This is a genomic window from Lysinibacillus irui, assembly GCF_028877475.1.
Taxonomy (GTDB): domain Bacteria; phylum Bacillota; class Bacilli; order Bacillales_A; family Planococcaceae; genus Lysinibacillus; species Lysinibacillus irui.
In genome coordinates, this window is the sequence record NZ_CP113527.1 from 3,228,625 (window position 1) to 3,343,967 (window position 115,343).

Here is a 115,343-nt window from a genome sequence, read left to right on the forward strand (position 1 = left end):
CCATTTCCATTGGTGGGAAAATAGAATCCTGATAATGATCCCAGTGACCAGAAGTTTGATAAAGCTCTTTCGAACCTAATACTGGTGTATAAACATGCTTATACCCAAGTGATAATTCTTTATCCACGATATAGCGCTCAATAACACGACGAATTGTTGCACCATTTGGTAACCAAAGTGGTAAACCTTGCCCTACCTTTTGAGAAGTTGTGAACAGGTCTAATTCTTTCCCGATTTTACGGTGATCACGTTCTTTTGCTTCCTCTAACATTTGTAGGTGATGTTTTAATTCTTCTTTTTTGAAGAACGCTGTACCATAAATACGTTGAAGCATTTTATTATCAGAGTTTCCTCTCCAATAAGCACCCGCTAAAGATAAAAGCTTGAATTCACGAAGCTTACCTGTTGATGGTACGTGAATACCACGGCAAAGGTCGAAAAATTCTCCTTGATAATAAATAGACACTTGCTCATCAGCAGGAATAGCTTCTAGTAATTCTAATTTATATTCATCGCCAATTTCTTCATAGATTGCTTGAGCTTCCGCACGACTTACATTTTTGCGTTCTACTTCTAGGTTTTCAGCAATAATTTTTTTCATTTCTTTTTCAATTGCAGGTAGATCTTCAGCAGTAATTGGTGTTGGTGAGTCAATATCATAGTAGAAACCACCTTCAATAACTGGACCAATACCAAGCTTTACATCTGGGAATAGACGTTTGATAGCTTGCGCTGTTAAGTGAGCTGTTGAATGTCTTAAAATCTCAAGAGCTTCCTCATCATCCTGTGTAATGATTGCAATTGTTGCATCCTCTTCAATTGGTGTTTTTAAATCCACTAACACACCGTTAATTTTACCCGCATAAGCCTTTTTACGTAAGCCTGGGCTAATTGATAATGCTACGTCATCAGTTGATGTGCCTTTTGCAAATTCCTTTACAGCGCCATCTGGAAAAGTTAATTTAATCATTTCTGACATATTCTTTGCACTCCTTTAGTTGTGTTAAATTCATAATGATTGATGAGTGAATCCGGCAATCGTTCGAGTATTTCAGCTTAGCTAGAAATTAGGGCACCCTATTTGAGCAGGTCTCAAGTCTTTTGGAGCGGATTTCTCCTCCCTTGGAGCGGTGTGAACTACTTTTGGAGCGGTTCTCCCCCTTCTTGGAGCGGTTGCGACTCCTTTGCAAGCTGTGTGACCACTTTTTTGAGCGGTTCTCTCCTCTCTTGGAGTGGTTACAACTCCTTTGCGAGCGGAGTCTTCAACTTTTCGAACAGCTTCCTTCTCATTCTAGGGTATTCTTCATATGTGCTAGAAAACAAAAAAGCTCCGTCCCTACGAAAGGGACGAAGCGTATGCTCGTGGTTCCACCCTTCTTCCTTCCGACTTATCTAAAGTCAGACGAAGCTCAAGGCTAGCTAACGGGCTAGGGACCGGCGAAAGATTATCCCTTTCGCTGCTCAGTAGGTAGTAAATAATGTGCCGACACTAGGAAGTTTACAGCCGATGACTTCCCTCTCTATAAGCTGATACACAAAATTCATGTCCTCATCAATGCATGTTGATATTAAGTATATGAGTCAGTATACGCTCGATTGTCGAAAAATGCAACTACCAATGTTACATACGACGATTTTTACCTCGCATTTCAATCGGTATAGTCAAGGCTTTAATACGCTCCATAATTCGTCCTGCTTTTACAACTTCAATATCACCCTTTTGTGACTGTGCTAAATGGTGCTCCAATTCATCATAATTAAAATTAGACGTGATAAACGTTGGTAATTGCTCTGCCATACGATAGTGGAAAATGGTTCCTAAAATTTCATCTCGCGTCCACGCCGTCATAGTTTCTGCACCTAAATCATCCAACATTAGGACAGGAGCTTTTTTAATATAATCTATTTTCTCGTTTAATGTATTATCGCCTATAGCATTTTTCATTTCTCGTAAAAACTCTGGGACAAACACAACAACAGAGCGAATTTTAATCGATGCTAGCTCATTAGCTAAAGCACCAAGCACAAAAGATTTCCCAACACCAAATTTACCAAATAAGTAAAACCCTTTGGAGGGTAGTTGACCTGACTCTTTTGTCATTTTTACAAATTGAGCCGCTTTTTGTGCAATCGCGACGCGAGATTCATCATCAATACTTAGATCTTGAATGGTCGCTTGGAGCACATCTTTTGGCATGTGCATGCTTGCAATCATATTCGCAACATCTCGGCGTTCTTCTTCTCGTACCTTTTGCTCACAACGAACATAGTCCATTTCAATAGAATTCCTGACGATTCTTAATGTCGGGAGGAAGCCTTTTAAATAGTTGGTACAGTGTTCGGTATTATCGCAACCACAGCATTCTGTAGATTGACTAATAAATTCATGAAGCTTTGGTAAATTTCGTTCAATATTCTCGTAGTTTAATTCATCTGCATGTTGAGCTAGAAATTCCTGTACTTGTGGATGTTCTAAAATTTCACGTCGCATAGCTTCATAGCGTTCTTGAAACGACGGTACATTTATTGCTCGTTTTAATGGTCCATTTATAGGTTCGATTGTTGCTCACCTTCTTCGCTATTCACTTTTTCCTAGCATTTCCAATATTTTCTGACGTTCTTTTTCAAAGTCTATCGTGCTAGAAGCATCTTCCTCTTGTTTTTCATTACGTTTATAAAACCATTCAGGGACTTTTTCTTCACGTTGATTTCTTGAACGTCCTTTAACCTGTTGACTTGTTTTATTTGCAGTTTGTGGCTTGTTTTTCCAAGCAGTATATTTATCATGCTCTTGGCGTGCAAGCTCCATTGCTTCCTTTGCCGTTTGGACATTTTTACGTACCCAGTGATCAGCAATCGTTTCCACATATTTTTTAGGTAGTTTCATATCTGTCGTTAGCATAACGTATTCTAATAATGCATTGACTACCCCAATTGGCATGCCGTGCTGAACGATTAAATTTTCTGCAAGTTGAACAGACGTTTGTAATGGTTCTTTACCATTATTAATATCACGTAATACTTGAACAGGAGCTGTTGTCTCTAAATAATGTTGGAGCTCCTGATCCTTCGTTTTTTGCCCCACTTCTGCTACTGGTAGAGGTTCGTTTACTCTTGCTAGTTTTGGCGGCTCCTTTGAAACTGTTAATTTATAAAAATCGGCAGCAGCCTTGCGTAAACGTTCTTGGGAAATTCCTAAATCATCGTCCAAAGCAAGAATGACCACTTTTTGCATATCAAGGGCTGTTAAATGATATAAAAATGCCAGTTTCGCTATCGCTTCACGTACTTCTAATGTCAACAAATTGGAAGGTACCAATTGCTCTGACAAACCTGCTTGCAACAAATCAAAATCAAATTGCTCCAAATAAAAAGGATATACTTTTTGCTGTTTATCCTTTTGACTCGTATCCACTTGTAAATCGGATGGGATATTAGAATGAACAGGCTTAAAGACATCAATAAAGGCGCGAGACACATCCTTAAATTCTTTGTCCTTTACAGGTGACATAAAGCGCTGACGTAAGTTTCGATAGGCCTGCTCGCCGATTTTACTAAACAGAAACATCGACAACAACGGATCTTTCATAAAACTATCTGCATCAAGTGGGCGCTGTAGCTCATATAAAAAACTACGCTCCCCCGCATTTTCTTTTTTCCATGTGCGTAGCAAACCGATTGCCTCCAGTGCAATACGGGCCTCAAACACTTTACCAATGGGCAAACCGAGCACATTCATTAAATAATAATGGGTCATTTGCTGTTTTGGCATTTGTTCAGCTTCAGCCCATAACGTTAAATAAAGGCTAATTGGCTCCGAGCCGGTTAATGGTTGATAAAACAATGTAACTAATTGACGCTCCTGTGTAGAAAATGCATGAGGTAGACGAATGTCGAAAGGATCGCCAGGCTGCAATTCCTTATATAAATGAATCAACGTCATTCATCCTCTCTGTTTTCTATGATTTTTTCTCCGTTTGACGTTGAATAATATCTTTAATTTCCTCAATAAAAACATTAATATCCTTAAACTGACGGTAAACCGAGGCAAATCGCACATAGGCTACCTCATCAATTTTAGCTAAGCGATCCATTACCATTTCACCGACGTCTTCTGAGCGTACTTCTGAATTGCCTATACGACGAAGATCTTTTTCAATAGATAGGACAAGTTCCTCCAGTACATCAAGCGCTACTGGGCGTTTCTCACAAGCACGAATAAGTCCACGAAGTACCTTCTCACGGCTAAACTCCTCTCGTGAACCTTCCTTTTTAACTACGACTAATGGTGTCTCTTCAATTTTTTCAAACGTTGTAAAACGGAAGCCACACGACTCACATTCACGACGTCTACGAATTTCTTTATTATCATCTACTGGCCTCGAATCCACAACACGCGTTCCGTTAAATTGGCAAGATGGACATCTCATATAATTACTCTCCTGATTTACAACAATTTAATATTTCTATTATAACAAATTTCCTACATGTAAGAAAAGTGCATTCATGTTTGTGAGCACATGATAAACCTAAAGCACCTAAAGTACAAGAAAATTATTCAAATTTAAGAGGTCTAGAAGGATTGCCATTGTAGCACAAATAACATAACACTTAACCATTTTCGGTATTCCTCTACATAAAAAAAGCACATTGAAATCACTTAGATTTCAATGTGCTCACGATGAAATTTTTATGCGTTTACTGTTTCTAAAGCATTCGCTACTTTTTTCACAAGATCTACTACACGTGCAGAGTAGCCCCATTCATTGTCATACCATGCAAGTACTTTTACTTTACGGCTACCTAATACCATTGTAGAAAGTCCATCAACCGTTGATGAGTAAGTAGTTGTGTTGTAATCAGAAGATACTAATGGTTCAACAGAGAAGTTTAAAATGCCCTTCATCGGACCTTCTGTTGCAGCTTTTACGAATGCAGCATTGACAGCATCAACTGTTACATCCGTATTTAAATCTACTACAAGATCTACTAAAGAAACGTTTGGTGTAGGAACACGCAATGCCATACCATGAATCTTACCTTCTAATTCAGGTAAAACTAATTTTAATGCTTTTGCAGCACCTGTAGATGTTGGAATAATGGATTGTGCGCATCCACGTGCACGACGTAAGTCTTTATGTGGATTGTCTAGGTTCTTTTGGTCATTTGTATAAGCATGAACTGTTGTCATTAAGCCATTCTCAATTCCAAATGTGTCATTCAATACTTTCGCTACTGGAGCTAAGCAGTTCGTTGTACAAGATGCATTTGAAATAACATCATGTTTAGCAATATCAAGTTTGTCATCATTTACACCTAAAACAATTGTTACGTCCTCGTTTTTACCAGGTGCTGTTAAGATAACCTTTTTAGCGCCCGCTTCTAAGTGCATTGCTGCTTTGTCACGTTCATTAAATTTACCTGTAGCTTCAATAACGATATCTACACCCATTTTTGCCCAAGGTAATTTTAATGGATCACGTTCGCTAATAATTTGAACACGTTTACCGTTTACAACTAAAGCATCGCCTGCTGGTTCTACCGTACCTTCAAATGTTCCGTGATTTGTGTCATACTTAATCAAATGTGCTAACGTTTCAGCTGGGTAGCTCGCGTTAATTGCAACGATATTTAAATCCTGTTGTACGATCGCTTGGCGGAAAACCATACGTCCGATACGTCCGAAACCATTAATAGCAATTGATACTGTCATTTATAATATCCTCCTGTGAGTACATACTCAGATTAATTAATTATATACTTTATGGTGATTAGTATAACACAATTTTAAAAAAGATGAACATTATATATTCACAATATAAAAGTTCTTATTTTCTGAAAAATTAATCCTTACTATGTCGTTTCCCCATTAAAAAATGCGCAGCAAACATATTTTGCTACGCATCTTAATGAAACCATTAAATAACATTCCAATAACTGAGGATTTTCCTTAATTGTTCCTCTGTATTTTCTATATTCTCATTATTATAAATAACCGCATCTGCGCCTTTTTCTTTGACAGACATTGGTAGCTGTGAATGCATACGTGCTAAAGCATCTTCTTTTGATAAATTATTACGTTCCATTAAGCGTCGAAGCTGAACTTCTTCACTGACCGATACGACAATGATACGCTCCACAAAATGCTGAAGCTTACTCTCAAATAACAATGGTATATCCATCACAACATGCTGATACCCTGCCTCTAAATAAGCATCACGTTGACGTAGCATTTCTTTTCGGATGGCTGGATGCATAATATCATTTAAAATTTTGCGTTTGGCAGGCTCATGGAAAATAATATCCCCCAGCCTTGTTCGATTTAAATTGCCATCCTCAAGCAAAATAGCTTGTCCGAAGCTTTCAGCAATTAAAGCTAATGTCTCTGTTCCTGGTTCTACGACATCTCGTGCTACAATATCTGCATCAACAATCGGTAACCCTAGTTCGGTCATCATTTTTGCTACTGTACTTTTGCCGCTTGCAATACTTCCTGTTAGTCCGATAATCATCGTTAAATCCCCTTTAATGTTGACAATTTGGGCAATAAACAGAGGTACGTCCACCAATTGTCATTTGACTCGTTACTGTTTCACATACTGGACATATCTTTTTCCCATACATTTTCAGCCGATTCTGCATACTCCCGGCTTCCCCATTAATGTTTCGATAATCAGAAATAGTTGAACCACCCGCTTCAATACTTTGGCGTAGGACAGCAACAATTTCCTCAAATAAAGCTCTTTTACGTTTGTCACTAATGCGATTCATTTTCCGTGCAGGATGAACTTTCTGGGCAAACAATGCTTCCGTAGCATAAATATTGCCACAGCCCGAGATGACTTGCCCATCCATAATAACCTCTTTCACAGCTTTATTTTCATATTTTGGTAATTTAGATTGTGCTATAAAAAATTCACAAGCATGCTCATCGAATGGCTCTGGTGCCATCTTTGTTAGCGGCACATGATCTTCAATCTTTGCCAAAAATCGAAGTTCACCAAAGCGACGAATATCCGAATAAATTAAGTATCCCCCATCTGCCATTTTAAATGTTGCATGGATATGCTTTTGGAATTTTTCCTCATTGATTTCTTCTGGTTCATTCACAACAAACCATGCACCTGTCATGCCTAAATGACTGACAAGCACATATGGCACATCATCCTTCATCAAATGAAAGAATATATATTTCGCTCGTCGTTCAATTTTAGTTATTGTCATGTGCGACAAAGACAATTCAAATGCATCCGGCTCTGCTTGTTTAACGATGCATTGCTTACCCTCACTAAAAGAGAAACGTACCCTTTCAGATAGCTGTACTTGTTGAATTGTCCGTCCTTCAATTTTTGGCTTCAATGCCTGGACGACACCTTCCACCTCTGGTAATTCAGGCATTTGAATCCCTCCTTATTTTGCTTCGTACCATGTAGAGCCATGGTTGAAGTCTACTTTGAGCGGTACGGAAAGCCCAATGGCATTTTCCATTACCTCTGGTACAATTTTTTCTAGCAAAGCAATCTCCTCTTTTGGAGCTTCAAAAATTAATTCATCATGCACTTGTAGAAGTAGTTTTGCCTGCATCTTTTCTTTTTTCAAGCGAGCATCCATATCAATCATTGCTTTTTTAATAATATCAGCGGCACTACCTTGGATCGGTGTATTCATTGCCGTTCTCTCCGCAAAGCTTCTTAAATTAAAATTCGAGCTTGTAATGTCTGGTAAATAGCGACGTCTATTTAAAATGGTTGTGACATACCCATTAAATTTTGCATCTTGTACAATATCATCCATATATTGTTTAACCCCTGGGAAACTTGCGAAATACTTTTCAATAAATATCGCGGCTTCCTTACGCGTTATATCCAAGTTTTGTGATAGTCCATAATCACTGATGCCATAAACAATCCCAAAGTTAACAGCCTTCGCAGCACGCCTCATATTACTATCCACTTCATCCTCTGCTACATGGAATACATCCATAGCAGTTCGCGTATGAACATCCATGCCTTCGCGGAAAGCCTCTACAAGGTTTTTATCTTCTGACATATGTGCCAGCACGCGCAATTCAATTTGCGAATAATCGGCAGAAAATAAAATCCAATCCTCTTTTGAAGGGACAAATGCTTGACGGATTTTGCGTCCTTCTTCCAAACGGATAGGTATATTTTGTAAATTAGGATCTGTAGAACTTAGACGTCCTGTCGCAGTTAAAGCTTGCTGGAAGCGTGTATGCACCTTGCTATCCGATTCATGAATTTCCTTTAGTAAACCTTCGATATATGTGGATTGTAATTTACCAAGCTGTCGATACAATAGGATATGTTCGATGATCGCATGCTCCGACTGTAATTTTTCCAATACATCAGCCGCTGTAGAATAGCCTGTTTTGGTCTTTTTAATCACAGGTAGACCAAGCTTCTCAAATAAAATAACCCCTAATTGTTTAGGTGAATTAATATTAAACTTTTCTCCAGCCTCTGCATATATTTCCTGCTCAATCACTATTAGTTTGTCATTCAGCTCGTGCCCCATTTTTTCTAACGTAGCACGGTTAACTGTAATCCCTTCACTTTCCATCTCGCCCAAAATTCTTGCCAATGGTAATTCTAAGTTTTTATAAAGATCAAATTGTTCATTCTCTTTTAATAACGTTTCTAGCTTCGGCTGTAATGACCACACAGCAAAAGCTTTACGACAAACATGCTGAGCAAGTTGATCAATGTTTGGAATCGCACGCTTAGCTCCTTTGCCATAAACCGTCTCATTTGCTTGGACATCATAGTAGCCTAACTCCCTTGCTAGTGTGGCAACATCATCTCCACTTAGCCCAGGATTATTAATATATGAGGCTAAAAGCAAATCAAAGTCAACGCCTGCTAATTGAATACCTGCTCGCTTTAATGCCGCTTGAGCTGCCTTAGAATCAGACATATATTTTATTTTTGTTGCATCTTCTAACCAGCGACGAAGTTCATCTGATTTTGCTGCAATATCAAACGGGATATATTGTGTCTTAGTACCATCTGATAAAGCGATTCCTAATTGCTGACATGTATGATAATGCTCATTCTCAAGCTCAACATGTACAGCCATCACATCTTTTAAGTCTTCTGGTTTTACTTCTTGCACTAACTCATATTCAAATGGTGCTTGTTCTTCTTCTTGGACTGTAAAATCACTTTTTTCAATGAGTGATTTAAAGCCAAGCTCACGCCAAACACTCATTAATTCTTCTTCGTTTGGCCCGTTATAAACAAGATCAGCAAGTGAAATGGTAATTGGAGCATCTGTATAAATCGTTGCCAGCTTCTTACTCATGATGGCCTGCTCTTCATTAGCTACCAACTTTTCCTTCATTTTGGAGGTCTTCAACGTATCCATTGCCTCATAAAGTGCCTCAACGGAGCCATGCTCTTTTAATAATTTTACTGCTGTTTTTTCACCGACACCTGGTACTCCAGGAATATTATCTGAAGAATCTCCCATTAAGCCTTTCATATCAATAATTTGTAGTGGCGTTAAACCGTACTTTTCTTCAATAAAGGCTGGTGTATTTTTCTCAATTTCCGTAATGCCCTTTTTTGTAATATAGACCGTTACTTGCTCTGTCGCTAACTGAGTTAAATCACGGTCTCCCGATACAATAATCACATCCATATCCTGTGATGATGCCTCTTTAGCGAGAGTTCCTATAATATCATCCGCTTCATATAATTCTTGTTCATATTGCTTAATTCCATAGGCATCAATTAGCTTGCGTAAATAAGGGAATTGCTCTGATAATTCTGGTGGGGTTTTTTGTCGCCCACCTTTATATTCCGTAAACGTTTCATGGCGGAATGTTGTTTTTCCAGCATCAAAAGCGACTAATATTTTTGTTGGCTGTTCTTCCTCTAATATTCGTTGTAGCATTGTTGTAAAGCCGTACACAGCATTGGTATGAATGCCACTATCATTCGTTAACAATGGCAACGCAAAAAACGCGCGATACGCTAAACTATTACCGTCCAATAATAGTAATTTTTCTTTAGTCATGTTTTTATCCTCCTGCGTTGTCTTCTACTTAATTGTAAAACGAAAACGTATGTTTGAAAATGCTTCTCCTTTCTACTTTATCGGGAAAACAACCATTTTGCCAACAATAACAGCATATTTCAAATAAAAAAGCCGATGACAACGGAGGGCCTTATCCTAATGATCGCTTTTGATGCACTATCCAATTTTGCAGCTTTTTGCGATTAGTCAAGTTGCAAACATAAAAAAACTTCCATTCAAAGAATAAACTCCTTTAAATGAAAGTGATTAATTTATGCTTTTATTTTGACTGGACGATAAAAAATTTCCTCATAAATAACCGTTAAGATAAACGCATTCATAAACGCAAATACTAAAAACAAAGGCATTCCACCTAATTGTGGCTGTGTTAACTCTTGTCCAAATACCATAACAGTACTAATTTGAGTTAAAAAGAATATAAAGCCAATCCCCACTTGCCAAATTGGACGCTGAACTTTACGTTTCTCATACCAAAACAGTTTTTTAAAGAGATTTCTTACATCCTCTGCAATGACGATACTAACTAAAAAGATACTTACAAAAAATACGGGTATATGATAAACAGTTCTTGTCATCCATGAAAATTCTGATAGGCGGAAGAACAATGTCAATAACGATGCTATACTACAAGCAATTCCTAAATTTTGGAGCCATGTGCTAATTCTTAATTTCAAAGCTATTACCCCCAACTATTCTTTTTAAACATTATCATTCTATCAAATTATAGTTGGGAGGGGAATAAAAAATTATACATTTCTATTATTTTCATAAAATAACATTTCAAATTAAGTGATAATTATAATTTTCATAAAAAAGTCGTCTCGATAACAAACGAGACGACTTGATGTTATTTTATATAACCAGATAATATTTTTGCATATGGTGATGAGGCAGGTAAAATGATAACTGTATCCTCTCCTACTGTTTTCTTATAGGATTCCAGTGTGCGATATAAAGAATAGAAATCAGGATCTTGGGAGAATGATTTATTGTAAATTTTTGCGGCTTCTGCCTCACCCTCTGCTTGAATTAAAGCAGCTTCTTTACTTGCTTTAGCAAGCATTTCTTGTACTTGTTGATCCGTTTGGGCCTCAATACGACGTTTCTGTGCATCTCCCTCTGACAAGTACTTTTGGGCAATTGATTCACGATCTGAAATCATATTCGTAAAAACAGATTGCTCATTTTCAGTAGGTAAATCAATGCGACGAATACGTACATCTACTACTTCAATACCATAGTTATCGTTGGAAAGAAGTTCATTAACACGTTGAGTTACTTGATCGTTTATGCTACCTCTCGAAGAATCTTCATCGTTTATAATTTCAGTGTAGTTAATTCGGCCAAGTTCAGAGCGAATTACAGAATATATAAACTCTTCCATACGAGATTCAACTTTTTCAATTGTACCTGCATTTGAAATTAATAACTTAGGATCCGTAATACGCCATACCGCATAATTGTCGATAATAATCCGCTTCTTATCCTTTGTATTAATCTCTTCCTCTGAAATTTCATATGTCATTTGGTTTTTTGGTAGCTTTGTGACACTTTGGATAAAAGGTATTTTCATATTTAAACCTGGTTCACGTTCAAACTTTACAACCTCTCCAAATTGTCGAACAACAGCATATTCTGATTCTTTCACAATATAAATATTAGATAGTAGAATAATTACAAGAGCAAACACTGCAGTTAAAGTTATAGCTAGAGAGATATATTTCTTTGGATTCTTAGGGCCCTTTTTTGACATTTTCACTACATTGTCCCCAGAATCACCATCTGATGGAGCAGCTTTTTTACTTTTACCTGATAAAAAATTGAGGAATTTGTCAAGGTCCTTATTTTTTTGGTCCATTAATTACCGCTCCCCTCTTTTTTCTCTGTTTGTCCCTGCTGAGGCTGTAATGGCTGAAGTGGTAAATACTTCATTGTACTACCATCATCATTCATAATATAAATTTGTGCTTTCGGTAGAACATTTTCAAGCGTCTCTATAATTAATCGCTCTCGTGTAATTTGCTGATTGCCCTTATATTGCTCATACATTTTATTAAAGACTGCTACATCCCCTTGTGCTTGCTCGATACGAGCTGTTTTAGTTCCTTTTGCTTTCGACATAATAGCATCTCGTTCACCTTCAGCTTCACTAATGCGTTGGTTTTCATATTTTTCAGCTTCATTTATTTTTGTGTTTTTCATTTCCCGTGCATCTGTTACAGCAGTAAATGCTGCACGGACATCTTTATTTGGTAATTCTACATCTTGCAATTTTACACCTAAAACACTTATCCCAATATCGTATTTTTCAATAAGTGAAACTAATAATTGACGAGTATTTGCTTCGATGTCAGCTTTACCTTCTGTTAACGCTGCATCGATAGAAGAACTTCCGATAATCGAACGAATGGCACTCGATGTCGCGCTATGTAATATTCTTTCTGGATCTTGTGAATTAAATAAAAACTTATTAGGCTCTGTAATTTTCCATTGAACAACAAGGTCTGTTAATACAATATTTTCATCCCCTGTAATCATTTTCGTTTCGGCATCGTATGCCTCTAATTCACCTGATTTATTTTGCTTATAACCGAACTGTAAACTAAATGTTTCTTTCGACAAAATTTCAACAGATTGGACTGGCCATGGCAATTTAAAATGGAGACCTGGATTAGTTATTGTATCATCAGCACGACCAAATGTAATGACAACGGCTTGTTCTGATTCATCCACAGTGTACCATGATGTAAAAACTGAAATAAGAGCTATAACTCCAACTATTCCAAGTCCAACCATCATTAGTGTCCTTTTCACACTCATGTCTGTTCCTCCCTTTTATTTATTACTACTGTTTACGGAAGACATTTAAAAAAAGTTTCAAAATATTTTCATATAATTTACGGAGGGGTCTCCCTTACCAGAGCTCTCAATTTAAAATAAAAAATCCTGTCACCTTTTAAGGCAACAGGATGTTAATCACTAGATGTTCAAAAACTGGGAAAATGGTTGTAGATAAGACAATGCTAATTAATGCGGCAACGATCATTGCTAGACTGGCAAATGTTCCTTCTAGCTCTCCAAATTCAAATGCTTTAGATGTTCCAGTGCCATGGGCTCCCATTCCAAGCAGTAAGCCTTTAGAAGAGGGGCGATGAAAACGACATATTTTAATGAGGATAGGTGCTAATAAGCTCCCTAAAATACCCGTTGTCATAACGAAAACAGCTGTTAGAGTTGGAGAACCACCAATCATATTTGAAATGTCCATTGCAATCGGTGTCGTAACAGAACGAGGCACTAAACTATGCACTAATTCATCATTTAACCCTACCATTATAGCCATGATAAAGGAGGATACAATAGCAACCGCAGAACCAACGGCAATACTAATAAAAATTTCAAATGCATGTTTTTTCAATAAATTAACATTTTTATATATCGGGATTGCAAACGCTACGGTTGCAGGTCCTAATAAATTGGTTAAAACAGTGGCTCCTGTATTATAGGATTTATAAGGTATACCTGTCAGTAATAAAATACAAATAATCACTAAAGGTGTAATCAATATAGGTGATAGCCATTCCTTTTTATTTTTTTTATAGATCATTTTACTAATATAAAAAATAGCAATAGTCCCTAGTAAGCTGACAATAGTAATGAATAGATTCATATTGTATTACCCTTCTTTCGTTGCTCTAGCCATTGTGCCGTATAGCCTGTTACAAACATCACAACAATTGCACTTACAACAATAACTAGCACAACCTTCATTCCTTGCATACCGAATAAGGCTTGATAATCAATAACTCCGATAGCAGATGGAATAAAGAATAATAATAGTTCACTTAGTAATACCGCTGCGCCTAACTCAATCCATTCAAGCTTGATTATATGAAACTGTAAAAGTAAAAATAATAGAACAAGTCCTATTATGCTTCCTGGAATCGGCAAATGAAGTAGGCGTGCAATAGTATTTCCTATAAATAATAGGATATAAAGATAGCCGATCTGCACGATACTTTTGACGATTTTCATGATCATCCTTCTCTCATTTTTTTCTCTGCCTTCACAGTCAGAAAAACACGATTCAAATGAAAAGAAGACTGATTCACTGACTGTAAAAGCTATTGTTTAACAACATAATCGGCGTAAGATTCATGTTAAACTTTTATGCTACTATACTTTACACCTATTTACCTTCCCTGTAAAACAGAAAAAGAACCTAGCGTCTAAATTTAGACAGTAGATTCTTCCTGTGGGGAATAAAAGCAGTTATTAAAAATCTTTAACAGATTTTTTATGGTTATCGTCTTAACAATCATATAGGGGGTTTCTACTAACAAGTATAGTACCCAAATATGAATGGAACATGTTATTCATGTTAAGGAATTGTTAATTTTTCGGAATCATGACAATCATTTTCGTTCCTATTCCGACTTCACTTTCCACTTGAATACGACCATGATGGGCCTCTACAAGATGCTTTACAATTGCTAGCCCTAAGCCTGTACCACCTGAATTTCGACTTCTTGCACGGTCCACACGATAAAACCGCTCAAAAACGCGGGCGATTTCATGCTTTTCAATGCCAATTCCTTGGTCCTCTATTTCTATAATGCCATATGTTTCATTTTCCTTTAAACGGATGGAAACGGTTGTGTTTTCAGGAGAATATGTAATAGCATTAGTAATTAAATTCGTCACAATTTGAATAATACGATTGGCATCTCCCATCACTTGGACATCCCTTTCAATGTCCACTTGGAAACTCATATTTTTCTCATCTAAGCGTGGTGCTGTCAACTCTGCTCCACGGATTAAAACATCCTGCAAGCCCATTGGCATAATATTGACAGTAAAGCCATGTTGCTCAATCTTCGAAAGCTCTAATAAATCTTGAATAAGCATTTGAAGTCGATTACTTTCTTTATAAATGATCTCTAGGAAGGAAATCAGCATTTTTTCATCTTTATAGGCTCCATCCAGTAATGTTTCAGAAAAGCCCTTAATTGAAGTAATAGGTGTACGTAATTCATGCGAGACATTAGCAACAAAGTCTTTACGAATTTGCTCTAATCGAACAAGTTCCGTAATATCATGCATTACAATTACAACACCAAGCCATCTTCCATGGTCGCCAATGACAGGAGCCCCGTATACTTCTTTATTGTAAAGCTCCTGTTGTATTTCCATTTTAATTTGTTGTCGATAAGGCATTTCAGTTAAAAATACATGATCAATAAATTGCTCCAATGATTTCGGTAAGCCAATTGTACGAAAAACTTTGCCCTGTACTTCATCAAGCTGCATACCAAAGCGCTCTAGAAATACCCGATTGACTATAGAAATATTCCCCTCTCGCCCGATCATCATGAGAGAGCTTCCCATATTTTCAATTAAGGTTTTCAATCTTTCTTCTTCCACTTCTCGTATTGTCGTAATATCCTGCAGATTACGTGCCAAAATGTTTATAGAATGGCTAAGTGGTATCATACGTTCATGTTCATTTTCTTGAGCACGTGCACGATAATTCCCTTTTGCAAGCTCAAGTGCCGTCTCTGTGACGTTATCAATCGGTGCAGTGAAATTACGAATCATATAGCGACTTATAATGGCAATTAAAATCAAAGTGATCGTAAAAAGAATAGCCAGTACTATATAGAGTCTGGTACGCACATACGTTAGCACAGATTCCTCTTGACCTTTGCTCTGTACGGCATACAATGCTTCTTGATCTTCCTTGGATAATTTAATCTTGCGCTCATCTATTACTTGATCCATGGACGCTTGTATTTGTGCGTTTGTTTGTTCATGGTATTGCTTGATATAAACAGGAAAAAGCTGACCTATAACAATCATTAGGACAGCTAGTATCGTTCCAAGTAAAAGCATGAATGTCAAGAATAAGCGTTTGCTCATTGATTTCATGTCGTTTTCGGCTCCTCAAATTTATAGCCTAGACCCCTGATTGTTTTAATGAACATCGGCTTACGGCTATTTTCCTCGATTTTATCGCGAAGGTGGCTAATGTGTACATCCACTATTCGAGTATCGCCAGCAAAATCGTATTTCCATACAGCACTTAACAGCTGATCACGCGTTAGTACACGATTTTTATTTTCAAGTAAGTATATGAGTAGCTCAAATTCTTTCGGCGTAAATTCCAGTGCCTCGTCTTGCAAAAAGACTTCAAAACGCTCCGGAAACACACGTAATTGGCCAAACTCATACATTTTCTCTTGTGGCTCATCCTTATCATCAGCCACAACGTTTTGTGTGAAACGTCTTAATACAGCCTTGACACGCGCCAATACTTCACGGGGACTAAAAGGCTTGGTCATATAATCATCTGCTCCTAGCTCAAGACCAAGAACTTTATCAAATTCGTCATCTTTAGCAGTTAACATAATAATAGGCGTATTCATACGTTGCTGTCTGATTTGCTTACATACCTCCATACCATCTAGCTTTGGAAGCATCAAATCTAAAAGAATTAAATTTGGCTGTAAGTCGATCGCTTTTTCAAGTCCTTCTTGACCATCAGCAGCCGTTTCGACAGCGTAACCTGCCTGTTCTAAATTATATTTCAATAATGTTGCAATCGAAAATTCATCTTCAATAACTAAAATCGTTTTTGTCATGTATAATGCCTCCGTTAGTGATTTGAAACCCCCATTTCAAATCTCAAGACGTCTATAATGCAAGTGGTGGAGTCACTAGCAACATACCTTCAATCACAAGCTGCTTTTGCTCATTATATGAGTGTACAGACACAGTAATTGTATTGTCGTATTTATTGACTGCCGTTACCTCTAATAGCGTATCAAACAATTCATAATGATAGAGAGGTCCTAAATATTTTAAATGTTGCTCAATAATTCGTGCACCCGGTCCAGGAATATACTTTGACACAGCTGATGTAATAATTCCATTTAACATAATTGTCGGCACAATTGGCTTCTGAAAAGGTGTCATTGCCGCGTAGTCATGTTGAATATAAAGTGGGTTACTATCGTTTGTAAGCCCTAAATACAGCAATAAATCCCTATCTTCAATTTTTTCAGTTATATGGATTTTCTCGCCAACTGTTATTTCATCTATTGAAAGACCAAGTTTACCATTTTTTTGAAGCAAAGATACGCCAACCCCTTTTCTATCATATTACATTCATAGTATCAATTTTATGCCAAAAGTACAATGAAAAGCAGAAGAACAATAGCCTAAACAATATTTGAATATAAAAAAACGAGCAGGAATCATTCCTACTCGTTTTCTATTTTTCGAGAGTATTGAACACACTCGCAAGAAATCTGGACACCTTATGACGAGTCATTATCAAATTACACTAAAATTTTCATCACTTGACGGACGGCATCTGCCGATTGGTCTAAAGACGCCTTTTCTTTGTCTGTTAACTGAAGCTCAAAGATTTTTTCAATGCCATTGGCCCCTAATAATGTGGGAACACCTAAATATAAATCATGATAGCCATACTCGCCTTCTAAATAAGCAATGGAAGGAAGAATACGTTTCTGATCTTTTATAATTGCTTCTGCCATTTCGATCAGAGCCGCAGCTGGTGCATAATACGCTGAGCCGTTCCCAAGCAGGTTGACAATTTCAGCTCCACCGTTGCGCGTACGGTCAACAATCTCTTCTAAACGTTCTGCAGAGATTAACGTTTCTAATGGAATCCCACCTGCAAATGAATAACGAGTTAACGGTACCATTGTGTCACCATGCCCACCTAATACAAAGCCTGTAATGTCCTTTACGGAGATATTAAGTTCTTCCGCCACAAATGCACAGAAACGAGCCGTATCAAGAACACCCGATTGACCGATAACACGGTTTTTAGGGAAGCCTGTTTCTTTATATACTGTATACGTCATGGCATCAACTGGATTTGTCAGTACAAGAATTGTGGCATTTGGTGAATGCGTTGCAATCTCTTTTGAAACAGTTTTCATGACACCTTGATTGATTTGGACTAAATCATCACGACTCATGCCTGGTTTACGTGCAACACCAGCAGTAATGATGACTACATCAGAATTAGCCGTATCTGCATAATTAGATGTACCTTGTACAAAAGAATCAAAACCTTGTATTGGCGCTGCTTCCCACATATCTAAGGCCTTCCCCTTAGTTGGGTTTTCAGCTTGTGGAATATCCACTAAAACAACATCACCAAGTTCTTTCTGAGCTGCTAAAAATGCTGCAGTAGCGCCTGTAAAGCCGCCACCAATTACTGAGATTTTTTTACGTTTCAGAGACATTTGAATACGCTCCTTTAAAATTAGGTTATATATTTTAAAAGAGGGAGGAGATATACATCTCACTCCCTCGATTAAACAAGTTTATCGTAAATATTAAATTTAATTTACTTTCACCCTAATTATATCGGCAGAATAAAACATCCGCTTTAGCGATAATTCCTATTGTAGAATAGAAAATTATAGGTTTTTGATTAACTCATTCGCGAATTCTGAACATTTCACTTCTGTTGCTCCGTCCATTAAACGTGCGAAGTCATAAGTTACAACTTTAGAAGAAATTGTTTGCTCAACAGATTTAGTGATCATGTCAGCAGCTTCTTGCCATCCTAAGTGTTCAAGCATTAATACACCTGAAAGTAATACTGAAGATGGGTTTACTTTATCTAAGCCAGCATATTTTGGTGCTGTACCGTGAGTAGCTTCGAAGATCGCATGTCCAGTTACATAGTTAATGTTCGCACCTGGAGCGATACCAATACCACCAACTTGTGCAGCTAGTGCATCAGAAATATAGTCACCATTTAAGTTCATTGTAGCAACTACATCGAACTCAGTTGGACGAGTTAAGATTTGTTGTAAGAAGATATCAGCGATAGAATCTTTAACTAGGATTTTACCTGCTGCAAGTGCATCAGCTTGAGCTTTGTTTGCTGCTTCTTCACCTTGTTCAGCTTTGATTGCATCGTATTGGTTCCAAGTGAAAGTTTGATCAGCAAATTCTTTTTCTGCTAATTCATAACCCCATTTTTTGAATCCACCTTCAGTGAATTTCATGATGTTACCTTTATGAACTAAAGTAACAGATGGGCGTTTGTGTTTAATTGCATATTCGATAGCAGAACGTACTAAACGCTCAGTACCTTCTTTAGATACAGGTTTTACACCGATACCAGAAGTTTCTGGGAAGCGGATTTTGTTTACACCAAATTCAGTTTGTAGGAAGTTGATGATTTTTTGAGCTTGTTCTGAACCAGATTCGAATTCAATACCAGCATAGATGTCTTCTGTGTTTTCACGGAAGATAACCATATCAACGTCTTCTGGGCGTTTAACTGGAGAAGGCACTCCATCAAAGTGACGTACTGGACGTAAGCATACATATAGGTCAAGTTGTTGACGTAATGCTACGTTAAGAGAGCGGATACCACCACCGATTGGCGTAGTAAGAGGACCTTTGATTGCAATTAAGTATTCGTTAATTTTGTCTAAAGTTTCTTGTGGTAACCATTCACCAGTTTGGTTAAATGCTTTTTCACCAGCTAAAACTTCTAACCATTCGATTTTCTTTTCACCGTTATAAGCTTTTTCTACTGCTGCGTCGATTACGCGTGATGCTGCTGCCCAGATATCTGGACCAATTCCATCACCTTCGATGAAAGGAATTACTGGATTATTTGGTACATTAAGTACGCCATTTTCAACTACAATTTTGTTTGACATTCTGTTGCCTCCTAAATTCATAATCATAGGACTGTGTTAGTGATAACACAGTCCCAAACATTCTAGCATATTTTCCAAATTAGCGCTCGCTGATTGGAACATATTTTTGCATGCCTGGTCCAACATACTCAGCACGTGGACGGATTAGGCGGTTATTTGCATATTGCTCAAGGATGTGTGCCACCCAACCTGAAGTACGTGATACTGCGAAAATTGGTGTGAACAGGTCATGATCAATACCTAAAGAATCATACACTGACGCAGAGAAGAAATCTACGTTAGCAGGTAATTTCTTTTGTTCCACGATCATGTCATGGATTTTAACTGACATTTCATAAAGCTCTGGTTTACCAGTTAGTTCAGTTAATTTTTGAGACATTACACGTAAATGTGGTGCACGAGGGTCGCCTTTGCGATAAACGCGGTGACCGAAGCCCATGATTTTTTCTTTGTTGTCTAATTTATTTTGAATATAAGATTCAACATTTTCAAGTGAGCCGATTTCAGATAACATCTTCATAACTTGCTCATTTGCTCCACCATGAAGTGGTCCTTTTAATGCGCCGATTGCCGCAGTTACACCAGAATAAACATCTGATAATGTAGCTACACATACACGTGCTGTAAATGTAGATGCATTTAACTCATGGTCAGCATGTAATACTAATGCTTTATCAAATGCTTCAATTTCAACTGCTGCTGGCTCTTCACCTTTAAGCATGTATAAGAAGTTTGCAGCATATCCTAGTTCAGGTTTCGGTGCAACTGGCTCTAAGCCTTTACGAACACGTGCAAATGCAGTTACTACTGTAGCAATTTTAGCTTGAAGACGAATTGCTTTGCGGTAGTTTGCTTCTGGATCCATAACATCCGCTTCTTCATCGAATACACCAAGTAGAGATACTGCAGTACGTAGTGCAGCCATTGGATGTACAGTTGAAAGTGGGTATGTTTTGAATTGATCGATAATCGCTTGCGGAATTGACATGTTGTCTGCCAATTGTTGTTTTAATTCAGCTAGCTCGTCCTCTTTTGGTAAACGAGTATGCCATAACAAGTAAATTACCTCTTCGAATGACGCATTTTCTGCTAAATCATCAATGTTGTAACCAACATATGTAAGTGTGTCATCGATAATTGAACTGATTTTAGATTCCGCTGCTACGATACCTTCTAAACCTTTAGTTGCTGACATAAATTATCGCTCCCTCATATTTATATTTTGTTGCAAATGCGTTTTTTATCTTGCATTTGCGGATTTTGCTCATATGAACCATTAAGTAAATCGCTTACATTGCTATTATAATCATTTTTGACAGCTTTGTGAATGAAAATCCTCCAAATAAAGAAAAAGACGTCCGAACGACTATATATTTGTCCTAAAGAGGTTGTTTTGTATATTTTGACATTAATTTATCATTTAGTTTGGGGTGAATATGTAAAAATGAGGAATTTAAAGTATTTTTCATACGAAAGAACTACAAGTATTTTGCTTTTTATTTTTTATTTAGTGATACTTTGGTTTGTGTTACCTGTTTCTCTTGCTATTTTTTTATCATTTTCGACGTATCCTATTATAAAATTTCTGCATAAATATTGTAAGGTTGCCTATTGGATGGCAGCAATTATTGTGGAAGTATTAATATTAACTTGTATTTTTCTACTTGTCGTCATATCCATCAACAGTATTATTGTAATATTTCCTGAAATTAGAGAAACATTACTTAATTTCCCGCTTTTTAGTGAATATGAATCCATGTTTGTACAAGTTTTAAAGGAAAAATCACTGTCGATTTTTGATTCGATCATCGTCTACACAGCAGATCTTTTCCAATTATTGATGAAGCACGTCATTGAGGTATTTATCTTTTTAGTTGCTTATTATTTCGCTTTACTAGAAACACGTAAATCACGGTACTGGTTTTTCCGATATGTGCCCAAAAAATATCGTCAAGAATGGCAATCTCACTTCGCAAAAATGATGCAACTTTTTCATTACTTCTTATTTGTGGAGTTTCAATTATTCACAATTACTTTATTTATTCTTTGTGCTGGATTTATGATCCTTCAGTTTGAACAAGCCATCATTAAAGCTTTCATTGTAGCATTTGCAGATGTACTACCATTTTTCGGAATTGGTGTTTTCCTTGTACCAATGAGTATTTATTTTTATTTCAACGGCAATACATTTTTATGTGTAGCCATTTTACTATTATATTTATTTGTACAATTAACAAGGCAGCTAGCCGATTCAATGCTTTGGTCCAATACACTTCAACTACGTACGTTCCATACATTTTTCATCAGTGCTGCCTCTATTCTATTGTTTGGCTTTTATGGAATATTGCTTAGTCCTATCTTTTTATTCTTAGCCGTAAAGCTAAAGGAAAACTCTATCTTTGAACGATAATAAATTGACCTTTTTTCATTTTTTTACGCATCCAGTAATAGACAATTGGTTGGAACATTTTTCGTGAAAAAGGCATGAGAAGTAGTAAGCCAACAAGATCTGTTAAAAACCCTGGTAGCGCTAAGAACAAACCACCACCAAATGTTAATAGTGTGTCAACCAAAGCAGCTCCTGGTGCCTCTCCTCTGGCCATTGTATTTTTTACATTTTGAATAGAATTCATACCTTTATTTTTCATTACATATATTCCAATAACGCTTGTTGCAACAATCAGCATCAATGTACTAAATACACCAATATTTTGTCCAATGACTATTAATAACGCCAATTCGGCTAATGCGTAGACAACGACACCAAGAAAAATTTTTCGCATATTTTTCCCCTCTCTACTTGAAAAAGCTATACCTTTTATACGTTATTATAGCCCAATTAGTTTCATAAAAAAATGAATGCCCTCACTCAAATAGAAAACCTGCCGTAGTTAGTAAGAGAAAAATAGAAGTTTACGGTATAGAGTAAAAATAGAGAGTGTACAACCCTTAGAAAAAGCTCTAGTACAACAAATCGCACTAGAGCTTTTTGTTAACTGTTAAAGAACACTTGCATGTCCTTTGTAAATAACACCTGTTTCAGCGTCCATTGTAATTTCTTGGCCATGACGAATTAATGTTGTAGCTTCTTTAACGCCAACTATTACTGGAATACCAAGGCTTAGTCCAACCACTGCTGCGTGACTAGTTAGACCACCTTCTTCAGTAATCAAACCAATGCAATTCTCTAATGCAGGCATCATATCACGATCTGAACCAACTGTTACGAGAATGCATCCTTCCGTATCGTAGGCAAGTGCCTCAGCGGCATTTTTAGCAACAACCGTTTTACCTACGACAGATGCTTTTCCGATCCCTTGACCTCGAGCGAGTAAATCTCCAATAATGTGTACCTTCATTAAGTTAGTTGTACCCGCTTCACCTACTGGCACACCTGCTGTAATGACAACAGCGTCACCATGTGTAACGAAACCATGCTTCAAGCTTTCATCAACAGCTAGTTCTAAGATTTCATCTGTTGTTGACACTCGTTGACAAACAATTGGGTATACGCCCCATACTAATGTTAATGTATTGGCTGTATTTGTAGAGCCTGTTACGGCAACAATTTGCACACCTGGTCGATATTTTGCGATCATTCTTGCTGTATTACCACTTTCAGTTGGTGCTAATACGGCTTTCACACCTAAATTGATAGATGTATAAGCTACCGCTTGTGAAATAGCCTCTGTCATATTAGCCTCTTTTTCACGACTACGTGTTGATACAATGGAGCGATAATCTAATGAATTTTCTGTACGCTGAGCGATTTTATTCATCGTTTGTACAGATTCTACTGGATAAAGACCCGCAGCAGTTTCACCAGATAACATGATAGCATCTGTTCCATCAATAATTGCGTTCGCTACGTCACTTGCTTCTGCACGTGTTGGACGTGGGTTACGCTGCATTGAATCTAACATTTGTGTTGCGGTAATAACAGGTTTCCCTACTTGGTTACATTTCAAGATTAATTTCTTTTGTACAAGTGGTACTTCTTCCGCTGGAATTTCTACACCAAGATCTCCACGCGCAACCATTAATCCATCAGACACTAGGATAATTTCGTCGATATTATCGACACCCTCTTGGTTTTCAATTTTAGGGATAATTTGAATATGACTACCACCGTTTTGTTCAAGCAATTCACGAATCTCTAGAACATCCTTTGCACGACGAACAAATGAAGCTGCAATAAAATCAACGCCTTGCTCTATACCAAACAAAATATCTTGCGCGTCTTTTTCTGTTATACCTGGTAGCTGTACAGAAACACCTGGAACGTTAACACCTTTTTTATTTTTTAGAACCCCAGCATTTTCAACAATCGTATGAATTAATCCTTTTTCCATATCTGTTGCTAATACACGTAATTGAATAAGACCATCATCAAGTAAAATAATTGAATTTTGTTCAACATCTTCAATTAAGCGCTCATACGTGACAGAAAAGCTTGTCTCAGTACCTTCTACTTCAGTCATTGAAATATCAATCACTTGACCTGCTGTTAAATGAAGCTCTCCATTTTTCATATTATGTGTACGAATTTCAGGACCTTTAGTATCAAGTAAAATCCCTACTGGTTTATTTAACTTTTGTGCTACTTCACGAATTAACTGAATACGTCCCGCATGTTCCTCATGTGATCCGTGTGAAAAATTCAAGCGGGCTACATTCATACCTGCTTCGATTAATTTTTCTAAAGTTTCTGGTGACTCACTTGCAGGTCCAATTGTACATACGATTTTTGTTTTTCTCATTTTTGCCCACTCCGTTTTATAACAAATTATATTGATAGTTCTTTCATTAGTGTATAAAGGCTTACATCTGCCTCATGATTCTTTTCGAAAGCCTCTGGCATATCATAGTCAATAACTTGATGATTGCGAATGCCTACTGCTCGGCCAGCCTTACCTTCCATTAGTAACTCAACTGCATGTGCTCCAAATTGACTTGCCAAGACGCGATCTCGAGCTGTAGGTGAACCACCACGCTGAATGTGACCTAATACTGAAACGCGTGTTTCCTTTCCAGTTTTTTCTTTCAACAGCTTTGCTAGCTCACTTCCAGACATAACACCTTCTGCAACAATAATAATACTGTGCTTTTTACCACGTGCTGCTCCACGATCTAAGCGTGCTACAATATCATCTAAATTATAATCTTCTTCAGGAATTAACACTGTTTCAGCGCCAGCAGCAAGACCTGCCCATAAGGCAATATCACCTGCATCACGGCCCATGACTTCTACAATGAAGGAATTTTCATGAGATGTAGCTGTATCACGGATTTTATCAATGGATTCAACAACCGTATTGAGAGCCGTATCAAAGCCAATTGTATATTCCGTTCCTGGAATATCATTATCGATTGTCCCTGGCACACCCACAACAGGGAAGCCCTTTTTCACTAAATCCATAGCACCTCGATAAGACCCATCACCACCAATGACAACAAGTCCTTCAATACCAGCAGCTCGTAAATTTTCAATGCCCCGTTGCTGGACAGCATCTTCTTTAAATTCTGGGCATCTTGCAGAATTTAAATGTGTACCACCTCGCTGGATAATACCACCAACTGCACCTAAATCAAGGTCTTCCATATTCCCTTTTACTAAGCCTTCATAACCATGCTTAATTCCGACAACATCAACTCCATGAAATGCTGCCTTACGAACAACCGCGCGAATAGCTGCGTTCATTCCAGGCGCATCTCCACCACTTGTTAATACAGCAATTTTTTTCATTGTCGAACCTCCTGCAGTTACTATTATTATTCACATTAACATGAAAAAACAAACTATGTAAGGGTTCTGGGGATACAAAAACATAACTTTTACATAAAAAATGAAAAGAATGCGCTTTCACACACTCTTTCCATTCCAAAACATCCTAAATCTAACATTTTTTCAAGAAGTCTGGCGTTTATTTTGCGCTGCTATCTTCTTTCATCTTTATAGCTTTTTAATATGTTGAGATACAAATTCTGTCTCTTTACGAGCAAATTTATGCCCTTCGTTTTTTTATACACAATCAGATAAAACATTCATTTGTTCATCATAAACAAGATTACGCTTCTGTATATTGTCCAATTTTTTTAAATTTTTCATAGCGATCTTCAATTAATTGTTCTCCATTTAGAGAATTTAATGCATGAAGAGTCTCACTAATGCATTCTTTAATAGCGAGAGCCTGTTTTGCAACATTGCGATGTGCTCCACCAATAATTTCAGGAATAATACCATCAATTACACCAAGCTCTTTTAAATCAGGCGCTGTAATACGCATTGCTTCAGCTGCCTGCTTAGCAAGACTACCATCACGCCATAAAATAGATGCTGCACCTTCAGGAGAAATAACCGAATATGTTGAATTCTCTAGCATAAAGACACGATTTGCTACACCTAATGCTAGAGCACCACCACTTCCACCTTCACCAATAACGATACTAATAACCGGTACTGTTAAGCCTGCCATTTCAACAAGGTTTCTAGCAATCGCTTCACTTTGTCCTCTTTCTTCTGCAGCTTTACCAGGGTAAGCACCCTTTGTATCAATAAAACAAATAATTGGCCGTTTAAATTTTTCGGCTTGCTTCATTAAACGTAAAGCTTTTCGGTAGCCCTCTGGATGAGGCATACCAAAATTACGACGGATATTTTCCTTAGTAGATTTACCACGCTGATGTCCTATAATAGTTACAGGCTGCCCTTCAAAAGTGGCAATTCCACCAAGAATCGCAGCATCATCACCAAACGTACGGTCACCATGTAATTCAATAAAGTTTTCGCACATTGCTTCAATGTATTGTAACGTTGTAGGTCGCTCTGGATGTCTTGCAACTTGCACACGATCCCAAGGCTTCATATTGGCATAAATTGATTGCTCAAGCTGCGATAAGCGCGTTTCCAGCTTTTCAATTTCACCTGACATATCTACATCTGCTTCTGCAGCAATTGTTTTTAGTTCATCAATTTTCTCTCGTAATTGTACGACTGGTTCTTCAAATGCTAAATTTTTAGACATGTTGCACGCCGCCTTTCGTATGCATTTTTACAAGTAAGGAAACTTGTTTGCGTAAATCTTTGCGATGGAAGATTGCATCAAGCTGACCATGCTCTAATAAAAATTCTGCAGTTTGGAAATCGCTTGGCAGTTTTTCTCTTACAGTTTCTTCAATAACCCGACGTCCTGCAAAACCAATTAATGCTTGTGGCTCTGCAATATTTATATCACCAACGGAAGCAAAGCTTGCAGAAACTCCACCTGTTGTTGGATGCGTTAAAATAGAAATGAATAATAAACCTTGATCACTATGGCGTTTTAAGGCTACGCTCGTTTTCGCCATTTGCATTAATGATAGTACACCCTCTTGCATACGTGCCCCGCCACTAGCAGTAAAGATAATAAACGGCACACCTAGTTCTGTTGCTTTTTCCACAGCGCGTGTAATTTTTTCACCTACAACTGATCCCATTGAACCCATACGGAAATGTGAATCCATTATCGCTACGACAATTTCTTCTCCATCTAACGTACCGACTCCTGTTAGGACAGCCTCATTCAAGCCAGTTTTCTCTTGATCAGCAGAAATTTTTTCTACATACGCTGGGAAATTAAGGGGATTACTTGTTTGTAAATGATCATCCATAGATTCGAATGAACCTTCGTCTAAGAAATAGTCCACACGTTCTTGAGCAGTCATTTTGAAATGGTGACTACATTTTGTACATACTTTATGATTTTTTTCTAATTCCTTTGTTAGTTGAATGTGACGACATTCAGGACATTTCGTCATTAATCCTTCTGGAAATGAATTTTCTTGTCCGTCCTCTTTCTTTTTTCGATTACCACTAAATAAGCTGCGTATTGCCATGTTTGACTCCCCCTTTGTTGTTGTCTAAATGCTTTGTACAGTATTCATCCACTGCTCATAAGCTTTTAATGCTTCTTTTTCATAACCAAGCTGCATCGATTTCAACATTGTTTGAATGATTAATTTTTCATCTTCTGTTGAGTTTCGATCTAATCGGTCGCCATCATATGCTGCTAATTGAAACCAGATTTTTAATGAAAGACGATTACCTGACGTAATTAATAATTCTCTTAAAATATCTCGACAATTAACAGTTCCTTCAATTTCTAGTTTCACAAAAAAACTATCCCACACAGGTAGTGTGCGAAGAATCTCTGTACAACTTATTACGCGAATTGCTTCCATTTCATGAATTTGTCGCGTTAATTCGACATCCTTTTTGGATTTTTCATCTTCTAGTATAAACATCGACAGTATCTCTACTAACTGATGCTTATGTGTAGACGCAAGAAATGTTCCACCACCATGTCTCGTTTCTATTAGCCCCAGCAATTCTAAGCTTCGCAAAGCCTCTCTCACAGAGGATCGCCCGACACCTAGACGCTCTGATAGAACGCGCTCGGATGGTAACTTTTCACCTGCTTGTATTTTTTCCATTTTAATGAGTTGACGTAGTTGTTGGACGATTTCTAAAAACACTTTTTTTTGTTCGGTTTTTTGATCCATACGACTAACTCCCCTTATCAAAAAGTGGTCTGACCACTTTTAACGTTGCTTCTAGCTTACAAAATAACTGTTCAAAAGTAAAGAAAAAACTGCATAAAATTGAATGCAGTTTCTAATTTTTTGTTTTATTTCATACCTTTTTTGTCGTTTGCGCATGTTTTACTTTGATTTGCGGCTTACCAAAGCGTCTCTCGATTACACCTTCAACCCATAACATTTCGTCTTCCACTAACAATTCCTGAACAACTTGAAAAACTTGCGGGAATAAGGTAATCGAAACAGTACCATATTCGTCCTGTAGATGAACAAAAGCCATTTGCTCACCTTTTTTTGTGCGGATTTTTTTCACTTCTTCAATTATACCAATGATTTTTACTAAAGTTCCATCACGCATCTGCTTCAGCTCTCGGCAAGTACAGGTAATATCATTCCAAAAATGCCTTTCTTGTGCTACAGGATGTGTTGAAATGTAAAAGCCTAAGCTTTCCTTCTCATGCATTAATTTTTCCTTTTGAGGCATTTCATCTGCCTGCATATATTTTGGTTTACCAAAGTTAAACGCCATTGCCGTTGCCATGTCGATATCTTCAGTCGGCCGTAACAGTTCAGCATGTTTTAAGGCGGCATCTATGGTATTGACTAGAATAGCACGGTCTTTGTCGAGGTAATCTAGCGCACCAGCAAAAATGAGTGATTCCATGACTTTCGGTTTAAAATGCTGTGCACTTAAGGCAACAGCTAAATCAAAAAGATTATTCAACGCCTCTGGATTTGATTGACGTAAAGCAGTCACTTTTTCTATCAAAGTATGCGGTACTCCCTTAATTCCTGATAAGCTATAGCGAATACCTTCATTTTCTACAGTAAAATATTTCGTACTGTTTTTTAATGAGGGTGGATAAAAAAGGATACCTTTATCTTTTGCCTCAAGGACAAAATGTTGAATCTTCTCTATATTTCCTGTTGCATTTGATAATAACGCTGCATAAAAGCTTAAAGGAAAATGAGCTTTTAAATAGGCCATTTGATAAGAAATTATACTATAGGCCACAGCATGACTTTTAGGGAACCCATAATCCGCAAAGCGAACAATGAGTTCGTATACTTCTTCTGCTACATGTTGATCAAATCCTTGCTTTAATGCACCATTAACAAATGAAGCACGTTGCTCCTCTAAAACTTGACGATTTTTTTTACTTACTGCACGGCGTAGCAAATCTGCTTGTCCCATTGTAAAGCCCGCCAGAACAGATGCAATTTTTATAATTTGTTCTTGATAAACAATAACGCCAAATGTCTCTTGTAAGATAGGCTCTAATACAGGGTGGGGCATAACAACCATTTCTTTCCCAGCTTTTCGTCTAGCATAGACTGGGATAAAATCCATCGGACCTGGACGATAAAGTGCGTTTACCGCGACAATATCTGAAAAGCTCGAAGGTTGAATATCCCGTAAAGCTTGTTTCATTCCATCTGATTCTAATTGAAAGATACCTGATGTATCTCCACGTTGTAAAAGTTGAAACGTTGTTTCATCATGCATAGGGATGCGTTCAAATTCTATCCAGGGTCCTCCCGCTTTATAGATTGACCAACGTATTTGCTCTAAAATCGTAAGATTGCGCAAGCCTAAAAAGTCCATTTTAATGAGACCACACGCTTCAATATCCCCCATCGGCCATTGTGTACTATATATACCATCATGTCCTTCTTCAATAGGTACAGTGTTTACTAACGGAGATGGAGCGATGACAATACCCGCTGCATGTGTGGAGGAATTTCTCGGCAGTCCTTCTAATTTAAGTGCTACATCCAACCACTGCTGATGCTTTTCATTCTCCGCTAACCAGACTTGAAAGTCTTGTGATTCTGCCACAGCCCTTTGTAAAGTAATACCTGGCTTATTAGGAATCATTTTCGAGATTTTTTCTAACGTCTCGGCCTCAAAGCTAAAAACCCTCGCCACATCTCTAGCTACTGCTTTTGCAGACAATGTCCCAAATGTAATAATTTGCGCAACATTCGCTTTGCCATATTTTTGTGCAACATACTGAATAACCTGGTGCCTTTTACTATCGACAAAATCGATATCAATATCAGGTAAAGAGATTCTTTCAGGATTTAAAAATCGTTCAAATAATAAACCATAGGCTAGTGGATCTACTTGTGTTATGAATAGGCTATAGGCCACAAGCGAACCCGCGGAGGAACCACGACCAGGTCCAGTCAAAATACGATTTTCTTTCGCATAACGCATAAAGTCTGCAACAACTAAAAAATAGTCAGCAAAGCCCATTGAACAAATAACTTCCAGTTCATGTTGTAACCTTTCCTGATAGACAGTCGGAATCGCCATTTGATTCAAGCGTTTTTCCAATCCTGAAAATGCTTCACTAACCAAGAAACTTTCAGCTGTTTCACCTACAGGCAAAGGATATTTAGGCATTTGCACAGGCATTTCAGGGATACTAGCTGTGCAACTAGCAAGCATGTTTACGCTAGACTCCAACCACTCTGGTCGATCAGCAAACCAATTTTGCCATTCATATGCCGTAGGAGCAAAATAGCCTTGTAAGTCAGCCGTTAACAATGTACCACCCAGTTTTTCTCCCGTATCAATCGCTCTAGCCACCTCATAAGCAAAGTGATCTTCTGGACGTAAAAAATAACAACTTTGAGTGGCAACAAGTGGAATTGTCTGTTCCTCGCACCAAACAACTATATCTCCTTCATTAGGTGCTTTTACCCCTCCAGGTCGTGCAATTCCCATATAAAAATGATGGTTAAATAGCTGGACAAAAGCAGTAATTATTTCCTGCCAGTCCGTTAAGTCCACAAAATCACTTGTAGAAAGCATGGCGATACATCCTGCTGCATATCCCTCAAGCCACTTCCATGGCAATACTTCATCATGTCTAATTGAAATAGCACTACTAATCTTTAAAAGATGCTGATAGCCTTCTTGAGTCTGTGCATACAGTACAACGGGTATACGATGATCCTGCCACTGTACGTTAACCGAAAGCCCTATGACCGCATGGATATTTGCTTGCTGCAACGCTTTACAAAAAGGCAAAAGCCCGTACAACTTCGTATTTACGATTGCACAGGCCTGTGTTTTTTGCTCTTGTAAAAAAGGAATCAATTGTTCAAGCCGAATTGTGCTTTTCAATAAATCCGCGCTCGTATGCATCTTTGTATATACATGTGTCAAATGAATCCCTTCCTTTTCTCTCTTAATGATATGCTTTACAAATTTCTTGTAATCTTGAAATAACGGCGTCTGCCTCCTCCCATGAATAAGCAGTAGCTCCAGAGGCTAGCGGATGCCCACCCCCGTTAAATTCCTTCGCTAATGTATTAATAATTGGACCCTTTGAACGTAGTCGTACTCGAATTTGATCTTCTTCTTCAATGAACACTACCCATGAGCATATTCCTTTTACACTGCCCAGACAGCCTACTAGTAAAGAAGCCTCTGATGGAACTGTCTCATACTGTGCTAGCAAATCCTTTGACAGCTTCACATAGGCAGCTCCATGCTCATCCATTACAAAATTTTGATAAATATAGCCTTGTAAATTAAGTAGCTTCTGATCCATTTCATACATGCCATCAAAAATTTCATTTCGATTAAAATCATATGTAATCAAATCTGCAGCAACTTTAAATGTTTTAGAGGTTGTACTTGGGAATTGAAATCTGCCTGTATCCCCTACAATACCTGCAAATAGTAATCGTGCTGCGGCATCTGATAATTTCCAGTCTGCAACTACCTTACCTTCTTCATACAATTCATAAATCATTTCACTGCAAGAGCTTGCTGTTGTGTCAACCCATAAAAGATCACCATAAGCATCATCATTTGGATGATGATCAATTTTAATTACCATTTTCCCTTTGGTATAGCGCTGGTCGTCGACACGCTCTGTATTGGCAGTGTCTGTCACGATGACTAAGGCATTTTCATAAACATCATCTGCTATTTGATCAGGCTGTGCCATAAATGATAAAGAAGCATCATGGTCTCCTACAGCATAAACCTTTTTCTCAGGATAATTTGCTAAAATAATCTCTTTTAATCCTTGTTGTGAGCCGTAAGCATCCGGATCTGGACGTACATGACGATGAATTATGATTGTTTCATTGGCCTTAATTGTGTCGATGATTTGTCTTTTCACCATAAATTCCTCCAAAATGATAGTAAGAACCGTTAGCATTTTTCCAAAATAATCGTTACAATAATGTCTAGTTATGCTAGGAGGTTTACTATGCTCAATTTAATATTTGTGTTCACGATAATCATATCATTTGTCTTCTATTTTTATTTTAAAACAAAACAGTTTCGTTCTCCATTACCGATTGCCAAGAATTGGTACAAGAGTAAAGCGAATATAGGCTTTGGTTCCTTCCTAGTGTTTTTTGGATTAAATCAAGCCTATCTATTCCCTACCTTGTATACATTTATTATTGTAGCAATTCTAGTCGTGCTCGGCATCTTTGTCATTTTAGAAAATACAAAAAAAGCACGCCATTATGGGCAATTTGTTGAAGAGGAATTTCGTATAAATCAATAATTATGTAACAAAGGGATGACCAAGCAATTGCTCTAGGCCATCCCTTTTTAATCGTTAACGTTCTAATAATTGGAACATCATCATTGCCTTACCGACAAGCATTTGTTGATTATACACTTCAAAATCCATTTTCACAAACTTACGACTCATATCTAATATTCGAGGCTTAACTGTAAGTGTACTTTCCATCTGTACGGGTTTAATGAAGTAAATCGTCATATTCTCGGCCACCGCATCTCCACGTTTGCGACGTTTTAATGCAAATGAACCTACCTCAGCTAATAACGTTGTAAAAGCACCATATGAGATTGCTCCGTATTGATTGGTCATTTGTGGCGTGACTTTAAATTCGACAATAAGTTCCTCATCACCTAATACCTTCATTTCATTTTTCACTAAATCATCAATTGTTTCACCATGCTGCGGCTGTCTTTGTGCTAGTTGTAGTGCCTTTAGTACATCCTGACGACTAATGACACCTTGCAGAATATTATCATCATCCACAATAGGTAAGAGGTCAATCCCCTCCCAAATCATCCTATGCCCTGCAGAAGCAACACTCATTTTCATGGAGCCAGCAATCGGATTTTTCGTCATAACTTTTTCAATAAGCTCGTTTTCTTCACGTCCAATGACGTCTTTTACAGTAATCATCCCGACAAGTTTATTTTGATGAGTGACAACTGGAAATGCACCGTGTGTTGTACGTTCATTCAGCTTCTGGAAATGATGAATTGTTTCATCATTCTTTAACGCAGCCGTGTCAGTCATTGGTACATAAATGTCTTCGATAAACAAAATGTCTTTTTTGATTAATTGGTCATAGATTGCTCTGTTAATCATCGTTGCAACTGTAAAGGTATCGTAACTTGTTGAAATAATTGGTAAATCTAATGAGTCTGCAAGCATCTTATTATCTTCTGTAGTATCAAAACCGCCAGTGATTAAAACCGCTGCACCTGCTCGTAGTGCATTTTCATGTGCTTTAATACGGTTCCCTACAATCAATAAGCTACCTGCATCTGTATAGCGCATCATGTCCTCTAGTTGCATTGCACCAATGACAAATTTCGTTAGCGTTTTATGTAGACCTGATTTTCCACCTAAAACTTGGCCATCGATAATATTGACAATTTCTGCAAAAGTCAAACGCTCAATATTTTCTTTCTTTTTTTTCTCAATACGAATTGTTCCAACACGTTCTATCGAACTTACTAAGCGGCGATTTTCCGCTTCTTTTATGGCGCGGTAAGCAGTCCCTTCGCTCACTTGCATTTCCTTCGCAATTTGACGTACTGAAATTTTATCGCCCACGGGTAGTGATTCGATGTATTGTAAAATTTTCTCATGTTTTGTAGACAAAATATCACCTATTTCCTAAGCTTCAATTCTGCTCTTAGTGTACCATATTTTTTATAAAAATATTTAATATAAAGTGAGAAAAAGTTTAATACTGCCCATCATTTCAACTACCGTCGTGGTGTCAATTTATTAGTACAGCAACCGTAAGGATTAGAAACAGTTTACTTTTTCACCCGCTTTTAAAATCTGAACCTCAGAATTTTGCACTAAATCTGCAAAAATTTGTGGATCTTGCTCGATTGGTGGGAATGTATTGTAATGAATCGGTACAACTATTTTCGGCTTCAAGAATGAAACTGCACAAGCTGCATCCTCTGGTCCCATTGTAAAATTATCTCCAATTGGTAAGAAGGCAATATCGATTGGATGTCGTTCACCGATTAACTTCATATCTCCAAATAGGGCCGTATCGCCTGCATGATAGATTGTTAATCCTTCAATAAATAATAAAATCCCCGCTGGCATGCCCATATAAATAATTTCATTATTATCTGTTACATAAGATGATCCATGAAAGGCTTGAGTAAACTTCACTTTACCAAAGTCAAATTCTTTAGCACCCCCGATATGCATTGGGTGTACTTTAACACCTTGCCAAGATAGCCAATTCGCTAATTCATTTGGAGCAATGACTAACGCATCTTTTTTCTTCGCTAGTTCCACCGTGTCTCCAACATGATCATTATGTCCATGTGTCAGTAAAATAATATCTGGTGTCTCCTCAGCAACGTTTAAATCTGTTTGTCCATTGCCATTAATGAAAGGGTCAATTAAAATTGTTTTCCCATTTGTTTGAATTTTGACAACTGAATGTCCATGATAACTGATTTCCATTTTTAAAATCCTCCCCGAATTATAAATTACAGTCCATCATTTTAATTCGCTACTCATGCGTATTTTCCCTTTTTTTGATATGCTTGTACAGAGAATAATCGTAGACTTCTCTAATAGACTTATACCCTGTTAGAGCACCATTATTCAGTACTAAGAAAGGCATCGACATTTTTTGTCGAAACCTTTTAACGTATCATTTCCCATGTAATAAAAGGAGGACATATTTATGTCAAAGGTTGAAGAAATCCAAAGTTATTTGCAGCAAAATCACATTGATGCAGCATTCGTAACAACACCTGACAATGTTTTTTACGTATCAGGCTTTAAAAGTAATCCACATGAAAGATTACTAGGGGTTATGATTTTTAAAAATGCTGAGCCTTTTCTAATTTGTCCACAAATGGAGATTCCAGATGCGAAGGCTGCAGGTTGGAATTACGAGGTTATTGGTCATCAAGATACAGAAAATTCGATGGACGTTCTTGCCCAAGCTATCACATCACGTCAAGTTAACCCAACTACGTTTGCCATTGAAAAAGCGCAACTAATCGTGGAACGTTTAGAAGCTTTACAACAATCATTCCCTCAAGCTAATTTTGTGCGCCTTGATGAAAAGATTAATGCCATGCGTGTAATCAAGGATGAAAGTGAATTAGAAAAATTACGTAAGGCTGCAGAATTAGCTGATTATGCAATTGAAGTTGGTTGCAAGGAAATCGCTGAAGGCAAAACAGAAATGGAAATTCTAACTGCGATTGAAAGTGCTATTCAAGATAAAGGGTGCAAAATGTCCTTTGAAACAATGGTATTAAGCGGTCCAAAAACTGCATCTCCACACGGGAAACCAGGAGCACGTAAAATTGAAAAAGGTGATATGGTACTATTTGACCTTGGGGTAATTTACGATGGCTATTGCTCAGATATTACGCGCACAGTTGCCTTCGGTGAACCTACTGAAGCACAAAAAGAAATTTATAATACTGTTTTAGCTGCCAACCAAAATGCAGTGGCAGCCGTCAAGCCTGGTATTCGTGCTATGGACTTAGATAAAATTGCTCGTGATACAATTACTGAAGCAGGTTATGGTGAATATTTCACACATCGCCTTGGGCATGGTCTCGGCATTTCTGTACACGAATTCCCATCCGTTACAGGCGCTAATGAAATGACAATGGAAGAGGGCATGGTCTTTACAATTGAGCCTGGCATTTATAAATCAGATGTAACAGGCGTACGTATCGAGGATGACGTTGTCGTAACAAAAGATGGCGTGGAGGTACTAACAAAGTTTCCGAAAGATTTAATCATTCTATAAGGAATACAAAAAAGGAAGCAACCTGTGTGCTTCCTTTTTCAATGATTTATTGAATTAATTCATCTACATTTACAAATGGCAGTCCTTGTGAATCTGCTACTGCTTTATACACAAGTTGTCCATCTAATGTATTGACACCTTTTTTAAGTGCCTCATTATCGAGACAAGCCTGCTTATAGCCTTTATTGGCAATTTGAAGTGCGTATGGAATAGTATTATTCGTTAAGGCAATAGTTGATGTACGAGGTACTGCACCTGGCATATTGGCTACTGCATAGTGTACTACACCATGTTTTACATATGTTGGATCATCATGCGTTGTCACACGATCAGATGTTGCAAAAATACCACCTTGATCAATCGCGATATCTACCACTACTGAACCAGCTTGCATTGACTGAATCATTTCTTCAGATACAAGCTTAGGTGCTTTTGCTCCTGGAATTAAAACTGCACCAATGACTAAATCTGAATTTTTCACTGATTCTGCAATATTATAAGGATTTGAGATTAGTGTTTGAACCTCGCGACCAAACAAATCTTCTAATTGGCGTAGGCGTTCTGGGCTTAAATCAATAACTGTCACATCTGCCCCCATACCAACAGCGATTTTTGCAGCATTTGTTCCTGCGATACCCCCACCAATTACTGTCACTTTTCCGCGTTGTACACCTGATACGCCTCCAAGTAAAATACCTTTACCAGCATGGTTTCTTTCCAAGAACTGCGCACCGATTTGCGTAGCCATTTTACCAGCTACTTCACTCATTGGTGTTAACAAAGGTAATGAGCCATTTGCTAATTGCACAGTTTCATAGGCAATCCCTACAACCTTTTTATTTAAAAGTGCCTGAGTTAATTCAACCTCTGGCGCTAAGTGTAAATACGTGAATAAAATTTGACCTTCATAAAAATAATCATACTCTGAAGCAACAGGTTCTTTCACCTTCATGATCATTTCTTGTGACCATGCTTCTTTAGCTGTTTGAACGATATGAGCACCAGCTGCAATGTAATCAGCATCCGTAAAGCTTGATCCTAAACCTGCTCCTGTTTCAATGTACACCTCATGACCTGCATGTGTTAAAGTAACAACTCCCGCAGGTGTCATTGCTACACGATTTTCATTGTTTTTAATTTCCTTTGGAATACCAATCTTCATTGTTTCCTATCCCCTTCCATAACTTAAGAAATAAGCATCATATATGTAACTATGAATTGATGCACCCCTTGCAATTCCATATTACCAAACAAATGCAAAAAAAGCTTTAACTAAAGCAAATACAAATAAAATTTATAACATTTCCAAAATACAAAATATTTAAACGATGAATTGGTTGAAAAACATTATATTTAGATAGCAAATTAATGAAACGAAAGGAACGTTAAAGAAGGCTATAGCTAATGCAAATTTAACTAGCAAAAAGACGTTTACACGCTGTAAATAGTGGGAATTAAGTAAGTAAATTTATTTGACATTTCTTCATGAAATGCCTTCACTTTTTCATAATTTTATTCCGGAAAGTATTTCCTTTAGAAAATCATTTGGTATAATCAACATATACAAATCAGGGAGGTTTTTCAAATGGCTAATCATTATAAAAGCATTGTTGTTGCAGTAGACGGTTCAAAAGAAGCTGAATACGCATTTCGTAAATCAATTGATGTTGCAAAACGAAACGAAGGTGCTGTATTAAATCTAGTAAATGTAATCGACACTCGTTCATTCGCTGCTATTGAGGCATATGATCGTTCTATTGCGGAACGTGCTCAAGCATTTTCTGAAGAACTATTAAATGGTTACAAAAAGCAAGCTGAAGATGAAGGCTTAACAAATGTGAATCTTATCATTGAGTATGGCTCACCAAAAAATATCATTACAAAAGAACTTTCTAAAATTGTAGATGCAGATTTAATTATTTGTGGTGCAACTGGTTTAAATGCCGTTGAACGTTTCTTAATTGGCTCTGTATCTGAAGCCATTGTACGTTCAGCTAAATGTGACGTACTTGTTATCCGTACACCAGAAAACTAATTCGCAATACATAAAAAGGTATCCTTCTAAAGGATACCTTTTTACTTCTATTGGAATCGTCAGGCTTACTTGCCCTCTTTCCACATTTTCACTTTTTCAAAGAATAATGCCAGAGCCTGTTTATTCTGCATATTTGGTACTTTTGCTAGTAGGACTTCTTTTGGCGCTTTTAATTCTTTCGCTTGCTTTTGTAAAATCACAATGCTTTTTTCTAATGTTTTATTGGCAAACATAGAGTCAGGTAATTGAATGATCGCCTGAATCCAAGCATGCTTTTGAATATATTTGTGTAGTTGCTTAGATTGTTCCGAATCGAAAAGATGAGAGGGCGCAAGGAAAAATAAATAGCCACCATCTTTTGTATAATTCATCGATTGTTCAATAAATAAATGGTGTGCATAACTCATTCCCTCAGACGGACATAGTTCATAGTTGAGTGCCACTTCTTCATTTGGATAATAGCCTACAGGTAAATCACAAACAACTGCATCAACTGGGTTTACCAATAAATCCTCTAAGGCATCTTGACGGTATAAAGAAATAGGCTGCTCTGTTAAGTCAGCAGTGGCCGCAGCAAGGCGAATAAGTAGTTCGTCCACTTCAACACCAGTCGCTTCCACTTTGCCATCTAATAGATTCATGACCGTCAGTAGTAAATTACCTGTACCTACTGCTGGATCCATGATTGAAATCTTTTCATTTTCAAGACGCTCTACAAAAATTTGTTCCACAAAATAGCCAACGAGTAAACCTAATGTATCTGGTGTCATTTGATGATTTGGCTGCGAACCTTTACGCATTCCTTTTAAAATGGCGATTTGAATAGCTTTACGAATATCCTCTTTTGTCGCACCCTGTTGTGAAAAATCAACTTCACCATCGAGCCATGCTTCTAGACCATCTAGTAACCCCTCTAACAGTGTTATATTGTGTTCTTTTTCGATTTTTTCGGCATGCTCATTAAGCAAACCAAATAATTTCTCGATATTTTCCATAGATAACTTCCTTTCACACAGAAAAGAGCCGTGACAAAACACGTCACAGCCCATTTGTCTAGTATTATCTTAGCCTAAAAGCAGCTCATTATGCTAGTGCTTTAACAGCTGCAACGGCCGCTTCATAGTTTGGATGATCTGTAGCTTCAGGTACATACTCAACATATGTCACTTTATTATTTGCATCCACAACGAAAACTGCACGTGTCAGAAGACGTAATTCTTGAATGTACACGCCATATGCTTCACCAAATGAAAGGTCGCGGTGATCAGAAACAGTTTGAACTGCATCAATACCTGCTGCCCCACACCAACGCTTCTGAGCAAATGGAAGATCTACGGATACTGTATAAATGACTACATTATCGCCTAAATTAGCTGCTTCTTCATTGAAACGGCGTGTTTGCGCATCACATACACCAGTATCTAATGATGGTACAACACTAAATAAACGAATTTTTCCTTCTGAATCTTTTAATGTTACAGGTGATAGGTCATTCGCTAATACTGTAAAATCAGGAGCTTGATCGCCCACCTTTACTTCATTTCCTACTAGTGTTACAGGACCATTTTTAAATGTTACTTGTGCCATATAAACGCCTCCTAATCATCATATGTACATAATATTACTAAATGAAGGGAATTAATTGCAACTAAGTTAGCTTACTTTATTAGAATGTGCTATTTAATAGGAAAGACTGCCTCACTATTATTTCGAGACAGCCTCTTGCTTACTATTCATTTTTTTCTTCTAGCTTGGCTAGTTCAGGTTTTTCCTCTTGCACTTGATTTTCTATCATCTCTTCTTGATTCAAAGAAGCTATAGGTACGACATCCTTTTCAATAAAGACTTTTTCGTGTACCACGGTTGTATCTGCAAAATAATCATGTAAACCCTGGTTTTCTGGTAGAATGACGACCAAAATATAAAGTGGCATAAAAACATTATTAATAATGCGGCCAATCCAATCACGGAATAACACATCTGACCATGTTAGCTTATCATGTTTTAATGAAATAACACGTAATCCAAAAACCATTTTCCCTAATGTTTGCCCAAAGAACTTTGTCATTAGCACAAAATAGCTATAATAGAGAATTGCCGTGATGAGAGAAATCGGCGCATACCAAACGGTGTCTGATAAGGACCAATCCATTAGATAAAAGATAGGATTGAAGAGTATTCCACCTACAGCAGATATTATGAAACCATCTAATAAAAATGCCCAAAATCGAATCCAAAAGCCAGCGGTTTTTAACGCATAGTTTGTAGGCTTTGCCGATTTTTCTGAGGTGTTGATAAGAAAGCCATTTTCCATAGAGGGTGAGCCCTGCATAACAATTTCATTGTTTGTCATTGTACTTCCCCCTTAGTATTCCCCATATAAATACATCATTTTAGGCGCACTGTAGTCCGTCATAATTTTCATTAGCATCTTTTCTTCCGCAGAGGGACCAAATATGGAGCCTATTTTCATACCAACATACGATTGCCAGCCTCCCATATCATATGCATACTCAAATAATGCAGCATCTTCAAGGCCATAATCTGCTCTTAACGCTGCGATAGCTGCTTCTTCATCCCCAATTTCATCAATTAAGCCTGCCTCAAGCGCTTTTGTACCACCAAGAATACGACCATCTGCCACTTTCTTCACGTCTGCTTCAGACATATTACGACCTTGCTCTACTATGTCCACAAATTCTTCATATGTTTCATTAATCATATCTTGCATCATGGCACGTTCCTCTGCTGTCACTTCACGCATTGGACTTAGCATATCCTTATGTTCACCTGATTTAAACGTTTCAAATTTCACACCAACTTTTTCAGCTAATGCTTGGTAGTTAATAGATTGCATAATAACACCAATCGATCCTGTAATTGTATCACGATGCGCAAATATTTTATCTGCAGGTGCTGAAATATAATATCCACCTGATGCAGCCATAGAATCCATAGATACATAAATTGGAATTTGACGTTCTTCTTTAATCTTTAAGAGCTTTTTATAAATATCTGCTGATTCTTTGACGCCACCACCTGGTGAATTGACACTTAAAACAATGCCTTGTACTGAATCATCATACAAAATATTATCCAATTGCTCTAGGAAAAATTGATGATCATAGGCAACTGGTTGCCATAATGTACTTGAGCCGATATCTTGAATTGTTCCATCTACCTTTAAATAAGCGATCCGCTTATCAAAATTATCTCCTTCAATTACATTTTCATATACATCTAAATTATTTCCTGCCATTAAACTATCAAAATTACCTAGGAAATCTGCTTTAAATAGAGCAAAAATGGTGTTAATCCCCAATGAAAATAATAAAAGAACACCTGCGACTACTAAAGCAACCCACCTTTTAACATTCATGTCTTTCCGCCTCCTTAACACGTAATACGAATGACTAGCTTTTTTGTTTCATTTTTTTGCAATCATATGCAAAAAGATTTATACTATTTATTTCCTCATAATACCTTACCTAAAAAAACAAAAAAAATCAAAGTCCATTGCCATTCTTGAACTTTGATTTTCGACATTATTTCCTAGGAAATGATAATTAGTGTAGTTGTTTTGCTTCTTGCTGTCTTAATTCAACACGTCGAATTTTCCCCGAGGATGTTTTCGGTAGCTCTTCCACAAATTCAATAGCACGCGGATATTTATAAGGTGCTGTCAATAGTTTCACATGATCTTGAAGAGTTCGAATAAGTGCTTCATCACCATTTTCAGCATTTCGAAGTACAACAAAAGCTTTAACAATATTTCCCCGAACTTTATCTGGGCTCGCAATAACAGCCGCTTCTTTTACAGCTGGGTGCTTCATCAAAGCATCTTCTACCTCAAATGGCCCAATTGTGTAGCCAGAGGATATAATGACATCATCTCCACGACCCTCAAACCAAAAGTAACCATCTTGATCTTTATAAGCACGATCACCTGTAATATACCACTCTCCACGGAATTGTAAATTTGTTCGTTCCGGGTCATTTAAATATTTTTTAAACAGTGCGGGAGTGGTGCGATGAACAGCAATATCGCCAACTTCTCCAACAGCAACAGGGTTACCGAAATCGTCTATAATTTCAACCTTATTGCCAGGAGTTGGTTTTCCCATAGAACCAATTCTAGCTTCCATTCCAACCATTGTGCCAACAAGTAATGTGTTTTCCGTCTGACCGTAGCCATCTCGGACTTGCAAATCGAAAGTCTTCGAAAATACGTTAATGACCTCGCTATTCAAAGGCTCTCCTGCTGATACAGCTTGACGAAGTGCCGTTAAATCGAATTCATGTAAATGTTCTAGTGCTGCCATAAAACGATATTCTGTAGGTGTGCAACATAAAACATTTATTTTAAATTTTTCGAGTAACCTTAGATAGGTAGATGCATCAAATTTCCCCTTATATACAAATGCAGTAGCGCCACTCCCTAATGTTGCTAGAAACGGACTCCAAATCCATTTTTGCCAACCTGGTGCTGCTGTCGCCCAAACAATATCATCTTCTTGCACACCTAACCAGTGTGGTGCTGTTGTTCGTAAATGTGCATAGCCCCAGCTATGAGTATGTACAGCTGCTTTTGGGTTTCCTGTTGTACCACTTGTATAAGCTAAGAATGCAGTATCTGTACTTTTTGTTGGAGAAGAACTTATGTAAGTTGTAGGTTGAATGCGCATTTTTTCTAAAAGTGGTTGCCAAGGTTCATGGGCCTTCCCTATAACAAATTGTTGCATTCCTTGTAAATTGTTCACCTGATCAAATTGATCAATATAAGGCTCGTAAGCAACAATTCCTTTAGCATTTGCATGCTTGATGCGATATTCAATGTCTTTAGTTCTTAGCATTTCTGAGCTCGGAATAATGGTTAATCCAGCTTTCAATGCTGCAATATATACAATATATGCTTCCACTGAACGAGGTACCATCACTAAAATCACATCACCTTTTGATAAACCTTGCATCGTGAATACGTGTGCAGCTTGATTTGCCCTGTCAAGTAAATATGCATATGTAATAAATTGTACATCCTTATTTTCCTCGTAAATAATTAATGCATTTTTTGTTGTATCTTGAGCATATTTTTCAATTTCATCTGTTATGTTATACCATTCTGGTGCAACTAAATCTTGTCTCTTCATGGCAAATGCCCCCTTTTGCTATGACACATTATAAAACTCTTTTTTCAGCATTTTCAATGGTTTGCGCTTAATTTTGGAAAAGTCATGACAACTATCATACTCTGCTATATGGCATCGGTCACATTTTGTCGATTGGTAAACTTGCTATTGAATACAATTGAAAAGTATGGTACATTTTGGTCAACTAAAAGCAAGATTGCAGGGGGACTCGTCAAGAGTTGAGAAGGTAAAACCTGACCCTTTGAACCTGTTAGTTAATACTGACGTAGGGAGCAATAAACATCTATTGATGAAAGGCTCTTTTTCGTGCATTTTTACACAAAAAGAGCCTTTTTTGCATGCTTACGTCCATCCATAAAGGAGGACTACGATGATATTTCAAACAATCCGTCAACAGCAACCACTGATTCATTGTATTACAAATTATGTGGTAGCAAATTTCCAAGCAAATGGTTTATTAGCAATAGGCGCTTCCCCGGTTATGGCTGATGATAGCCATGAGGTAGAGGAAATGGTAGCACTCGCTCAAGCCTTGTTAATTAACATCGGTACACTCAATGATCGAACTAAAGAATCAATGTTGTTAGCAGGCAAAATGGCCAATAAACTTGGAATTCCAGTCATTTTAGATCCTGTCGGTGCTGGTGCCACTACTTATCGAAAAGAAACGGTACGATACTTGCTTGAGGAAGTACATTTTTCGGTCATTCGTTGTAATGTTGGGGAACTAGCAGCAATAGCCAATGTTGACTGGCAACAAAAAGGTGTCGATAGTGGGAATGGCTCCATTGCTTTAGAAGAAGAGGCGATTTTATTAGCCCAACATTATCAATGCATTGTTATCATAACAGGAGAACGAGATTTTATAACAGATGGTGTGGATAGCCAATGGATAAATGGCGGGAATATGCAAATGACCGAGGTAACAGGGACAGGCTGTTTACTTAGTGCTATTTGCGGTGCCGCCTATATTGCAGGCCATAATCCATACAGACAATTAGCGGACACATTAACTTACTATAAAAAAGCTGCGGTACTGGCGTCAGCGTTTACATCAGATATTGGTGATTTCCAAATAGCTTTACTAAATGCTCTTTATCGCATATCGAAGGATGGTGAAGCTTCATGCATATTGTAACGACGATTGCAGGCTCAGATAGTGGTGGCGGTGCAGGCATACAGGCTGATTTAAAAACATTTCAGGAATTAGGGGTGTTTGGTACTTCAGTAATTACAGCTTTGACAGCACAAAATACAATGGGTGTGTCAGGAGTTTTCCCTATTGATCACTCCTTTGTTGAAAAACAATTTCAAGCTTTAATCGAAGATTTTTCAATTGCTGCAATTAAAACAGGGATGCTTTATTCCTCTGATATTATTAAAGCTATCGCACATATGATTCATAATCAAAACATCCCACTAATTGTTGATCCAGTAATGATTGCAAAGGGTGGAGAAAGCTTATTACTGCAAGAAGCTATTGAAGCAATGCGCTCTTCTCTACTACCACTTGCTACGATCGTTACCCCCAATATCCCTGAAGCAGAGGCTCTGACAGGGAGAAAAATACATGATGTTTCAGATATACGTGAAGTAGCTCAAGGTTTTTTTCAATTAGGTGTACATTGCGTCATTCTTAAAGGTGGCCATTTAGCAGATCCAAATTTTGCTATTGATTATGTATTTTTTCAAAACGGTAAATCTTTTTCTATGCAAACTCCACGTATTCAAACGTCCAATACCCATGGCACAGGTTGCACATTTTCAGCAGCAATCACTGCTTTTCTTGGTCAAGGTTTTGCGATGGATAAGGCAATTATCGAAGCTAAAAAATTTATTCAATTAGCAATTTTACATGATTTATCTATTGGTCATGGTTATGGACCAACAAATCATTTTGCTTATCAACTGCATAAGGATTCCTGTGAGGTGTTGATTTATGAAACGTGAGGATTTACAACTTTATTTTATTATGGGCACAAGCAATGTTAGTCATCAGAATCCCCTTCATGTACTAGAGAGAGCGTTGCAAGCTGGAATTACCATGTTTCAATTTCGAGAAAAAGGTTCCCATGCATTAACTGGATTTGCCTATGAACAATTTGCACGTCAATGTCAAAAACTATGTCAACAATATAACGTTCCTTTTATTGTCAATGATGATGTCGAACTTGCATTACGACTTGGTGCGGACGGTGTTCATATCGGACAAGATGATTTACATGTTAGCATAGCACGTAAAAAAATTGGTAATATGATTCTTGGTGTTTCTGTGCATTCCCAGGACGAACTAGAAACAGCCATTATCCATCAAGCAGATTATGTAGGTATTGGTCCGATTTTTGCAACAACTTCAAAACGGGATGCACAATCACCATGTGGTACAAATTTTTTGCAGCAAGCTCACAATTTCTATCCTGAATTACCAATTGTAGCGATTGGTGGAATTAACCCTACCAATGCATACGCCGTATTTCAAGCTGGGGCAGATGGTATTGCTGTTATTTCAGCTATCTGTGAAAGTATAGATATTAAGCATACAGTAAATACGTTAAGGTCTGTGACACGCATAAATGGTTGATTTTTAAACAAACTAAAACCAGTGCCTTTTTACGGTCACTGGTTTTAAGTTTATAAATGCTTAGTCAGCATTTATTGGTTGTTGTTTGGCATACCTTTTAATTGAGATTCTGCCATTTGTACAAGACGTTTAGTGATTTCACCACCAACGGAACCGTTGGCACGAGCTGAAGCTTCAGCTCCTAATTGAACACCAAATTCTTGTGCAATTTCGTATTTCATTTGATCAAGTGCTTGTTGTGCACCAGGCACTGCAAGCTGGTTTGAACTGCGGTTGTTGTTTGAAGCCATGTCTCTCACCTCCTTGTGAATATAGAATGTGCGATATTAGATTTTTAATACAAAAATTTTAGAGGTAAATTGTACCTCTAATGGCATAGATAAAATAACATAAAAAAGCCGTCTCAAAATTGACTTTGAAACGGCTGTAGATACCTTATAATAGATCTGCAAACTTATCTTGTTGCTGTTCTTCTTTTTTAGGGAAAATGTAGACCTCTCGATTTTTTACTGCTCGCTCGATGAGTTCATCAAAATCAGAGAAGCTTTCATAATGCTCTACCTTTTCAAGCTTTGGCTTTGTTTTTGGGCTGGCAGGTGTAAATATTGTACAGCAGTCTTCAAATGGCTGAATAGATGTTTCATATGTGCCAATTTTTTCTGCAATATCGATAATTTCTAATTTATCTGTTGAAATCAATGGTCGTAAAATAGGCGTATTCGTTACAGCATTGATAGCCGTCAAGCTTTCTAGCGTTTGACTTGCTACTTGTCCCAGACTTTCCCCTGTCACAATTGCAAGAGCTCCTATCTCTTCACGTACTTGATCAGCCACCTTTAACATCATACGACGTGTTGTTGTCATCGAAACATTAGAAGGTACTTTTTCTTTAATAAGTACTTGAATTTCAGTAAAAGGAATGACATGTAATCGAATACTAGCACCAAATTTCGTTAGTTCGTTTGCAAGTACCTTTACTTTCTCTAATGAGTTTTGACTTGTATATGGTGGACTAAAGAAGTGAATTGCTTCTAAACGTACGCCACGCTTCATCATTAAATAACCTGCGACAGGACTATCAATTCCACCAGATAGCATTAATAACGATTTTCCATTCGATCCTACAGGCATCCCACCCGCACCTTGAATGACCTGCGCCATCATATACGTTGCATCATGACGTACTTCTACGCGCAGCTCAATATCAGGCTGCTTTACTTTGACAGATAAATTTTGAAATTGTGGTAAAACATAGCCACCAATTTCACGTTGGATAGCATGCGATTCTAAAGGAAATGATTTATCAGTTCGTTTCACTTCTACCTTAAAAGTATGTTGCTCATCTTTAAATGTCTCCATTATTGTAATAGCAAGCTGCTTCATACTTTCCATATCTTTTTCACATGCAGCAACAGGGCTGAATGATTGAATACCAAAAATTTTAGGTAATCCAGTAATTAGCGTCTGCATTTGTTCTTCACTTTCAATAGCAATAAACATACGGTCACGTTCTGTACGAATATGAAGGTGTCCTAAATCCGCAAAAGCATGACGAATGTTCTCACGCAATCTACGGATAAAATCCATTTTATTACGACCTTTTGTTGAAAGCTCGCCATATCTAATTAGTATTTCTTTCCAAATCATTACATTATTTCTCCTTTAAGTTCCATTATTACTTCTGCTAATACTTGTTTCAATTGTTCTATATCTTCAACTGTGTTATGTGCTCCAAAACTAATACGAATGACACCCTTTTTATAATGCTCATCCAGGTGTAGAGCTTCTACCACATGACTTGTTTTCGTTTGCTTAGATGAACAAGCACTTGAGGTTGACACAATGATGCCACGTTTTTGCATGGCATTAATAATGACTTCCCCTTTTAAATCACGAACACTAAACGATAAAATATGTGCAGCTCCCTGTGGAGTCGATAAAATATGCACCGCTTCGCCGTATCCTTCTAGCTGAGCACGAATTTCATTCTGCCATTGTCGGTATTTAGTAGCTCGATCTTTCATCGTCTCAACAGCTAATCGAGCCGCTTTTGCTAAAGCGACTGCTTGCGGAACAGCTACAGTTCCACTACGCAATCCAAATTCCTGACCTCCGCCAAGGGCATATGGCTGCCATTTTAATTTTTTACGGAACGCTAATACACCTGAGCCTTTAAAGCCGTGAATTTTATGTCCAGAGATGGAAATACAGTCTGGTCCTTCTTCTCCTTTGAAGGAAACCGCTAATTTTCCAAAGCTTTGAACTGCATCCACATGAAGGAATGCCCGACTCATTTCATGAATTATTTTAGCTGCTTCATAAATAGGTTGGACAGCACCCATTTCATTATTTACATGCATGATGCTAACTAGTATAGTATCTTTGCGAATTTTAGTACGTAGATCATCTAATGAAATGACACCATCTTGATTAACGTGAAGGTATTCAACATCATAACCCTCTTTTTCGAGTTGTTTAACTGTTTCCAAGACAGATGGATGTTCGATTTCAGTCGTTAAAATATGCTTTCCTATATGCGTATTACTATGTGCTATTCCAAAAATAGCTGCATTATTTGACTCTGTACCACCTGAAGTAAATAGCACATTTTTTGCCTCTGTTTGCAAAATATCTGCTACTTGCTCCCGCGCACGCATTAATAAATCATTTGATTCAACTCCCATGGCATGGATAGATGCTGGGTTGGCATAATACTGCTCATTCACAGTCATAAATGCCTGCATAACCTCTTTTAAAGGTTTTGTTGTAGCACTATTATCTAAATAAATTGTATTAACCATAATTTTTCACACACTTTCAAAACGTTGATTTAACGGTATTTATCATAACGCAATCTTTGGCGATTGACTACTAACTTTAACGATTCTTCCATTTTTAATTGGTACTTCACTCTTTTTTCAACATCGTGACAAAAGCTATGGGTGTGCAAAATTCCATATCTTTGACAAAACCGAATTTTTCATAAAGATGGATTGCTCGCTTATTAAATTCGGCAACAGTTAAACGAAGTGGGTGATGATGTTCTTGTTGGATGGTACTTAAAATAAACGCAAAAAATGCTGTACCATATCCTTGACCGGTTAGATTAGGATTCAAACCGATCCCTATATCTATACAATCTTCTATATATGCTTTAAACTCATGTCCTTTTGGAACTTGTGCCGCGGTACCAATACAATAGAAACCGATTATTTCCTCTAGCTCATTCACAATAGCATAGTACGGATTTTCAAGCATTTCTTGTAAGGATTCCTCAGTTAAGTCATTATTATAAAAATTGTATGGGGATTCATAATGCCAGTTTAAAATTTCAATTGCATACTTTTCATTCATTTCTTGTATTAACATTTTCAACCGTACCACACCTTTTCTCTATACTAAAAAGAAAGCTGTCTAAAAAGTAATCGCTATACTTTTTAGACAGCTCAAATGTTGAATTATTTTGACATAGTCTCTTCTGCTACCAATTCTTGAATACGTTTTAAAGCTCCTGGCTCCATTTCTTCCACAGCTGTTCCTGCATCTTCTAATGCTTTCGCATAACGGAATTGATGAAACGCCTCTTCCGCTTCTTTTAATCGCATATTTAATTTTGGATTTGTTGCACGATGTCGATTACCGTACTGAATGATGCGCTCAATTAGCATGACATTTTCTATTAATTCATGTGCCTTTACTTTAACTTCCTCTACACAAAGAGTTGCTGCGTTTAAATTATTATGAACTGTACCCATATTCAGTGGTACTTCTTGTAGGCTTTGCATGACAACATAGATGTGCTCTGCTGCCTCATCAAGACGTGCATCCATCTCCTCAGGAATTCCTGGGATATTAGCCTTGTTTAATAAACGATCTGTATCTTGTAAGATTTTCTTTAAGTTCTCAACTTGAGCACGGGCTTTATTTTCATCAATTCGAAGTTTCTTCATTGTATTCGATAGATGTTCTTGTTCCTCGTGAATTCGTTCAAGCTCTTCACTAATTTCGATTAATTCTTCCTGCAAACTTGAATAGGCCGATTTTTCCTCTCTCACACGCATAGCTAATAAATCGTAGCGACGTTGTAGTGCTTCTAATTGCTTTAATGCCGCTTTCGGAATTTCAGCATCTTTTTCGTTTAAATGATAGCTTTGCTGTACATATGTCGCTTCATCACTAACTAACTTTGTTGAAGAGATAACATTGGTGATTGAACTTAATAAACGATCGCAATTTTGATCAACATAATTTTTAGCAATAACCTCTTTTTCAAGTAAATCATAAAAGTGATCGATTTCTTCATTTATTTCTGTCACACGAGGTTTTACCACTGTTAGATTAAGATCCGCTAAATCATTTTTTAATGTATCAAACTCTTTTTCATACTTATTTAATGCATCTGTTAATTCTAGATGTTGTAGATAGTAGGATTGTTCTTCCATTTCACGTTGACCATTACGTAATTCTTGAACCGCTCCTGGAAGCTTAACTTGTAATTCAGTCAAAATGGTTGGAACATCATTAATAAATTCGAATGTTTGCTGTGATTCTTGATTTAAACTAATAACAATTTCTCGCGCTTGCAAGTAATTCCCTTCATTTGTCAGCACATCAAATTCTTCAAACTTTTCAACAAAAGCCTCAAGCTTTTTCTCAAGTGCAGGTAACGCTACACCAAATGAGTGTTGATGAGCAAGCAATGTCTTTCTTGCAGAGCGATAGTATTCCTTTAATTGTTCAATTTCAATTCGATTTTTTTCTTCGCTGCCAATTAATTCATTCAATTCTTCTAAAATATTATTTTTATCTTGGTCGCATTTTTCAATGTAATCCTCAATTTCACGTTCTATTAACGTCGCCTTTTTAAAGCGCAGTCGATTTATTTGATCCTCAGCATCAAATAGAAGTGAATCAATTTTAGTCATATGTACATCGATGACCTCATCCCACGTATTGCGCCATCGTTCAAACATTTCTTCCGTTTCACCGTTCATGTTTAAAGATTTTACTTTTGAAATTTCTTCATTTATAGGATTATGTTGAATTTGTAATTTTTCATTTTCAAGTTTTGCAATAATTGCAACGTGTTTTCTTCGCATCATAAACCCTACTATGGCTAAAATTAATAGTAGGATAATCGGAATGATGATATACTCCATCGTAAGCCTCCTATTCTACAATAAACGAATTGGCTAGTTGTATTTATTATATACTATGTTTTCGCCTTTTGTACTAAAATTTAAGTGTTTTTCAGAAAACTGTATTTTCGCTATTGTGAAATATATAAATAGCGTATCTATAGAGCTAAAGGAGTGGTAAATTATGAAACGTGATGGGCATATACATAGTCCTTTTTGTCCACATGGCAGTTCGGACACTTTCGTGCAATATATTGAAAAAGCAATTTCTCACCGATTCACAGATATAACATTTACAGAACACGCCCCATTACCCAACAATTTTGTCGATCCTACTCCGCAAAAAGATAGTGGGATGAAGCCAAATGATCTCATGCCATACATTGAGGAATTGCAGAGACTACAAAAACAATATGCACAAGATATTCGCATCCGAATTGGGCTAGAAGTTGATTATATCCCTGGCTTTGAACAAGAAACTCGTGAGTTCCTTAATACATATGGACATTTTTTAGATGATGCCATTTTATCAGTCCACTTTTTAAAATGGCAAGATTCCTTTGTATGTATCGACTTTTCTCCGGAATGCTTTATGGATTTTTCAAAAAAAGTTGGCTCTGTTGAACGGGTTTATGATTTATATTATGATACTGTCTTACAATCGATTATGGCTGACCTTGGCCCATTCAAGCCAAAACGGATTGGACATCCATCACTTATTCATAAATTCCAGCTGGCACATAACGAAAATATCGATGATGCTCCAAGAATCAAAGAAGTATTAGACAGCATGAAGTGTGAAGGCTATGAACTAGATGTAAATAGTGCAGGTTTAAGTAAACAATATTGTCAGGAACCTTATCCACCATTTGCCTTTATCAACTATAGTCAAGCTATTGGACTACCCTATGTATTTGGTTCGGATGCACATTGCGCCGAAGATTTACATCAACATCATAATGTTATATTACCAATATAAATAAATTTTAAACGAGGTGCTTATATGTTTACACAAATTAATTATGAAGGATCAATTACTGACCAATATCTTACATTATCAAAACAATTGGATGCACTACTAACTGGTGAAACTAATCAGATAGCCAATTTAAGTAATGCCTCTGCACTTTTAAATCAGTTTTTAACAAACATTAACTGGGTTGGCTTTTATGTGTTACAGGAAAATGAGCTTGTGCTTGGGCCATTCCAAGGTCTTCCTGCCTGTGTTAGAATTCCGATTGGTCGTGGGGTTTGTGGAACGGCTGTAGCAACAAGAGAAACAATCGTTGTTAAAGATGTCCATGATTTTCCTGGCCATATTGCCTGTGATGCGGCCTCACAATCAGAAATTGTAATACCACTGATCAAGCAAGGCGAAGTCATTGGTGTTCTTGATATTGATAGTCCTATCGTGAATCGTTTTTCAGCGGAAGACCGCGATGGCTTAGAGCAATTTGTCCAAACCCTACTTCTTCATCTATAAATATCAAAAATTACCCTGAAATGTTTTAAATTGTCATTTCAGGGTAAACTTTATTATAACCATTTACATTTTACTTTATCAACTTTATAGATTTGTTTGATAAGAACCATCATGAATGCAAAAGCGATTTTTTCCACTATTTTTCGCTTCATACAAGGCAGTATCAGCATGTAAGAAAACAGATTGGAATGCTGGTCGGTCTCGTTCATCCCATGTTATGAGACCCGCAGAAATAGTTACTTGAGGATCTGTGGCACTGGGGATGATCTCCACAATAGTTGATGCCAATTCTAAAGCTTCCTTCTCGTTAATATTAGGTACATAAACGGACATTTCTTCTCCGCCCCACCTTGCACAAATACCACGACTACCAATAGTTTCTCTCAATTGGACTGCAATCTGCACAAGAATTTTATCCCCCACCTGGTGACCATACGTATCATTGATGCGCTTGAAATTATCAATATCAATTAACAAAAACATACCTGACTGATCGTATTCAAGCGATTTTTCTACAAATTGATCAAGGTAACTTCTAGCATAAAGTTTCGTGAGGTGATCCAAATCGACCATTTCCTGAAGCTGTGTGCGTAAAATAGAGTTCGCAATGGCTAAAGATGAGTGGTGAATTAACGATTGCATTAATTTAAAACTGTCGAATGAAAAGAAATATGGCTCTTTATGTAAGACAATACTAAAACCATTAATCTTTTCTTCCATTAAAATAGGAATCGCCATAATTGATCGATACTCAATTTGACGAGGAGTTAAACGGCTGAAATCGGCTATAAACAACGGGTCATTCGTTTGAGTAAAATGTTTTTCAACATGTTTGATATACGTTCTACCCTCTTCCGAACTAAACAACGAGGTACTCGCACCTGTTACCTCAAATGTATCATTTTTTTTAAAAGCGAAACAAACTTCCATTGGTTGAAAAGATTTTAGTAATTGCTTTTGTAGGAATAATAACATTTCATGAATGTCAATCCTCATATTTAAACGATGTGAAGTTTCATTGATGAGTTGTAAGTCACTTACGAGGCGATGCGATTGATGATATAATTTTGCATTTTCAAGTGCATTCCCTGACGCCTGCGCGAGCATCCGTACAAAATCCTTTTCAGTCGTTGAAAATAGATACGTAGTGGGGGCACTTACTTGCAAAATACCATAGATGGCTTGCCTGCCTTTTATAGGTGCATTAAGCAATCGACAATTTAAATCACTCGCTAGCTCTGTCGTCAACTCTCCTGATACAAATGCTTCGATTGTAGCAGGCCTTTCTGATAAATAATCAAAAAGCTTAATATCGATAGTCGTGTGTCGGTCTTGATCATTCGATAAAATAAGCTCAACATTAAAATCCGGAAAATTATCCCTTATATTTTTTAAAACGTTTTCTAAAATTAAATCAATATCCATTGTTGAATGAAATAAATCAGTCATGTTATATAGTTTTCTATATTGATCTTCGTTTATTTTTACATCAAAATTATCTCTTATCATTTGAAGAACCTTTGAAAGTATTTCAATACATTCTTCACCGTATTCCGAGGTCATGAAGTCTGTCCAAGTCTCTGTCGCCTCGACAAGTAATACACCAATGGGATGTTTGCCCTCTACTTGAAAAAGCACCATATCTGTCATCTTTGAATAGGCCTGCCGTGCTTTTAATATATAAGGAATTTCCACTACTTTTTGTTGGTAAAAACTAGCTTCGATCATCAGCCATGACACAGCATTTAGCTTTGTTTCAATTGTTAATGAAGCCATCTCCTCAATAGGGATTAAAGAATTACCCTCAAAACTGAGAAAAGCAGCATTATCAATTTTCAAGTGCTTCTTTAGACACTGTTTTAATGAATAAAAATACCCATTATAACTAGTTTGTTCTTCATTCGAACTCACCCAAAAGCTCAAAACATCAGATTTTATATATTTTAGCATTTGTAAATGGTCTGTCATGAAATCACCTTTTCTATATAACGTCCAAATCAATTACTATTAACTTATAATATATTATACATAATTTGTGTCATTTTGACTATGTAATTCTCCCTTACTTTTACAATTTACATTACACAGCGCATCATTAACTATTTCCATTTCATTTAAAATCGTTAGTGAGGAATTTCCTACTATATTTTTTTGTTAGTAAAATTTTAAATGTTAATAATTGACGTCCTTGTCCTAAACAGTTACAATGGAGGTTGTGTAAAATAAACGCAGCAGTGGTATAAGCTTATGACTGTATTTTATTCCTCTATTTTCTTATGTACGACTACTTAGATTCTCAACAGTTGAAAATTAGATGGTGTATTGCGTAACCTAACGGCTGCATAGGCGAAAATACATGAAAATAAAATGCGCATAAGAATGGGTACTACTGGTTTTTGTTTTACAACAAAAAAACCAAATTTAAAGGAGGAGACAACAATATGTCTCGTTATACAGGTCCATCTTGGAAATTATCACGTCGTCTTGGTATCTCACTAAGCGGTACAGGTAAAGAAATCGAAAAACGCCCTTACGCACCAGGTCAACACGGTCCAAACCAACGTAAAAAATTATCAGAATACGGTTTACAACTTCAAGAGAAGCAAAAACTTCGTCATATGTATGGTATGAACGAACGTCAATTCCGTACTCTATTTGACCGCGCTGGTAAAATGAAAGGTGTTCACGGTGAAAACTTCATGATCCTTCTTGAAACTCGCCTTGACAACTTAGTTTACCGTTTAGGTTTAGCTCGTACTCGTCGTGGAGCTCGTCAATTAGTTAACCACGGTCACATCTTAGTAGATGGCAAACGCGTTGATATCCCATCATACAGCGTAAAACCAGGTCAAACGATTTCTCTTCGTGAAAAATCTCAAAACCTTGCTGTTGTTACAGAAGCAATCGAAGTAAACAACTTCGTACCTGACTACGTAACATTTGATGCTGACAAAAAAGAAGGTACATTCACTCGCCTTCCAGAGCGCTCTGAATTATCAGCTGAAATCAACGAAGCATTCATCGTAGAGTACTACTCTCGTTAATCTTTTTGATTTGTCAATCAACGATTTTATAAACCCCCGAAACGATTTGTTTCAGGGGGTTTTTTCGTTATTTAATTAAAAGTTGTTTGTACATGACTGATAAACTAGCACTATTGTATTTTTCAGCTACCCATTCACCTTGCTTTTGCACATTACTTCGCCTCAAAAAATCCATAACCCTTTTTAATGATCCATAATAGTTATTAAAGTTGATTGCGAAGTTCTTCTCATTAGTTGTTTTTTTCGTTTTATTCTCAGAAGCAGTTAGATAAAGAAATGTTGTTATGATCCCTGCTGTTGGGGAAACAAGAAATTTCTTCCCTTGCGCAACTTGGATATATCCTTAAAAATGAGTGGATTGACAAGTGCATCTTCTGTCGTATGCATAAGAACGATTGGCCAAATACTTTTCGTTAGTAGATAAATCTCTGTGTACATAACTGTCCAGAAAATCATCGTGACAATCCCTACTATCGCAAATAACCACCTGTTAACCGGAAGTACACTGATTATGAAGTGTCTCCCTTAGGTTGCCCTGGAATAAATCTGTCTACCAAAACACCCAACCAACCACATACAAGCACGATTGCTATAAAAATAATTATGTTTCTTTTAGCCCTCACTTACAATGGACCTCCTCATGATGAAGAATTAAAAAAGTGTATGGACCAAGGTGTTTGGGATGCAGAGCAAGATGTTAGGCTATTCCTTGGAAAGAATACCAACATGTTAAAGCTAGTGCACCTAAATGACATATACTTAACCTCACCCATTCATCGAAAATTTTTTCACTGAAATATTATTCAGCAAAATTTCAATTAACTCTGTTAAAAACAATTAAATTTTCACTATATAGCTGTATAAGCTTAAACAAATATTATTTTTCTCCAATTTGTAGTATCACCACAAAATGTGACAGCTTTATGTACTTTAAAATAGTATTACACCTTTCCAAAATAACATTATCACTACCATTATAATAAAAACAAAATATCAGTTATTTACTATTCTAACAACTCCTAAAATAGAACCGTTTTCCAAAAAATATATTTTATTTTTATAGTAAAATATTTATGAACCATATCAATTTCAATATTCTTATACAAAACACATCCAACATACTCTATAAACAAGTTAACTTTTTTGTAAAATAATAACATGAATAAAATTAACAATTTTAATAAAAATACGAGTTGAACTTTTACAAAAAATAGAATACGATGAATTCCGAAAGGTGGTACACCATCATTCAAGCAATAATAATTTTTAAAAAGGGGTTGGAAATATGTCAGACGTTCTAAAGCAATTTGTTATGCCGAAAACAAACTTATTTGGACCTGGAGCAATTCAAGAAGTTGGTAAACGCTTAAATGATTTAGAAGTGAAGAAGACATTAATCGTAACAGATGAGGGCTTGCACAAATTAGGTCTCTCTGAACAAATTGCAAATATCATTACAGCTGCTGGAATTGATGTAGCAATTTTCCCTAAAGCAGAACCAAATCCAACAGATCAAAACATTGAAGAGGGCGTTGCAGTGTATCATGCAGAAAGCTGTGATTCAATCGTTTCTCTTGGAGGAGGTAGCGCTCACGATGCAGCAAAAGGTATCGGACTTATTGCTTCGAATGGTGGACGCATTCACGATTATGAAGGCGTTGATCAATCACAAAATCCACTTGTGCCATTAATTGCGATTAATACAACTGCTGGTACTGCTAGTGAAATGACTCGTTTCACTATTATTACGGATACAGCAAGAAAAGTAAAAATGGCCATTGTTGATAAACATGTGACACCGTTACTTTCCATTAATGATCCTGAATTAATGATTGGTTTACCTCCTGCACTAACAGCAGCTACTGGGGTTGATGCACTAACACATGCTATTGAATCATTTGTTTCGACAAATGCAACCCCAATTACGGATGCTTGTGCAGAAAAGGTACTTCAACTTATCCCTGAATACCTTCCTCGTGCCTATGCAAATGGTGGCGACTTAGAAGCACGTGAGCAAATGGTTTATGCTCAATTTTTAGCTGGTATGGCCTTCAATAACGCTTCACTTGGGTATGTCCATGCAATTGCTCATCAGTTAGGCGGTTACTACAATCTACCTCATGGTGTATGTAATGCTATTTTATTGCCACATGTTTGCCGCTTCAATGTAACTGCACGTACTGAGCGATTTGCTCGTATTGCTGAGTTATTAGGTGAAAACGTGGATGGTTTAAGTAAACGTGATGCTGCTGAAAAAGCAATTACAGCCATCGAAAAACTATCAAAAGATTTAAATATTCCTAGCGGCTTCCGTGAATTAGGGGCAAAAGATGAAGATATTGAAATCTTGGCTAAAAATGCAATGTTAGATGTTTGTGCTGAGACAAATCCTCGTAAAGCAACATTAGAGGATATTAAACAAATCATCACAAATGCAATGGGGCCTGTAGCGAAAAAAGAGGAGTCCCTCGAAGCAATCGCACTTTCTTAATGAGGGAATCAAGGTGGAGAAACATTGTTTTCTCCACCTTTTTTTATGAGTTTGGCATACATGATATTGTCTACACTAAAAACTCTCGTTATACTTTTCTTAAAAAGAATAGGAGACCGTTATGCGATTAATTTCAATTTGTCCTAGCAATACAGAGCTTGTCGCCTATTTAGGACTGACTGACCAGCTTGTTGGAGTGGATGATTTCTCCGATTGGCCATCAACTGTAAAAGATTTACCACAACTTGGCCCAGATTTATCAATTCATATGGACTCTTTAGAGGCATTAGCACCCGATCTTGTCCTTGCTTCCTTAAGTGTGCCTGGTATGGAAAAAAATATCGAGGAATTACAAAAAAGAAATATCCCTCATATTGTTTTTAATGCCAACTCATTAGAGGAAATCGCACAGGATCTACTGACCCTTGGGAGAGCCTGTGATGTAGAAGAACGCGCCAAAGTAATCATGGATGAATACTTACAATCGATTAAAGAGATGCGCTCTATTGCACAAACGATTGCCAAGAAACCTAGCGTCTATTGGGAATGGTGGCCTAACCCTATTTTTACACCTGGAAAAATAAATTGGCTAACAGAAATTAGTGCAATTGCTGGAGGAGTCAATCTATTCCAAGATGTAGAGTTAGCCAGTGTTCAAACAAATTGGGCTGATATCATTAAGCGAAATCCCGACTACATTATGATGGCTTGGGTAGGTGTAGCTTTTGAACGGATACAACCAGCCATTTTATTAAAACGTCCACATGCCCAAGAGCTACATGCCATTCAAATGGAACGTCTTCATGTGATGGAAGAATGGCTTTATTGTCGCCCATCTCCTCGTCTTATTGAAGGTGCTATAAAGCTTGCTAAAATGCTACACCCTCAAGAATATGAGCATATAGAACATCCAAGTTTTTTATAGGAAGAAAAAACAACATCCCCTCTATTTACAGGGATGTTGTTTTAGACAATAAAATTATACGAATTTCACCATATGATATTTTTTCTTACCACGACGGACAATACTGAATGCATCCTCTAGACGATCCTTCGCCTCAAAAACGTACTCTAAATCAGTCACTTTTTCACCATTCACACTAATCGCACCATTCGATACGTCCTCACGTGCTTGACGTTTTGAAGATGAAATACCTGCCTCTACAAGAAGGTCCACAATATTTTTGTCCTCTTTCGCCATTTCAATAGAAGGAACATCTTTAAAAGCATCCTTCATTTCATCGGCCGATAGTGCTTTTAAATCTCCTGAGAATAAAGCTGCCGTAATACGGATGGCTTGTTCCAATGCCTCTTGACCATGAATTAAACGAGTCATTTCTTCGGCAAGTGCTTTTTGTGCCTTACGTAAATGTGGCTCTTCCTCTACTGAAACTGCTAAAGCTTCAATTTCTTCGCGAGATAGGAATGTAAAGATTTTTAAGTATTTGATCACATCTGCATCCGCAGCATTGATCCAAAATTGGTAGAATTCATAAGGAGATGTTTTCTTGGCATCTAACCATACAGCACCACCTGCTGTTTTACCAAATTTTGTACCATCTGCTTTTGTTACTAAAGGAATCGTAATACCGAAGGCTTTTGTTTCTTCCTCATGTGTTTTACGAATAACCTCTAAACCTGTAGTAATATTCCCCCACTGGTCAGATCCACCTACTTGGATTCGGCAATTGTAGTGATTGTATAAATGGTTATAATCAATACCTTGAATTAACGTATACGCAAATTCTGTGAAAGAAATTCCTGTGTCAAGACGAGAAGCAATTGTATCTTTCGCTAACATGTAGTTCACGTTAATTAATTTTCCGTAATCACGTAAAAATTCAATTGTGTTGATATTGCCAATCCAATCACGATTGTTCACAAGCTGTGCACCATTGCCATCTTCCGCAAAATCAAAAATACGTTCTAATTGGCTTCTGATCCCTTGGACATTTTGATCGATTTGCTCAACTGTTTGTAATTGACGCTCTTCTGAACGGCCAGATGGGTCACCAATCATTCCTGTCGCACCACCAACAAGTAAAATTGGACGGTGACCAGCTTTTTGGAAGCGACGAAGTGTTAAAAGTGGCACAATATGGCCAATATGCATAGAGTCAGCAGTTGGATCTACACCACAATATAAAGATACAGATTGTTCATCTAACAGTTTTGCCATGCCTTCAGCATCTGTTTGTTGGTATAGTAAACCACGCCATTCTAAATCTTGTAATAATTCATTTGTCATGTTGATTCCTCCTAAAATGGTTGAAATTCATTACGTGCATGGACATTATTCGATAAAAAAAGTCCCTACACGCAAACAATTGCATGCAGGGACGTTAAGTTGCAAACTAACGCGGTACCACCCGGCTTGAAGATGTCATCCACCTTCCACTTCATTCAATCGCCTTTATCGCAGGCGCGCACGTCTAAGCTCCAAGTACGTAATTCGTCTCTACATTATGACCAGTTTTCACCAACCACTGGCTCTCTAAACAGGGAATATAGACACTACTGCAAACTCTTCCTCACTAGAAAACTATAAATATAATTCTATACGAATCTTTTTCATTGTCAATAACTATGTTCGCTCTAAAACAATATGTGCTATAATAAACAAGATTTTAGGAGGTCGATACATTGAAAGATTGGATTGAAAAAATCAATGCAAAGATCGATGAATTACTAGAACAAAAATGGATGAAGAAATTACGTATTTCAGGTAGTGTTACCTGGAACTTATTTTTACTATTTTTAGTCTTTGCATTGCTTGGCACTGTATTTGTCGGTTCAGTAGGAGCTGGTTATTTTGCTTCTCTTGTAAAAGAAGAGCCATTGCGCTCTAAAGAAGAATTACGAAATCAGATTTTTAGCTATGAAGAAACCAGTGAAATTTATTTTGCCAACGATATTTATATCGGGAAATTACGAACAGATTTAGATCGACGTGAAACCTCACTCAGCAATGTTGCCCCAGATGTAATTAACGCTGTTCTCGCAACAGAGGATGAGTATTTCCGTGAACATAACGGCATCGTACCAAAAGCTGTTATTCGTGGGTTATTACAGGATGTCACTAACTCTGCAACACAAACTGGTGGATCTACCCTTACTCAACAACTTATAAAAAACCAAGTATTAACAAATGAAGTATCCTATGAACGTAAAGCAAAAGAAATTTTACTTGCTATGCGCTTAGAACATTTTATGACGAAGGAAGAAATATTAGAGGCTTATTTAAATATTATTCCGTATGGTCGTAACTCTTCAGGACGAAATATCGCAGGTGTTGAAACAGCTGCTGAAGGAATTTTTGGAGTAAAAGCGAAAGAATTGTCACTTCCACAAGCTGCGTACATAGCTGGTATTCCACAGGCCCCATTTGCCTATACACCATTTACGAATACTGGGGAGCTAAAAAGTGAGGAAGCTTTAAAACCAGGTATTGATCGTATGAAAACAGTACTATATCGTATGAAAGAAGCTGGTTATATTGACGATGCACAGTACAAAGAAGCGTTAGACTATGATATCGCTGCAGATTTCCGCGGACCTGAAATGCGTGCCGAGGATCGATATCCATGGCTAACATATGAACTTGAAGCTCGTGCAAAAGAAATTATTGCTGAAAAACTAGCAAAAGAAGATGGGGTTGACCCAGAACGATTAAAGACAGAGAAAAAAATAAAGGATAAATATATGATTTTAGCCGATCGAGATGTTCGTTCGAAGGGATACCGTATTTATTCAACGATTAATAAAGATATGTATGATTCGATGCAAAAAGCAGCGAAGGACTTCCAGTACTATGGCCATACGTACACAGGTAAAGGGAAAGATCCTGTAACGGGTGAAGAAATTGATGTTGAGATGCCCGTTCAAGTTGGAAGTATTTTAATAGAAAACTCAACAGGTCGTATTTTAAGCTTTGTCGGTGGTCGAGATTTTAAAACAACTCAGCTAAATCACGCAACACAAGCTTATCGTTCTAACGGTTCAACGATGAAACCATTACTTGTTTATGGTCCAGCCATAGAATATGGGGTTATCGGTGCAGGTAGCCCATTAGTTGACGTGAAATTCTCTATAGGTATATGGAGCCCAAGCAACTATATTACGAGTGATGAGCGAGGACTTATTCCTGCACGTGAGGCTTTAGCAGACTCTCAAAACATATCAGCGCTACGTTTATATAATGATATTATTAATAGACGCCCCGCTGAACTGTTAGTAAAAATGGGATTCACAAAATTACACCCAGATGACTTCACTAACCTAGCAACTGGTATTGGTGCTTTAAGTGAAGGGACTACTGTAGAAGAAAATACAAATGCTTTTGCAACTTTTGCAAATGGTGGTCAATTCGTTGACGCCTATATGATTGATCGAATCGAAGATCAAGAAGGAAATATTATTTACCAGCATGAGGTGGAACCAGTACAAGTATTTAGTCCAGAAACGTCTTATATCGTGACAGATATGATGCGTGATGTCCTAACTAAAGGAACTGGTACGATGGCACGTAATACATTAAAATTTTCTTCTGATTTCGCTGCAAAAACAGGGACATCTCAAGATTATAAAGATGTTTGGTTAGTTGGTTATAACCCAAATGTTTCTCTAGGTGTTTGGATGGGATACGATCAACCTCGTCCACTTAATGTATTTAATAACACGTATTTACAACCAAGTGTTCGTGTGAATAAACTATGGGGAACTTTAATGAATGCCGTTTATGATGCGGATCCTCAGTTAATTGATCCTCCTACAAGCTTTAAGGCACCTAAAAATGTTGTCACTGCTTCATTCTGTGGTATTTCAGGTATGGCTCCTTCTACGGCTTGTGCGAATGCGGGTCTTGTGCGTTCTGATTTATTTAATGCGAAAGTATTTTTACCATCACAACCAGATGATAGCTTAGCCTCTTCAAGTGTTGTGACGATTAAAGGAAAAACCTATAATGCTCTACCAAATACACCAGCAGAATTTGTTAAATCAGGTGGTGCAGGCATTAATCAAGCCTTTATTAAACGAATGTTAGGTAGACTTGGCGGAAACCCTGCTAGTCTTTTACCAAAAAATTCAACATTATCAAATTCATCGGTATCAGCAGTTGATTTCCCAGCGGATGGTAGTCCTCCAGCAGCGGTATCAGCTTCAGTAAATGGTTCTACTTTATCTTGGTCAGGGTCATCAAACGATGTTGTCGGTTATCGTATCTATAACGTTACGAACGGTGGTAACACACTTGTAACATCTGTGTTAGAGTCAACGCAAAGTATTACTGTTGCTAGTGGACAAGCTTATGTGGTGGTCGCTGTAGATATTACAGGATTAACATCACCACAATCTAATGTTGTTTCTACTGGAGGTAGTGAGGATAAACCTGACCCAGAGGAAAACAACGATCAAGAGCAAATACCACCAACAACGCCACCTACTAATGGCAATGGCTCCAACAACGGTAATGGGTCGGGTAATAACGGAAACGGTTCAAATAACGGCAATGGCTCCGGGAACAATGGTAATGGATCAACTAATGGCGATGGTTCTGACAACAATGGTAACGGCTCAAATAGCGGCAATGGTTCTGGTGGCGATGGTGGCTCAGGTCATCCTGGAGATGGCACAAACGGAGGAGACAGTGGCAATACGACTCCTACCGAAACATCAAAACGATAATCAAGTCGGCGTCTTGTTATTATGAGACAGGATTTTTGATAGCGTTCAGCTATTTCAACATAAACAGACTTATTACACTTCATTTTTGATTTGTAGTAAGTCTGTTTTTTTGTCATTATAAAGAGGACTACTATTTTAAAGGGGTGGAAGAAAATGAATATATTAGTTTTAGGCGGGACACGCTTTTTTGGTAAAAAGCTAGTGGATCTTTGTATTGAAAATGGTCATGATGTAACGATTTTAACACGCGGTCAAAGTGGTAATCCCTTTGGTCCCAATGTTAAGCAGTTAGTAGCAAATCGAAATGATCAGGAAGCTTTAGCACAAGTCTTATCTGATAAAAAGTGGGATATTGTCTATGATAATATTTGCTATTCTCCTAATGAAGCACAAGTAATTTGCGATTTATTGAAGGGAAAAACCCAAAAGCTCGTCTTTACATCTACTCTTTCAACCTATGAAATAGATGGCAAGATGAAGAAGGAAGAAGACTTCGATCCATATCATTATCAAATTCGCATGGGACACAAAGAGGAATTTTCTTATGGGGAAGGAAAACGACAAGCAGAGGCTGTTCTATTTAAAGAGGCTTCGTTCCCTGTTGTTGCCGTCCGCTTTCCAATTGTTATGGGTGAACATGATTATACGCGCCGTCTACATTTTCATATCGAACGTATTTTACAGAATCAACCGATCACATTACCGAACATTGATGCTAAGATGAGTTATATTACTGATGAGGAAGCCGCTGCATTTTTATATTTTGCTGGCGTTACCCCTATTGAAGGTCCATACAATGCGACAGCATCTGGTACTATATCGCTCAAAGATTTAATAACGCTTATTGAAGAAGTGAGTGGTAAACATGCAAAAATATCGCTTGTTGGCGGTGATGAAACATCAAGATCACCATATGGGGTACCCGCCGATTGGTACATGTCGAATGCAAAAGCAGAGACAGCAGGATTTACATTTAGCCAGCTTGAAGATTGGCTACCAAAACTGGTGATAACATTAGTAAAACAGCTCCAATAAACAATACAAAGAATCTGCTGTCATCTAGCAGATTCTTTGTCATTAGATTAATGTAAAATGGTCTTTAAAATAGCAACTGCTTTGTCAATCTCTTCCTTCGATACAGTTAATGGTGGTAGGAGACGAATGACATTCGGTCCCGCTCCGACTAACAAAAGCCCCTTCTCCTCTGCTGCTGCAATATAGGACGCTACCTCTATGTCACCACAACCAATTCCTAATAGTAGGCCCTGTCCTTGAATTGTATAGCTAGAAGGTAAATGAGCTTTTAGTTGTGCCACAAAATAGGCTGATGCTTCCTGTACCTGCTGAAGAAATACTGGCTCGAAAACATGATCTAAAACAGCCTGTGCTACATTCATTGCAAGAGGGTTTCCACCAAATGTTGTACCATGTGTTCCAGGACTAAATGTAGCATGAAGCTCGGTAGTCCCTAACATGGCACCTACAGGGAAACCGCCTCCTAACCCTTTTGCCAATGTCATAATATGTGGCTTTAATATAGTTTGTTCATAGGCATAGCGAGTCCCTGTTCGCCCAATACCAGTTTGTACTTCATCAACAATTAGAAGTATTCCTTTGTCAGCGCAGGCTTTTGCAATAGCTGCAGCGAATTCTGCTGATACACAATTGACACCGCCCTCTCCTTGAATCATCTCTAGCATAATAGCAGCCACCGAATCATCAATGGCAGCTTCAAGTGCAGCCACATCATTGAATGGCAAAATCGTAAATTTTTCTACAAGTGGTCCAAAGCCATTATGTATTTTGCCTTGACCTGTTGCAGACATTGCTCCAAAGGTACGACCATGGAAGGATTTTTCGAACGTAACAATATGATGTTTTCCTGTATGTTTCCGTGCTAATTTGATGGCCGCTTCATTTGCCTCTGCCCCACTATTACAGAAAAAAGCATGAGCGAAGTGGGTATTGGCGATTAATTTTTGCGCTACCTTCTCCTGTCCAGGTATTTCAAAAAGGTTCGATATATGCCATAGCTTTTCACTTTGCTCTTGTAATGCCTGCACAATGGCCGGATGGGCATGACCAAGACTTGCTACAGCAATGCCACTTGTAAAATCTAAATATTGTTTGCCTGCAGAATCTTCAACAACGGTCCCCTGTCCTTTGACAATTTGTGCACGACGTTTACCGTAGTTCCCGAATAAAGCACTCATGTTATCATCTCCACTATCATTTGAAATAGTCTTCTTTTAACAACTATACTTCTGGTAATATTTTATTAGAACACTAGGAAGATTGAATTTTAATTGAAGCGACAATCGTTGTACCGATTAATGCTTCATCCACTATTTGTACAGATGGTATACCAGCGTGTAAACAGTCGATAGCTCCTTGTACTTTTGGAATCATCCCACCATATATATGGCCTTGTTCTATCCATTGGTCGATGAGAGAAGGTGTAGCGATTGTTTGATATTCATGATGAATACGAATACCACTCACATCCGTTACTAATAATAAACTATCTGCTCCTACTGCTAACGCTATGTCACTTGCTACTGTATCACCATTAATATTAAGAGCCTGGCCTGAATCAGTAGCTCCTACACAAGCAATAACAGGCACAATTCCTATATCCAGAAAAGTTTCAAGTAAGGCTGCATTAACCGTTTTGATTGCTCCAACATAGCCATAAACATCTTGATCTAAAAAATCAGCGACCATTATCTGACCATCAAAGCCGTTTAATCCAACAGCTGCGATACCTGCATTTGTTAATTCATGAACTAAGGCTGGATTTACCTGACCTATTAGAGTTGATTGTACAACCTTCATTGCAGCCTCATTTGTGACGCGTATTCCATTTAATGAATGCGATGATATGCCTTGAGCAGTAAGTTCTCGGTTAATGGCTGGACCACCACCATGGGTAATAATAAGCTCTACTCCGCTTTCTCGAAGTTTTTTAAAGTTGTCAAAGAAAGCTTCATTTAACCCCTCCAGCGTACTGCCTCCAAGCTTGATCACCATACGTTTACGAGCGGTACGATGCATTGATTTGGACGTAGTCATACGTTAAGTCACATCCCCAAGCATGCCCCTTGCCGTCACCAACCCCAAGGGACACATAGATTTTTACTTCATGCATTTTTAATATTTGAATTAGCTCGTCTTCAGAAAAAGGAATAGGCTCTCCATTTTCAACCATTGTTGCACCACCGATTTGAATAGTAATTTTATCTGGGTCAACCGTTGCCCCACTATAACCAACCGCAGCAATAATACGTCCCCAGTTAGCATCACAGCCAAAGACAGCAGTTTTCACAAGTGGTGAACCGACAACAGTTTTAGCAATTTTACGTGCCTCCTCATCTGAAATGGCCCCAACAACTTCCACTTCAATAAGCTTCGTAGCTCCCTCTCCATCTTTTGCAATCATTTTTGCCAAATCTTCAGCTACTGTTTTCAATGTGTAATAGAAGTTTTGCCAATCTGGATGCTCTGGTGATAGAGGATTATTTTCTGCTAAGCCATTAGCTAATACAACCACTGTGTCGTTGGTTGATGTATCCCCATCAACTGTAATGGCGTTAAATGTTAAATTAGTAATAGTTGATAAAGCTGCTTGTAATACTTCAGATTCAATATTGGCATCTGTTGTAATAAAACCTAGCATTGTTGCCATATTTGGTTCAATCATACCTGAACCCTTTGCAACACCAGCAATAATGACCTCCTTACCATCTACAATGGTGCTATAGCACGTATTTTTCATAACAGTATCTGTCGTCAAAATAGCCTGAGCAAAGTCAATGGCACTTTCTAAATTGTCCTTTGGCTCTAATTGTTGGATGCCGTTAGCTACAGGCTCCAGTTTCAGCATTTCACCAATAACACCTGTAGAGCAAACTCCTACCAAGTTCGATGAAATCCCTAATTTTTCTGCAGCTAGCGCTTGCATCGTTTGAGCATCCTTTATACCTTGTTTTCCAGTACAAGCATTTGCGTTACCAGAATTAACAATCATCGCTTGCATTTTCTTCGTTGTATAAACAACTTCCTTTGTCACTTTTAATGGTGCTGCTTGAACAGCATTTGTGGTAAAAACACCTGCTACACTTGCTGGTACTTCACTTACTAACAGCGCTACATCCTTTTTCTTATGCTTCAAACCACAGTGTAGTCCCGCCGCTTTAAAGCCTTTTGGTGAAACAATATTTTTACTGGATAATTTTTTCATTACAGTCGTTGAAGTAGTAACTGTCATCCTTCATTCCTCCTTAGAAATTAAGATTCTTCCTTGCTATTAAATAAAGAACGGTACGACATCTAATCCTGTCGTTTGCGGTAAATCAAATTGTACATTCATATTTTGGATTGCTTGCCCTGCTGCTCCTTTGACAAGATTATCGATGACACTGACGATGGTTGCCCGATTTGTACGAGCATCTACATTTACTAAAATATCGCAATAGTTCGATCCCTTTACGCGATTTGTTCCTAAACTATTAGCATCAGTCACAATTCGTACAAATGGATGTTTTTCATAGGCTGTCTTTAAACAAGTAATTAGCTGGGCCTCCGTAATACCAGGCATAACAGAAGCATAGGATGTTGCCAAAATTCCTCGTGTCATTGGAATTAAATGTGTATTAAAAGTAATGGTCGTATCGACATGAGCAAACATGGAAAGTGCCTGTTCTATTTCGGGTATATGCTGATGTGTATTAACTTTGTAAATAGAAAGGTTCTCATTCGCCTCACTGAAATGGGTCGTTTGTGACGGCTTATTACCGGCTCCTGAAATTCCACTCTTAGCATCAATGACTAAAAAGCTTGGATCAATTAATCGCTCTTTGATGAGTGGCAGTAAAGATAGTAATACGGCTGTAGGGTAACAACCCGGATTAGCAATAAGTGTTGCTTGCCGTATACGTTCTGTATTCCATTCGGTTAAACCATATACACTTTGCTGAACACTATTAGCTGGCGCAGCCTTTTTGCCATACCATGCTTCATAACTTGCTAAATCTTTTAATCTGAAATCGCCAGACAAATCTATTAATTTTGGTCCTTTGCCAACCAAAGGCGGTAAAAGCTCACTTGTCACGCCTGAGGGTGTACTAGTAAAGACAACATCAAATTTTTCTAACGCGTCATAAGCTATTTTTTTTAACGGTGTATCGACTATCGTAACAAGATGACCAAATTTTGAAGAAAAAAGAACTCCCTCTTCCGAAGAAGTAAATAATTCAATTCGATCAACAGCTGGATGATTATGTAAAAACCGAATAAGCTCTAACCCACCATATCCAGTTGCTCCCACAATACCTACTTTCAATGCACTCACCTCTGAAATAAGTTAAAAATAGTATACGATTGCATAAATATTAAGTCAACTGAATTTTTATTTATTTAGATGTTTTTTTCTTCTTAGGATATTTCAATTTTCTAAAGCTTTTGTAGCATTGTCAATTCATAAAAAAGAAGGCAAGAATCCTTTCGTCCATTAAATGAATTCTTGCCTTCCTTTTATGCAAATACTGTATAAATATCAATTATTGTCTTAGGACACTTCATTAGTCTTCCATTGTCGATAAGTCACCAGTTGGCAAATTTAACTCCCACGCTTTTAACACACGACGCATAATTTTCCCACTACGTGTTTTAGGCAATTTATCCTTAAATTCGATTTCTCGTGGGGCTGCATGAGTCGACAAACCTTTCTTCACAAATTCACGAATATCTTCAATCATTGCAGTAGAAGGCTCTACTCCTTCTCGTAAGGATACAAAGGCCTTAATGATTTCTCCACGTACTGGATCAGGTTTCCCGATCACACCTGCTTCGATGATATCTGGATGCTCAAGTAGTTTGCTTTCTACTTCAAATGGCCCAACACGCTCTCCAGCAGTCATGATAACATCATCCACTCGACCTTGGAACCAGAAGTAACCATCATCATCCATAAATGCAGAATCTCCAGATACATACCATTCTCCTTTTAAGAAATAAGATTCATAGCGTTCTGGATTACCCCAAATTTGGCGCATCATGGCTGGCCATCCCCGTCGAATAGCTAGATTTCCCATTGTAAAAGGTGGTACTTCATTGCCAGCGTCATCGACAATCGTTGCATGAATACCAGGAAGAGGTTTTCCCATTGAACCTGGCTTAATATCCATCGAAGGATAGTTGCAAATCATATGAGCTCCTGTCTCTGTCATCCACCATGTGTCATGTATACGATGTCCTAATTCCTCCATTCCCCAACGAATAACTTCGGGATTCAATGGTTCCCCAACTGATAATACATGGCGTAAAGAAGTAAGATCATACCTTTCAAGCAAGCCACTACCTGCACCCATCAGCATACGAAATGCAGTTGGTGCACTATACCATACTGTTACACTATAATCCTCAATGGCTTGATACCATGCCTGTGGAGAAAATCTTCCACCTACAATTAGCATCGTGACACCGTTTAACCAAGGACCAAAAATACCATAGGCTGTCCCTGTCACCCATCCAGGATCAGCTGTACACCAATAAATATCATCTTCACGTAAATCTAGTACCCATTGTGTTGATTGAAATTGTTGAATCATAGCATTATGGACATGCAATACACCCTTTGGTGCGCCAGTTGAGCCAGAGGTATAGTGAAGAATCATCCCATCTTCTCTGTCAACCCATACGATATCAAAAATGGCCGAAGCTTCTTTTAAATGTTTATTAAAGTCAAGAATTTGAGCTGATTCCTCTATTTCCTCACCGACTAAAAAGACATGCTCCAATTTAGGTAATTTGTCTAAAGGTACACGTTCAAGTAATGCTGGTGTAGTGACTAATACTTTCGCCTCACTATCTGCTAGCCGATCATATACAGCACCTTCCATAAAAGCTTCAAACAAAGGGCCTACAATAACACCCATTTTCAGCGCACCTAATATTGAAAAGTAAAGCTCAGGTGAACGTGGCATAAAAATAAATAAGCGATCACCTTTTTGCAAATTAGTAGCTGTTTTAAAAACATTTGCTGCCTTGTTTGTTAACCTTTTCATTTCATTAAAAGAATATGCTTCTTTTCGTTTACCATCATTAAAATAAAGCGCTACCTTATTTTTACGATGTGTTTCTGTATGGCGATCTATAGCCTCATACGCCATATTTACTAATCCTGTTTCGAACCAGTTAAATGCTTTTTCGGTGTTAGCCCAGTTGTGTGATTTTGCCACTTCCTCATAATTCATTAAATAATGCTGACCAGGTAAAGCCCTTAACTTCTCCTTCATTTTCATCCCCATGAAAACTACCCCTTTCTTTGCTTTTGCTTTTGACTATATTTCCAACAATCCCCCTGTTGAAATATAAAAAATTATAACAAAAGCAAAATGAATATGCAGCTATTGTTATATAACAGATTAACGTCATAATAATGATAAAATCCCTAATCACACTACTTTTATCTGTTAAATAACAGAAGCAATATAATTCTATTTTACACGAATTTCAATAGATTGTCTTAATATTTTCACTTTTCCAAAAATACAGGTATATTTTGCAAAAATAAGCGTTTTTCCGCAAGAAATCAGCTATAATGGAATTATTAAACTCAGGTGGTGTAATTATGGAACATAAAAAAACTTTTTTTTCTGTCACAAAGGAAACAAAGCATGGTACGGTGTATGTGGAAGGACCTGTACCTCCAGAAAAATTAGCTACATATTCATTCCATGAAGGCTTGGTTGCCTTCAGACCTCCAAAACAGCAGCAACAAGCCATTATAGAGATTGCAGGACTTCCAGAGGGCCGAATTATTATTATTCGAAACGAAGATATTATCGTAGGCTATGTTACCTATCTTTATCCTGATCCACTTGAACGATGGGCAGAAGATCGAATTGAAGACATGATTGAATTAGGCGCCATTGAAGTCATTCCAGACTATCGGGGTACTGGTGCAGGGAAGGCTTTGCTAGCCGTTTCATTTATGGGAGATGAAATGGAAGACTATCTTGTGATTACTACCGAGTATTATTGGCATTGGGACTTAAAAGGAACTGGTTTAAATGTTTGGGACTACCGCAAAATGATGGAGAAAATGATGAGCTCTGTCGGCTTCGAATATTTTGCCACGGATGATCCCGAAATTACATCACATCCAGCCAATTGCCTTATGGCACGTGAAGGGAAACGAGTGCCTCCTGAGACAATGGAAAGATTTGATAGGCTTCGTTTTAAAAATCGTTTCATGTATTAAAACCAACACAAAGGGGATGCGTATATGATCGTAGAAGAGATTATGAATGATGAGCCTTACACATTAGCTCCTACCAATACTGTACAAGAAGCATTAAAGCTAATGCGTGAAAAAAAAGTTCGTCATTTACCAGTTGTAGATGAGGAACGTCACGTATTAGGTGTGATTACGGAACGAGATATTAAAGAAGTCTTGCCATCATCTTTACAGGATGAGCCTAACTCTCCTGTTTTTAAGGCAAAAGTAGAGGACATTATGGTGAAGGACCCACTTATTGGTCATCCACTAGATTTTGTCGAAGAGGTTGCCCTTACATTTTATGAATCCAAAATAGGTTGTTTACCTATTGTTACTGGGGGAAAATTAGTAGGGATTGTGACGACAACCGATTTACTCTATACATATATAGAGCTAACTGGTGCTACGGAGCCCGGCTCAAAAATTGAGATTCGGGTATCCGATACACCAGGGGTTTTATTTGAAATTACAAAGATATTTCATCGACACCATGCCAATGTCCAAAGCGTCTTAGTTTATCCTGACTCTGAAAATACACAAAATAAAATTTTAAGTGTCCGAGTAAAAACACTGAATCCTTTAGCTATGATTGAAGAACTTCGTAAAGAAGGCTTTGATGTACTTTGGCCTAATTTACCAGGTGTTTCATTATAATGAAAAAGGCTGTATTCGTTTACTCGCCAGAACAACTCGGATATAAATTTTCAGATACCCACCCTTTTAATCATAAACGTTTGACGCTAACAATGGATTTATTAAAAAATATACATGCTCTCGATGATCTAGATATTGTACCTGCTCGTGTTGCAACAGATGAAGAGTTATTGCTAGCACATGATCCAAAATATATAGACATTGTAAAAAAAGCAGGACATGGTGAATTATCGGAAGCTCAATGTGAAAGCTATGGTATCGGCACGGAAGATACACCCATTTTTGAAAATATGCATGAAGCCAGTGCGCAGCTCGTTGGTGGAACGTTAACAGCAGTTGATTATGTAATGGAAGGGAAAGCTGGCCATGCCCTCAACCTTGGTGGAGGTTTACATCATGGCTTTCGTGGTCGAGCTTCCGGATTTTGTATTTACAACGATAGCACGGTAGCAATTCGCTATTTGCAGGAAAAGTATAATGCACGTGTACTTTATGTAGACACAGATGCTCATCATGGAGATGGTGTTCAATGGAGTTTTTATGAGGATCCCAATGTTTGTACTTTGTCTATTCACGAAACGGGTCGATACCTTTTCCCTGGAACAGGAAACATCACCGAGCGTGGCAATGGTCAGGGTTACGGGACCTCGTTTAATTTTCCCATGGATGCTTTTACAGAGGATGAAAGTTTCTTAGATATATATGAACAATCGATGCGAGAGATCTTTGAATTTTTTAAGCCTGATGTTGTCTTAACCCAAAATGGTGCTGATGCCCATTACTTTGATCCCTTAACCCATTTACATGGAACGATGAATATTTATCGTGAAATCCCAAAGCTTGCTCATCAATTAGCACATGAATATTGTGATGGAAAATGGATTGCTGTTGGTGGCGGTGGCTATGATATTTGGAGAGTAGTACCTCGAGCTTGGTCGATGCTATGGTTGGAAATGACTGACCAAAAATGTCCAACGGGGCCGCTCCCACAAGCATGGCTTGATCGCTGGCAGCCTGAAGCACCCGTACCTTTTATTCCAACGTGGGAGGACCCAATTCCTTTATATGAGCCCATCCCTCGAAAAGCTGAAATAGAAGAAAAGAATGCTCAAATGTTAGCCAAGGCGCTACATATTATTCGAAATGAAAAACGAGATTAACATTATTGCCTCACGATAAGCGTGAGGCTTTTTTATCTTAGTTCATTAGTTTTGTTTAATGCGTAGTTTCGACATTTTCATTGTTCTTTCTATCATAAAAAAACACGCAAACCTTGTAGGATTTACGTGTTCTCATTCTATTTGCTTTTGACAGATTGACGATGCTCAATACGATGCGGTAAAATGACTGCCTCATCCTCGACAGTCTCCTTGCTCATCAATTTAGTAAGCAAACGCATGGCAACAGCTCCAATATCGTAAAGTGGCAGCGCGACACTTGTTAACTGTGGACGAACCATTCGAGCTAGTTTCGAGTTCTCAAAACTAATCACTTCTATATCTTCTGGAACAATTTTACCAGCATCTTGCGCGCCATGAATTAAGCCGATTGCTAGCTCATCACTGCCTGCAAAATAAGCAGTTGGCGGATGTTCGAGTCCAGATAGGATGTCCCAAGCTTCTAAGCCCATGTCATAACTAGACTCTTCTGCGGCAATTAATGCCTCATCTATTGGTAAGCCAGCATCCTCTAATGCTTTCTTATAAGCTGCTAGCTTGAATTTTCCGTTAATTGTATAAGAGAGTGGTCCTGTCACGAAACCAATACGTGTATGTCCATTTTGAATAAGTAGAGAAATCGCTTCATATGCAGCTTGGAAGTAGTCAATATTCACCGTTGCGATTGTTTGTGATTCATCCACTGACCCTGCTAAAACAATTGGTACTGGAGAATGATCCATCGTTTGTTGCATTTTCTCTGTGACCTCATCACTCATCATCACAATACCATCTACCTGTTTCCCAAGCATAGTATCCAGAAGCTGTAGCTCTTTATCTTCATGTTGATCCGAGTTGGCTAAAATAATATTATATCGATACATCGTGGCAATATCCTCTACACCACGAGCCAGCTCGGCGTAAACATTGTTTGCAATATCTGGGATAATCACGCCAACTGTTGTTGTTTTCTTACTTGCTAGTCCTCGTGCTACTGCATTCGGACGGTATTCTAATCGTTCAATTACTTCTAATACTTTTTTTCGTGTTGCCGGTTTTACGTTTTGATTGCCATTGACTACACGAGAGACCGTTGCCATAGAAACATTTGCTTCTCTTGCAACATCATAAATTGTAACAGTCATCGTACGTGCCTCCCTTTTTCCTATTATAGCCTTATCATACGATAATTTTCATATTATTTTCAAGAAGAACTACGTAAAAACCAAGTACTAATAGTCCTATTCTAGACATTAATTTGTCACGATATAACAAACACCGCCTGCTAAAATAAGCAAGCGGTGTTCACCGTTAACAATTAAGCATGGATTTCATGATTTTTCATGAATTTTTGAAGTGTTTCATAGAATGCGTCAAATGTTGGAATGTCCATTTGTTGCTGTGAATCAGACAATGCAACAGATGGATCTGGATGCACTTCTGCCATAACACCATCAGCGCCAATCGCGATAGCTGCTTTTGCACATGGTAATAATAAATCACGACGACCTGTTGAGTGTGTAACATCTACGAATACTGGTAAATGCGTTTCTTGTTTTAAGATTGGCACGGCTGAAATATCTAGTGTATTACGCGTTGCTTTTTCATAAGTACGAATACCACGTTCACAAAGAATAATGTTTTCATTTCCTTTTGACATGATGTACTCCGCTGCATGTATAAATTCATCAATTGTGGCAGCTAAGCCTCGTTTTAATAGGACAGGCTTATTTGTCGCCCCTGCTGCTTTTAATAATTCAAAGTTTTGCATATTACGTGCACCGATTTGGATAACATCGATATAATCTAGTGCTTCCTCTAAATGACCTGGTGTTACTATTTCTGTAATAACACCTAAACCAAATTCCTCAGATACACGTTTTAAAATTTTAAGTCCTTCTAATCCAAGTCCTTGGAAGTCATATGGAGAAGTACGTGGTTTATAAGCACCACCACGAATTAACTTTTCTCCTTTTGCTTTAATAGAAGCTGCAACAGCTGCTACTTGCTCATATGACTCAACTGCACAAGGACCAAATACGAAAGATGGTTTCCCTTGTCCAATTAATTCACCATTGATATTAATAACTGTATCTTCTGATTTCTTTTTACGAGATACAAGTAGCTCTTTCTTCTTATCAGCTTCTAATTGTTTTAAAGCTGTTTTAAAGATTTGCTTAAATATATAGTCAACCGTCATTTGGTTTAACGGACCTTGATTGTGTTCTTTAATAAGATCAAGCATGTGTCTTTCACGTAATGGATCATAGCGATTCACACCTTGCTTTTCTTTAATTTTACCGATTTCATCAACTACAGCTGCACGTTCGTTAATTAGACGAAGAATTTCTAAGTTTAATCCGTCAATTTGACTTCGTAAGCTTTCTAAATCTTTTTGGCTCATGCTTTCTTGCTCCTCTCCTCATGACAGACACTTCCAGAACTCTGAAATGTATGTTACATTTTTAGATAATAGCATTATTATAATCAATGTTGTTCAGAATGTCACGCATTTTTAATTTAGCGCTTCAACTCGCTAAATTATTTTTCAAGTATGACGCGAAAGGAAGCGATTACATTGAGTTCTAAATTATTTGCACTTGATATTGGTACACGCTCAGTGGTCGGGATCATCCTACAAGAAGAAAATGACCATTTTCATGTGGAAGATATTTTAGTGAAAGAGCATAAAGAACGTGCCATGGTAGATGGTCAAATACATAATGTCATGTATGTGGCAGATTTAATTAATGAAATAAAAAGCGAACTTCAAGAGAAACACGGTCCACTCACAAAGGTAAGTGTTGCTGCAGCAGGTCGATCTTTAAAAACTGAGCAAGCTAGCGTGACCATCAATATACGTAATCGGCCTATTTTTACTGAAGAAGATATTAGTCGCCTAGAACTTCAGGCTGTCCAACAAGCGCAGCAACAACTTTTGCAACAGAAAGAGGATACAAAAATTAGCCACTATTATTGTGTAGGCTATTCTGTTCTTTATTATCGTTTGGATGGCGAGGAAATAGGAAGCCTACTTGATCAACAAGGTGATGAGGCGCAAATTGAAGTGATTGCCACTTTCTTACCTCGGGTTGTAGTGGAGTCACTTATTGCAGCTCTTAAACGGGCTAATTTAGAGATGGAAGCATTAACACTAGAACCTATTGCTGCCATTAATGTGCTCATACCGCCAACGATGAGACGCTTAAACGTAGCACTTGTTGATATAGGGGCTGGAACATCTGATATAGCAATTACAGATAAAAGTACAGTTGTCGCCTATGGTATGGTCCCAACAGCTGGCGATGAAATAACAGAAGCTTTAAGCGACCATTACTTACTAGACTTTCCTATTGCCGAACAGGCTAAACGCCAGCTCCAAACAGCGGACGAGATATTGATTCAAGATATTCTAGGCTTTGATCAATCTTATCCAAAGGAAGAGGTATTATTAGCTATTGAACCAGCAGTGAAGCAGCTAGCTAAGTCCATCGGCGAAGAAATTTTACGCCTTAATAACCGTGTTGCTCCAAAAGCTGTAATGTTAGTTGGTGGTGGTAGCTTAACACCGAACCTAACAACTGAACTTGGCCATGTACTTGACCTACCAGCAAATCGAATAGCTGTTCGAGGTATTGATGCCATCCAAAACCTATCTAAGGAAGAACATATTAAAGCCTCACCAGAGTTAGTTACACCAATAGGGATTGCAATTGCTGCTAAAAAAATGCCTATTCAATACATGAGCCTAACCGTCAATAATCAAGTAGTTCGTCTTTTTGAATTAAAGGAAATGACTGTGGCAGATGCTTTTTTAGCAGCGAATATTCGTGCAAAACAATTGTACGGAAAGCCAGGTCATGGGTTATCTGTTAGCGTCAATGGACAGGACATTTTCATTCCAGGTGGTCATGGTCAACCAGCAGAAATACTTGTGAACGGACAACAGGCATCTACAAAAACATTGATTAAAACAGGCGATGCCATTCAACTAATCGAAGGGAAAGATGGGCTTCCAGCTACTGCAACAGTGAGGGAGCTTATTGATGATGCAGCGATAAAGACAATTACTATCCAAAATACTAAGTATGTGATTGAGCCCAAAATGACCCTCAATAATTCACCTGCATCACTTGATACTCAATTAAACGATCGTGATATAGTGTCTTTTGACATAGCTGAGACAATTGAAGATGTATTTAAAATCACAAATAATCAAGACTTTTTAAAGCAATTTGAATCCTACACAATTCAAGTTAACGGTCAGCCTTTATATTTACCGGAATTCTCCTCACAGCTTATGATTAATGGCAAATTAGCTAAATTGAGCTATGCTGTTCAAGATGGTGATATAATAAGCTTTCAACAACCAGCTTTACCAACTGTTCAACGTATAGCAGACCAAATGAATCTTTTGCTAGAGGATAAAATTATTATTCATTTCCAACAGGAAGTGTTAGAGCTTACTAAAACAGTACATGAAGCACTAGTCAATCAAAATGTCGTATCGCCACTGTCTACCGTGCCGAATGGAGCTACTATTGTTTTTAAAGAAAAGGATCGTAGTCATTGGATTTATCAAGATGTCTTCCGCTTCTCCAATTGGCAGCTACCAAATACCTTTAAGGGAAATTTCACGATTTTACGAAATGGTCAACCAGCGAGCTTTGATACAGAAATATTCGGTGGCGATCAATTAGAAATTTTATTAGAAGCCTCACCCATCACATAAAAAAGTGATACGTTACACTATTATATGTAACGTATCCCTTTTAACTATGCATTATGCACGTACTTCTTCATTTTTATCTTCATTTTGTTCGTTTGTTTCTTTCGCTTGTGTTTCCTGACCAGGAATAAAATCCTCTAATGGTTCTTCACCTTCAAAGGAAACCGTACCATCATCAAACACAGTAGGTGCTTTTGCCGTTTTTAGTGTTTTTACTTTCTCCACTAATTGTGTAGATTGTTCTTGAAGTTGTTTAGAAAGTTGAACCGTTTTATCTTTTGCAGTTGTCGAGAAGTCTGCACTCTTATCTTTTAACTGAACAGCTTGTACAGCAACATCACTACGTAAATCTTTTCCTGATTTTGGAGCTAACAGTAGACCTGCTGCTGCCCCTACAATACCTCCAACTAATGCGCCAATCACAAAATCTTTCATGTTTACACGCTCCTCTTCATAAATCGAGTCTTGTGGATGATAAAGCTGTGGCAATGAACTTTCAAGCTGTTGTTCCTTTACTTCGTTAAAATTTGGCTTTTGAGTTGTCATGCACAATTCCTCCCCATCATATTGTCAAATTTGTCTAGACTGGTTGTCCATCTACTTTCACAGATGCATCTACAACTTATGTCTAAGACTTTATTTTTATTCAGTCAGAATGGAATACTCACTGAATAATTATCATTTTTTACGACCCCATTTTCTTTTTGGCTTTTCTTCTATTTGAACCGTTTCAAATGCATAGGCATCTTCAGAAACCGTTTCTTGCTCAATGATTTTGCGTTTTTTCCATTTATCTGCAATTCCCATCGCAACATTACTCCATTGAACAACTTGTGCAATTTTTTCTTCATTTTGTTCTACACTTTTAGAAACAGAAGAAGTGATTTGCTGTACAGAATTATTTAAACCATTAACGGAATCACCAATACCTTTAACAGCTTGTACAACAGAATTTAATTGTTCCGATTTATGTTGAATATCCTCTGCTAAGCTATTTGTTTTCGTTAATAAGGACGTTGTTTCACGTGTGATACCTTCCATTTGTCCTTCAATTCCTGATAGTGTTCCTGCTAAGCTGTTTAAAATAGCCTTAAGCGAAAATAATGTCATGCCCACGCTTATACATAAAATTAAAAATCCGATTGCTGCAATAATAGCTGCAATATACAAAATCACTTCCATAAGTTAACCTCCTGCTAGTAAATTGTCTTTACTATTACTTTCCCTATCTTCGACAAAAAAAACGGAATTCCTGCTCAAATTTGAGAAAAAACAGCTTAACCCCTACGGACTAAGCTGTTTCATTGTTTTTAAGCACGTTTTCAAAAGCATCTTGGAACTTGTGAACATCACCAGCGCCCATAAATAAAAATACTGCGCCTTTATGTTTTGTTAATATATCAATTCCCTCAGTGGTAATCACTGCACTGCCTTCGATAAGTGACGCTAAATCATGAATAGAGAGAGCACCTTGCGTTTCTCTCGCAGAGCCAAATATATCACATAAATAGGCTGTATCTGCAAGGCTTAAACTATCCGCAAAATCTTGTAAAAAAGCTTGTGTACGTGTAAATGTATGTGGTTGGAAAATTGCAACTAGCTCACGATCTGGGAACTTTTGTCGTGCTGATTGAATTGTAGCACGAATTTCCGTAGGATGGTGTGCATAATCGTCTATTAGAACATTATCCCCTATATCCGTTTCAGTAAAACGTCTCTTTACACCTTTATAAGTGTGTAAGCGCTCCTGGATTATATCAGGTGAGATGCCTTCATATTCACATAGCGTAATCACCGCTAGTGTATTTAAAACAGCATGATCTCCAAATAATGGGATAAAGAAAGTGCTATAAAATTCATTACGTACAAAAACATCAAATTTTGTACCTTCAGTTGTTTTTTCAACATTACGAGCTTCGAAATCATTTTCTGCACCGAATCCATAATAAACGACTGGCACTTTTGCTTGAATACGCTGAAGCTGTTCATCGTCACCACATGCTATGATCGCTTTTTTCACTTGTAAAGCTAATGATTGAAATGCAGAATAAACATCTTCTATATTAGCGAAGTAGTCTGGATGATCGAAGTCGATATTAGTCATCACAGCATAATCAGGATTATATGCTAAGAAGTGACGACGGTATTCACATGCTTCCATAACAAAAAAATCAGCATTTTTTTGACCTGCACCAGTACCATCACCAATTAAATAAGATGTTGGCTTATAACCACCTACTACATGTGCCATTAAACCAGTTGTAGATGTTTTACCATGTGCACCAGTGATAGCAATCGAAATGTAGTTACCAATATATTCACCTAAAAATTTATGGTAACGGATGATTTCTACACCGATTTCTCTGGCACGCACTAATTCAGGATGATCGTCAGGAAAAGCATTACCTGCAATCACTGTCATGCCTTCTTTAATATTATCAGCATTAAATGTAAAAATTGGAATATTACGTTCACGTAACGGCTGCTCCGTGAAGAAATATTTATCGACATCTGAGCCCTGTACTTGTTCACCAGCATCAAATAAGATTTGTGCAAGCGAACTCATGCCAGAACCTTTAATGCCTGTGAAATGAAAAACTGTCATTAATTAAACCCCCCGGGAATTTCAATATCCCATCTATCATCTATTAGGTGTATCGTATTATTTTACGAATGGTTAGGTATTAATACCTTCACAAGTGTTAAAAAATACGTACTATTCAACACATCTTGTCTATTATAGCACTTTTTATGCATAAGGATAGATGTGTAACTTTTCTAAAAAAACTAATTTCGACGTAAATTAGATAATCTAGACGAAAACAATGCAATTCTTATTCAAACATAGTAATTAAATCTTCTTCAGTAATGTAACTTTCACGTGGCTTACTGCCTCTAGCCTCCGACACAAAGCCATGTGATTCTAACATATCAATTAAACGAGCCGCACGATTATAGCCAATATGATACTTTCGTTGAATCAATGAGGTTGATGCGCCACCTTGCTCGTAGACAAAACGACAAACATCTTCAAACAGATCATCCTGTTCTGCGGACACCTCAGTTTTCTTTAATAACTCCTCTTGATCGAAAATGTAATCAGGCTCTCCTTGCTCACGAACATGTTCAATAATCGCTTCAATTTCATCATCTGTGACAAATGTGCCCTGTAACCGCACTGGCGCAGACATACCATTACCTAAATATAGCATATCGCCTCGCCCAAGTAATCTTTCTGCTCCCTGCCCATCCAAAATTGTACGAGAATCAATTTGTGAGGAAACGGCAAAGGCAATACGTGTTGGAATATTAGATTTAATTAACCCTGTAATAACATCAACAGAAGGTCTTTGCGTTGCAACAATTAAATGAATACCACATGCACGTGCCTTTTGAGCAATTCTACAAATAGCCTCCTCTACATCAGCTGGAGACATCATCATTAAATCAGCTAACTCATCAATAACAATTAAAATATATGGAAGCTTTAGGCTATGCTCGTTATTTTTATCAGCTATTGCATTGTAACGTGTAATATCACGTGCACCTGCATGAGCAAATAGCTGATAACGACGCTCCATCTCCTCCACTGCCCATTTTAGCGCAGCGGTCGCTGCCTTCACATCAGTAATGACAGGGCTAACTAAATGTGGAATATGATTAAATGGTGCCAGCTCTACCATTTTCGGATCAATTAGCATAAGCTTTAACTCATGTGGTGCAGCTTTATATAATAAACTAACCAAAATGGAATTAATACAAACGGATTTACCAGAACCCGTTGCACCAGCAATTAAGCCATGAGGCATTTTACGTAAATCTAGTGTGACTGGCTTTCCTGTTAAATCTAGACCTAACGCTGCTTCTAACGGTGAATCGGATTCAACGAAGGATGGACTATTGGTTACCTCTGATAATCGAACGGCTCGAGATACACGGTTTGGAATCTCAATACCAATCGAACTTTTTCCAGGGATTGGTGCTTGAATACGAATATCTTTTGCTGCTAAGGCTAGCTTTAAATCATCTGCTAAGTTGCGGATTTTACTAACCTTTGTACCATGGCTCACCGTTATTTCAAATTGAGTAACAGCTGGACCCTGCATAATCGATTCTATTTGCGCTGAAACTTGGAAATATGAAAGTGCCTCAACCAATGTATCCCCCTGCTGCTCCATCCAATCCGTATCCTGTGTTTTTTCCTCTGGCGGCTCTAAATATTCATCCGTAGGCTTTTGATAAACGTGAACAGGCTTTGCAGGTTTTTCAGTTTCTTGTACTACTTCCACTTCAACCATTTGTGCTTCTGGTGTTTCTTCCACTGCTTCTACTTCTAATACATGTGCTTCTGGTGCTTCTTCTACTTCTAATACTAGAGCTTTTTCCTGCTTATCAACAGATTCTACTTGAGGATACTCTACAGTTTCTGAAATTACCTCAGTATCGGTAGTACACTCTGTTTCTGGTTCAAGCTCAGAAGTTGCAGAAATTTCATCCATAGCGGCTTTTTCAATAGCAGTGCTATCTTGCGTTAATCCGCTTACCATTGTCGTGACAGGAGCCATTGTAATGACAGCTACGTTGTCTTCAGAACGGTATTGAGGAGTACTTTGCGTTTCGCTCTTTGCATATGAGTGAGATGGCACATCGTCTTGCATTGACCTATTCTCTGTCATGAGCTGATTAACATCCTCTTCGAATTGCTTTTCAAATGTATGATGCTTCTCGATGGCTACAACGCTGTCTGAGGATGGTGCCTCTTTCTCTTCAAGCTCCACATCCACTTGCTCATTTTCCACTACTTTCTGAATACTTTCGTCAGTAATGGGTTTTACCATTTTCAATTGCTGCTGGATTCTCCATTTTTCTTTATCCGTTTTTAACATGAGTACATTAAAAGGAATACGGCTTTTTTCTTCCTTTGTCTCAATAGATTGGTTATCAACAAGCAATTGTTCGTCCTGCGAAGGCTGTACAACCGTTACCTCTCCTATATGGATTGTAGAATTTTCGATTTGAACTTGTTCAACAATCATTTCTTTGACATGAATTTCAGATTGGTCTGCCGATAGTTGTTGAACGGCTTGATCTTGCACATCTGTCTCTCTCACTTGATCTTCAAAAGACATGGCAAAAGATGATGTTTGAGGCACAGTTGCATTGGGTGATATACTTTCCTGCTCAGTGTTGGCCTCATCCACTACTTCATCGTCAAAACTTATTGGCTCAATTGCAGTAGGTAACTCCTTATGGTCAAACATTTCACGCTGCTCCGCTACAACGGTTTGATTTGTGTTAGCCGGCTCTTTTTCTTCTAGTATATTTTCATTAGCCTCATTTGTTGTCGTTTCTTTTAAAGCCTTCGTAACAGCTGGCATTTCGTCTACAGCTTTCGCCTCTTGCTTCTCGTAGTCTTCTTTTCTTTTATCTAATAATTCTTTAATTGGACTTGGTTTTGCAAATCCATAGACTGGTGAAGGCACATCTGTTGGCACAAAGCGTTTACGGTTCTCAGGCAAACTACTCTCTACTATTTTTTGTTCTTTCCACTGATTGTTTTCTTTCAGTGGTGTTACTGGAGCGGGTTTAACATTCACTGCCTCTTGCTGAGCATCTCGAAATACTAAGCCTGCCCTTGATCGTTTCTCCTGTTCTACAGGCTGACTTTTCATCGTTGTTTTTCTGCCCGTACGTTTTGAGCGATTAGCTAATAAATCTCGAATCCCAGAGACCTCTACATCGTAAACACGAGAATCAACTATATGATTGTTTAAATGCTTAGGCAACGATAAATCTCCAATTTCTCTATCATCCTCGTAATCAAACATTTCTTTTTGTGTCGTGTAGGATATTTCTCTCTCATTATCGTCAATCAATGGGAAACGGAAAGTCTTTTGCTTCGCCACCTGTTCTTCGTGATGGGTATGTAATTGTTCTTGCTCTTCTCCGTAATCCTCATAATATTCATATTCGTATTCTTCTTCTTCTTTATTTATAAATTTACTAATTTGTTTTTTAAACCAGTTCACTTCGTTTCACTCATTTCTCTTACACTTCATTTATAGCATTGTCTAGTTTCTTACAATCAATAGCTCAATGTCTACATCAAAAAGCATACCATAAAAATGGTCTTGAAACTTGCATTTAGAGGCTCATTCTCAACAAAAAAATCGTTATGCTACTAGCATATTAGTAACATAACGATTTAGGGCATTTCACCTTGATGGAAGGAATAATATCACGATAAGACTTTTAAATTTTAGGTAATTCTTTTTGACATCAAGGGATTTTTATTTAGTTGGTGCTTCAAAAGCACTACCAACAATAGCATCCTCAGGTAATACTAAAATTCCTTTTTCAGAAGGAGCGTTAGGAATAGCTAATTCACGCGCTGAACATAGCATGCCAAAAGACTCCACACCACGTAAATTACCTTCTTTAATAAGCATACCTGAAGGCATTACTGCGCCAATTTTCGCAACAACTACCTTTTGACCAGCTTCTACATTAGGAGCTCCACAAACAATTTGTAATGTCTCTTCTCCTACATTCACAGTACAGATACTTAATTTATCAGCATTAGGATGCTTGTCTTTTGTTTCCACATAACCAACAACAAATTTTGGAGAAAAATCAACATCCAGGTTGATATCAGCGCCATTTTTTTCGATTGCTGCTTCTAGTTGCTCTACTAATTCAGGTGTCACTTCCACTAAGCCTTTTGCGTCTGTTTGGACGTAGTGGCTTGCATTAAATAAGTTAAACGCTTTAATTTCACCTGTTTGCGCTTCTTTTAAAATAGCTATATCTCCAGCGCGCTCTACTACTGTTTTCACAATAGATTCCGTTGCCAGTTGAACTAGTAAGACATCTCCTACATGTTCTTTGTTGTAAAATACATTCATTGTTATTCTTGCTCCTTTTTCACTCTGTTTTTTGCTAAAATAAAGATTGGTTCTAGTTCCCCATCTTCATAAATAAAAGATAATGACGTGATCGGTACTGTACCGACAGCAAAGAAATGCATGGTCATCTGTGCTAATACATCATACCCTGTTTCATTGCGAATATCACCTATAATTAACACATCTTGGTGTGGCACTGACAATGTCATATCGCCTTCCACCTGTGCACGCATTTCTTTTAAAAAACTCTCATTTAAAATGCGGCTTGCATCATAGCCATCATTCACATTGATAAAGTAGAAAATATTACCTGCTACCTCATCTTTTTTATACGTAGTTGGTAATTGCTTCACTGAGAAACGTGCCATTTCCCGAATTTGCTCCACAGTTAATTGTAATGCTTCCAGCATGGATTCATCAATAAAACGGTAGGTTTTTCCTAAATCAAGCGCATAAAAAATGCGTGTTTCAGCTGTATGCTCTGTTGTAATAAATGCATGGCCTTCTTTTGAAGCTTGAGGATAAGAAGTGGCACGAATAACGGGATAAATATGTGTAGTCGTTTGAAAGCCCTGTTCTTTTTCTTGCTCCATTGCATTAAAAGTTTGCTCAATTGTATATACAACTTCCTTAATCGCCGCTTCTTGTTTATCGTTATATTTTGCTAAAATCCCAGGTAAAGAAAGCTCCATCCCTTTGTCAATCGTCTTATGATTCAATCGTAATTTATCGTACTTTTTATCAAAATGAAATTCATATTTTTCTTCATTTAATTGTTCTTTTAACAGCTCTACCAGTTGTTCTGACTTCAATTGCTTCATCCTTTTCACATCCTATATTCAAAATGAAACGGCTCACATGTTTGTGAACCGTCTGTTCAATCTAATTTATTTACTTCATCTTAACTGAATGAACAATTTTCGTCATCTCACGCAAATTATTTTCAATATGTTTCGCTTGAGAAATCGTTGTCATCTTCACGCCACCACTACTAACGATGAGCTCCATCTCATTTTCATCATCGGTTTTTAGGACTGCTGTAAAGCCAAAACGACCGGCCTTATCATAAGTCGACTCTTCAATAATTTTGTCAGTTTCATTTTCTTTTAAAAGATTGTAATAAAGTTTACTATCTTGTGCTTCACGATTATTTATAAAAAGAATATAGCTTTCTTTTCCTTTTGAAATCACAATATTATACTCATCTGAACTGTCTTCAACTTTAAAGTTTGAGGGTAAATATAATTTAATATCTCCAATTTTCTCCGTATGTTCTTCTGGCTCTTCGGCAAAAACCGTCTCCGTTATTTGAAGCCCATTAGCAATTTGCTCATCGATCGACTGATTGCAACCAGCAAGCACCAGAAGTAAAAGCATCAGGCCAATAGTTCTTAGCCATTTAACCGACATGTCTCTCTTCCTTTCACTACGAACTTTTTTCTATTTTAAAAAAATTATTTAGAAGATGCAACCTTACAACACGCTGTTCACTAATCCCAATTAACTATTTTTGTGAAAATGTGAACAAATATTGTCCAACCAAAAGTGATACAATATGCTCAAACATCATTTGTCTACTCACTAAACCTTGCGTAAAAATACCTACAGCTCCCGCACCCTGTCGAATATCTCGACGTTTTGTATATTGCTCCATTATGGGTCCTAGTTCTCCCCCAGCTTTTATTTCCTGGGCAATTTCTTTTGGTAATATAATTTGTGCACCTGCGGCTGTGAAAACTGTCCCATCTGCAACTGCTAATGCTCCCCAGTTACAAACATACATATCATCGTCGATTTCCGTTACGCCACCTTCTAAGCCAAATGCTAATTGCGCGCCTGATGTTACCATGGCATTTTTAGCACGATTCATTGCACCTAATCTCGTTTCTTCATTACTTATCGGTTGTTCTGATACTTCGGAAGCAGCTTTTACATGTGTAAAAATGGCATCCTCAAAATATTTTCGAGCAATCACTTCAACTGCTTCAGTTTTCGCTTTATTAGTTGTTCCAATGGCTATATTCATGTAATCCCCACTTTCTTTCCATAGAAAAAGATGCCCTAAAAGGCATCTTTCTAACTTCTTATACATTAGCGCGAATTGTCTCTAATGTCGAACGATCTGCTTTTTTCACTAATTCAACAATTAATGCTTTTGCAGCTGCGTAGTCATCAATATGAATAATAGACGCTGATGTATGAATATAACGTGAACAAACTCCTATAACTGCACTTGGAATACCATCATTTGCTGTATGCACTCTACCTGCGTCTGTTCCTCCCTGTGATACGAAATACTGGTAAGGAATATGGTTAGATTCAGCCGTATCTAAAATAAATTCACGCATACCACGATGTGTGACCATCGTGCGGTCTAAAATACGAAGTAATGTACCTTTGCCAAGTTGTCCAAATTGATTTTTCTCTCCAGACATATCATTAGCTGGAGAAGCATCTAAAGCGAAGAATAAATCTGGTTTAATCATATTTGCTGATACTTGAGCACCACGTAATCCAACTTCCTCCATGACGTTTGCGCCTGAATATAGATGCGATCCTAGTTTTTCATTTTGTACTTCTTTCATTAACTCAATCGCTAGACCACAGCCGTAGCGATTATCCCAAGCTTTAGCCATAATTTTTTTCGGATTCGCCATTGGTGTAAATGGACAAATTGGAATGATGGATTGTCCTGGACGAACACCCATATTCATTGCATCTTCCTTGTTGTCAGCACCAACATCGATTAGCATATTTTTTATATCCATTGGCTTAGCACGTTCTGCATCTGTTAAAAGATGTGGTGGTATGGAAGACACAACACCAGGAATTGCACCATTCTTCGTATATACTTCTACACGTTGTGCAAGCATAACCTGATTCCACCAGCCACCTAGTGTTTGGAAACGAATCATGCCATTATCTGTAATAGAAGTAACCATAAATGCTACTTCATCCATATGTCCAGCAACCAATATTTTTGGTGCGTCTGCAACATCACTGTGCTTGACACCAAAGATGCCCCCTAAATTGTCTTGAACGATTTCATCCGAGTACTTTTCTAACTCAGTGCGCATGAACTTACGAACAGCATGTTCATTACCCGGAGCGCCTGGTAACTCTGTTAAAGTTTTAAATAATTGTAATGTTTCCTCATTCATGATGACTCTCTCTCCCCACGAAGTAGAATATTCTTCCTTGCCTATTGTATCACATTTATTTCCGAATTCGAAATATTGATACATTTCCTAAAACAGCTAATGTGTGAACGTGCATTCACTCTATAGGCTATGCTAAAATAAGCTTATAGAAAAAGGAGGAAAGATGTATGAAATTACGTGATTTTTTAATTGGTGTTGCAACTGGCTTAGCTGCCGCAGTCATTATTAAAGAAGCTAGTGAAAAAGTTTCTCCGTTCGTACCTGCAGGACAAGTACTTGAAAACATAAAAAGAGAATTTAAAAAGGATGCGCCGATTGACGGTTCTTGGATTTTTATGAAAACAGAAGATTTCACAAACGGTATTATGACAATCCCAGTATACCGCGGAGGAATCTCTCGTATGCATGAAGGCGAAATGCAAACTTTCGAATTTGCTGCTGATGCACGCTCAGGTGTTGTAGTGGAATTAACTGAAGTTTAAACTTAATCCTTTGCACAATATAAGAAGCCATCTCATTGAATTGAGATGGCTTCCTTATTTTACTCGGATAAACCTTTATTATTAAAGTATTTTTTATACTTACGATAATAATTTAAGTTATTAAGCGTTAATTTCACCCAACGCTTAGTATTCATGTCCTTATTAAAGTAAAGGGAATTTGTATACTTGCCTTCACTAATTAGCTTCTTCGCTTCAAGTTTAAGCTTTTCGTTTGAAGCATATTTAAACAGCACACCCTTAGGAATAATCATCCACAAATGTTTGTCCTGCACATATGTGACATCTTGCTCGATATTTAACATATGATCATCGGCAACATACTTCATTAAATTATGACCACTTGCTGTTACATAGTAGCTAGAGCGACCATTTCGTAAATTAATTTCAAATAGTTTATATTGCTTGTCTCGGATATCATATTTCATATCGAAATTCGCAAAGCCCGTATAGCCTATATCTTCTAAGAAGAAACGTACTTGATCCATTAATTCTTTATCGTAGGTAGTTACAATGGCAGCATAGCTTCCGATACCTTCAGGAGAATGTTCTTCTAGAATAGGATTTCCTAAACACATTAGCTTGACTTTCCCGTCTTTCCCTACATAGGCATTTAACACACGCATATAAGAGTCATCACCAGGTATAAATTCTTGAATAATCATTGTATCCTGGTAAGTTGAGCTATAAATAGCTTTTAATATAGCCGTTTTTTCCGCTTCATCATACGCGACAAATACTTTTTTCTTACCCGGGAATTTACAAGCCCAATATTCCACAGAGTTTGATGCCTTTAAAATAATGGGATAAGAAAATGGTGGTGTAAAGTTTTCATAATTGTCAGCTGTTACTGTCGTAGTCCCCGGATACTTAAAATCATATCGATCACACATCTTATAGAAATTTTCTTTTAACAAAATTTCATCCATCAATGATTCATCGATGTAAGGAACTGTAAAATGTTCTTGCAATACTGGCTTATTTTTAATAATAAGCTTGGCATAATCGTCTCCACACGCTAAAAGTAATAGTTTTTTATCAGCATATTTTTTTGCGACTTCTGCAAGTGCAGGAGCAAAAACTTCCTGTTCATTTAAACGGTCTATTTCTTGAAATTGTAGAATATGACTATCTTGTGTGGCAGTTAAATGAGAACGTCCTAAAACAAGTGGTTTAATACCATATGCTTCATAAAACGAACGTGCCATACCATATGCATTCATATCTGATCCTAGTAAAACTGGTAAAAATGGTTGTTCAGTTGCCATGTTTATTTCAACTCTCTTTTGTATTTTTGTATCGTGTTAAGTGTATCATATTTTCTATCGTGGTCACGAACAAAAAAGCGAGGCATTGACATTTTATATGTCAAATACCTCTACTTTCCTTACTCTATTAAAATGTAATAACAGCTTGTCTACTACGCTCTAACTTATCCACTATTTCTTTGCCTGTTTCATCCCATTTAATCATACGGTAGTAAGCATCATGATAGAAAATAAAGCCATAATTATTTGCAAGCGCTTCTTTCATAAGTCGCTCTTTTGCAAATACACTTGTCATTGGATAATCGTCATAGGCTAAAACCCATAGAGGATTTTGGTGAGCATGTGTTGGCATAATATCAGCCATATGCAATAATACCTCGCCGTTTTGTGTTAGCTTAATAACGGCATGTCCCTCACTATGACCACCTGTATGAATCATTTCAATCCCAGGTGTTACTTCTAATGAACCTTCATAGGTTTCAACCAAGTGCTGTACTGGCTCCCAATTTTCTTTCCAATACGTATTTTTAGAGCGAATATTCGGGTTTCGCATTTCATCCCACTCAATTTTCGTCACAAAAATTTTGGCATTCGGAAAAGTTGGGACAAGGACATCTCCTTCCCACTGCGTTAAACCACCCGCATGATCAAAATGTAAATGGGTCATTAACACTACATCAATATCAGCGGTCGTTAACCCTAGCTCCTGCAAGCTATCCGCTAACGAGGATTCTTCTGTCACCCCGAAATTTCGCAACTGTTTTTCATTTAATTTTTTAAAGCCAACTCCTGTATCAATCAGGTAGTTTTTACCTTCATACTGGATGAGGATAGGCTCTGTTGGTAATTCAATTTGGTTTTTTTCATTGACTGGATATTTGCGAGACCAAAGTGGCTTTGGTACAACACCAAACATCGCACCACCATCAAGGCACGTAACACCCCCGTTAAGCCATGATAATGACATATTGTGAAACTGTAACTGATCCATCCATACTCCCCCTACAATTTAGTAATAAATTGCGATTCTAATCGATAAATCGGCTGCCCTTTCGCAGAAAACTTCTCTTCATATTCAGTCATCACGTTATCCTCTGGCATATTAGCATGTAAGTCGAGAGATACATACTTTAATAACATACCATATTCGGACATACTGATTAATGAATACTCGAACAGACCACGGTTATCCGTTTTAAAATGGATTTCCCCATTATCCACCAAAATCGACTCATATAATTTCAAAAAATCCCCATGCGTTAAACGTCTTTTAGCATGACGTGTTTTTGGCCAAGGATCTGAGAAATTCAGGTATACGCGTGATACATCGTTTTTATCAAAAAATTTATTTAAATCTGCGCCATTTACTTTTAGTAAGCGTAAATTCGCTGGAGATTTTGCCTCTAGCACTTTCTCTAATGCACAAACAATCACACTATCATAAAGCTCGATGCCAATATAGTTGATATTTGGATTTTGCAAAGCCATTCCTGTTACAAATTGACCTTTTCCAGAACCCACCTCGATATGGATTGGATTGTCGTTTCCGAAAACAGCTTGCCAGTTTCCTTTAAAGTCTTCAGGATTTGGAATAATCACCTCTGGATGATTTGTTATCATTTCCTCCGCCCAAGGCTTATTTCTTAATCTCAATGTTGTTCCTCATTTCTTTCTTATGAAATTATTGATTTTTTTATAGTATAACGTATTCCCCTATAATTCGCATGAAATTATTGTACGATGATATTTTAGCAATATTTGTCAATCACCTGCCATGCGTTTTGTTGCACAGTACAGCGAATAGTAGTTTCCTCGTTAACAACTCCGATATAATTGCCGTCCGTGTGACAATCAACCTGATCATCTCCAACGATAATATCAAAGTGTTGACCTTGTAAAAAAGTAATTTCCTTAAATTTTGTATGCTTTTCGAAAAACACAGTGACAAAAACAAGTAATAATTTAATACGTGAAATCCCATGGACAATTGTAATATCTACTAGGCCATCATCTGCTCTCGCAGCAGGGGTTATTTTCATACCTCCGCCAAAGTAAGGCTGATTACTCATTGCCACAAACCATGCCTGCTGGAATTGCCATTCCTGCTCATCTGCACGTACTATTACATCAAAACGATGAAAGCGGAATAATCCTCTTATAACAGCAACAGCATAAGAAAGTTTACCAAGTCCTATTTTATTGAGGAATAGCTTAAGTCGAGATGTATTGATTAATTTTGTAACATGAGCATCAAAGCCTATGCCTGCATTATTAACGAAGATTTCTTTTTGCTTATTTCCTAGGTGAATTATCCCTACATCCTTTATCGTACTTGCCTTTGCAGACTTAACATAATGCTCAATTTGGCTAGAATTATGAAAGACAGGGAAAAAACGTGCAAAATCATTGCCAGAACCAGCACGAACAACACCTATTACTATGTTTTTATTATGTACAACACCACTTACCACTTCATGGATTGTGCCATCACCACCTACTATGACAAGTAGCATAGGATCTCGCTGTTGCTGTGCCCATTTTTTGGCTATTTCTTGTCCATGTCCTTCGTACTCTGTAAAAGCCACTTGGTAGGTGATGGTTAGTTGCTGTTGAAGCCGTAGCCATACCTTTCTCCCTTTGCCATTTCCCGCGGACTCGTTGACAATAATTAAAATCTGCATACATCAATCCTCTGATGCTTGAGGTGCTTGCTGCCAAATATCTCGATTAAAGGAGGTCGTTTGGACAGTATTTAGAATCGTTTGTGCAGCTCTTATTTGCATATGTTTCATAGGTGATGAAACTTTTCTTAATTGTTCAATCCATTCCCCGTAATTTCGACGATCTACAAAGCGAACGCCAAATGGTGAACCAGGATAATCAAAATAACCATTACGAGTTAAAACAACCTTACGGATAGGCATATCAATATTATCTTGCTTAAATAACTGAGATAGTACTGACTCCATTCGTCCTAAATTAATGGTTGGATTTAGAACTTTAGAATCTTTCGTCCCTACTTTTTTGATCCAGAAGCGGTCACTGCCACCAACATAAACAGCTTGATTTTCAGCTTCTAACACCGTAATACAAATACATTCTGTTGGCGACATAAGTACTACATCTAGCTCAATAGGAGCTTTTCTTATTTGTAGAATCGGATAATAAAACAACAAGTAGTTATCTGGTAAAGTTTGCAATAACGTACGTAGTAAAGAGTCACGCATGAAACGAGGATCTACATATGATTTTTCACGTAATGTAGAGCTCGCCCATTTCATTTGAAAATGGAAAAACTGGTCAATAAACATTCGTTTCAGTTCATGAACAGATTGTGGTGCATACACAATTTTAGGTTCAAAAATGAGCGTCGTTTCTTCTTCTGGAATGGCATCTTCATCACTGACAAGCTCATCTGATATTTCTATCTGTTCAACATCTTCTGTTGTATCTTTTGGACGACCAGCAAAGATTTTTTTAAAGAGGGAAAATCTTTCCTTTTCCTCAAAAGCCTCCGTTTCAGCCTCATTGTCAATATGTTGCCACTCGCTAATATCCTCTCCCAATTCCCACTGACGCTTAATGCGCTCCCATTGGCTTTTCTTTAAGCGCACAAATTGTGTTGGATATCTCGCTAAATCAATTTGATAGCGTGAAATATAATCTTGTATCTTCACTAATTGTGCCATGTAAATGTCACTCCATTCTTACTCACCATATCTTTAGTTCTTTTCTACCTTGATTCAGAATTGTTTCTATTATTCTAAGTGGTATTTGTTTTCTATTTTTCAAACGCCCACTAAATCAAGGTTGTCGGTAATTCCCCACGATGCAGGTATAATAGCTTTCGATTACTTTTAATTGAAAAGAAGCAATTGTATACATTACATCGACACATGTTCTACGAAATTCAAACGGAAAATTATTCTTTACTATCCTTTTTATTTTACATGACGATACCCAACATTACATCCATAAAAAAAGAACTACCCTTATCGATAGTTCTCTTAAACGTTTTATTTTATTATTCATTTACAGAAATCGGTAATTTCGCCTCAAATGCTTGCTGTAGTTGACGAGTCCACTCACCTGGAACTCCCGCACCAATCTGGTTGCCATCAACATCAATAACAGGTGTAACTTCAGAAGATACGGAGGATACAATGATTTCATCCATAGTTAATAAATCTGCCTTTGTCATCGGTTCTTCAATAACAGGTAAATTAATTTCCTCTGCACATTTTAAAATCACTTGGCGTGTAATTCCATTTAAAATAAAGTTATTTGCTGGATGTGTATAAAGCTTACCATCTTTAATACCATAAACATTGGCTGATGAGCATTCTGTGACAATATCACCACGGTGTAAAATCGCTTCATAGCAGCCCTTTTCAGCAGCCTCTTGTTTCGCTAATACTGCCCCTAGTAAGTTAAGAGATTTGATATCGCAACGTAACCAACGAATATCCTCTACAAAAGTGGCCTTTACCCCTTTTTCAAAGTTTTCATATGCACGCTCACCCGCTTTAACATTTCCAGTTAAAACAGCTGGAACACTTGCATCTGGGAACACATGATTACGTGAGTTTGCACCACGAGTGATCTGGAAATATACATGTCCTGTATCTAGATTATTTTTTTCAATTAGCTCATGTAGTAATTTGTGTAAAACGTCTTTTGTATAAGGAATAACAAGACGAATTTTTTCGGCGCTCGCATAGAAACGATCAATATGTTCTTGTGCTGTAAACATGTTTCCGTTATAAACTTTAATTACTTCATAAATTCCATCACCGAACTGATAGCCTCTGTCTTCTGGCGATACTGCAATCGATCCTTCTTCAACAATTTGATCATTCCATAATGAATATGCCATATTTCATTCATCCTTTTCGTCTTTGAGTTATTTTTTTCCTGCAAGTTCAACAATCGCTTCAGCATATATTGCCGCTGCTTTAACAAGGTTTTCAACCACAACAAACTCATCCGCACGATGCGCTACATCTGGCTCTCCTGGGAATAACATCCCGAATGCTACTCCTTTTTTCATCACACGTGCATATGTCCCACCACCTGTTGATAATAGAGGTGTTTCTGTATCACCTGTTTGACGTCTATAAATAGAAGCCAATGTTTGAATAAATGGATCATCTTCGCTAACATAATGTGGCTTTGAGTCGTCCTGAATATCTAGAGAAAACCCTTTTTCAACAGTTAAGAGTTGTGCAGTTGTTATTTTTTCATCAAATGGATAAGACACAGAATAGCGCATACTGATTACTAAACTGCCACCTTTATTGACATCATAGCTTACGATTCCTGGATTTAATGTTGTCTGACCCGACATTGCATCCTCAAATTGTAAATCAAGCTGATGCCCATAATGATCCTGATAAAAAACATCTGCGATAAAGTCGACAAATTGTTTACTTGCTTCTGTCGTCAATTCTTGCTGTAGAAATGTTGCAAGATAAACAGCTGCATTGACACCTTTTTCTGGCTCCATTGCATGTGCTGCTTTACCTTTGATAGTTATTATATAGCGAGAGTCCTCCATTAATAAAGAGCCTTCTAGCTGATTTTTGCTTAAAAATGTTTGAAAATTCTGTTCGAGTCGTGCTGAGACGTGCTGAAGTGTAGCTTTAGCAAAATCAGGTACCATATTTGGGCGCTTTCCAGCATTAAATAGTAGTAGCTGTTCTTTCATTGCATCACCCATTTTATTTTGAGAGAACACAAGCTCAGCAATGCCTTTTTCAGCATTAATGAGCGGGAAATCCGCATCTGGTGCAAAACCAATTGTCGGCATTTCCTCCTTTTTGAAATAGTGGTCGACACAGCGGAATCCTGTTTCTTCATCCGTACCAATAATCATTCGTACTCTTTTTTCTAAAGGAATACCTGCATCTTTCACAAGTTTCATGGCCATCCATGCCGCAATAGTAGGGCCTTTATCGTCAATCGCACCACGAGCATATAATTTACCATCTGCTACTGTGCCACTGAATGGAGGGTATGTCCAATCGGCTTCATCTCCGATCGGGACAACATCCACATGACATAATATACCTAATAGTTCCTCTCCTGTACCCATTTCAATATGTCCAGCATAATTATCAACATTTTTCGTTTGCAAACCTTCATTCTGACCTTTTGCTAGTAACCATTCAAGTGCTTGAAGTGGACCATCTCCAAAAGGTACTTCAGTAGTTATTGTATTCTCGTCGAGAATACTATTAATTCGCACAAGCTCCTGTAAATCTTGTATTAATTCATCTTGCCTTTCTTTTGCAGCCTGTAACCAATCCATACCATGTTCCTCCTTCAACGTATTAACATTATTCTACACCTTACAACATATATGACAATCAGCTTTCTGACAACTATTTTCAGTAACTTCTACTTACACTACCACATATAGCATGTTTTTCACGTATTCCCACAAAATACAGTATAAATTTTATGTTTAAAATGTAAATTTCTCTTGCATTCACTAGAAAATTAAGTAGTTTTTCTATATAATAAAGTTATCAGAATTATTGTTCTGAATATAAAATTAGAAAAGGGGATGTCTAAGGCAGCTACTTATTAGCCTAAGTGCACTCCGCACATATTGTCGTCCGCTAGTCTTTGCCAAGAGAATTAAGATGAAGGAGTGGTTCATTTAATGAAACCAACTACTGATCGAATGCTTAATCGTATTAAAGACGTGTACATGTTTATTTTAGACAAAGGAACCGTGTCTACACAGGATTTAGTCGAAGAGTTTAGTATCACTCCTCGCACCGTTCAAAGAGATTTGAACGTGTTAGCCTTTAACGATTTGGTGATGAGTCCAAGTCGAGGCAAATGGACAACGACGAAGAAAAAAGTAAAATTGACGTCTTAGTTTTACGTTTTGTACGTAAAGCATTTGTTTGGAAAAGAATGGCCTTTCGTCGGGGTCATTCTTTTTTGTCTTTAAAAGGTTAATAGATTTTTGTGAGTTGTTGAAGAGTGGAATTATTGGTTAAAGAATCTTATTTTCAATCCATTCGATTAGTTGTTTGAATTAGACACTTCACTTTATTATCTTTATAAAATGTTACCCACGTTCTTCATCAAAAGTATTTTGACTATTTACAGTTGCTTAACAATCCGTTAAACTCGAAACATTCTAAATGTTGAGAGGAGGATTTTAAATGAAATTTTCTACGTTGTTTCATCCATTAGTTTGGATTATTTTAGGTGGAACAATTTTCACTCGTATTGCAAGCTTTATGGCAATGCCCTTTTTAGCTATTTATCTACATAATGAAATTGAAGCCTCCCCTTTACAAATCGGGTTAACGATTGGTATTGCCCCGCTTATTTCCACTGTCGGTGGTTTTTTTGGTGGTTATTTAACAGACCGCTTCGGTAGAAAAAGTGTTATTCTCCTAACAATCGTCGTTTGGAGTCTTGTATTCTTTGGCTTCGCAACCGTTCATGCTGTTTGGCTTTTTGTACTATTCAATGCTTTGAATGGTCTTTGCCGTTCATTTTTTGAACCATCCACACAAGCATTAATGATTGATTTTACACCTGCTGATAAACGAAAAAGATTATTTTCATTACGTTACACAGCCATTAATATTGCCGCTGTCATTGGACCAATCATCGGTGTATACATTTCACAGCTGTCCAGTCCAAGCATCCCTTTTATGCTGACAGGTATTATGTATATTATTTACGCTGTTTTTTTATTTTTCGTGTTAAATCGTTATCAAATGCAGCAACCAAAAGCTGTCGCTCAAACAAAAATTCTAAGTACATTCACAATCCTTTTAACAAATCGTGTCCTACTTAGCTTTATTTTTGGTGCGATCTTAATCAATATTGGATACTCCCAATTTGATTCTACATTACCGCAAATCATTGAACTAAAAATAGACGATGGTGCGAAGCTTTATTCTCTATTAATCTCACTCAATGCGGCAGTCGTCTTATTATTACAATTACCGATTAGTATTGTGTCAGAGCGTTTTTCATCATCCTCAACATTGTTAGTGGGAATCCTGTTCTTTGCACTTGGACTCTTTTTGTTCGGTTTCTCCAATAACTATACGCTTTATATTATCGCTATGATTATTTTTACCATTGGTGAAATATTTGCCTTCCCAACGATGAATGTCATGATTGATGAAATTGCGCCTGATACCCAAAAAGCTACTTATCTTGGCGCAGCACAATTTAAAAATTTAGGAGGCTTCATTGGTCCAATCATAGGTGGTTGGCTATTAACTCATTATATGAATGCTATGTTTGCTGTCATCGCCATTCTTGTATTATGTAGCTGTATCTTTTACAGATCAAAAACAACAACCCATTAACCTTTCGGTATAGCGACATTTGCTGAATTAAAACAAACGCTCCATTTCTTAAAAATAACCAATCTGGCTATCAATGAGAATGGAGCGTTTTTTTAAATTTTATAATGGTTGTCCGCAGCGACTTCTTGATAACTAGAATATTGATCTTTACCAGCATTTTTAGATTGATAGAGCGCCTTATCTGCCCTTTCAAATAAGCTCATTTCTGTATCTTCAGCAAAATAAAGGGAACCCCCCATACTCACAGATAAGACAGACCATTTTTCACTTGTCCGTCCCTCATATTGAACGGTTCTTATTTGAGTCAAAATACTCTCTGCAATTTGCTGCATATGTTGTTCTGTTGTATCGTACAAGACAATGGCAAATTCATCTCCACCGAATCTCACAACAAAACCGTTGTTTTTCACTACACGCTTTAAAATCAAGGCTGTTTCAATCAGGATATGATCCCCTTCTACATGCCCATATTGATCATTCACTTGCTTAAAATTATCTAAATCGATTAACAATAAACCTGGCACATTCATTTTTCTTTTTCTTAATAAATTGTCAATCTTCCGTATATAAGTAGCACGATTATAAACACCTGTTAACGGATCAAAGGTCGCCAAGTGGATTGTTTTAGATAAAATTTTATTAATAACTAATAACATAATAAAGGAAGTTAGTAAAGCAATGGTTAGTAAAATCCAAAATTGTTGTGTATTTTTTTGGAGTGCTTCAATTTTAGTAAAATTGACAAATTTTACATAAACCACTCTTTTTGAGGACTCTCCTCTCACTGTCTCTGCTTCATAAGGCAAAAAAAGATGTGTTTCTATATAACTATGATCTAAGGTTTGATATTCAACTGGCTCCATTTTTTTCTTGGCTAGCTCAAAATATTTTTGAAATTGTTCGGAATGATCTTGCACGTTGTTCCGCTTTGTTCTTGAATTATCAAAGAAAACTCCACCAGCGTTAATAGTTTGCACTTCTACTAAATCTTTATATTTAGCAATTAAGTAATCGGCGGTTTTCTCAAAATTAAAGGTTTGAAAGACCGGATCATTCAATAAATCGATACCTAGCTCCAGCAAATATTTTTTATCATGTTTTGCTAAATAGCCAAATTTTCGGTATTCCCCTGTCGTCGTTGAAATATCAATTCCATCTGAATAAAACTCACCGCTAGCGCGTCGCTCATCCAATAAAGCAGAGAAACGTTGACAGCAACGCGAAAAATCCAAGCCAATATCTTTTGCAAATGTCGAGTAAGTGACTTTGTTGGATTGATCTACTATGTAAATATCCATCCCATGTTTATTTTTCATTTCTTGTAAATCCCAAGTAGCAATATTAGGGTTTTCACGGTAATAATTTTTTAAATTTCTAAGTTCCTGCTCCATTTTCTCCGACATATTTTTATCAAAATAGAAATGAGCATTATCAATTGTTTGCATATCTGTCAGAATATGATTTTCAATTAACACTTTATTCATGGCTACTTGCTTTTCTATATCCGCCACTAGTATTTGTCTGTTTACATATGAAATGACAGCTACGAGTATAACTGCAAAAGCTATTAAAGATAGTAATAATTTAATACGCAGGTTCTTCATTTTTTTGTCCTCTACTTATTTACACTATCATATTTTGGAAACATTTAGAGAAATGATAAGTTCCATGACTATATCACCATAACTCATTTCATATTATACAGTTACTGTTCTTATACTGTATATAAAAATCCCCGATGCTATATTAGCATCGAGGAATTGGTTAATGATTGTTTTGTAAGCTCTCAAGCTCTTCTGATGTCAACTCGCGATATTCACCTAACGCTAGGTTATCATCTAATTTTAGATTCCCCATGGATAAACGCTTTAAGTACGTTACTCGTTTACCTACCGTCTCGAACATTCGCTTTACTTGATGAAATTTGCCTTCCTGTATCGTTAGCTCAATTTCTGATTGCTGCGCAGATTTTAAGATTACAAGCTTTCCTGGCTTTGTTATATAGCCATCATCTAATTCCACTCCATGAGCAAACTTCTCTGCATCCTCTTCCGTCACTACGCCATCAATCTGTGCGTAATAAACTTTTGGTACGTGTTTTTTCGGAGACAATAAGTTATGAGCTAAGATACCATCATTTGTTAATAACAGCAAACCCTCCGTATCTTTATCTAAACGGCCTACTGGGAATGGCTGAAAATGCTGGTGTAATGGTTCTAATAAATCAATAACTGTTTCATCTCTTAAATCTTCTGTGGCAGAAATAACACCAGGTGGTTTATTCATCATAAAATAGACAAACTCTGTGTACACGACGCGTTCTCCAAACACCGACACATTCTGCTGTTCAGGGTCTACGTGTAATGCTGCATCTTTCACATAAGCACCATCCACTGTGACAGCTTTTTGCTTTAATAGCTGCTTCACTTCCTTACGTGAACCGTACCCCATATTTGCTAGTAATTTATCTAAACGCATTGTACCACTCCTATTTTATACCCAGTTTACTCGTAATACGAGTCAATCGTTCACCCAATAGCTTTTGTGCTAAACCTAAACGGAGTGATAAAAAGCCATAGACAGCTGCACCGACTCCGGCACAAACAATAGAAAATAGTAATGCTGAGAATTTACTATCAACTGGCCCCATTAATAATTCCAATAATTTATGCACAATCAATACGCTAATGGCCATTGCCATTGTTAATAAAGCAATTAACATAACACGACGAACAACCATTTCTGATCGATAATTTAATGTTTTTCGTAACACAAGGATATTGATAATAATTGATACGCTATAACCAATAGCCGTTGCTACAATAGCACCATCTGCCTCCAGCCAGCGGATTAATGGGATATTTAATGCAAGCTTGACGAAAATCCCTGATAATAAGCTGAAAACAATCCACTTTTGAAAATCGATCCCTTGTAACAAGGCAGCAGTTACTTGGAATAAAGCAAATAAAATGGCAACCGGTGCATAATGAGCTAAAATGGTTGCACCCATTTCACTTTCCGAATAAAGCATAAAGTAAATTTCATTTGCTAATAGAGAAATCCCTACCACTGCTGGCAATGTAATAAAAATTAAAATTTGATAGGTTTTATCCATTGCATGACGTAGTGATAAATACTCGCCCTGAGTGTAATACTTAGTAATGGTCGGGACAAGCGCCATGGAAAACCCTGTTGCTAGCATAACGGGAATGATTACAACCTTATGTGTCATAAAGTTGATCATTGATAAATACGTATCAGTCACCTCAGCTAAACCAATCGATGTCATCGCTCCATTAAACGTGAGCATGTCGACTAATTGGAATAAAGGATTGGCTACCCCAACAAACACCATTGGTATGGAGTAGGTAATGACCTCTTTGTAAATATTAGACATAGGCAGCTGTGTGGACGTTACACTTTGACTACGTAGTAGATTGAATTCTGGCTGATACTTTTTCCAGTAATAATACAAAACACCTAATCCACCAATTGCTCCAATAAAGGCAGCAAATACAGCAAAGGAAATCGCTGTCTCTGGTTTACCTTTGAACACAATGACTACTAGGAAGGAACCACCCAGTAACACAACAATTCGCACAATTTGTTCTACTAATTGTGAAACTGCAGTAGGCTCCATTTTGTCATAGCCTTGGAAAAAGCCACGCCATAGACTCATAAATGGGACTACAATTAAAGCAAAGCTGACCCAACGTATGACTGAAGCAATTTGTTCGACTGTAAAGACCTGTTCCTCACTCTTAATGACCAGCCCTGCTATTGGCGTTGCAAGAAGAAAGAGTGCAATAAATGCCGCGAAGCCTGTCACCATCATAATGAGGATGCCCGATTTCATTAGCTTGCGACCTGATTGATAATCTCCCATTGCATTATACTTGGAAACGAACTTAGAAACCGCGATTGGCGCACCTGAAATGGCTATTGCCAACATGATAGAATAAGGGATATATGCATATTGATAAAGTGCGATGTTCTTCTCACCCACAATTGCATAAAACGGAAAAATATAAATTAATCCGAGGACCTTCGATAAAAACATCCCCATTGTTAATATCGCAGTACCTTTCATTAAATTGGACATCATACCCATCCATTCATTGTAAAATCAATATTAATATCGTAACACTTTAAAGGCTCTTATAAAACATTTTCCATACTCAAACACGACATGCAAACGCTGTCACCTTGTAAATGATTTAAGTAAACCAATTGTAATCTTACCACATTTATAGGAAATGAGACGCATAAAAACACCAAAAAGTTCATTCATAAAGAAACTTGATGAAAAAAGGCCTTAAAATAATCGGTGAGGATGTAGAAAATCCCCACCGATTTGAATATTTCTTTATACCATGTCCACGAAGAACTTTTTGTACCATACTAGGAATACATAAGCTGTCCAAATATAGCGACCACGATTTGCTTTTCCTTCATAGTGCTCATCTAAATAGCCTACTAATTGTTTTGTATCAAAGAATTCATTCGCAAAGTCAGTTGTAAACATTTCTTTTACCATGTTGTAATACTTTTCTTCACGTAACCAGTGACGAATTGGCACTGGGAATCCAAGTTTTGGACGTTTTGCCCATTCTTCTGGTAACTCTTGATGTGCAGCTTGACGTAACACATACTTTGTATCAATATCATTGACACGGTATCTAGATGGAATATCTTTCGCTAATTCCATAACTTCCTTATCTAAAAATGGTACACGTAATTCGATCGAATGTGCCATACTCATTTTATCTGCCTTTAATAATATGTCACCTGGCATCCAAAGGTTTAGATCTAGGTACTGCATTTTTGTCACATCGTCATCACCAGGGACTTCATCATAAATACGTTTTGTAATCGATTTGACAGATGGGGCATTTTTATAAGCAGGCTTTAGAACATTGATGGCATCTACTTCATCCCAAACTACTGCTTCCCCAATAAAACGTTCTTCTACTGTTTGGGCACCTTTAATAAGGAAGTTCGTATATTGATTTTTCGGTAAAGCTTCTGCCATTCCGCGTAATGTTTTACGAAGACCTAATGGTAGTTTTTCGTATTTTTGCATTCTTCCTGAATTTTGATACCAAGCATAGCCACCAAAAATTTCATCAGCGCCTTCACCTGATAGGACAACTGTTACATCTTTTGAAGCAAGCTCCGAAAGGAAGTAAAGTGGTACTGAAGATGGATTAGATTGTGGCTCGTCCATATGCCATTGAATTTTAGGAAGTGCTTCAAAGCACTCATCTGCCGTAATGTATCTACGTTCATTTTGAATATTTAACGTATCTGATAAATCTTTTGCAAGGTTTGTTTCATTGAACATATCTTCATAGTCAGCAAATCCAACTGAGAAGGATTTATCTGGGCGTAATAAAGACGTTATATAACTAGAGTCAATACCACCTGACAGGAATGAACCAACCTTTACATCACTAATTTTATGAGCCTCTACAGACTCTTTCACAGTGGAACGAATATCTTCAATATATTTTTCTATCGGTGCTTCTTTTGCATGGAATTTTTTATCCCAATATTGAACGATTTGCTTTTGACCATTTTGAATCAGCATATAGTGTGCTGGTGGTAATTTAAAGACACCTTTAAAGAATGTTTCATCCATAGATGAATACTGGAATGTTAAATACGGGCGTAATGCCTGTTTATTTAATTCTTTTATAAAAGAAGGATGTGGTAAAAACGATTTAATTTCAGAACCGAAAATAAATGTACCATCTGTTGTATGCTCAGAGTAGTACAATGGTTTAATACCAAAGCCATCACGAGCGATAAATTGTAAATCATTCTTTTTATCCCAAATACAGAAGGCAAACATCCCACGTAATTTTTTCACAAAATCTACGCCATATTCTACATAACCATAAATAATAACTTCACTATCTGATTGTGTTTTAAAAGTATGACCTTTTTCAATTAAATCTGCACGCAGCTCTTGGAAGTTAAAAATCTCTCCATTAAATACAAGCACGATATTGCCGTCTTCACTATATAATGGTTGATTCGCTACGTCTGATAAGTCAATAATACTTAATCGACGGAAACCTAACGTTACTTTATCGTCACTATGAATACCGCCGCTATCCGGTCCGCGGTGAATAATTGTATTCATCATATTTTCTATTGTTTGATGATGATCAATCACATTTGTTCCATTAATATACCCTATAAATCCGCACATTCTATTTTTCACCTCATAATTTAGTGCATAACCTTTACCATAATAGCACGAAAAGACATTCATTTCATGCTGACAATGCTAATAAAGGAAAACTTTCATCGTTATAATTGAATAACAAAGATTATTGTGTTTCATTCTACTATAAATAGTGTTCATCATGAAAGATGAGATAAAGAATTATAAAACACTTTTCTATTATTTTCAATGTCAAACAAGCCCCCTCTCTCTATATAGACTTCATGTATAATAGGAAAGATTCCTAAATTGAACAGAAAGTGAGTTTCTAACTATGTATGATGTAATCGTGATCGGTGGTGGCCCATCTGGTTTAATGGCGGCAATTGCTGCTGGAGAGCGTAAAAAGAAAGTTTTATTGTTAGAAAAAGGAGCGAAACTTGGCAAAAAATTAGCCATTTCTGGCGGTGGACGCTGTAATGTTACAAATCGTTTGCCTGTCGAAGAAATCGTAAAGCATATACCTGGTAATGGTCGTTTTCTCTATAGCCCGTTTACCGTTTATAATAATGAAGATATTATTACATTTTTTGAAGGGCTTGGTGTGGCACTGAAGGAAGAGGATCATGGCAGAATGTTCCCTGTGTCAAATCGTGCACAAGATGTTGTCGATGCGTTGATTAGGCAGCTTCAACATCTCCATGTCGAGGTTCGTTTACACACAGCCGTTAGTAAGCTTGTTATGGATGAGGAAAAAATTCTTGGTGTACGTCTTGCTGATGGCTCAGAAGTTCGTAGCCAAGCAGTCGTTGTGGCTGTTGGTGGTAAGGCTGTCCCACAAACAGGTTCAACAGGAGACGGCTATCCATGGGCAGAACGGGCTGGCCATACAATTACAACATTATTTCCAACTGAAGTCCCCGTTATTTCAAAAGAGGATTTTATACAAGCGCGTGAGCTTCAGGGGCTAGCATTACGTGATGTGGCTGTATCTGTGTTAAACAAAAAGGGTAAGGTGCTCGTTACACATCAAATGGATATGCTCTTCACCCATTTTGGCTTAAGTGGTCCTGCTGTTTTACGCTGTAGTCAATTTGTTGTCAAAGAATTAATGAAAACAGGCTATGAGCCAGTGACCATGCGTATACAAACACTAGTTGATTATAATGAGGAAACATGTTTGCAATATTTAAATAGGCTAATCAAGGAAGATCCAAAAAAGGCAGTGAAAAATGTTTGGAAGGGCATTGCCCCTGAACGTTGGCTATTATTTTTATGTGAACGAGCAAATATCGATGTCCAATTGACAGGTGCCGAATTATCCCAAGATAAAATCCGTCAGCTAGCACGTTTACTAGTGAACTTCACATTGACAGTGAACGGCACACAGTCACTTGATAAAGCCTTTGTTACAGGCGGTGGTGTCTCCGTAAAAGAAATCGAGCCGAAAACAATGGCTTCTAAGAAAAAAGAAGGATTGTTCTTCTGTGGGGAAATTCTTGATATTCATGGCTATACAGGAGGCTATAATATCACCTCCGCCCTCGTAACAGGACGTATTGCAGGAATGAATGCGGCTTTATAATAGAAGAAAAAGCGTGTCCGAGAAAAATGGACACGCCTTTTTTAGCTTTCACTAGACATATAAACTTCTTCAAACGGCTGGATAATAACAAAGCCCTCACCTGAAAACGCCATCTGGATAGATTCACCACTACCACGACCGATAAAGGTACGGAAGCTGATATCCGTTTTAAATTCAGGTGTTAGACTGCCTGACCAAGCAACAGTAGCATGTGGATCAGTATAGACAGTTTCACCTGGTTTCACTAATAACGTCAATGGTTCAAAATGTGTTGTAATCGCTACTTTTCCTGTACCTTGTAATGTTACATTAAATAAACCGCCTGACATGATGCCAGCCATTTTACGCATTAAACGGATATCCCAGTTGATGCTAGGTTCAAAGGCCAGTAAATCATTCCCATTTACACAAATACTGTCGTTTTTCAAATCAAAGACCGTTACTTTCTTTCCTTGGTCCGCTAAGTATAATCTGCCCTTTCCGCTAGCTTTCATTAATTGCGTTCCTTCACCTGTTAACGCCTTTTTAAACATCTTGCCAAGCCCATGCTCTAAAACACGCTCACGTTCAAATTTAATGTCTCCAGTATAGGAGATCATGGCGCCCATTTTCGACCATACTTCTCCGTTTAAATTAACCTCTAATACACGTTCCGTTTCCAATTCGAAATAATCATTTTCATTGTCATCCTGTTGTGTTTTATTAATAAATTCATCTAAAGAAAATTTCCCCATAATGAATCCCTCCCTAATTACCTTATATACGTTTTTCTTTGAGAAAAGATTCAAATTTTAACTGTTTGTTCCTTATCCCGTGTTTCGTTACAAATTTTCTCTTTTAATAACGAAATCACGTTATTTCCAGTAATGTTATTGACATCCTTTGTGGACTGTTATACATTAAACGAAGAAATAACGATTGTTATATAACACTCACTGCAAAAAAATACTATATAAGTGCCATGTGCGAAATGACACCTATATAGTAGTTCAAATTATTGTGTTGCAGAGACGTCTCCAACATCTTGTGCTGCTTTTAAAGCTGTTCGTTTACGTACATCTGCACGTAGTGTTATTGAAATAATTAACGAAGCAGCAATTAATCCAGCGAATACATAGAATACTGGAATATAGCTTCCATAAGCGTTTTTAATTGTACTTACTAACAACGGTCCAAAAATACCACCCAATGACCAAGTTGTTAATAAATAGCCATGGATAACACCTAATTGTTTTGTACCAAATAAATCACTTGCAAACGCAGGTAAATTTGAGAATCCACCACCGTAGCAACTAACCACTAAGAAGATAAGTGCTTGGAAAATTATCACGTTCGTTGTATGTGGTAAAACGATAAATGTAATTAATTGCGCTATAAAGAAAATAACGAATACGTTTGAACGACCGATATAATCCGATACAGCAGCCCAAATTAAACGGCCACCACCATTAAATAACCCCATGATTCCTACCATTGCTGCAGCACCTGCAACAGATAAACCGACAATTTCCTGTGCCATAGGCGAAGCTACAGATATCATCATAATTCCCGCTGTTACATTGACTAAGTGCATTGACCATAACATCCAGAAATGCTTTGTTTTGACAGCTTCACGTGCTGACATAACTGCTAAATCTTTTTTAACAACTTCTTTGCCATTATCGGCAGCTGCCTTCATATTAGCTGGCATATAACCAGGCTTAGGCGGCGCTATATATGAAGCCCCTAAAATCATTAACGTGAAATAACTTGCCCCTAAAATAAAGTATGTTGTAGAAATACCGACTGCCTCCATTAAGTTGGCTGCAACCGGTGCTGTAATTAGTGCCCCAGAACCAAATCCAAGTACGGCCATACCTGTTGCAAGGCCACGGCGATCTGGGAACCATTTTACAAGTGTTGATACAGGTGCAATGTAACCAATCCCCATACCTAATCCACTAAGTACACCATAAGTTAACCAATACATCACAACAGAATCCATTGAAATCGCTACACCAGCACCAGCTTGTCCTGCTCCAAATAAGACAGCTGCTACCATTGCCGATTTACGTGGCCCCATTTTTTCTACTAAGCTACCAAATAATGCTGCTGAAAAACCAGCAAGCCCCATCATAATAGTAAAGGCAACCGTTACCTTTGTTTCACTCCATCCCATTTCCGTGACAATCGGTAGCTTGTATACACTGTATGCATAGGCTCCACCGATGGAAAGGTGAATAGCGATTGCAGATAATGCAATTAACCATCTATTTTTATTCATAAATTCTCATTTCTCCCCTCTTTTGCTACCTGTGAAAATTCTATGAACGTCCATGTAAAACAATTTACCACTTAGAATTATTCAAATGCAAGTGGTTTTTTGAAAAAATATTATTTCTCCAAAAAGTATTTTGTTTTTTCATTATCGTTCTCCTGCATACAAACCTTACAGTCTCTAAGTAGAACGAGGATTATTCTACAAAAAATACGACACCATTTAGCTATTATTACTTTTCTACTCTATTATCAGAATAACCATAAATTATATTAAAATAATAAATTTTGTGTATATTATCACATTCACTAAGTGTATACGTCTTCTATCTCTAGTCATATTCTATTAACAAACATTTATATTCTTCTGCATATCAAATTAATATAATGTAGAAATTTTCAAAATAAAACAGAATTTTTTGGCCAAAACAAACGAAATTTACGCGCTTAAAAAAAGGATAGAAAATTCAAAAGGAGCTTGTTTTTTACTTAAACTTACAAAAATTATCTTTATAAACAATACATTGGGTGTATATTTCGCAAAATATTATAAATACCTCCTTCATTTTATTATTCAAATATATATTTTCCTTACTGTAAATCTAATGCTTTCCTCTACTAACTAGCATAAATTGCTTGTATTGACCTTAAATATTCTGTAATAAGACCAATTTTAAAATCATATTGTTTTTGTGCAAAAGTAAAAAAGCAGCTAAAAAGAAAACCAATATACTAGAAATCATTTCAGCATACTGGTTGGTAAAACACCCTATTCATTTGTTCTTCTTTTTAAAAACTGCAATATTTTTATTTCCTTATAGTAAATACATAATATAATTCCAATTAATATTAATAAGGATCCATACAGTTGAATGCTAGTGGGAAATTGTTTTAAGAATACAGCACTTAATAACATAGCTATCGCTGGTTCAAAATTCAATAAAAGCGAAGCATTCGTTGACCCTATCTCCTTCATTTTTTGATTCCACATTAAATTACTAATCCCATGAATAACAATCGCTGATAAAATTAACAGCAACCAATATGGAGTTTCAACATGCCAATTAGTCTGCGGTAAAATGGTAAAGGAAAAGGGTACAAGCACCAGTAGTCCAATTAAATTTGTATAAAAGGTAATCAACTGTGCAGAGATTTTTAGACTAAGGTGGTTCACAATAATTAGAAACAAGGCAAAGCTTAGCATTGTAATTAAACTTAGCACCTCACCCTTACCGATTGAAATCGAGATAAGTGCTCCTTTTGTAATTATGAGGCCAACCCCTACAAAAGAAATGATTGCACCTAGCCAAAAAATGCCGTTCCGCGATTCATGATAAATCATTTTATTTAGTAATGATGTGGCAATCGGTGCACAGGCTAAGATTAAAGCCGCGGTGATAGGAGAGGTGTGCTGAAGACTGGCATAAAAGCTATAGTGATTAATGGAGACACCTAGTATGCCTGCAATGACCAATAATACTAGATCATTGCGTGTAAATGCTGTTCGGTTAATTGTTTTCCAACTAATACATCCTAAAAACAGAACAATGACAATCAATCTAAAAATGGCGACTGTTATAGGAGCCCAATGGTCAATTAAAATAGAGCCAATTATAAAGTTACTGGCCCAAAAAAATACACAGCTAAATAAAATCATATAGATGGTGAGTTGTTTCATATCTAAATTGCACCTGCATTTAAAGAGACTTCTACATAAGTTATGGTAAAACTATTAAAAATCTACTTTCCTTTCTATTATTCACGTATCTATTACAACATAAGTATAGCAAACTAGAAAACTTCTAGTTTGCTATGTTAACTAAATAAGGGGGATTTAGTTGTTTGTACTAGTTGATAAATTTTCCTTTCGACATAACCACTCGATTAGATGGTTTGCGTGCAATAACTTCAGCACTTGATACTGCGTCAAAGAATACAAAACTTGCTTCGTCCTTCACATTCGGCCAAACCTTCTGGCCATTTGCATCCAATGGTGTCACACCATTTGTAATATATTTTAACGTTTGTCGAATAGAGCGTTCATCCAGTTTACGAGAAATATCTGCAAACGTCGTTGCTTTTTCTAAAATATCTCCTGAGCCATACGGACTCCAAGAATCATAAAATCCATCACAGCCAAAGTGGACATCAACTCCATGCTCTGTCAGTAAATCAATCGGTGGGATTAAGCGTCTTAAATCGAATGGCACGGTTGACATAATTTTCACTTGTTGTTGTGCTAATCGTTCAGCAATTTTGTGCTGCTCCAGTAAAGATACATCACCAAGTGAAAAGGCATGACTAATCGCCGTTCTACCTTGATATTTTGCATCTTCAACGATATCGATCCATTTATCGATTGTATAATAGCCAACATGACCACCGTCATGAAGGTGAATATCAACATCTACATTAAATTCCTGTGCGATATCCATCACTTCATATAACGAAGGTTCTATTGAATTATCAATCCCTGCTGGATCAAGACCACCAATCATTGTCGCCCCATTACGTAAGGCTTCACGCAATAGTTTAGGGACATCATCTCTTAATAAGCCGTGCTGTGGAAAGGCAATAACTTCTGATGTCACAACATCTTTATAATCCTCCAATGCCGCTAGTACGCCCTCTAAATTTTTCAAGCCAATGTACGGATCGATATTAACATGTGTACGAATATGATTGGCGCCATTTTGAACGATTTTTTCAATCATTGCAGCCGCGCGTTGTTTACCTGTTGTAGCAAGAATGGATAACTCTTGTGCTTCACGCTCAAGTCGTTCCTTTAAATTCTTAACTGGTACACATGCTTTCCAAGGTAAAGATAAGTATGTTTTATCTAAGTGATTGTGCATTTCCTTAAAGGCAGGTAATAAAAGCTTCCCTTTCATATCTGTTACTTCATTTGGAGAACCGACTGCCTGCGTTGCTGGTACAATTTGTGAAATAAACCCATCTGTAATTTCAAGATTAAAAAGCTCCACTTTCGTACCAACTGTATCATTTTCTTTTATATATTCTCCTGTTTCAAGTAGAACATTTGTAAGCCAATGCTTCATCTAAATTCTCCTTTCAACTCTCCTACATCCTGTAAGTGAATTATTTTGCCTTGTGAAATAACAGTAGTAATTGGGCATCTTCTCGCAATAACATGAGCAGTGCTAACACCATCTACTAACAACATATTAGCTTTATCACCAACTTGTGGCCAAACGCGCTCTCCAGCGTCATTCAATGGTGTAATCCCATCAGAAGCGTACTTCCATGCACGACTTAATGAATATTCATCTATAAAACGGAATCTCTCCGCCATTACATTTAATTTCATAATCGTATTGCCTGTACCGTATGGTGACCAATGATCCGTTAAACTATCATGTCCTACAGAAACCTTTACTCCATTGTTATAAAGATACGGAATTGGTATGGTCGAACGATTCAAGTCTGTTGGGACAGTAGTTGTGACGTCTATTTGTACAGCAGCCATTGCTTGAACTAAATTTTCTAATCGTGACTGTTCTAAATCGGCAAGTGCCATCGCATGGCTAATTGTTACTTGACCTTCTTTTTTCGCCTGTTTCGTTAGTTCTATCAATTTATAAAATTCAAATTCACCTAATGTATTAGCTGTATGAATATGAATATCGATTCCTGCATGATAGTCTTGGGCAATACCCATCGTAGTTTGTAGGGATTTTTCAATATTACGGTCTACAATAGATGGATCAACACCCCCAACAAGCGTTGCGCCCATTGCCATTGCTTCACGGATCAGTCCTTCCACATTGGAGCGTAGTAAGCCGTGCTGTGGAAAGGCCACAATATCATAGGTAATTTGATCTTGATATTTTTCTAAAACCTGTTTTGTAATTTCGATATGCTTAGTTCCTATTTGTGGGTCAACATTACAATGTGAACGAATATAGGTATGTCCTTGTGAAATGAGCCACTTCACCATTTCCTCTGCTCGATAAGCAGCTGTTGGTAACTGCTTTGGTAACAGCGTTCTTTCTTCTTCAATACGAGTTAATATCCCTTTAGTAATGGGCCTTGGCGCCTGCCATTCTCCACCGAAGTACGTTTTATCGATATGAATATGCATTTCTCTGAATGAAGGAACTAGCAGTTGCTTTTGAGCATCCACTATTTCTACATCTCCAGCAACCACTATATTCTTATCAACTTGTTGAACATGCCCATCTTCGATTAGGACATCATAAATACCTGTACGAGTTGCAACAATGTGTTCATTTTCGCGCTCATATGCTTCTTCTAATCTCACATTTTTCAGCAATAGTTTACTCATAGTTTCCTCCCAATTGGTATTTTCCGTCTATTACCAAATTTGATTACTCTACAATTTCAACGCCACTGATCATCGTGTAGTTAGATGCGTCTAACCAGAAACCTTTTACAGCATTACTATAGACTGCTAAGTGCTCATAGTTACGAACTGGAATATACACCGCTTCATCTAACTCCATTTGCATTGCTTTTTTGTAGATTTCATTACGTGCCTCTTGATTTGATTCAGAACGTCCTTGTTCAATTAACTTGTCTACTTCTGGGTTTGAATAGTAGAAATGGTTTCCTGGTGCTCCCATAGAAGCTGTGTGGAATAGATTATATTGGTTATAATCAGCATCCCCAGTAGCATTACCCCAACCACTAATAAATAACTGATGCTGCTCTTTCGTGATTTCTGAAATAAATGCACCGTATTCCATTACTTGAATTTCAACGTCTAATCCAATACCTTTTAATTGGGATTGAATAACTTCAGCCATATTGATTCGCTCTTTACGATCACTTGTCAGCAATTTAACTTTTGTTCCCTCTTGAACACCAGCTTCTTTTAATAATTCTTTTGCTTTTACTACATCATAGTCATACGGCTTCGTTTCACTAGAATAACCAATGATTTTTGGACTCATTGCTGAATTCGCAAGTGTCCCAACATTATCGTAAATACCACTAATAATTGCTTCACGGTCAACTGCATAGCTAATAGCTTGACGAACTTTTACATCCGATAATAATGTGTCTTTCACATTGAAACCGATAAATTCTACTGCAAGACCTTCTGCACGGAATAGATTCATAGTTGATGAATTTTCAATACGGTCAATTTCTGTAACAGGAACTTGTTCTGCGATATGAGCTTCTCCACTTTCAATCATTGCTAAACGAGTAGAATCCTCTGGCACAACTTTAAATGTTACTTTATCTACTTTCGGTACAGTACCCCAGTAATCTTTATTTGTGTTTAATGTAATTTCTTGACCAGATTTCCAAGATTCAAATACAAATGGGCCTGTCCCTACCGGATGTGTTGCTAATTCGTCAGCCGCTTCCGCAATCGCTTTCGGACTCATCATACTACCTTCTTGGCTTGCTAAAATAGATAAAAGCGGTGCATATGGTTCTTTTAATTTCAATGTAACAACATACGTATCCTCTACTACTACTTCATTAATCATTGATAATTTATCACGCTGTGGTGAACCAGTTGCAGGATCTAAGATACGGTCGAAAGTAGCTTTTACAGCCTCTGCATTAAAATCTGCACCATCATGGAATTTAATGCCCTCATTCAATGTAAACGTCCAAGTGACATCGTCTTTTTGCTCCCACTCTTTTGCTAGTAATGGAACAATTTTACGATCTCTATCAAAAGCAACTAGCGTTTCATATACTTTGCCATGAATAATATTCGCTGAAGGAATATCTGTAATAAAATGAGGATCTAAGCTTGTAGCATCCGCTGCTCTTAATACAACTAATTCTCCTCCTACACTTTTCGATCCCTCTTTGGAATCTTCCGCACTATTATTATTAGCTGTAGAGCATGCTTGCAAAACAAGTACAGTAATAAGTGCCATGAATAAAAACAACTTCATTTTCTTCATAAACATTTCCTCCTTGTGTGATTTGTTACTTACATTTCGAATTATAAAGAAATAAAATTCACTTGTTTTTTAAAATTTTTACGTGTTTTTTAAATTTTCTGACTAATACTCCATAAAATATTTACATTCTTTACGCTTTTCACTAAATTGAAATCAAATCAAATAGAAAAGGAGTATTCGATATGGATAAAGTAACTACTATCGATCATTCTGTTTTAGTGAATGCACGCAAGGCAACTAGAAAAAAAAATCTTGTTTCTTTCCTAAACAAAATCAAAAAAAATAAAGCAGCTGTCGCTGGAGGCATCATCATTCTTCTTTATATATTGATGTTTCTCATCGGACCCATTCTAGCCCCTTATGATCCATACGATGTACAGTTAGGTCAAAAATTACAAGGACCA

Annotated in this window: 99 protein-coding genes, 1 riboswitch and 1 other annotated feature (2 of these 101 only partly in view); of the genes, 23 read left to right on the forward strand and 76 right to left on the reverse strand. The window is 37.4% G+C overall.

The genetic code is table 11. The annotated features are described in order from the left end of the window. From thrS to citZ, 19 genes are all read right to left on the reverse strand, one after another. Positions 1 to 979, reverse strand: the 5' portion of a protein-coding gene (gene thrS / locus OU989_RS16280; protein ID WP_274794052.1) for a threonine--tRNA ligase. Its footprint begins 953 nt before the window's first position; the window shows 979 of its 1,932 coding nt (coding positions 1-979); the start codon lies at positions 977 to 979; the stop codon falls past the left edge of the window. Between the two features lie 642 nt (positions 980 to 1,621). After that, on the reverse strand, positions 1,622 to 2,551 hold the full coding sequence (dnaI, locus tag OU989_RS16285; RefSeq protein ID WP_274797364.1) for a primosomal protein DnaI: 930 nt from the start codon (positions 2,549 to 2,551) through the stop codon (positions 1,622 to 1,624). Between the two features lie 27 nt (positions 2,552 to 2,578). After that, positions 2,579 to 3,943, reverse strand: coding sequence for a replication initiation and membrane attachment family protein (locus OU989_RS16290; RefSeq protein ID WP_274794053.1), 1,365 nt, complete (start codon positions 3,941 to 3,943; stop codon positions 2,579 to 2,581). 16 nt (positions 3,944 to 3,959) lie between these two features. Further along, positions 3,960 to 4,430, reverse strand: a complete 471-nt coding sequence (nrdR, locus tag OU989_RS16295; RefSeq protein ID WP_004226277.1) for a transcriptional regulator NrdR — start codon at positions 4,428 to 4,430, stop codon at positions 3,960 to 3,962. 260 nt (positions 4,431 to 4,690) lie between these two features. Then, entirely contained in the window at positions 4,691 to 5,713 is a 1,023-nt protein-coding gene (locus tag OU989_RS16300) for a glyceraldehyde-3-phosphate dehydrogenase (protein ID WP_274794054.1), read from the reverse strand. A gap of 205 nt (positions 5,714 to 5,918) precedes the next feature. Then, positions 5,919 to 6,512, reverse strand: a complete 594-nt coding sequence (gene coaE / locus OU989_RS16305) for a dephospho-CoA kinase (RefSeq protein WP_274794055.1) — start codon at positions 6,510 to 6,512, stop codon at positions 5,919 to 5,921. A gap of 13 nt (positions 6,513 to 6,525) precedes the next feature. Beyond that, positions 6,526 to 7,398 (reverse strand): bifunctional DNA-formamidopyrimidine glycosylase/DNA-(apurinic or apyrimidinic site) lyase, encoded by an 873-nt coding sequence (gene mutM, locus OU989_RS16310; protein ID WP_274794056.1) that lies wholly within the window; start codon positions 7,396 to 7,398, stop codon positions 6,526 to 6,528. Positions 7,399 to 7,410: 12 nt separating this feature from the next. Continuing rightward, positions 7,411 to 10,038: a DNA polymerase I gene (polA, locus tag OU989_RS16315; RefSeq protein WP_274794057.1), complete on the reverse strand. Its 2,628-nt coding sequence runs from the start codon at positions 10,036 to 10,038 to the stop codon at positions 7,411 to 7,413. 272 nt (positions 10,039 to 10,310) lie between these two features. Then, the gene (locus tag OU989_RS16320) at positions 10,311 to 10,733 is read right to left on the reverse strand and encodes a DNA polymerase I (protein ID WP_274794058.1); all 423 of its coding nucleotides are present in this window, start codon (positions 10,731 to 10,733) and stop codon (positions 10,311 to 10,313) included. A 173-nt stretch (positions 10,734 to 10,906) separates the two neighbouring features. Then, positions 10,907 to 11,917, reverse strand: coding sequence for a protease modulator HflC (gene hflC, locus OU989_RS16325; RefSeq protein WP_274794059.1), 1,011 nt, complete (start codon positions 11,915 to 11,917; stop codon positions 10,907 to 10,909). After that, the gene (hflK, locus tag OU989_RS16330) at positions 11,917 to 12,879 is read right to left on the reverse strand and encodes an FtsH protease activity modulator HflK (protein WP_274794060.1); all 963 of its coding nucleotides are present in this window, start codon (positions 12,877 to 12,879) and stop codon (positions 11,917 to 11,919) included. The genes hflC and hflK overlap by 1 nt, the downstream gene beginning before the upstream one ends. 136 nt (positions 12,880 to 13,015) lie before the next feature. Continuing rightward, positions 13,016 to 13,729 carry an LrgB family protein gene (locus OU989_RS16335; protein WP_274794061.1) on the reverse strand — a complete coding sequence of 238 codons (714 nt, stop codon included), beginning with the start codon at positions 13,727 to 13,729 and terminating at the stop codon, positions 13,016 to 13,018. Continuing rightward, positions 13,726 to 14,097, reverse strand: a complete 372-nt coding sequence (locus OU989_RS16340) for a CidA/LrgA family holin-like protein (protein ID WP_274797365.1) — start codon at positions 14,095 to 14,097, stop codon at positions 13,726 to 13,728. Before OU989_RS16340 ends, OU989_RS16335 begins: the two co-directional genes overlap by 4 nt. A gap of 354 nt (positions 14,098 to 14,451) precedes the next feature. After that, the gene (gene pnpS / locus OU989_RS16345) at positions 14,452 to 15,987 is read right to left on the reverse strand and encodes a two-component system histidine kinase PnpS (protein WP_274794062.1); all 1,536 of its coding nucleotides are present in this window, start codon (positions 15,985 to 15,987) and stop codon (positions 14,452 to 14,454) included. Then, complete coding sequence (locus OU989_RS16350) at positions 15,984 to 16,700, reverse strand: response regulator transcription factor (protein ID WP_274794063.1); 717 nt, start codon at positions 16,698 to 16,700, stop codon at positions 15,984 to 15,986. Before OU989_RS16350 ends, pnpS begins: the two co-directional genes overlap by 4 nt. Before the next feature lie 52 nt (positions 16,701 to 16,752). Next, positions 16,753 to 17,193: a MaoC/PaaZ C-terminal domain-containing protein gene (locus OU989_RS16355; RefSeq protein WP_274794064.1), complete on the reverse strand. Its 441-nt coding sequence runs from the start codon at positions 17,191 to 17,193 to the stop codon at positions 16,753 to 16,755. Positions 17,194 to 17,399: 206 nt separating this feature from the next. After that, a complete protein-coding gene (gene mdh / locus OU989_RS16360) occupies positions 17,400 to 18,338 on the reverse strand; it encodes a malate dehydrogenase (RefSeq protein ID WP_274794065.1) in 939 nt (312 codons plus the stop codon). 177 nt (positions 18,339 to 18,515) lie between these two features. Then, positions 18,516 to 19,778, reverse strand: a complete 1,263-nt coding sequence (gene icd / locus OU989_RS16365) for an NADP-dependent isocitrate dehydrogenase (RefSeq protein WP_274794066.1) — start codon at positions 19,776 to 19,778, stop codon at positions 18,516 to 18,518. A 79-nt stretch (positions 19,779 to 19,857) separates the two neighbouring features. Further along, positions 19,858 to 20,973 (reverse strand): citrate synthase, encoded by a 1,116-nt coding sequence (gene citZ, locus OU989_RS16370; RefSeq protein ID WP_274794067.1) that lies wholly within the window; start codon positions 20,971 to 20,973, stop codon positions 19,858 to 19,860. A gap of 249 nt (positions 20,974 to 21,222) precedes the next feature. Here citZ and OU989_RS16375 point away from each other — a divergent pair, with 249 nt between their 5' ends. Beyond that, on the forward strand, positions 21,223 to 22,188 hold the full coding sequence (locus OU989_RS16375) for an AI-2E family transporter (RefSeq protein WP_274797366.1): 966 nt from the start codon (positions 21,223 to 21,225) through the stop codon (positions 22,186 to 22,188). On the opposite strand, the gene OU989_RS16380 is transcribed toward OU989_RS16375, so the two are convergent. From OU989_RS16380 to OU989_RS16415, 8 genes are all read right to left on the reverse strand, one after another. Next, positions 22,172 to 22,561, reverse strand: coding sequence for an FxsA family protein (locus tag OU989_RS16380; RefSeq protein ID WP_274794068.1), 390 nt, complete (start codon positions 22,559 to 22,561; stop codon positions 22,172 to 22,174). The two genes, OU989_RS16375 and OU989_RS16380, sit on opposite strands and share 17 nt — an antisense overlap. Before the next feature lie 216 nt (positions 22,562 to 22,777). After that, positions 22,778 to 24,538, reverse strand: a complete 1,761-nt coding sequence (gene pyk, locus OU989_RS16385) for a pyruvate kinase (RefSeq protein WP_274794069.1) — start codon at positions 24,536 to 24,538, stop codon at positions 22,778 to 22,780. A 26-nt stretch (positions 24,539 to 24,564) separates the two neighbouring features. After that, positions 24,565 to 25,524, reverse strand: a complete 960-nt coding sequence (pfkA, locus tag OU989_RS16390; RefSeq protein WP_274794070.1) for a 6-phosphofructokinase — start codon at positions 25,522 to 25,524, stop codon at positions 24,565 to 24,567. A 322-nt stretch (positions 25,525 to 25,846) separates the two neighbouring features. Next, positions 25,847 to 26,803, reverse strand: coding sequence for an acetyl-CoA carboxylase carboxyltransferase subunit alpha (locus OU989_RS16395; protein ID WP_274794071.1), 957 nt, complete (start codon positions 26,801 to 26,803; stop codon positions 25,847 to 25,849). Beyond that, a complete protein-coding gene (gene accD, locus OU989_RS16400; protein ID WP_274794072.1) occupies positions 26,796 to 27,653 on the reverse strand; it encodes an acetyl-CoA carboxylase, carboxyltransferase subunit beta in 858 nt (285 codons plus the stop codon). The genes OU989_RS16395 and accD overlap by 8 nt, the downstream gene beginning before the upstream one ends. A 24-nt stretch (positions 27,654 to 27,677) precedes the next feature. Next, a complete protein-coding gene (locus tag OU989_RS16405; RefSeq protein WP_274794073.1) occupies positions 27,678 to 28,319 on the reverse strand; it encodes a FadR/GntR family transcriptional regulator in 642 nt (213 codons plus the stop codon). Between the two features lie 130 nt (positions 28,320 to 28,449). After that, positions 28,450 to 31,533 carry a DNA polymerase III subunit alpha gene (gene dnaE / locus OU989_RS16410; RefSeq protein ID WP_274794074.1) on the reverse strand — a complete coding sequence of 1,028 codons (3,084 nt, stop codon included), beginning with the start codon at positions 31,531 to 31,533 and terminating at the stop codon, positions 28,450 to 28,452. A 22-nt stretch (positions 31,534 to 31,555) separates the two neighbouring features. Next, on the reverse strand, positions 31,556 to 32,500 hold the full coding sequence (locus tag OU989_RS16415) for a DHH family phosphoesterase (protein WP_274797367.1): 945 nt from the start codon (positions 32,498 to 32,500) through the stop codon (positions 31,556 to 31,558). Between the two features lie 90 nt (positions 32,501 to 32,590). On the opposite strand from OU989_RS16415, the gene OU989_RS16420 reads away from it, so the two are divergent. Beyond that, complete coding sequence (locus OU989_RS16420) at positions 32,591 to 32,896, forward strand: YtpI family protein (protein ID WP_274794075.1); 306 nt, start codon at positions 32,591 to 32,593, stop codon at positions 32,894 to 32,896. Positions 32,897 to 32,950: 54 nt separating this feature from the next. Here OU989_RS16420 and OU989_RS16425 read toward each other — a convergent pair whose 3' ends face one another. Both OU989_RS16425 and OU989_RS16430 read right to left on the reverse strand, forming a co-directional pair. Continuing rightward, a complete protein-coding gene (locus OU989_RS16425; RefSeq protein WP_274794076.1) occupies positions 32,951 to 34,258 on the reverse strand; it encodes a DRTGG domain-containing protein in 1,308 nt (435 codons plus the stop codon). A gap of 150 nt (positions 34,259 to 34,408) precedes the next feature. Then, complete coding sequence (locus OU989_RS16430) at positions 34,409 to 35,092, reverse strand: metal-dependent hydrolase (RefSeq protein WP_274794077.1); 684 nt, start codon at positions 35,090 to 35,092, stop codon at positions 34,409 to 34,411. Between the two features lie 226 nt (positions 35,093 to 35,318). Between OU989_RS16430 and OU989_RS16435 the strand changes: the two genes are divergently transcribed. Beyond that, positions 35,319 to 36,407: a M24 family metallopeptidase gene (locus OU989_RS16435; protein ID WP_274794078.1), complete on the forward strand. Its 1,089-nt coding sequence runs from the start codon at positions 35,319 to 35,321 to the stop codon at positions 36,405 to 36,407. A 46-nt stretch (positions 36,408 to 36,453) separates the two neighbouring features. On the opposite strand, the gene ald is transcribed toward OU989_RS16435, so the two are convergent. After that, positions 36,454 to 37,569: an alanine dehydrogenase gene (gene ald / locus OU989_RS16440; RefSeq protein WP_274794079.1), complete on the reverse strand. Its 1,116-nt coding sequence runs from the start codon at positions 37,567 to 37,569 to the stop codon at positions 36,454 to 36,456. A 423-nt stretch (positions 37,570 to 37,992) separates the two neighbouring features. Here ald and OU989_RS16445 point away from each other — a divergent pair, with 423 nt between their 5' ends. After that, on the forward strand, positions 37,993 to 38,442 hold the full coding sequence (locus OU989_RS16445; RefSeq protein WP_274794080.1) for a universal stress protein: 450 nt from the start codon (positions 37,993 to 37,995) through the stop codon (positions 38,440 to 38,442). A 65-nt stretch (positions 38,443 to 38,507) separates the two neighbouring features. Here OU989_RS16445 and OU989_RS16450 read toward each other — a convergent pair whose 3' ends face one another. The 5 genes from OU989_RS16450 to mbcS all read right to left on the reverse strand — a co-directional run bounded on the left by OU989_RS16450 (position 38,508) and on the right by mbcS (position 43,589). Then, complete coding sequence (locus tag OU989_RS16450; RefSeq protein ID WP_274794081.1) at positions 38,508 to 39,437, reverse strand: class I SAM-dependent methyltransferase; 930 nt, start codon at positions 39,435 to 39,437, stop codon at positions 38,508 to 38,510. A gap of 88 nt (positions 39,438 to 39,525) precedes the next feature. Then, positions 39,526 to 40,029 carry a thiol peroxidase gene (tpx, locus tag OU989_RS16455; protein WP_274794082.1) on the reverse strand — a complete coding sequence of 168 codons (504 nt, stop codon included), beginning with the start codon at positions 40,027 to 40,029 and terminating at the stop codon, positions 39,526 to 39,528. Positions 40,030 to 40,171: 142 nt separating this feature from the next. After that, positions 40,172 to 40,795: an RDD family protein gene (locus tag OU989_RS16460; RefSeq protein ID WP_274794083.1), complete on the reverse strand. Its 624-nt coding sequence runs from the start codon at positions 40,793 to 40,795 to the stop codon at positions 40,172 to 40,174. 12 nt (positions 40,796 to 40,807) lie between these two features. Beyond that, complete coding sequence (gene sppA, locus OU989_RS16465) at positions 40,808 to 41,821, reverse strand: signal peptide peptidase SppA (protein ID WP_274794084.1); 1,014 nt, start codon at positions 41,819 to 41,821, stop codon at positions 40,808 to 40,810. A 187-nt stretch (positions 41,822 to 42,008) separates the two neighbouring features. Beyond that, positions 42,009 to 43,589: an acyl-CoA synthetase MbcS gene (mbcS, locus tag OU989_RS16470; RefSeq protein WP_274794085.1), complete on the reverse strand. Its 1,581-nt coding sequence runs from the start codon at positions 43,587 to 43,589 to the stop codon at positions 42,009 to 42,011. 190 nt (positions 43,590 to 43,779) lie between these two features. Next, a riboswitch (TPP riboswitch) is annotated at positions 43,780 to 43,878 on the forward strand. Between the two features lie 81 nt (positions 43,879 to 43,959). Between mbcS and thiM the strand changes: the two genes are divergently transcribed. Genes thiM through thiE form a run of 3 tightly spaced genes read left to right on the forward strand, consistent with a single transcriptional unit; the run spans position 43,960 to position 46,170 of the window. Then, positions 43,960 to 44,727 (forward strand): hydroxyethylthiazole kinase, encoded by a 768-nt coding sequence (gene thiM / locus OU989_RS16475; RefSeq protein ID WP_274794086.1) that lies wholly within the window; start codon positions 43,960 to 43,962, stop codon positions 44,725 to 44,727. Next, positions 44,715 to 45,539: a bifunctional hydroxymethylpyrimidine kinase/phosphomethylpyrimidine kinase gene (thiD, locus tag OU989_RS16480; RefSeq protein WP_274794087.1), complete on the forward strand. Its 825-nt coding sequence runs from the start codon at positions 44,715 to 44,717 to the stop codon at positions 45,537 to 45,539. Before thiM ends, thiD begins: the two co-directional genes overlap by 13 nt. After that, a complete protein-coding gene (gene thiE, locus OU989_RS16485) occupies positions 45,529 to 46,170 on the forward strand; it encodes a thiamine phosphate synthase (RefSeq protein WP_274794088.1) in 642 nt (213 codons plus the stop codon). Before thiD ends, thiE begins: the two co-directional genes overlap by 11 nt. A gap of 71 nt (positions 46,171 to 46,241) precedes the next feature. Here the strand turns inward: thiE and OU989_RS16490 are convergent, their stop codons facing one another. The 5 genes from OU989_RS16490 to ezrA form a co-directional block, all read right to left on the reverse strand. Next, on the reverse strand, positions 46,242 to 46,460 hold the full coding sequence (locus OU989_RS16490) for an alpha/beta-type small acid-soluble spore protein (RefSeq protein WP_274794089.1): 219 nt from the start codon (positions 46,458 to 46,460) through the stop codon (positions 46,242 to 46,244). Positions 46,461 to 46,605: 145 nt separating this feature from the next. Then, positions 46,606 to 47,817, reverse strand: a complete 1,212-nt coding sequence (gene thiI / locus OU989_RS16495; protein WP_274794090.1) for a tRNA uracil 4-sulfurtransferase ThiI — start codon at positions 47,815 to 47,817, stop codon at positions 46,606 to 46,608. Beyond that, positions 47,817 to 48,971 (reverse strand): cysteine desulfurase family protein, encoded by a 1,155-nt coding sequence (locus OU989_RS16500; RefSeq protein WP_274794091.1) that lies wholly within the window; start codon positions 48,969 to 48,971, stop codon positions 47,817 to 47,819. The genes thiI and OU989_RS16500 overlap by 1 nt, the downstream gene beginning before the upstream one ends. A 106-nt stretch (positions 48,972 to 49,077) precedes the next feature. Beyond that, positions 49,078 to 49,539 carry a GNAT family N-acetyltransferase gene (locus OU989_RS16505; RefSeq protein ID WP_312506649.1) on the reverse strand — a complete coding sequence of 154 codons (462 nt, stop codon included), beginning with the start codon at positions 49,537 to 49,539 and terminating at the stop codon, positions 49,078 to 49,080. 89 nt (positions 49,540 to 49,628) lie between these two features. Beyond that, on the reverse strand, positions 49,629 to 51,329 hold the full coding sequence (ezrA, locus tag OU989_RS16510) for a septation ring formation regulator EzrA (RefSeq protein WP_274794093.1): 1,701 nt from the start codon (positions 51,327 to 51,329) through the stop codon (positions 49,629 to 49,631). 163 nt (positions 51,330 to 51,492) lie between these two features. On the opposite strand from ezrA, the gene hisJ reads away from it, so the two are divergent. Both hisJ and OU989_RS16520 read left to right on the forward strand, forming a co-directional pair. Continuing rightward, positions 51,493 to 52,287 carry a histidinol-phosphatase HisJ gene (gene hisJ, locus OU989_RS16515; RefSeq protein ID WP_274794094.1) on the forward strand — a complete coding sequence of 265 codons (795 nt, stop codon included), beginning with the start codon at positions 51,493 to 51,495 and terminating at the stop codon, positions 52,285 to 52,287. 24 nt (positions 52,288 to 52,311) lie between these two features. After that, positions 52,312 to 52,791, forward strand: a complete 480-nt coding sequence (locus OU989_RS16520) for a GAF domain-containing protein (RefSeq protein WP_274794095.1) — start codon at positions 52,312 to 52,314, stop codon at positions 52,789 to 52,791. Positions 52,792 to 52,875: 84 nt separating this feature from the next. Here OU989_RS16520 and OU989_RS16525 read toward each other — a convergent pair whose 3' ends face one another. After that, positions 52,876 to 54,759 carry a sensor domain-containing diguanylate cyclase gene (locus tag OU989_RS16525; RefSeq protein WP_274794096.1) on the reverse strand — a complete coding sequence of 628 codons (1,884 nt, stop codon included), beginning with the start codon at positions 54,757 to 54,759 and terminating at the stop codon, positions 52,876 to 52,878. 473 nt (positions 54,760 to 55,232) lie between these two features. On the opposite strand from OU989_RS16525, the gene rpsD reads away from it, so the two are divergent. Further along, positions 55,233 to 55,835: a 30S ribosomal protein S4 gene (rpsD, locus tag OU989_RS16530; RefSeq protein ID WP_274794097.1), complete on the forward strand. Its 603-nt coding sequence runs from the start codon at positions 55,233 to 55,235 to the stop codon at positions 55,833 to 55,835. Between the two features lie 282 nt (positions 55,836 to 56,117). Here the strand turns inward: rpsD and OU989_RS16535 are convergent, their stop codons facing one another. After that, entirely contained in the window at positions 56,118 to 56,291 is a 174-nt protein-coding gene (locus OU989_RS16535; RefSeq protein ID WP_274794098.1) for a hypothetical protein, read from the reverse strand. A gap of 829 nt (positions 56,292 to 57,120) precedes the next feature. Between OU989_RS16535 and OU989_RS16540 the strand changes: the two genes are divergently transcribed. Further along, a complete protein-coding gene (locus OU989_RS16540; protein WP_274794099.1) occupies positions 57,121 to 58,326 on the forward strand; it encodes an iron-containing alcohol dehydrogenase in 1,206 nt (401 codons plus the stop codon). A 121-nt stretch (positions 58,327 to 58,447) separates the two neighbouring features. Further along, entirely contained in the window at positions 58,448 to 59,251 is an 804-nt protein-coding gene (locus OU989_RS16545; RefSeq protein ID WP_274794100.1) for a cobalamin-binding protein, read from the forward strand. 54 nt (positions 59,252 to 59,305) lie between these two features. Here OU989_RS16545 and tyrS read toward each other — a convergent pair whose 3' ends face one another. Beyond that, positions 59,306 to 60,574: a tyrosine--tRNA ligase gene (tyrS, locus tag OU989_RS16550; RefSeq protein ID WP_274794101.1), complete on the reverse strand. Its 1,269-nt coding sequence runs from the start codon at positions 60,572 to 60,574 to the stop codon at positions 59,306 to 59,308. Between the two features lie 84 nt (positions 60,575 to 60,658). Continuing rightward, positions 60,659 to 60,867: a binding site (T-box leader), on the reverse strand. 102 nt (positions 60,868 to 60,969) lie between these two features. Here tyrS and OU989_RS16555 point away from each other — a divergent pair. Together OU989_RS16555 and OU989_RS16560 are read left to right on the forward strand one after the other, a co-directional pair. Beyond that, the gene (locus OU989_RS16555) at positions 60,970 to 64,011 is read left to right on the forward strand and encodes a transglycosylase domain-containing protein (protein WP_274794102.1); all 3,042 of its coding nucleotides are present in this window, start codon (positions 60,970 to 60,972) and stop codon (positions 64,009 to 64,011) included. A 153-nt stretch (positions 64,012 to 64,164) separates the two neighbouring features. After that, positions 64,165 to 65,046 carry an NAD-dependent epimerase/dehydratase family protein gene (locus OU989_RS16560; RefSeq protein WP_274794103.1) on the forward strand — a complete coding sequence of 294 codons (882 nt, stop codon included), beginning with the start codon at positions 64,165 to 64,167 and terminating at the stop codon, positions 65,044 to 65,046. A gap of 47 nt (positions 65,047 to 65,093) precedes the next feature. Here OU989_RS16560 and OU989_RS16565 read toward each other — a convergent pair whose 3' ends face one another. The 5 genes from OU989_RS16565 to acsA all read right to left on the reverse strand — a co-directional run bounded on the left by OU989_RS16565 (position 65,094) and on the right by acsA (position 71,318). Beyond that, on the reverse strand, positions 65,094 to 66,224 hold the full coding sequence (locus OU989_RS16565) for an acetylornithine transaminase (protein WP_274794104.1): 1,131 nt from the start codon (positions 66,222 to 66,224) through the stop codon (positions 65,094 to 65,096). Between the two features lie 73 nt (positions 66,225 to 66,297). Beyond that, a complete protein-coding gene (gene argB / locus OU989_RS16570) occupies positions 66,298 to 67,083 on the reverse strand; it encodes an acetylglutamate kinase (protein ID WP_274794105.1) in 786 nt (261 codons plus the stop codon). Beyond that, on the reverse strand, positions 67,046 to 68,278 hold the full coding sequence (argJ, locus tag OU989_RS16575; protein WP_274794106.1) for a bifunctional glutamate N-acetyltransferase/amino-acid acetyltransferase ArgJ: 1,233 nt from the start codon (positions 68,276 to 68,278) through the stop codon (positions 67,046 to 67,048). The genes argB and argJ overlap by 38 nt, the downstream gene beginning before the upstream one ends. Positions 68,279 to 68,317: 39 nt before the next feature. Next, entirely contained in the window at positions 68,318 to 69,352 is a 1,035-nt protein-coding gene (argC, locus tag OU989_RS16580; RefSeq protein WP_274794107.1) for an N-acetyl-gamma-glutamyl-phosphate reductase, read from the reverse strand. 238 nt (positions 69,353 to 69,590) lie between these two features. Further along, positions 69,591 to 71,318, reverse strand: a complete 1,728-nt coding sequence (gene acsA / locus OU989_RS16585) for an acetate--CoA ligase (RefSeq protein ID WP_404809699.1) — start codon at positions 71,316 to 71,318, stop codon at positions 69,591 to 69,593. 323 nt (positions 71,319 to 71,641) lie between these two features. On the opposite strand from acsA, the gene OU989_RS16590 reads away from it, so the two are divergent. Genes OU989_RS16590 through OU989_RS16600 form a run of 3 tightly spaced genes read left to right on the forward strand, consistent with a single transcriptional unit; the run spans position 71,642 to position 74,106 of the window. After that, on the forward strand, positions 71,642 to 72,274 hold the full coding sequence (locus tag OU989_RS16590; protein WP_274794108.1) for a GNAT family N-acetyltransferase: 633 nt from the start codon (positions 71,642 to 71,644) through the stop codon (positions 72,272 to 72,274). A 24-nt stretch (positions 72,275 to 72,298) separates the two neighbouring features. Beyond that, positions 72,299 to 72,946, forward strand: a complete 648-nt coding sequence (locus OU989_RS16595) for an acetoin utilization AcuB family protein (RefSeq protein ID WP_274794109.1) — start codon at positions 72,299 to 72,301, stop codon at positions 72,944 to 72,946. Further along, positions 72,946 to 74,106, forward strand: coding sequence for an acetoin utilization protein AcuC (locus OU989_RS16600; protein WP_274794110.1), 1,161 nt, complete (start codon positions 72,946 to 72,948; stop codon positions 74,104 to 74,106). The genes OU989_RS16595 and OU989_RS16600 overlap by 1 nt, the downstream gene beginning before the upstream one ends. A gap of 137 nt (positions 74,107 to 74,243) precedes the next feature. Here OU989_RS16600 and ccpA read toward each other — a convergent pair whose 3' ends face one another. Next, complete coding sequence (gene ccpA / locus OU989_RS16605) at positions 74,244 to 75,248, reverse strand: catabolite control protein A (protein WP_274794111.1); 1,005 nt, start codon at positions 75,246 to 75,248, stop codon at positions 74,244 to 74,246. A 173-nt stretch (positions 75,249 to 75,421) separates the two neighbouring features. Beyond that, on the reverse strand, positions 75,422 to 76,507 hold the full coding sequence (locus OU989_RS16610; RefSeq protein ID WP_274794112.1) for a bifunctional 3-deoxy-7-phosphoheptulonate synthase/chorismate mutase: 1,086 nt from the start codon (positions 76,505 to 76,507) through the stop codon (positions 75,422 to 75,424). A 174-nt stretch (positions 76,508 to 76,681) separates the two neighbouring features. On the opposite strand from OU989_RS16610, the gene OU989_RS16615 reads away from it, so the two are divergent. Further along, positions 76,682 to 78,835: a pilus assembly protein PilM gene (locus OU989_RS16615; RefSeq protein ID WP_274794113.1), complete on the forward strand. Its 2,154-nt coding sequence runs from the start codon at positions 76,682 to 76,684 to the stop codon at positions 78,833 to 78,835. Between the two features lie 51 nt (positions 78,836 to 78,886). On the opposite strand, the gene OU989_RS16620 is transcribed toward OU989_RS16615, so the two are convergent. The 9 genes from OU989_RS16620 to OU989_RS16660 all read right to left on the reverse strand — a co-directional run bounded on the left by OU989_RS16620 (position 78,887) and on the right by OU989_RS16660 (position 88,898). Further along, a complete protein-coding gene (locus OU989_RS16620) occupies positions 78,887 to 79,378 on the reverse strand; it encodes a YtxH domain-containing protein (protein ID WP_274794114.1) in 492 nt (163 codons plus the stop codon). A gap of 132 nt (positions 79,379 to 79,510) precedes the next feature. Continuing rightward, positions 79,511 to 80,014, reverse strand: coding sequence for a DUF948 domain-containing protein (locus tag OU989_RS16625; RefSeq protein WP_274794115.1), 504 nt, complete (start codon positions 80,012 to 80,014; stop codon positions 79,511 to 79,513). 109 nt (positions 80,015 to 80,123) lie between these two features. Beyond that, positions 80,124 to 81,437 (reverse strand): UDP-N-acetylmuramate--L-alanine ligase, encoded by a 1,314-nt coding sequence (gene murC / locus OU989_RS16630; RefSeq protein WP_274794116.1) that lies wholly within the window; start codon positions 81,435 to 81,437, stop codon positions 80,124 to 80,126. Positions 81,438 to 81,666: 229 nt separating this feature from the next. Next, positions 81,667 to 84,861: a DNA translocase FtsK gene (locus OU989_RS16635; RefSeq protein WP_274794117.1), complete on the reverse strand. Its 3,195-nt coding sequence runs from the start codon at positions 84,859 to 84,861 to the stop codon at positions 81,667 to 81,669. A 261-nt stretch (positions 84,862 to 85,122) separates the two neighbouring features. Continuing rightward, the gene (ytpR, locus tag OU989_RS16640) at positions 85,123 to 85,737 is read right to left on the reverse strand and encodes a YtpR family tRNA-binding protein (RefSeq protein WP_274794118.1); all 615 of its coding nucleotides are present in this window, start codon (positions 85,735 to 85,737) and stop codon (positions 85,123 to 85,125) included. A 2-nt stretch (positions 85,738 to 85,739) separates the two neighbouring features. Continuing rightward, positions 85,740 to 86,558, reverse strand: coding sequence for a DUF1444 domain-containing protein (locus OU989_RS16645; protein ID WP_274794119.1), 819 nt, complete (start codon positions 86,556 to 86,558; stop codon positions 85,740 to 85,742). 70 nt (positions 86,559 to 86,628) lie between these two features. Then, positions 86,629 to 87,147, reverse strand: coding sequence for a hypothetical protein (locus tag OU989_RS16650; protein ID WP_274794120.1), 519 nt, complete (start codon positions 87,145 to 87,147; stop codon positions 86,629 to 86,631). A 94-nt stretch (positions 87,148 to 87,241) separates the two neighbouring features. Continuing rightward, on the reverse strand, positions 87,242 to 87,763 hold the full coding sequence (locus OU989_RS16655; RefSeq protein ID WP_274794121.1) for a DUF84 family protein: 522 nt from the start codon (positions 87,761 to 87,763) through the stop codon (positions 87,242 to 87,244). Positions 87,764 to 87,821: 58 nt separating this feature from the next. After that, a complete protein-coding gene (locus OU989_RS16660; RefSeq protein WP_274794122.1) occupies positions 87,822 to 88,898 on the reverse strand; it encodes a M42 family metallopeptidase in 1,077 nt (358 codons plus the stop codon). 167 nt (positions 88,899 to 89,065) lie between these two features. Here OU989_RS16660 and OU989_RS16665 point away from each other — a divergent pair, with 167 nt between their 5' ends. Beyond that, positions 89,066 to 89,380 carry a hypothetical protein gene (locus tag OU989_RS16665; RefSeq protein ID WP_274794123.1) on the forward strand — a complete coding sequence of 105 codons (315 nt, stop codon included), beginning with the start codon at positions 89,066 to 89,068 and terminating at the stop codon, positions 89,378 to 89,380. Positions 89,381 to 89,439: 59 nt separating this feature from the next. Here the strand turns inward: OU989_RS16665 and OU989_RS16670 are convergent, their stop codons facing one another. From OU989_RS16670 to pepV, 7 genes are all read right to left on the reverse strand, one after another. Further along, complete coding sequence (locus OU989_RS16670; RefSeq protein WP_274794124.1) at positions 89,440 to 90,666, reverse strand: carboxylate--amine ligase; 1,227 nt, start codon at positions 90,664 to 90,666, stop codon at positions 89,440 to 89,442. A gap of 127 nt (positions 90,667 to 90,793) precedes the next feature. Beyond that, complete coding sequence (locus tag OU989_RS16675; protein WP_274794125.1) at positions 90,794 to 91,657, reverse strand: YtnP family quorum-quenching lactonase; 864 nt, start codon at positions 91,655 to 91,657, stop codon at positions 90,794 to 90,796. 11 nt (positions 91,658 to 91,668) lie between these two features. Beyond that, positions 91,669 to 92,319 (reverse strand): tRNA (guanosine(46)-N7)-methyltransferase TrmB, encoded by a 651-nt coding sequence (gene trmB / locus OU989_RS16680; protein WP_274794126.1) that lies wholly within the window; start codon positions 92,317 to 92,319, stop codon positions 91,669 to 91,671. A 95-nt stretch (positions 92,320 to 92,414) separates the two neighbouring features. Next, a complete protein-coding gene (locus OU989_RS16685) occupies positions 92,415 to 93,347 on the reverse strand; it encodes a diacylglycerol/lipid kinase family protein (RefSeq protein ID WP_274794127.1) in 933 nt (310 codons plus the stop codon). Positions 93,348 to 93,350: 3 nt separating this feature from the next. After that, positions 93,351 to 94,355 carry a nuclease-related domain-containing protein gene (locus tag OU989_RS16690; protein WP_274794128.1) on the reverse strand — a complete coding sequence of 335 codons (1,005 nt, stop codon included), beginning with the start codon at positions 94,353 to 94,355 and terminating at the stop codon, positions 93,351 to 93,353. A gap of 335 nt (positions 94,356 to 94,690) precedes the next feature. Further along, complete coding sequence (gene dat, locus OU989_RS16695; protein ID WP_274794129.1) at positions 94,691 to 95,542, reverse strand: D-amino-acid transaminase; 852 nt, start codon at positions 95,540 to 95,542, stop codon at positions 94,691 to 94,693. A gap of 27 nt (positions 95,543 to 95,569) precedes the next feature. After that, complete coding sequence (pepV, locus tag OU989_RS16700; RefSeq protein ID WP_274794130.1) at positions 95,570 to 96,976, reverse strand: dipeptidase PepV; 1,407 nt, start codon at positions 96,974 to 96,976, stop codon at positions 95,570 to 95,572. Positions 96,977 to 97,333: 357 nt separating this feature from the next. On the opposite strand from pepV, the gene OU989_RS16705 reads away from it, so the two are divergent. Then, positions 97,334 to 97,555 carry a DeoR family transcriptional regulator gene (locus OU989_RS16705; RefSeq protein ID WP_049667439.1) on the forward strand — a complete coding sequence of 74 codons (222 nt, stop codon included), beginning with the start codon at positions 97,334 to 97,336 and terminating at the stop codon, positions 97,553 to 97,555. Positions 97,556 to 97,847: 292 nt separating this feature from the next. Next, on the forward strand, positions 97,848 to 99,017 hold the full coding sequence (locus tag OU989_RS16710) for an MDR family MFS transporter (protein ID WP_274794131.1): 1,170 nt from the start codon (positions 97,848 to 97,850) through the stop codon (positions 99,015 to 99,017). 92 nt (positions 99,018 to 99,109) lie between these two features. Here the strand turns inward: OU989_RS16710 and OU989_RS16715 are convergent, their stop codons facing one another. The 4 genes from OU989_RS16715 to asnB all read right to left on the reverse strand — a co-directional run bounded on the left by OU989_RS16715 (position 99,110) and on the right by asnB (position 105,234). After that, a complete protein-coding gene (locus OU989_RS16715) occupies positions 99,110 to 100,621 on the reverse strand; it encodes a diguanylate cyclase domain-containing protein (RefSeq protein ID WP_274794132.1) in 1,512 nt (503 codons plus the stop codon). A gap of 160 nt (positions 100,622 to 100,781) precedes the next feature. Next, positions 100,782 to 101,495 (reverse strand): pseudouridine synthase, encoded by a 714-nt coding sequence (locus OU989_RS16720; RefSeq protein WP_274794133.1) that lies wholly within the window; start codon positions 101,493 to 101,495, stop codon positions 100,782 to 100,784. 10 nt (positions 101,496 to 101,505) lie between these two features. After that, on the reverse strand, positions 101,506 to 103,119 hold the full coding sequence (locus OU989_RS16725; protein ID WP_274794134.1) for a putative polysaccharide biosynthesis protein: 1,614 nt from the start codon (positions 103,117 to 103,119) through the stop codon (positions 101,506 to 101,508). Positions 103,120 to 103,383: 264 nt separating this feature from the next. Next, complete coding sequence (asnB, locus tag OU989_RS16730) at positions 103,384 to 105,234, reverse strand: asparagine synthase (glutamine-hydrolyzing) (RefSeq protein WP_274794135.1); 1,851 nt, start codon at positions 105,232 to 105,234, stop codon at positions 103,384 to 103,386. A gap of 289 nt (positions 105,235 to 105,523) precedes the next feature. On the opposite strand from asnB, the gene OU989_RS16735 reads away from it, so the two are divergent. Beyond that, the gene (locus OU989_RS16735) at positions 105,524 to 106,774 is read left to right on the forward strand and encodes a BaiN/RdsA family NAD(P)/FAD-dependent oxidoreductase (protein ID WP_274794136.1); all 1,251 of its coding nucleotides are present in this window, start codon (positions 105,524 to 105,526) and stop codon (positions 106,772 to 106,774) included. 41 nt (positions 106,775 to 106,815) lie between these two features. On the opposite strand, the gene OU989_RS16740 is transcribed toward OU989_RS16735, so the two are convergent. From OU989_RS16740 to OU989_RS16765, 6 genes are all read right to left on the reverse strand, one after another. Beyond that, the gene (locus tag OU989_RS16740) at positions 106,816 to 107,508 is read right to left on the reverse strand and encodes an AIM24 family protein (protein WP_274794137.1); all 693 of its coding nucleotides are present in this window, start codon (positions 107,506 to 107,508) and stop codon (positions 106,816 to 106,818) included. Positions 107,509 to 107,768: 260 nt separating this feature from the next. Next, positions 107,769 to 109,037 (reverse strand): L-lactate MFS transporter, encoded by a 1,269-nt coding sequence (locus OU989_RS16745; RefSeq protein WP_274794138.1) that lies wholly within the window; start codon positions 109,035 to 109,037, stop codon positions 107,769 to 107,771. A gap of 762 nt (positions 109,038 to 109,799) precedes the next feature. Next, the gene (locus OU989_RS16750; protein WP_274794139.1) at positions 109,800 to 110,708 is read right to left on the reverse strand and encodes a DMT family transporter; all 909 of its coding nucleotides are present in this window, start codon (positions 110,706 to 110,708) and stop codon (positions 109,800 to 109,802) included. Between the two features lie 169 nt (positions 110,709 to 110,877). Beyond that, a complete protein-coding gene (locus tag OU989_RS16755) occupies positions 110,878 to 112,089 on the reverse strand; it encodes an amidohydrolase (protein WP_274794140.1) in 1,212 nt (403 codons plus the stop codon). Further along, entirely contained in the window at positions 112,086 to 113,336 is a 1,251-nt protein-coding gene (locus OU989_RS16760) for an amidohydrolase family protein (RefSeq protein ID WP_274794141.1), read from the reverse strand. Before OU989_RS16760 ends, OU989_RS16755 begins: the two co-directional genes overlap by 4 nt. A 43-nt stretch (positions 113,337 to 113,379) precedes the next feature. Further along, on the reverse strand, positions 113,380 to 114,939 hold the full coding sequence (locus OU989_RS16765; RefSeq protein WP_274794142.1) for a glutathione ABC transporter substrate-binding protein: 1,560 nt from the start codon (positions 114,937 to 114,939) through the stop codon (positions 113,380 to 113,382). Positions 114,940 to 115,121: 182 nt separating this feature from the next. Between OU989_RS16765 and OU989_RS16770 the strand changes: the two genes are divergently transcribed. Beyond that, positions 115,122 to 115,343: the 5' end (the start) of an ABC transporter permease gene (locus OU989_RS16770; RefSeq protein ID WP_274794143.1), read on the forward strand. It continues 678 nt past the right edge of the window; only the first 222 of its 900 coding nucleotides appear in the window; the start codon lies at positions 115,122 to 115,124; its stop codon lies beyond the right edge, outside the window.

Coding starts and splice junctions, on each gene's coding strand:
- OU989_RS16290 (WP_274794053.1), bottom strand. CDS start 3,943: ATGACGTTGATTCATTTATATAAGGAATTGCAGCCTGGCGATCCTTTC.
- nrdR (WP_004226277.1), bottom strand. CDS start 4,430: ATGAGATGTCCATCTTGCCAATTTAACGGAACGCGTGTTGTGGATTCG.
- OU989_RS16300 (WP_274794054.1), bottom strand. CDS start 5,713: ATGACAGTATCAATTGCTATTAATGGTTTCGGACGTATCGGACGTATG.
- coaE (WP_274794055.1), bottom strand. CDS start 6,512: ATGATTATCGGACTAACAGGAAGTATTGCAAGCGGCAAAAGTACAGTA.
- mutM (WP_274794056.1), bottom strand. CDS start 7,398: ATGCCTGAATTACCAGAGGTGGAAGGTGTCGTCCAGGCATTGAAGCCA.
- polA (WP_274794057.1), bottom strand. CDS start 10,038: ATGACTAAAGAAAAATTACTATTATTGGACGGTAATAGTTTAGCGTAT.
- hflC (WP_274794059.1), bottom strand. CDS start 11,917: ATGGACCAAAAAAATAAGGACCTTGACAAATTCCTCAATTTTTTATCA.
- hflK (WP_274794060.1), bottom strand. CDS start 12,879: ATGAGTGTGAAAAGGACACTAATGATGGTTGGACTTGGAATAGTTGGA.
- OU989_RS16335 (WP_274794061.1), bottom strand. CDS start 13,729: ATGAATCTATTCATTACTATTGTCAGCTTACTAGGGACTATTGCTATT.
- pnpS (WP_274794062.1), bottom strand. CDS start 15,987: ATGAAATCAATGAGCAAACGCTTATTCTTGACATTCATGCTTTTACTT.
- OU989_RS16350 (WP_274794063.1), bottom strand. CDS start 16,700: ATGACAAAAACGATTTTAGTTATTGAAGATGAATTTTCGATTGCAACA.
- mdh (WP_274794065.1), bottom strand. CDS start 18,338: ATGTCTCTGAAACGTAAAAAAATCTCAGTAATTGGTGGCGGCTTTACA.
- icd (WP_274794066.1), bottom strand. CDS start 19,778: ATGTCAAACAAAATTGTAGTTGAAAATGGCGTACTTAATGTACCAAAT.
- citZ (WP_274794067.1), bottom strand. CDS start 20,973: ATGTCAGCAACTAAAGGTTTAGAAGGTATCGTAGCAGCGGAATCTAAA.
- OU989_RS16375 (WP_274797366.1), top strand. CDS start 21,223: ATGAGGAATTTAAAGTATTTTTCATACGAAAGAACTACAAGTATTTTG.
- OU989_RS16380 (WP_274794068.1), bottom strand. CDS start 22,561: ATGCGAAAAATTTTTCTTGGTGTCGTTGTCTACGCATTAGCCGAATTG.
- pyk (WP_274794069.1), bottom strand. CDS start 24,538: ATGAGAAAAACAAAAATCGTATGTACAATTGGACCTGCAAGTGAGTCA.
- pfkA (WP_274794070.1), bottom strand. CDS start 25,524: ATGAAAAAAATTGCTGTATTAACAAGTGGTGGAGATGCGCCTGGAATG.
- OU989_RS16395 (WP_274794071.1), bottom strand. CDS start 26,803: ATGTCTAAAAATTTAGCATTTGAAGAACCAGTCGTACAATTACGAGAG.
- accD (WP_274794072.1), bottom strand. CDS start 27,653: ATGGCAATACGCAGCTTATTTAGTGGTAATCGAAAAAAGAAAGAGGAC.
- OU989_RS16405 (WP_274794073.1), bottom strand. CDS start 28,319: ATGGATCAAAAAACCGAACAAAAAAAAGTGTTTTTAGAAATCGTCCAA.
- OU989_RS16420 (WP_274794075.1), top strand. CDS start 32,591: ATGCTCAATTTAATATTTGTGTTCACGATAATCATATCATTTGTCTTC.
- OU989_RS16430 (WP_274794077.1), bottom strand. CDS start 35,092: ATGGAAATCAGTTATCATGGACATTCAGTTGTCAAAATTCAAACAAAT.
- OU989_RS16435 (WP_274794078.1), top strand. CDS start 35,319: ATGTCAAAGGTTGAAGAAATCCAAAGTTATTTGCAGCAAAATCACATT.
- ald (WP_274794079.1), bottom strand. CDS start 37,569: ATGAAGATTGGTATTCCAAAGGAAATTAAAAACAATGAAAATCGTGTA.
- OU989_RS16445 (WP_274794080.1), top strand. CDS start 37,993: ATGGCTAATCATTATAAAAGCATTGTTGTTGCAGTAGACGGTTCAAAA.
- OU989_RS16450 (WP_274794081.1), bottom strand. CDS start 39,437: ATGGAAAATATCGAGAAATTATTTGGTTTGCTTAATGAGCATGCCGAA.
- tpx (WP_274794082.1), bottom strand. CDS start 40,029: ATGGCACAAGTAACATTTAAAAATGGTCCTGTAACACTAGTAGGAAAT.
- OU989_RS16460 (WP_274794083.1), bottom strand. CDS start 40,795: ATGACAAACAATGAAATTGTTATGCAGGGCTCACCCTCTATGGAAAAT.
- sppA (WP_274794084.1), bottom strand. CDS start 41,821: ATGAATGTTAAAAGGTGGGTTGCTTTAGTAGTCGCAGGTGTTCTTTTA.
- mbcS (WP_274794085.1), bottom strand. CDS start 43,589: ATGAAGAGACAAGATTTAGTTGCACCAGAATGGTATAACATAACAGAT.
- thiM (WP_274794086.1), top strand. CDS start 43,960: ATGATATTTCAAACAATCCGTCAACAGCAACCACTGATTCATTGTATT.
- thiD (WP_274794087.1), top strand. CDS start 44,715: ATGCATATTGTAACGACGATTGCAGGCTCAGATAGTGGTGGCGGTGCA.
- thiE (WP_274794088.1), top strand. CDS start 45,529: ATGAAACGTGAGGATTTACAACTTTATTTTATTATGGGCACAAGCAAT.
- OU989_RS16490 (WP_274794089.1), bottom strand. CDS start 46,460: ATGGCTTCAAACAACAACCGCAGTTCAAACCAGCTTGCAGTGCCTGGT.
- thiI (WP_274794090.1), bottom strand. CDS start 47,817: ATGATTTGGAAAGAAATACTAATTAGATATGGCGAGCTTTCAACAAAA.
- OU989_RS16500 (WP_274794091.1), bottom strand. CDS start 48,971: ATGGTTAATACAATTTATTTAGATAATAGTGCTACAACAAAACCTTTA.
- OU989_RS16505 (WP_312506649.1), bottom strand. CDS start 49,539: ATGTTAATACAAGAAATGAATGAAAAGTATGCAATTGAAATTTTAAAC.
- ezrA (WP_274794093.1), bottom strand. CDS start 51,329: ATGGAGTATATCATCATTCCGATTATCCTACTATTAATTTTAGCCATA.
- hisJ (WP_274794094.1), top strand. CDS start 51,493: ATGAAACGTGATGGGCATATACATAGTCCTTTTTGTCCACATGGCAGT.
- OU989_RS16520 (WP_274794095.1), top strand. CDS start 52,312: ATGTTTACACAAATTAATTATGAAGGATCAATTACTGACCAATATCTT.
- OU989_RS16525 (WP_274794096.1), bottom strand. CDS start 54,759: ATGACAGACCATTTACAAATGCTAAAATATATAAAATCTGATGTTTTG.
- rpsD (WP_274794097.1), top strand. CDS start 55,233: ATGTCTCGTTATACAGGTCCATCTTGGAAATTATCACGTCGTCTTGGT.
- OU989_RS16535 (WP_274794098.1), bottom strand. CDS start 56,291: ATGATTTTCTGGACAGTTATGTACACAGAGATTTATCTACTAACGAAA.
- OU989_RS16540 (WP_274794099.1), top strand. CDS start 57,121: ATGTCAGACGTTCTAAAGCAATTTGTTATGCCGAAAACAAACTTATTT.
- OU989_RS16545 (WP_274794100.1), top strand. CDS start 58,448: ATGCGATTAATTTCAATTTGTCCTAGCAATACAGAGCTTGTCGCCTAT.
- tyrS (WP_274794101.1), bottom strand. CDS start 60,574: ATGACAAATGAATTATTACAAGATTTAGAATGGCGTGGTTTACTATAC.
- OU989_RS16560 (WP_274794103.1), top strand. CDS start 64,165: ATGAATATATTAGTTTTAGGCGGGACACGCTTTTTTGGTAAAAAGCTA.
- OU989_RS16565 (WP_274794104.1), bottom strand. CDS start 66,224: ATGAGTGCTTTATTCGGGAACTACGGTAAACGTCGTGCACAAATTGTC.
- argB (WP_274794105.1), bottom strand. CDS start 67,083: ATGACTACGTCCAAATCAATGCATCGTACCGCTCGTAAACGTATGGTG.
- argJ (WP_274794106.1), bottom strand. CDS start 68,278: ATGACAGTTACTACTTCAACGACTGTAATGAAAAAATTATCCAGTAAA.
- acsA (WP_404809699.1), bottom strand. CDS start 71,318: ATGGGGATGAAAATGAAGGAGAAGTTAAGGGCTTTACCTGGTCAGCAT.
- OU989_RS16590 (WP_274794108.1), top strand. CDS start 71,642: ATGGAACATAAAAAAACTTTTTTTTCTGTCACAAAGGAAACAAAGCAT.
- OU989_RS16595 (WP_274794109.1), top strand. CDS start 72,299: ATGATCGTAGAAGAGATTATGAATGATGAGCCTTACACATTAGCTCCT.
- OU989_RS16600 (WP_274794110.1), top strand. CDS start 72,946: ATGAAAAAGGCTGTATTCGTTTACTCGCCAGAACAACTCGGATATAAA.
- ccpA (WP_274794111.1), bottom strand. CDS start 75,248: ATGACTGTTACAATTTATGATGTTGCAAGAGAAGCAAATGTTTCTATG.
- OU989_RS16610 (WP_274794112.1), bottom strand. CDS start 76,507: ATGAGCCAAAAAGATTTAGAAAGCTTACGAAGTCAAATTGACGGATTA.
- OU989_RS16620 (WP_274794114.1), bottom strand. CDS start 79,378: ATGACAACTCAAAAGCCAAATTTTAACGAAGTAAAGGAACAACAGCTT.
- OU989_RS16625 (WP_274794115.1), bottom strand. CDS start 80,014: ATGGAAGTGATTTTGTATATTGCAGCTATTATTGCAGCAATCGGATTT.
- murC (WP_274794116.1), bottom strand. CDS start 81,437: ATGACAGTTTTTCATTTCACAGGCATTAAAGGTTCTGGCATGAGTTCG.
- ytpR (WP_274794118.1), bottom strand. CDS start 85,737: ATGAATGTATTTTACAACAAAGAACATGTAGGAGATGTCTTACTAGTT.
- OU989_RS16645 (WP_274794119.1), bottom strand. CDS start 86,558: ATGAAGCAATTGAAGTCAGAACAACTGGTAGAGCTGTTAAAAGAACAA.
- OU989_RS16650 (WP_274794120.1), bottom strand. CDS start 87,147: ATGTCGGTTAAATGGCTAAGAACTATTGGCCTGATGCTTTTACTTCTG.
- OU989_RS16655 (WP_274794121.1), bottom strand. CDS start 87,763: ATGAATATAGCCATTGGAACAACTAATAAAGCGAAAACTGAAGCAGTT.
- OU989_RS16660 (WP_274794122.1), bottom strand. CDS start 88,898: ATGAATGAGGAAACATTACAATTATTTAAAACTTTAACAGAGTTACCA.
- OU989_RS16665 (WP_274794123.1), top strand. CDS start 89,066: ATGAAATTACGTGATTTTTTAATTGGTGTTGCAACTGGCTTAGCTGCC.
- OU989_RS16670 (WP_274794124.1), bottom strand. CDS start 90,666: ATGGCAACTGAACAACCATTTTTACCAGTTTTACTAGGATCAGATATG.
- OU989_RS16675 (WP_274794125.1), bottom strand. CDS start 91,657: ATGGATCAGTTACAGTTTCACAATATGTCATTATCATGGCTTAACGGG.
- OU989_RS16685 (WP_274794127.1), bottom strand. CDS start 93,347: ATGCAGATTTTAATTATTGTCAACGAGTCCGCGGGAAATGGCAAAGGG.
- OU989_RS16690 (WP_274794128.1), bottom strand. CDS start 94,355: ATGGCACAATTAGTGAAGATACAAGATTATATTTCACGCTATCAAATT.
- dat (WP_274794129.1), bottom strand. CDS start 95,542: ATGGCATATTCATTATGGAATGATCAAATTGTTGAAGAAGGATCGATT.
- pepV (WP_274794130.1), bottom strand. CDS start 96,976: ATGGATTGGTTACAGGCTGCAAAAGAAAGGCAAGATGAATTAATACAA.
- OU989_RS16705 (WP_049667439.1), top strand. CDS start 97,334: ATGAAACCAACTACTGATCGAATGCTTAATCGTATTAAAGACGTGTAC.
- OU989_RS16710 (WP_274794131.1), top strand. CDS start 97,848: ATGAAATTTTCTACGTTGTTTCATCCATTAGTTTGGATTATTTTAGGT.
- OU989_RS16715 (WP_274794132.1), bottom strand. CDS start 100,621: ATGAAGAACCTGCGTATTAAATTATTACTATCTTTAATAGCTTTTGCA.
- OU989_RS16720 (WP_274794133.1), bottom strand. CDS start 101,495: ATGCGTTTAGATAAATTACTAGCAAATATGGGGTACGGTTCACGTAAG.
- OU989_RS16725 (WP_274794134.1), bottom strand. CDS start 103,119: ATGTCCAATTTAATGAAAGGTACTGCGATATTAACAATGGGGATGTTT.
- asnB (WP_274794135.1), bottom strand. CDS start 105,234: ATGTGCGGATTTATAGGGTATATTAATGGAACAAATGTGATTGATCAT.
- OU989_RS16735 (WP_274794136.1), top strand. CDS start 105,524: ATGTATGATGTAATCGTGATCGGTGGTGGCCCATCTGGTTTAATGGCG.
- OU989_RS16740 (WP_274794137.1), bottom strand. CDS start 107,508: ATGGGGAAATTTTCTTTAGATGAATTTATTAATAAAACACAACAGGAT.
- OU989_RS16745 (WP_274794138.1), bottom strand. CDS start 109,037: ATGAATAAAAATAGATGGTTAATTGCATTATCTGCAATCGCTATTCAC.
- OU989_RS16750 (WP_274794139.1), bottom strand. CDS start 110,708: ATGAAACAACTCACCATCTATATGATTTTATTTAGCTGTGTATTTTTT.
- OU989_RS16755 (WP_274794140.1), bottom strand. CDS start 112,089: ATGAAGCATTGGCTTACAAATGTTCTACTTGAAACAGGAGAATATATA.
- OU989_RS16760 (WP_274794141.1), bottom strand. CDS start 113,336: ATGAGTAAACTATTGCTGAAAAATGTGAGATTAGAAGAAGCATATGAG.
- OU989_RS16765 (WP_274794142.1), bottom strand. CDS start 114,939: ATGAAGAAAATGAAGTTGTTTTTATTCATGGCACTTATTACTGTACTT.